Origin of the sequence: Janthinobacterium sp. CG_23.4, assembly GCF_029892305.1 — a bacterium.
GTDB classification, from domain to species: Bacteria; Pseudomonadota; Gammaproteobacteria; order Burkholderiales; family Burkholderiaceae_D; genus Janthinobacterium; species Janthinobacterium lividum_D.
Map to the genome: position 1 here is coordinate 173,015 of NZ_JARXUX010000001.1, position 115,343 is coordinate 288,357.

Below are 115,343 nucleotides of genomic sequence, written 5' to 3' on the forward strand. Positions count from 1 at the left end.
CCTGCGGACGACGATGCGGCGGTAGCGCTGGAAGCGATCAAGGAATCGATCAACGAAAAACGTCACCAGTTCGATCTGGCCTTCGAAGAGAAGCGCAAGAAACTGACGCAAGGCGATGAGCTGCAACCAGGCGTGCAAAAAATGGTCAAGGTGTACCTGGCCGTGAAACGCCGCCTGCAGTCGGGCGACAAGATGGCCGGTCGCCACGGTAACAAGGGTGTGGTTTCCCGTATTGTTCCTGTGGAAGACATGCCATACATGGCCGACGGCACGCCAGCCGACGTGGTGCTGAACCCGCTGGGCGTTCCTTCGCGAATGAACGTTGGTCAGATTCTCGAGACTCACTTGGGCTGGGCTGCCAAGGGTCTGGGTATCCGCATCGGCGAAATGCTGAAGGCGCAAACCAAGGTCGAGCAAGTACGCAAGTACCTGACGACGATCTACAACGACAACGGCCGTCCGGAAGATCTGGATAACTTTGACGACGAAGAAATCATGAAGCTGGCGGAAAACCTGAAAAAAGGTGTTCCATTTGCCACGCCAGTGTTCGACGGCGCCAATGAAGAAGAGATCCGCCGCATGCTGGACCTGGCGTATCCGGACGACATCGCCAAGAACCTGGGCATGACCGCCTCGAAAAATCAGGTGACCATGTATGACGGTCGCACTGGCGAAGCATTCGAGCGCAAGGTCACCGTCGGCGTCATGCACATGCTGAAACTGCATCACTTGGTTGATGACAAGATGCATGCGCGTTCGACCGGTCCTTACTCGCTGGTAACGCAGCAGCCGCTGGGTGGTAAAGCCCAGTTCGGTGGTCAGCGTTTCGGTGAGATGGAAGTGTGGGCACTGGAAGCGTATGGCGCGTCGTATGTCTTGCAAGAGATGTTGACGGTCAAGTCCGATGACGTGAACGGGCGTACCAAAGTGTACGAGAACCTGGTCAAGGGCGACCACGTGATCGACGCCGGCATGCCGGAATCGTTCAACGTGCTGGTCAAGGAAATCCGTTCGCTGGGTATCGATATCGACCTCGAACGCAACTAAAAGACAGCCACCTGTCATTTGGTTTGGGAAACACAAAGCCCGGCTGGGAAACCATGCCGGGCAATGTAGTCTCAGGAATATAGAAATTTAATCACCTCTGGAGTGATACATGAAAGCACTGCTCGATCTATTCAAGCAAGTACAGACCAACGAGACCTTCGATGCAATCAAGATCGGTCTCGCTTCGCCTGAGAAAATCCGTTCGTGGTCCTACGGCGAAGTCAAGAAGCCGGAAACCATCAACTACCGTACCTTCAAGCCTGAGCGCGATGGCCTGTTTTGCGCCAAGATCTTTGGCCCGATCAAGGATTATGAATGCCTGTGCGGCAAGTACAAGCGCCTGAAACACCGCGGCGTGATCTGCGAAAAGTGCGGCGTTGAAGTCACGCTGGCCAAGGTGCGCCGCGAGCGCATGGGCCACATCGAACTGGCTTCGCCAACCGCGCACATCTGGTTCCTGAAGTCGCTGCCGTCGCGTCTGGGCATGGTCCTGGACATGACCCTGCGGGACATCGAACGCGTGCTGTACTTTGAAGCATACGTTGTGACCGATCCAGGCATGACCCCGCTGAAGAAGTGCCAGATCATGTCGGAAGACGACTACGCCGCCAAGTACGAAGAGTACGGCGACGACTTCACCGCCTTCATGGGCGCCGAAGGTATCCGCGAACTGCTGCGCTCGATCGACATCCACCGCGATGCCGAAACCCTGCGCGTGGAACTGAAGGAATCGAAATCCGAAGCCAAGATCAAGAAATACGCCAAACGTCTTAAAGTTTTAGAGGCGTTCCAACGCTCAGGCATCAAGCCTGACTGGATGATCATGGAAGTGCTGCCAGTGCTGCCGCCGGAACTGCGTCCGCTGGTACCGCTCGATGGCGGCCGTTTTGCGACCTCGGATCTGAACGATCTGTATCGCCGCGTCATCAACCGTAACAACCGTCTGAAACGCCTGATGGAGCTGCGCGCTCCAGAGATCATCACGCGCAACGAAAAGCGCATGCTGCAAGAAGCGGTCGATTCGCTGCTGGACAACGGCCGTCGCGGCAAAGCGATGACTGGCGCCAACAAGCGTCCGCTGAAGTCCTTGGCAGAGATGATCAAGGGTAAGGGCGGCCGTTTCCGTCAAAACTTGCTGGGCAAACGCGTCGATTACTCCGGTCGTTCGGTCATCGTCGTGGGCCCGCAATTGAAACTGCATCAGTGCGGCTTGCCGAAACTGATGGCGCTGGAACTGTTCAAGCCATTCATTTTCAATAAACTGGAACTGATGGGTCTGGCGACCACGATCAAGGCCGCGAAAAAGCTGGTCGAGATTCAAGAGCCGGTCGTGTGGGACATCCTGGAAGACGTGATTCGCGAACACCCGATCATGTTGAACCGCGCACCTACGCTGCACCGTCTGGGTATCCAGGCTTTCGAGCCAGTGCTGATTGAAGGCAAGGCCATCCAGTTGCACCCGCTCGTCTGCGCCGCATTCAACGCCGACTTTGACGGTGACCAAATGGCGGTCCACGTTCCTCTGTCGATCGAAGCGCAGATGGAAGCACGCACCCTGATGCTGGCATCGAACAACATCCTGTTCCCATCGAACGGCGAACCGTCGATCGTGCCGTCGCAAGATATCGTGCTCGGTCTGTACTACGCGACCCGCGAAGCGATCAATGCGAAGAACGAAGGGATGATGTTCCCTGACGTATCGGAAGTGATCCGCGCCTACGATAACAAGGAAGTCGAACTGACGACCCGCGTTACCGTGCGTATTACTGAATACCCGAAGAACGCCGAAACGGGCGAATTCGAGAAAACGATCACGCGTTACGAAACGACGATCGGCCGTGCGATCCTGTCGGAAATTCTGCCGAAAGGCTTGCCGTTCTCCGTCCTGAACCGCGCGCTGAAAAAGAAAGAAATTTCCAAGCTGATCAACACGTCGTTCCGCAAGTGCGGCCTGCGCGCCACCGTGGTGTTTGCAGACAAACTGATGCAATCGGGTTTCCGCCTGGCGACACGCGCCGGTATCTCGATCTGCGTCGACGACATGCTGGTACCACCACAAAAAGTCACGCTGATCGCGACGGCCGAGTCGGAAGTCAAGCAGATCGAACAGCAATACGCCTCGGGTCTCGTGACCGCCGGCGAGCGTTACAACAAGGTAGTCGATATCTGGGGCAAAACCTCGGATGAAGTCGGCAAGGCCATGATGGACCAGCTCAAAGTCGAAGACGTGATCCGCCGCGACGGCACCAAGTCGACGCAAGAATCGTTCAACGCCATTTACATGATGGCCGACTCCGGCGCGCGCGGTTCCGCAGCCCAGATTCGTCAGTTGGCCGGTATGCGTGGTCTGATGGCCAAACCGGATGGCTCGATTATCGAAACGCCGATTACCGCGAACTTCCGCGAAGGTCTGAACGTTTTGCAGTACTTCATTTCGACCCACGGTGCGCGTAAAGGTCTGGCCGATACGGCGCTGAAAACGGCTAACTCCGGTTACCTGACGCGTCGTCTGGTTGACGTGACGCAAGACTTGGTGGTGATCGAGGACGATTGCGGCACCATGAACGGCGCGCTGATGAAGGCGCTGGTCGAAGGTGGTGAAGTCATCGAAGCGTTGCGTGACCGTATCCTCGGCCGCGTTACCGTGCACGATGTCGTCAATCCTGAAACGCAGGAAACGCTGTACGAAGCCGGTTCGCTGCTGGACGAAGACATGGTCGAAGAGATCGAACGTCTGTCCATCGATGAAGTCAAGGTGCGTACGCCACTGACTTGCGACACACGCTTCGGCCTGTGCGCCAAGTGCTATGGCCGCGATCTGGGCCGTGGCATGCTGGTCAACGCCGGCGAAGCTGTCGGTGTGGTGGCAGCACAGTCGATTGGTGAGCCGGGTACCCAGCTGACCATGCGTACGTTCCACATTGGTGGTGCGGCATCGCGTGCAGCAGTGGCATCGTCGGTGGAAGCGAAGTCGAACGGTACCATCCGTTTCACGGCAACCATGCGTTACGTGACGAACGGCAAGGGCGCGCAAATCGTTATTTCCCGTTCCGGCGAAGTACTGATCACCGACGACCATGGCCGTGAGCGTGAGCGTCATAAAGTACCGTACGGCGCGACCCTGATCGTCAAGGACGGCCTGGTCATCAAGGCCGGTACGGCGCTGGCAACGTGGGATCCGCTGACCCGTCCGATCATTACCGAATACGCCGGTCAAGTGCGTTTCGAGAACGTCGAAGAAGGCGTCACCGTAGCACGTCAGGTCGACGAAGTGACCGGTCTGTCCACCTTGGTGGCGATCGATGCGAAACGTCGCGGTTCGCTGACCAAGACCCTGCGTCCACAAGTCAAGCTGATCAATGACGCGAACGAAGAAGTCAAGATCGCTGGCACCGAACACTCGGTAGCGATCGGCTTCCAGGTCGGCGCGCTGATCATGGTCAAGGACGGTCAACAGGTATCGGTTGGTGAAGTGCTGGCACGTATTCCTACCGAATCGCAAAAAACGCGCGATATTACCGGTGGTCTGCCACGCGTTGCAGAACTGTTCGAAGCGCGCTCGCCGAAAGATGCCGGTATGCTGGCGGAAGTCACGGGTACGGTTGCCTTCGGTAAAGAAACCAAGGGTAAGCAGCGTCTGGAAATCACGGACATGGACGGCAACAAGCATGAGTTCTTGATTACCAAGGACAAACAAGTGCTGGTGCATGACGGCCAAGTCGTGAACAAGGGCGAGATGATCGTGGACGGCCCGGCCGATCCGCAAGACATCTTGCGCTTGCTGGGTATCGAAGCGCTGGCACGTTACATCGTTGACGAAGTGCAAGACGTGTACCGTCTGCAAGGCGTGAAGATCAACGACAAGCACATCGAAGTGATCGTGCGTCAGATGCTGCGCCGTGTTCAGATCGTCAATGCCGGCGACACCAACTACATCGTTGGCGAGCAGGTAGAGCGTTCGGAACTGCTGGACGAGAATGATCGCATGGCCGTTGAGAACAAGATCCCAGCGACCTACGAAAACGTCTTGCTGGGTATTACCAAGGCATCGCTGTCGACCGATTCGTTCATCTCGGCCGCATCGTTCCAGGAAACCACCCGCGTGCTGACCGAAGCGGCGATCATGGGCAAGCGCGATGGTCTGCGCGGCCTGAAAGAGAACGTCATCGTCGGCCGTCTGATTCCTGGCGGTACGGGCCTGGCCTTCCACCGCGCACGCAAAGAGAAAGAAGCGTGGGAAGTGGAAGAGCGTCAAGCGCTGCTGCTGGCCGAGAAAGCCTCGATGGCTGGCGAAGCTGCCGAAGCCCTGCAGGACATCGAGACCCAGCAACACCACGGCGACGAAGCGTAATCTACGCTGCTAGCTGACAAGAACGGCACCTTCGGGTGCCGTTTTTTTATGGGTGCGCCCGGCAGGGCGCATTGACTAGACATCGGCCAGCCAGCGCGCCGGATCAAGGCCGTTGTCAGCCGCACCATGCTGGTGCAATCGGCTATCGAGCGATCTTGGCCGATATGCCTGGCGGTCTCAAGTATCAAGTGCAACACCGGGTTAATGAATCGAATCGGCTTGTAATTGCAATCTGATCATGTGTTCAGTATAAACGGCCAATGGCGTTTTCCAGCCGAGCGTTTGCCTTGGCCTTGTATTCAGCGATAGTGCGATGGCGTCGAGTTCCTCCTGGGAATAAATCGATAGATCTGAGCCCTTGGGCATGTACTGGCGCAGCAGGCCGTTGGTATTTTCGTTCGATCCGCGTTGCCAGGGGCTGTGCGGATCGGCAAAGTAGATCTGCACGCCGGTACGTTCGGTTAATATTTTATGGCCATGCATTTCGCGTCCCTGATCGTAGGTCATCGACTTGCGCAGTGCTTCCGGTTCACGGTTCAGCACGGCCGAGAAACTGTCGACGACCGACTTGGTGCCAGCGTTCTCCATCCTGGCCAACACCACGAAACGCGTGGTGCGCTCGACCAGCGTGCCCACCGACGAGCGGTTGCTTTCACCCTTGATCAGGTCGCCTTCCCAGTGCCCAGGGATGACGCGGTCCTCAATTTCTGGAGAGCGGATGTGGATGCTTTGCATGTCCTTTATCTGACCGCGCCGATCGGTGCCGCGACTGCGCGGTTTGCGAACCTGGTTGTGGTGTCGTAAGCAGGCGATCAGCTCGCGCTTGAGTTCGCCACGCGGGTGCAGATAGATAGCGTTGTAGATGGTCTCGTGCGAGACGGTTTTATCGGTTTCAGTAGGCCACATGGCCTTCAGTATGTTGGAAATTTGCTGGGGCGACCAGAGTCGATTGAGATAGTGCCGCACGACTTGAAAAAGAACGCTGCCCGATTCCATCTTGGGTGTGCGCCTTGGCATCACTCGACGCGCCGCACTTTGCAAATGCGCCAGGTTCGCATCATAGGCGCCAAGGCCGGCATTGCGCCGGATTTCGCGGCTGATCGAACTGGGTGAACGGCCAAGGCGTTTAGCAATAGTTCGGACGCTGCACTGGTCATCGCGCATCGTCATCACGACGGCGCGCTCTTGGGTCGTTAAGTGGAAATAGATTCTGGGCATCGCAACACCTTACAGGAGCAGGTGTTGCACTTGGTTTTAGAGAATGCCCAGTATAACGCGGCACTGAAGGCGCGTGTGCCATACGCTCGCTTCAATGATCAATTGCCGCTGGTCGTTGATACTCAGCACATTACCTTACTGCATATCCCGTCATTACTATGAATGAAGCCAGTGCTGCAATTGGCTTTAGAAACTCTCATCATTGTAAAACGTAAATTACGCACTGGATTAGAAACGCCGTAATTTCCAGATGACTGGTTTATGTCTGTCATTTGGTATTGGCAGTGTGGATGAATGGAAGACCAACGATGCATCGACATTTCTGCCAAGTCTGACTATCAGAAAAGGCCGGGATTGATAATTAATACGCTATGCCATATTCGTGTTTGTATCGATATCAATATGGCCGAATGACTGTTGCATCGGGAATGCTTGAGTTGATGGGCTAAAGCTCACCTCGTTATACACAACTTTTTACCACTTTAAAATCAAAGGGTGACAGCAATTTCTTCAGCGCGTACCCCACAGTGGTGGCGCCAGAAAAATGCTATTTTTCTTAGCTTTCAGCCGTAAATTGCTCGAATTTTAGGCAATTTTTGACATGGACGGTGATTCCGAGATTTTCTTGGATACTTGTGTATAACGGGGTGGCTAAAGCTGGGTCGCCGTTGGCGCAAGACTGGTGGCGATGACGGTGGTGCACTGGGGCATGTATGCGGCGTACGCGCGAATTTGAAGTGAGCGCTCACATCGTAGATTGCTCGTTGCCATTGGGCGGTCCCTCATCACCACATCGCAGCGCATGTGTACGCCAAACCGTTTGCGAGGGCGTGTTGTACTGTCATGCACTATTTCCCTCATCACGCCAGTTTTCAGTTCATTCATGCTAATATTTGGCGCATGATTGCCCAAGCCCTGTTTACTCCAGCCCAGCAGAAGCTGCTGGGCTTGCTGTTTGTCCGTGTCAACGAAGGTTTTCATTTGAATGAGATCATGCGTTTGACCGGGCTTGGCAGCGCCTCGGCGCAGCGTGAACTGCGGCGCCTGCATGAGTCCGGCTTGATCACGTCCGAGCGTATCGGCAATGTGCGGCGCTTCTGGCCTAACAAGGAAAGCCTCGTGTATCCCGAGTTGAGCGCACTGGTGCAGAAAACCTTCGGCATCGTCGGCGTGCTCAGCACGAGTCTGGCACCTTTGCGTGCCCAGTTGCATCTGGCATTCGTTTCTGGCGCCACGGCGAAGGGCCAGGACCTGCCCGGTAGCGCCATCGACTTGCTGCTGGTGGGCGAAGAAGCCAATTATGGCGATCTCTTGACGCGATTGGCGCCGGCTGAGCGAACCTTGCGGCGTAAAATCAATCCTAACTTATACACGCTGGCCGATTATCGCCGGCGTCTGCGTGAAGGCCAGCCATTTCTGTTGCAGGTATTACAGCAGCCTAAACTGTTTGTCATCGGCGATGCATCACTATTGCATGCTCTGGCATTACCGGATTCTGCCGCGCAAGCGAATGGCATGCCATCTATTTTTTAAAGACCAGATCTGACATTCAATTTATGATTCATGTAATTATTGCTTGGAAAAATACCTGAGGCGGATTGATCGTATGTTGAATAAATTGCAGGCTTTCGGTTTGATTGTTTCCCAGGCAGCGCGCGGAGAATTAAGCTTCCCCACGAGTGTTAATTCCGCCTTGCAATTGCAATTGGCCTTGGCCGAAGCAGATTGCCATATCGACCATGCAATCAAGCTGGTACTGGGCGAGCCCTTGCTGGCGGCGCGCACGGTCGCGCTGGCCAACTCGGCCGTGTATAGCCGCAGCGATGGGGGGGGCGTGACCAGCGTGCGCGCCGCCGTCATGCGCATGGGTTACCGTAATTTGTATGCGCTGGTGGCGGCCATGGTGGTGCGCCAGTTCGGCAGTAAGATCATCGATCCCGTCCTGCGCCAGAAGGCGACACAGCTGTGGGAGCACACGGCGCACGTGGCTGCGCTGGCGCACGTGATTGCACGCCGCGTGACGCACGTCGATGCTGACACGGCGTTGTTCGCCGGCATCGTGCATGAGGTGGGCGGCTTTTATTTGTTGTCGCGTGCCGATGAATTTCCTGGCCTGCTCGACGACGATGGCGATCACTGGATGGAGTCCGCCGAAGAAATCATTGTCCGTGAAGTCATGAAGAAGCTGCTGATCCCGCTTGCCGTGAGTGCCGCCATCGAAGGCTTGCACGATGGCTTGCTGTCGATCCCGCCCGATTCCCTGCTCGACACCTTATTGTTGGCCAAGCAACTGTCGCCCGTGCCGTCGCCGTTGCAGGCGACGTATGTGGAAATGCTCACGCCTTCAGATTCCGTCATTGATTTCATTGTCGATAATGAAACCTTGCAAAGCATACTCGCTGAATCGGCCGAGGAAGTGCGTTCGATGAGTGCGGCGCTGCTGGTGTAGTTGGACATGCTGGCGGCGAAAAAAACGGCAGCCCGTTCAGGAGCTGCCGTTTTGCCTTCAGGCGCTGCGTCTTACTTCTGCTGCGCGATCCACCGGTCGACCTTGGCTTCCAGCAGTTTCAAGGGCAGGGTTCCGTCGCTGAGTACGACTTCATGAAATTTCGGCAGGCTGAACTTCTCGCCTAGCGCCTGCTGCGCGCGCTGGCGCAGTTCGACGATCTTCAGCGCGCCGATCTTGTAGCCCAGCGCCTGGCCCGGCCAGGCCATGTAGCGTTCCGTTTCGCTTTTCGCCACGGCGTCATAGCCGAGGGTGTCGCGCATATACTGGATCGTCTGCTCGCGCGTCCAGCCCTTGGTGTGCAAGCCCGTGTCGACCACCAGGCGCACGGCGCGCAGCATCTCGTCGTTCAAGTGACCGAAATACTGCGCCGGGTCCTCGAACAGGCCCATTTCCTTGCCCAAGGTTTCCGCGTACAGGGCCCAGCCTTCCGTGTAGGCATTGTTGCCGCCGAAACGGCGGAAATTCGGCACGTCCATCTCTTGCACCAGCGCCAAGTGGAAATGGTGGCCCGGCTTGCCTTCGTGCAAGAACAAGGTGGTCATGCCCGTATCGCCATAGAGTGTGGGATCGGTGACGACGGACCAGAACACGCCTGGGCGCGAACCGTCGGCTGCGGGCGCCGTGTAGTGGTCGGCGGCCGTGTCGCGGCTCAGTTCAGGCTCCAGACGCAAGTCCAGCGGGGCTTTCGGCACCAGGGTAAATAGCGCAGGCAACTTGCTATCGAGCAGCACGTTCAGCTTGCGGTAGACATCGAGCACTTCCTGCTCCGTCTTGAACGGACGGTATTTCGCCTGTTCCGAGACCCAGACGGGCAAGCCGGCGGCGCGGCCGTTGTAGCCCATCTTCGGGCCCACGATCGCATACTGTTCCTGGATGCGAGCCACTTCCTTCAAGCCGATGGCGTGGATTTGCTCCGGCTTCAGGTCCGTGGTGGTGCTGCTGGCTACGCGCGCCTGGTACCAGGCAGCGCCATCAGGCAGGGCGCTCCAGCCGCTATTCGTACGGCTGGCCGGCAGGTAGTGCTGTTCCATGAAGGTGGACAGACGCTGTAGCGCCGGCATCAGCTTGTCTTTGATGGTGGCAGTGTACTGTTGCGTCAGGCGTGCCTTGTCCAGCTCCGAAAAGCTGGCCGGTAAGTTCTTGATGGGCGTGTAATAGACGCTGTCCTGCGGCGTGGCGCTGACGAGTTTCTTGAATTGTGGCAGGGCCGACTCCGTCAGCGCCTTCGGCAGCACAATGCCCTTTTGCATGCCGACTTTCATGTTGGCGATGGCCTGGTCTGTCCAGCCTGGCAATTGGCCGATACGGCTTAGGTATGCGTCATATTCTTTGCGCGTCGTCAAAGGCTGCGATGCCTCGCCGCCCGCATAATTTGCCAGCGTGACGGGCATGCTGTCCATTTGGTTCAGTGGCAGCAGGTATTCGGGGAAGCGCTCGAAGCGTAGTGCCGTGGCCAGTTCATAGTCGAGAATGTCGTAGTTGATCTGGTCCTGGTGCGACAGCTGCGCGCGTGCAATGCTGCGCAGGGTCTTCTGGTACTGGCGGTACAGGGCGAACTGTTTTACGCGCGCGGCGGGAACGATGGCAGAACCGAGCTGATCATCAAAACGGTTGTCGCCGCTTTCGGTGGCGTTGATAGGCTCGAAACGGGCCAGGGCATCGTAGTATTGATCAGCGACGATCTGCAATCGCTGCTTCGCTTGCGGCGTACTGACGGCCATGGTTTTAGCTGCGGGCTGGGCCGCTTGCGCCAAGGGCGCATAGGCGAGTAACAGGGAGACGGCCAAGGTGCCGAGGGTGCCGGCGGCAATACGATGCTTCATGCGCGATGTCCTTTGTAAGGAGGGGAATGAACGGGGGCGTAGCGAGGTCGGGGTGGCCGCTCGCGAAGGAACAGTCGGGGCGTAAGCATACGCCATCGCCCAGTGCGTTTGGGCAAATTGTATGGAGGAATGTTGCTATTTCGCCTTAGGTGAGACGTCCGTTTTCATCGCTTGCCGGTGCTTGCTGGTCGATGCGATGCAGGCGTGCCTGGCAGGGCGTCACGCCGCCTCGGCAAAGCGGCTTTGGTACAGGGCAACCATCAGGTCGGATTGGCTGATGATGCCGGCCAGGCGCTCTGTTGCGTCGAGGATGGGAATATGCTGATAGCCGGCGTCGGCCATCAGTGGCAGCAGATCGATGATGGGCGTGTCCAGGCGGGCCGTGTGTGGCGACGCCGTCATCAACTGTCCCACCGCCTCCGGCTTGTCGCTGTGGGACAGGCCGCTGCGTTGCAGCAGGTCGCGCAGACGCTGGCGCACGCCCTGGTAATCGTCGAGCCCGCCATGGCACAGGAAATCCGTTTGCGTGATGATGCCGATGACCCTGCGCGCCCGGTTGACGACGGGCAAGGCACCCACCTGGTGGCTGCGCATGGTGCGCCAGGCAACATCGAGCGGCGTGCCAAATTCCACGCTGAGCACGTCCTTCGACATGATGTCGGCGCAAGTGACGACGCCAAAGCGGCGCTGGTAAGCGCGCATTTCAGTTTGCAGGAAGATGGCCTGCAAATCGTCGCGGCTGATGTCGAGTACTTCGCTGTGCTGGCGCAGGACGGCATCGAGGTCGTCCGGCGAAAAGCCCAGGCGCTTGCTGGGCACAGCATCGTTGGTGGCGTGCGGACGTGGTGCGAGCAGTGGCGCGATATGCGGGTAGCGACGCCCCGTCAGGTTGTTGTACAGCACGGCGCAGGCGACCAGCACGACTGAATTGAACAGCACGGTAATGAAGACGAATTCAAAGCCGGCCGCATGCACGCTGGCGCCGCCGATCACGGTGGTCAAGGCCACGGCGCCGCCCGGCGGATGCAGGCAGCGCATGGCGAACATGGCGCCGATGGCCAGGCAGGCGCCCAGCGCCGCCACGCTCACGCCGGACCCCAGCCATTTGACGCAAGCCATGCCCACCAGGCCGGACACCACATTGCCGCCCACCACGGACCATGGTTGCGCCAGCGGGCTGGCCGGCAGGCAGAACAGCAGAACGGCCGAGGCGCCCATGGGCGCGATCAGGTAGACACTGGCGCTATCGGGGGCCAGCAGGAAGTGGCAGATGAGTCCGGTCAGCAGCAAGCCGCAGATGGCGCCCGCGCAGGCGCGCAATTGCTCTCGGCGGCTGCCGTTGTTCGGTTGCGGCAGCCAGCGTGCCAGGAAAGAAGTCGTCATAAAGGAGGGCGCGTTCGGGCCGCGTTGCTCAGTGTTAGCCCGACATTATCCCATGCGTTCCATTTCGCTGCCGGCCGGGAGACGCACTGCGCCGCGCCGGAGGGTGTCTGGCACGCTCAGGCGGTTCCTTCCTGGGGGCGCATAGACGTTTTTCGCATAAGCACAGTGCAATTAAAGTGTGGATCTTTCGCTCAGGCCGGCTTATTCTAGACAATCACACCAGCTGGCAGCTGTCCAGCTGGTTTCACGATTTCTCCCAGGAGCCTGCATGCGCTTTTCCCTTCTTCTGGCCAGCCTGCTGCTGGCCGGCACCGCCATTGCCGCCGCCCCCGCCCCGATATCGGCTAACCCTGTCGCCACGCCGCATTTGCCGTATAACGCGGCGGCTGACGCCAAGGCCGACGTGGCCCGCGCGCTGGCCGAAGCCAAGGCGGCCCAGGTACCCGTCTTGCTGATCTTTGGCGCCAACTGGTGCGAGGATTGCCGCGCGCTCGACAAAGCGTTGAAGGAAGGCAAAAACGCCGAGTTGATGCAACAGCATTTCAAGGTCGTCAAGGTCGATGTGGGCAACTTCGACCATAACCAGGACGTGGCGCAGGCCTATGGCAATCCGCTCAAGAAAGGCATTCCCGCGGCCGTGATCGTATCGAGCGACAATAACTCGGTGCTGTACGCCACCAAGGGCGGCGAACTGGCCAATGCGCGCCGCATGAGCGAGAGCGGCATTTATGATTTCTTCAAGCAAGCGGCGAGCGTCAAAGCGCCAGCGATGTAATCGCTTTTAAAACTCTTCCCACGCATCGCTGGCCGGCGCTTCCTGGCTTGCGGCCGGGATCGCCGTTTTGAGTATTGCCGGACGGGGCGGCTTGGACGGCGCGGGCTTGTGGGCCGGTTGCTGCGACGGCGCCGCATGCGCGCTTTCTTCGAGTTTGAAGACGCTCACCACCTGTGCCAGCTTGCCAGCCTGATCTTGCAAGGATTGGGCGGCGGCGGCGGCTTGTTCTACCAGGGCTGCATTTTGCTGGGTGGCGTCATCCATCTGCGTGACGGTGGCATTGACTTGCGCGATGCCCTGGCTTTGCTCCTGGCTGGCCGAAGCGATCTCTCCCATCAGGTCGGCGACTCGCTGTACCGACACGACGATGTCTTGCATGGTGGCGCCGGCGGAGTCGACCAGCTTGCTGCCGGCTTCTACCTTGCTGCCCGAGTCGACGATCAAGTCCTTGATTTCCTTGGCCGCCGCTGCCGAGCGTTGCGCCAGATTGCGCACTTCTGTCGCCACCACGGCAAAGCCGCGACCCTGTTCGCCCGCGCGAGCCGCCTCGACTGCCGCGTTCAGGGCGAGGATATTTGTTTGAAAGGCAATGCCATCGATCACGCCGATAATGTCGGCGATCTTGCGCGAACTTTCCGTAATCGCGCCCATCGTCTGCACCACTTGATCCACGACGTCACCACCCTTGACGGCATGGCTCGAAGCCGACACCACCAACTGGTTGGCCTGGCGCGCGTTATCCGCGTTCTGTTTCACGGTGGACGTCAGCTCTTCCATGGCCGCCGCCGTCTCTTCCAGGCTCGACGCCTGGGTTTCCGTGCGCGCCGACAGGTCCAGGTTGCCCGAGGCGATCTGGCTCGATGCGCTGGCAATGGCCGTGGTACTGTCGCGAACTTCGCGTATCGTCACGTTCAGCGACGCGATGAAACGGTTGAAGGCGGCAGCCAGTGCACCGACTTCGTCTTCTGATTCGACCGGCATGCGGCGGCTCAGGTCGCCGTTCCCGCTGGCGATCTCGCTGAGCATGTCGGCCGCGCGTGCGACGGGCGCGGCGATGGCGCGGCTGATGACATAAATAATGCAAAGGGCGATACCGCCACCGACCAGGCCGGCGATCAAGGCGGCGATCAGGGCCGAACGTGTCACATTGCCCAGCACTTCCGTTTCCGGCACCTCTGCCATCACATACAGGTTGAGTTCGGGCACGAAGGAGGCGGCGACGAACTGGCGTCCTGCAGGCGCATCGTAAATGGCGTACGTGTATTTTTTAGCCGTCAGCAGGCTCTTGCTCAGGGTATCGCTAAAGCCCGGCATATCCTTGAGTTGATGCTTGCCGTCGGCCATGGCCGTGTCGTGGTGGATCAAGAAGGTGCCGTCGGCGCGCAGCAGGTAGACATGGCCGGTCTGGCCGACCTTGTAACTGCGGATGGTGTCGGCCATGGCATTGACGCTCAAGCCCATGCCCGCAATGCTGGCTTTGCCGCCGGCCGTCTGGCTGCGCGCATTCAGAAACAGCATGAAACTACCCGAGGTTGGATCGCGGTCCAGATTGATCGCGTACTGTTTATTTTCGTCGAGCATGCTGAAGAACCAATGATCGGCTGGATTTTGCTTGTCCAGTGTGCGGATCAGACCCGCATCGGTCATGTGCCTGGACGCAGTTTGCGAACTCCAGCTGACGATGGCCGCCTTGTTCTTTTCCTTGAGCATCTTGGCGTAGCGCTGGAAAGTGGGCCAGCCGCTTTCCGCCAGGTTCGCGTCTTCCCAATCTTGCAGGAAGACATCATTGGCCATCGTTTGCACCACCGACAGCGGCTGGCTGATCTGGCGCAGCACGTCATTGCGGATCTCGCCCACTTGCGCTGGCAACTCCTGTCCGACGACACGCTCGCGTACATAGTCACTGCTCATGCGCACGCTGAGGAACGATGAAATTGCCATGAAAAGCAGCAGGCATAAGCCCATGCTGAACATCAGTTTTTTCTGGATGGAGAGATAGCGAAGCAGATGCATGGGAGACCCTAGGTATGGGCCCGCGCGACTGGCATGGGTTGTCAGAAATACACAGGCAAGTGCGCAGTATAGCGACGGATGGGAGGTATATAGTCGGTGTATGTCGTATTTAATGAAATGTGTTGCTTTTATGCAACGATTTCCGTACGTCAACATGTGTAATTTTCATGTACATCGGCGCCGGCTCGAAAAACCTTCAGGTAGCCAAGCCGTGGGCGATCAATTCCAATGGCAGTTCCGTGCTGCACTTGATTTGCTCCATGGAAAAGGCGGATGAAACGCCTGTCAGTTGCGCCGCCTTGATGAGCTTTTTATAGAAAGTATCGTAACCCTTGATGTCGGTGGTGACCACTTTCAGCAAGTAGTCGATGTCGCCGCTCATCCGGTGAAATTCCTGTACCTCTGGCAAGACAATGACGGCGGCGGCGAAGCGCCGCAGCCATTTTTCATCGTGCTGCCCCGTGCGCACGCTGACGAAGACGGTCACTGGCAAACCCACTTTTTGTCGGTTGACGATGGCCACGCGACTCTCGATATAGCCGTCTTCTTCCAGGCGCTTGACGCGCTTCCAGCAAGGCGTATTGGATAGACCGATCTTTTCGCTGAGGGCGGCGATCGACAGGGTGCCGTCCTGCTGCAGGGCCGCCAGAATGGCGCAGTCGAATTTGTCTAGCGAAGTATTTGGTGAATTCATTTGCTTATTTTATCTTTTAGAGTATGAATATACTGCATATTAGCGTAGTTGTAGTGTCTTTTGGCATATCTTTACGGTGGCATGCAGCTAGACTATTCAAACGTTACAGCCGCTTGCGCTGCGCTCTTTTTATACAATACTCGGACTGCCATCATGAAAGAAATCTACCTCGACAGCAATGCCACTACCTGCGTTCTGCCCGCCGCCATTGCCGCCGCCCGGCAAGCGATGGAGCTGGGCTATGGCAATCCCAGCAGCACCCATGCCACGGGATTGCAGGCCAAGGCCATGCTCGATGGGGTACGCCAGCGCGCCAGCGGCCTGCTGGGCGTGGGCGACGGCCGTCTGATGTTCAATAGCGGCGCTACCGAAGGCATCCAGACGGCCGTGCTGTCGGCCCTGTGTGCGTTGCGCGAGCGGCGCGCGCAGGGCAAGCGCATCGGGAGCCTGCTGCTGTATGGCGCGACCGAGCACAAGGCTGTGCCGGAAAGCCTGGCGCACTGGAACCGCCTGCTGGGCCTGGACCTGGAAGTACGCAAGCTGCCCGTCGATGCACAGGGGCGCCACGATCTGCAGGCACTCGACGCACTGATCGGCGACGCCGCCATGCTGTGCACCATGGCGGCCAATAATGAAACGGGCGTCATCAGCGATTTGTCCGCCATCGCGCAACTGCTGCAGGAACGCGGCGCGGACGTTTACTGGATGGTCGATTGCGTGCAGGCGCTGGGCAAGCTGAAACTGAACCTGGCCGCCACGCGCATCGATTACGCGCCGTTCTCCGGTCACAAGCTGTATGCGCCCAAGGGCATCGGCATGCTGTATGTGCGCGCCGGCGCCCCATTTACACCATTGATGATGGGTGGCGGCCAGGAAGCAGGGCTACGTTCGGGCACGGAGAACATGGCCGGCATCGCCGCCCTGGGCGCCGTGCTGGCCGCGCTGGACGATGACAAGACCTTCTGCAGCCATACGGAACTGGCCGCTTTCCGCGCGCAACTGGTGGCCAGCCTGGAACAGGCTTTCCCAGGCATCGTTTTCAATATGCCGTTCCAGTTGTCGCTGCCGACCACGCTCAATTTCTCGGTGCCTGGCCTGTCTTCGAAGGAATTGCTGGACCTGTTCGATGCGGCGCGTGTGCGCGTCAGCTCGGGCAGCGCCTGTTCCGCCGCCAAGGCCTTGCCCAGCTATGTATTGGAAGCGATGCATGTGCCGCAATGGCGTGCCAGCTCGGCTATTCGCCTGTCGTTCGGCCCCCTGATCGATGCGGCGACGGTGGCCGCCGCTTGCGCGCGCATTACACGCTGCGGTGAAGCGCTGCGCAGCAGCTGTTTGCTGCCGTCGGCGCTGACGCCATCGCAGCAGGACGGCGCGCAGGACGGCATAATCCAGCTGAATGTGGATGGTCAGTGCACTTGGCTGCTCAGCGACGCTGACAGCGCCAGTTGCGTCGTCATCGACCCCGCCGCAGCGCTCGTGCCGCGCCTGGCCGCCTTTATCCGTCGCCAGCACCTGGCCTTGCGCGCCATCGTGCACACGACGGCGCCGACCGATCATGGCGCGGCGCGCCTGGCGCTGCTACAGGAGCTCGCCATCGAACAGGTGGGCCGCATCGATATCGACGGTGAGCTGGAACTGGGCCGGCAGCGTCTGTGCCGGATCGAGTGCGGCGCAACCCATGTGTACCTGCTGGGGCAGCGTTTTGCCTTCATCGGCAGCCTCGCACCCGAGGCGCTGGCGCCCTTGCTGGATGCGGCGCGGATGACGCCCGACACGGTGCTGTGCGGCGCACGCGACGACGGCGCCATCTGCAGCAGCGTGCGTGCCACACGCATAATCGCAGCGTCCACGGCCGAGCTGCAGCTCGATGCGGCCACGTTGCCGGCCTTCTTGCGCCAGCATCCCGACGCCATCCTCGTTGACGTGCGCGAAGCGTATGAACATGCGGCCTGCGTCGGCACGGTGTTCGAGGGCTGCGCCGTGCACAGCGTACCGCTGAGCCGCCTGGCAGGGCAGGTGGCGGCCTGGCTGCAGCAACCACAGCGCCCCCTGATTTTTTTCTGCCGTAGCGGCAACCGCAGCGCGCGCGCCGCCGCCTGCCTGCGCCGCCTGGGCCATGCTGCGGCCTGGCAACTCAACGGTGGCATGGCGATGGCGGAAACGACGCGTCATCCGCTGGCGATGGCAGCCTGACGGGGCTGAAGTTTCTCCCATGGAATGAAACACCGTGTCGCCAATGGCACGGTGTTTCAATTCATTTTCGCGCTTCATTTCCTTCCAGCATTTTTCTGAGCTGCCGCTCGCTGTTTTCTTTACTCGCACTCCCCTAAAACCTTGGCTACGTACGCTAGCGCACGGTCTTGTGCGCGGGGCGCACCTACGATGAAGTTCAGAAAATCTCCCGATACCCTGAGATTCGTCGCAACGCTCCGGCGCTTCGTCTGCCGTCTTCGCCAGTGTCCGATTGTGTTCTTCCAGACTCGGCCAGCGTGACGCCGGCCGTCTGGCGCTGGCTGCAAGCGCGCACCTAGCGAGGCCAAGTTGAAAAAGTACACCGCAGTAGTCACGCAGCAGATCAAGGAAGGGCTTTCGAAATGCAAGGCAATCTTCCGCGACCGTCCCCATGCACCGGACAGTTTCGACGCCGCGCGCGACGATGCCTTGCCCCTGCGCTCCGAATTGTTCAGCGCCATGCAGATGGCCGCCCATGGCAAACATGTCGCTGCCGGCCACGCGGTGGGACGGCAGCATGGCCGCGACCGCCTGCTGGCGCGCCTGGCTGACAATGCGGCGCTGATCACGGCCACCGTCAACGAACTGACCGCCACCGTCAAGAGCGGGCGCCAGGTCACGCCGGCCTCGGAGTGGCTGCTGGATAATTTTTACCTGATCGAGGAGCAGATCCGCACCACGCGGCGCCACTTGCCGAAGAACTACAGCAAGGAATTGCCACGGCTGACCTCCGGCGTGGATGCGGGCTGTCCGCGTATGTATAAAATCGCGCTGGAAATCATCTCGCATGGCGACGGCCGGGTCGACCTGGAAAACCTGCGCCATTTCATCGACGCTTACCAGGATGTGGCAACGCTCACCCTGGGCGAACTGTGGGCGGTGCCCATCATGCTGCGCCTGGCCCTGATCGAAAACTTGCGCCGCGTCGCCGTGCGCGTGGCCGACGACCGCCTGCAGCGCGACCTGGCCAATATGTGGGCCGACCAGATGACCGACATCGCCGAGCGCAATCCCAGCGGCTTGATACTGTTGGTGGCCGACATGGCGCGCTCGAATCCGCCGATGAGCAGCGCCTTTGTGGCCGAATTGTCACGCCGGCTGCAGGGACAAAGTTCGTCGCTGAGCCTGGCGCTGTCGTGGCTGACGCACAAGCTGGCCGAGTCGGGCCTTACCATCGAGCAGCAGATCCAGGCTGAAATCGGACAGCAGGCAGCCGACCAGGTGTCGATCGCCAACAGCATCGGCAGCCTGCGTTTTCTGGGCAGCATGGATTGGCAGGAATTTGTCGAGACCATGAGCGTGGTCGAGCAGACCTTGCGGCTGGACCCGGCCGGCACGTACGGCCTGATGGACTTCGCCACGCGCGACAGCTATCGCCACGTGATCGAGCGCATCGCCAAGCGCAGCGCGCGCAGCGAAGTGGAAGTCGCCGAGATGGTGCTGCAACTGGCGCACACGCATGGCAATGGCAATGATGCGCGTCGCGGCCACATCGGTTTTTATTTGGTAGGGCGCGGCGTGCTGGTACTGGAAAAGCAGGCCGGTGCGAAGCTGCCCTTCATCGTGGCGCTGCAGCACACGGCGCGCGCTGCGCCGCTGGCCGTCTACCTGGGCGCAATCTGCTTCCTGAGCCTGGCGACGAGCGCATTGCTGCTTGAGCGCGCCGTGCGCCATGGCGTGCAGGGCTGGCCGCTGGTCGCGCTGGGTGCGCTGGCGCTGCTGGGCAGCAGCCAGCTGTCCGTGGCCGTGGTGAATTGGCTGGCGACCCTGATGACGTCGCCGCATCCGCTGCCGCGCATGGATTACCAGGCCGGCATTCCGCCGGACGGGCGTGGCATCGTGGTGGTGCCGACCCTGATCTACAGCGAGGAAAACGTGGCCGCCTTGTGCGAGGCGCTGGAAGTGCGTTACCTGGCCAACCGCGATCCGAACTTGCGTTTTTGCCTGCTGACCGATTTTGTCGACGCGTCCGCGCAAACGATGCCCGGCGATGATGCCTTGCTACGCCAGGCGCAGGAGACCATCCGCGGCTTGAACGACAAGTACCGCGTGGCGGGCAGCGAGTTCAAGGAAAACGCCGACCCGAGCGAACGCGAAGCGCTGGGACAGGTGGGACCGTTCCTGTTGCTGCACCGTCCGCGCCTGTGGAATTCGCAGCAGAATGCGTGGATGGGGCAGGAGCGCAAGCGCGGTAAATTGTCCGACCTGCACGCCTTTCTGCGCGGCGGCGCGCGCGACAAATTCTCGCTGGTGGAAGGCGAATTGGGCGGCCTGCACAGCATCAGATATGTGATCACGCTCGACACCGATACGCAACTGCCGCGCGACGCGGCGCGCGAATTCATCGCCACCATGATGCACCCGCTGAACCGCCCCGTGCTCGATGCAGCCGGTACGCGTGTGATCGCCGGCTACGGCATCTTGCAGCCGCGTGTGGCCGTAGTGCTGCCGAGCGCGAATGCTTCACGCTATGAGCTGCTGTGCGGTGGGGAACCGGGCATCGACCCCTATACGCGCACCGTCTCCGACCTGTACCAGGATGTGTTTTATGAAGGCTCCTTCATCGGCAAGGGCATCTACGATCTCGACATGTTCGAGCGCGTGCTGGGCCAGCGCCTGCCCGACAATAAAATCCTCAGTCATGATTTATTGGAAGGTTGCTATCTGCGCGCCGGCCTGCTCAGCGACTCGCAATTGTATGAGCAATATCCTGCCCGCTATGATGCGGACGTGAGTCGCCGCCAGCGCTGGATACGCGGCGACTGGCAACTGATAGGTTGGCTGTTGGGGTGCGTGCCGGGCCGCGCCGGCAAGCGCGAACGTAATCCTCTGTCGATGCTGTCGCGCTGGAAGCTGTTCGACAATCTGCGCCGCAGCGTCGTGGCGCCCGCTACCACCGTGTCGCTGCTGCTGGTGTGGGGATTTTTGCCGCACGTGGCCTTCTGGAGCGCGGCGGTGCTTGCCATCATCTTCCTGCCGCCCGTCTTCTCGGCTTTGTACGACCTGTTGCGCAAGCCGCGCGACACCCTGTGGCGCCAGCATCTGGCCGCGTTCGAGCGGCGCTGCGGCGTGCAGTTTTCGCATGCCATGCTGACTCTCGTTTTCCTGCCCTATGAGGCGTGGATCAGCCTGGACGCCATCGTGCGCACCTTGTGGCGCCTGGGCGTGTCACACAAGCATTTGCTCGACTGGCGGGCCTCGAACCTGCATGCGTCTTCCGGCGCGCAGGCCGACAGCTGGCGCGCCATGTGGTGCTCACCGGCGCTGGCGCTGGCCACCTTTGCCGCCTTGCTGCACTGGCGCCCGGCAGCGTTGCCGGCCGCCGCCGTGGTGCTGCTGCTATGGCTGGCCGCGCCCGCCATAGCCTGGTGGATCAGCCGTCCCATCGAACGGGCCGTGGCCCGCCTGTCGCTCGAACAGGGGCGTTTTCTGCGTGGCGTGGCGCGCAAGACCTGGGCGTATTTCGAGACCTTCGTCGGCCCCGACGATCACTGGCTGCCACCCGATAACATGCAGGAGCATCCGAACCTGGTGGTGGCGCACCGCACCTCGCCCACGAATATCGGCCTGGCGCTGCTGGCCAACCTGACGGCCTATGACTTCGGCTATCTCACCATGGGCCAGTTGATCGAGCGCAGCCGCGCCACCTTGCACAGCATGGGCGAGCTGGAACGCTTCCAGGGCCATTTCTACAACTGGTACGACACACAAACGCTCAAGGCACTGCAGCCCATGTATATTTCGACGGTCGACAGCGGCAATCTGGCCGGTCACCTGTTGACTTTGCAGCCCGGCCTGGTGGAACTGTACGACGCCCCCATCATGGGACTACAGATCGTCGATGGCATTCGCACGACGGCGCAAGTGCTGCAGGAGTTCATCGCTGCCGAAGGCGAAGGCCAGGCGGTGCTTGCATCGCTGGCGCTGCTGCAGATGCCGGCCGTGCCAGCCAGCTTGCCCGAATGGCATAGCTACCTCAGTGCCGTCAATGGCGCGGCCGACGCGCTGCTGTCGTTGAACTTGCGCAGCGAGGATGGCGAGCTGGCCATGTGGCGCGACGCGCTGGCGCGACAGTGCCGCGTGGCGCTGGCCGAATTGCTGCAACTGGCGCCGTGGGCGGCGCAAACGGGCATCGATGCGGCATGGCTGCGCGTGCCGACCCTGCGCGAACTGGCCAACCTGGAGGTGGTGCAAGATACGCCGTTCGAACTGGCAGCATGGCTGGCGCAAGGCCGCGAGCAGGCTGGCTGTCGCATGCGCGACATCGCTCACGCGGCGGGCCAGGCACGCGACTTCGCGCAGATCGAATACGCGTTCCTGTACAACCCATCGACCAAATTGCTGGCCATCGGCTACAACGTCGGCGAACGACGCCTGGACCCCAGCTACTACGACTTGCTCGCTTCCGAAGTGCGTCTGGCCAGCTTCGTTGCCATCGCCCAGGGCCAACTGCCACAGGAGCACTGGTTCGCACTGGGCCGCCAACTGTGCATGGTGGCCGGCCAGCCCGTGCTGCTGTCGTGGAGCGGCTCCATGTTTGAGTACCTGATGCCGCTGCTGGTGATGCCGAATTATCCGAACACCCTACTCGACCAGACTTATCAATCCGTCATTGAGGCGCAGATCGACTACGGGCGCCAGCGCGATGTTCCGTGGGGAATTTCGGAGTCCGGTTACAACACGGTCGATGCCAGCCTGAATTACCAGTACCGCGCCTTTGGCGTGCCGGGACTCGGCTTGAAGCGTGGTCTGGCTGACGACTTGGTGGTGGCGCCGTACGCCAGCATGATGGGTCTGATGGTGCAGCCGGAAGCGGCGTGCCAGAACCTGCAGCGCATGCAGGCGGCCGGCTACATGGGCCGCTATGGATTTTTTGAAGCGATCGACTTTACTACCGCGCGCCTGCCGCGAGGGCAGAGCAGTGCCGTCATCCGCTCGTTCATGGTGCATCACCAGGGCATGGGTTTCCTGGCCCTCAGCTACCTGTTGCACGACCGTCCCATGCAGCGCCGCTTCGAGTCCGATCCGCTGCTGCAATCGGCCTTGCTGGTGCTGCAGGAACGTACGCCGCAGGCAGGTGCGTTTTACTCGAATACGGCCGAACTGGCGGTGCTGCGCAGCGGCGCCTCCGAGCAGGCCATGCCGATGCGCATACTCACGCAGGCCAACAGCGCCGTGCCTGAAACGCAGTTGCTGTCGAATGGCCGCTACCACGTCATGGTGAGCAATGCGGGCGGAAGCTACAGCCGCTGGAAGGACTTGTCCGTGACGCGCTGGCGCGAGGACATCACGCGCGACAACTGGGGTAACTTCTGCTACCTGCGCGACCTCGACGACGGTGCCGTCTGGTCCACCACGTACCAGCCCACCTTGGCCGAACCGAATAAATACGAAGTGATATTTTCCGAGGGGCGCGCTGAATTTCGCCGTGCCGACCATGGCCTCGACTTGTACACGGAAATCGTGGTCTCGCCCGAGGACGACATCGAAATCCGGCGTACGCGCATCAGCAATAATTCGAACCGCCAGCGGCGCATCGAGATCACCAGCTTTGCCGAAGTGGTGATGGCACCGGCGGCGGCTGACGCAGCCCATCCCGCGTTCAGCAAGCTGTTCGTACAGACGGAAATCCTGGCGCATGAAAATGCAATTTTGTGCACGCGTCGGCCGCGCTCGAAGGACGAGCAGATGCCGTGGCTGCTGCATGTGATGACGGTGCACGATAGCGAGCACTATACCGTGTCGTTCGAAACGGACCGCGCGCGTTTCATCGGCCGTGGCAACACGGCGCAACTGCCGCAAGCGCTGCAGGAGAGTGGTCCGCTCGGTGGCGCCCAAGGTTCCGTGCTCGACCCCATCGTGGCCATCCGCTATGTCATTATCCTGGCCCCCGACCAGGCAGTGACGGTCGACAGCGTGATCGGCATGGTGGAGCAGCGCGAGGCGGCGCTGCACCTGATCGACAAATACCAAGACCGGCACCTGGCCGACCGCGTGTTCGGCTTGGCCTGGACGCACAGCCAGGTGGTGCTGCGCCAGTTGAATGCCAGCGAGGCCGATGCGCAGCTGTATGCGCGCCTGGCCAATGCCGTGATTTATCCGAATGCGGCCTTGCGCGCCGAGGCCGGCATCCTGATCAAGAACCAGCGCGGCCAATCTGGCCTGTGGGCGTACGCCATCTCGGGCGACCTGCCCATCGTGCTGCTGCAGATACGCGACGCTGCCAATATCGAACTGGCGCGCCAGATGGTGCAGGCGCACGCCTACTGGCGCCTGAAAGGGCTGGTGGTGGATCTGGTGATTTTGTACGAGGAACAGTCGGGCTACCGCCAACTGCTGCACGACCAGATCATGGGTTTGATCGCCTCGGGCATCGATGCGCAAGCGATCGACCGTCCAGGCGGCATCTTCGTGCGCCTGGCCGAGCAGATTGCCAACGAAGACCACATCTTGCTGCAATCGGTGGCGCGCGCCATCATTAGCGACTTGCGTGGCACTCTGGCCGAACAGATCAAGCGCCCGCCGAGCCCCGTGCTGCGCATGCCGCCGCTGTTGCAGGAACCGGTGCGCGATCATGGCGGCGTGCCGCACCGGGCGCAGGCGCGCGAGTTGATCCTGGAAAATGGCCTGGGCGGATTCACGCCCGATGGGCGCGAATACGTGATCACCACGGACGCAGGCAAACAGACGCCGGCACCATGGTCGAACGTGCTGGCTAATGCGCAATTTGGCACGGTGGTATCCGAAAGCGGTCAGGCCTACACCTGGAGCGAGAATGCGCATGAATTTCGTTTGACGCCGTGGCAAAACGACCCCGTTTCCGACTTGTCCGGCGAAGCGTTTTACGTGCGCGACGAGCACAGTGGCCAGTTCTGGTCGCCATCGGCGCTACCGGCGCGCGGCAGCGGCGACTACGTGACGCGTCACGGTTTCGGCTACAGCATTTTTGAACACAGCGAGGGTGGTATCGCCACTGAACTGTGCACTTATGTGGCGCTCGATGCAGCCATCAAATACTCTGTCATCAAGGTGCGCAACGATAGCGACGTGGCGCGCCGCCTGTCCGTCACGGGCTACGTGGAATGGGTGCTGGCTGGCCTGCGCGCCAAGTCTGCCATGCATGTGGCGACTGAAGTCGACAGCATCAGCGGCGCGCTGTTTGCACGCAATAACTACAACACGGAGTTTTCAGGTCGTGTCGGTTTTTTCAATACGGACGCCAGCATCCGTTCCATCACCTGCGACCGCAATGAATTCATCGGCCGTAACGGCAGCCTGGCGCAGCCAGCGGCGCTGCGGCGCGTGCGCCTGTCCGGCAAGGCCGGTACCGGGCTGGACCCGTGCGCGGCCATCCAGGTGCCATTTGAACTGCAACCTGGGCAGGAGCGCGAAATCGTCTTCCTCCTGGGCGTGGGTGGGCGCCGCAATGCCGATGCCAGCACCATGGTGCAGCGCCATGCGGGCAAAGGTGCGGCATGCGCCGCCCTCGACGCGGTGCGCGCGCACTGGGAGAGCACACTGAGTGCGGTGCGCATCGAAACGCCCGATCCGTCGCTGGACGTGATCGCCAATGGCTGGTTGATGTACCAGACCATCGCTTGCCGTTTGTGGGCGCGCAGCGGCTATTACCAGTCGGGTGGCGCGTATGGCTTCCGCGACCAGCTGCAAGATGCGATGGCCATGATCCACACGGCGCCGCAACTGTTGCGCGGCCATTTGCTACTGTGCGCGGCGCACCAGTTTGTGGAAGGCGACGTACAGCATTGGTGGCATCCGCCATCGGACCGGGGCGTACGCACGCACTGCTCTGACGATTACCTGTGGCTACCGCTGGCCGCTTGCCGCTACGTGACCGCCACCGGTGACGTCAGCGTGCTGTCGGAAGTGGTGCCCTTCATCGAAGGGCGCACCGTCAAGCCGGAGGAGGACTCGTATTACGACCAGCCCCTGCGTTCGGACGAGTCGGCCGACCTGTACGAGCACTGCGTGCGCGCCATCGGCCATGGCCTGCGCCTGGGTGTGCACGGTTTGCCGCTGATGGGTTCCTGCGACTGGAACGACGGCATGGACAAGGTGGGCGAGCATGGCAAGGGCGAGAGCGTCTGGCTAGCCTTCTTCCTGTATGAAGTGCTGCAGCGCTTCGCCGAGGTGGCCGTGCTGCGCGGCGACGTGGCGTTTGCCCAATTCTGCCGCGACGAAGCCGTCAAGCTGGCGGCCAATGTCGAGCAGCATGCCTGGGATGGCGAGTGGTACCGGCGCGCGTATTTCGACGACGGCACCCCATTGGGATCGCACACGAACGAGGAATGCCAGATCGATTCGATTTCGCAAAGCTGGGGCGTGCTGTCGGGCGCGGCCAACAAGGAGCGCGTGGCCGGTGCCATGCGCCAAGTCGATGCGCGGCTGGTGCGGCGCGACTCCGGCGTGATCCAGCTGCTCGATCCACCGTTCGACAAAGCCGACCTCAATCCCGGCTATATCCGCGGTTATGTGCCCGGGGTGCGCGAGAACGGCGGCCAGTACACGCATGCGGCCATCTGGACGGCGATGGCCTTTGCCCGAATGGGTGATGGCGAAAAGGCGTGGGAACTGCTGCGCATGATCAATCCCGTGCGCCACGGTGTCGACGCGCAGGCAGTGGCGCGCTACAAGGTGGAACCGTATGTGGTGACGGCCGACGTGTATGCCGTGGCGCCACACGTGGGGCGCGGCGGCTGGAGCTGGTACACGGGATCGTCTGGCTGGCTGTACCGCCTGATCGTCGAATCGCTGCTCGGCTTGACGCGTGAAGCGAACGTGCTGCGCGTGACGCCGACTCTGCCGGCCGAATGGAGTGGCTTCAAGCTGCAGTACCGCTTCGGCAGCAGCAGCTACGCCATCACGGTGGAGCGGGCGCAGGGGCGGCCTGCCGGGCTGGCGCTCGATGGCGTGGCAATCGATGGCAACAGCATCACCCTGCGTGACGAGGGCCGCGAGTATGCGGTACTACTGCTGGTCTAGCCTAGCCTAGCCACGTGTCGTGCTCTGCGCGGCGCCCCTTGGGAGGCGCCGCGCCAGTGCGCATGTCCGCAGGACGACTACTCCCCAATGTTCGAGGCGCATCATGCGTCAATGCCCGCAGCGGCACCAGTGCCGCTGCGGCGCGACGGTATGTGTGGAACTTCCACAACAATGGGCGATTTGAAAACAGACTCGACTTAGAATGCAGTCTGTCCACGACTCCTATAGGGAATGCGCCATGCCGCTTCTTGCCCGCTTGCTTGCCTTGTGTTTGACCTTGCTTGCCCCCTTGCCCGGCCTATGCGCTGCCGCACCCTTCGACGACAAGTTCCGCCAGCTCGAAGAATTGCTGCCCACGCCCAACGTTTACCGCACTGCGTCCGGCGCGCCCGGCCACGCCTATTGGCAGCAACGCGCCGACTATGTGATTCGCGCCACCCTGGACGAAGCGCGTCGCGAAATCACGGCCAGTGAACAGATCACCTACCACAATCGCTCACCCGACAGCCTCGCGTATTTGTGGCTGCAACTGGACCAGAATGGCTTGCGCCAGGATGCCGACCAGCGCCGCGTGCTGAGCGCGCCGTCGCGCCAGGCCTGGCTCAGCGGCAATGAAGACGAAGCGCTCAAATTCGAAGACTTGCGCGCCATCCACGCGGGCCGCGAATTCGACGGCGGCTTCAAGCTCACCGCCGTGAAAGCGGCCAACGGCAAGCCGCTGCCGCATGTCGTCAACCAGACCATGCTGCGCATCGATTTGCCCGTGGCGCTGGCGCCCGGCCAGAGCATCAGCTTTGGCATCGATTGGTCTTATCGAGTCAATGATCAGAAGGTACTGGTCGAGCGCTCCGGCTATGAATATTTTGAAGACGACAAGAACACGATTTTCCAGATTGCGCAGTGGTTCCCGCGCATGGCTGCGTATTACGACGCCGTCGGCTGGCAGCACAAGCAGTTCCTCGGTTCCGGTGAATTCACGCTGGAGTTTGGCGACTATGAGCTGTATCTGACGGTGCCGGCTGACCATGTGGTGGCGGCCACGGGGGAATTGCAGAATCCGTCCAGTGTGCTGAGCGCGGTACAGCGCGAGCGTCTGGCACGGGCGCGAAATAGCGCCACGCCGCTGCTGGTGATCACGCCCGCTGAGGCGCTGGCGGCGGAAAAGGACCGCGTGGCGGGGACGAAGACCTGGCACTTCAAGGCGGCCAATGTGCGCGACGTGGCGTGGGCATCGAGCCGCAAGTTCATCTGGGATGCGCAGGGCTTGAATAGCGGCGGCAAGCGCGTGATGGCGATGTCCTACTATCCGAACGAGGGTAATCCGCTGTGGCAGCAGTACAGCACGCGTGCCGTCGTGCATGCGATCGAACAGTACAACAAGTACAGTTTTGATTATCCGTATCCGAATGCGATTTCCGTCAATGGCGCCGTGGGCGGCATGGAGTATCCGATGATCTCGTTCAACGGCGGACGCCCGGTGAAGGACAAGAAGACGGGCGAGCTGACGTATTCGAAGACGACGAAATACGACCTGATTGGCGTGATCATTCACGAAGTGGGGCACAACTATTTCCCCATGATCGTCAACTCCGACGAGCGCCAGTGGACGTGGATGGACGAGGGCCTCAATTCCTTCCTGCAGTACCTTGCCGAGCAGGCGTGGGAAGAGCATTTTCCATCCTGGAATGGCGAGCCGCGCAAGATTGTCGATTACATGCGCAGCCAGAACCAGGTACCCATCATGACCAATTCCGAGTCCTTGCTGCAGTTCACGGCGAATGCCTACGACAAGCCGGCCACGGCCCTCAACATCCTGCGCGAGACGATACTTGGGCGTGAACTGTTCGACTTCGCCTTCAAGCAATACGCCTTGCGCTGGAAGTTCAAACGGCCCACGCCAGCCGATTTTTTCCGCACCATGGAAGACGCTTCTGGCACCGACCTCGACTGGTTCTGGCGCGGCTGGTTTTATACCACCGACGCGGTTGACATCAGCATCGACGGCATCAGCGAATATCGCGTGAGCACGAAGAATCCGGAAGTCGAGCAAGCCTGGAAGAAGGCGCAGAAGGCGGCGCAGCCCATCTCGATCTCCGAGCAACGCAACAAGGCGCTGCCGAAGAAGGTTGAGCTGGATCCGACGCTGAAGGATTTCTATAACCGGCACGATGATTTCACGGTGAGCAACAAGGACCGCAACAGCTACGCGGAGGAGCAGGAAGCGCTGGAACCATGGGAGCGAAAATTGCTGGAGCAGCATAAGCTGGGCAAGCATCTGTACCTGGTCGACTTTTCGAACATTGGCGGCCTGGTGATGCCGCTGATCCTGGAAATCGAACTAGAAAGCGGCAAGAAGATCATCGAGCGCGTGCCGGCTGAAGTATGGCGTTATTCGCCGCACAAAATCAGCAAGGTCATCATCACGGATGAGCCGATGGTGGGATTGGTGCAAGACCCGTACTGGGAGACAGCCGACATCGATATCAGCAACAACGCCTGGCCGCGAAAAATCACCGCATCGCGCCTGGAGCTGTTCAAGCTGGAGCGCGACAAAAACAACCTGATGAAGGATTTGAGTACGCCGCTCAAGGCATCCGAGACCAAGCCTGAAGCCCGATCAGAAACGACACAGTAAAACAGCGCCGGCACAGTCCGGCGCTTTTTTCTGCCGGTCCGCGCCGGAAGTGCTATTCTGCGCGACGCCCCGGCGCACACGGACCGGGGCTTTCGCAAATCATTCAAAAGACGACCATGCAAACTTTGACCTTCCTGCGCGCCCTGGGCTGTGCGCTACTGTGCCAGCTGACACTGGCCGCGCACGCCGATCCCCTCAGCTACGCGCGCTACGACCAGGTGCGCACGCGCGACCTGCAGCTGGACCTGAAAGCCGATTTCAAGCAAAAGACCCTCTCCGGCTATGCCGAGCTGTCGCTCAACTGGATCGACCCGGCGGCACGCACCCTGGTGCTCGATACGCGCGATTTATCGATCGCGAAAGTGCAGGTGCAAGACAAGCGCGGCGCATGGCAGATGGCGCCGTATCAGCTGGACAAGGCCGACCCGGAAAAGGGCCAGGCACTGCGCATCACCACCACGGGCCAGCCAGGCAAAGTGCGCGTCTACTATCACACGGCCCCCAACGCCATCGCGCTGCAGTGGCTTACGCCGCAGCAGACCATGTCGGGCAAGCTGCCTTTCATGTTCAGTCAGTCGCAAAGTATCAACGCCCGCTCGTGGGTGCCGTCGCAGGATACGCCAGCCGTGCGTTTTACCTATAGCGCGCGCATCGAGGCGCCGCGCGGCATGCGCGTCGTGATGAGCGCCGAGAATGACGACAAGGCGACTGGCAAGGGCGGTTGGAAATTCAGGATGCCACAGCCGATTCCATCGTATCTGTTGGCCATTGCCATCGGCGAACTGGAAGTGCGCAAACTCGGTCCCCGTTCGGCCGTGTATGCGGAGCCGCCGCGCATCAAGGCCGCCGAATACGAGCTGGCCGACACGGAAAAGATGATCCAGGCAGCCGAAGCGCTGTATGGTCCGTATGGCTGGGGGCGCTACGACATGATCGTGCTGCCGCCATCGTTCCCCTACGGCGGCATGGAAAACCCGCGCCTGACCTTCCTCACGCCGACCATGATCGCCGGCGACCGCAGCCTGGTCGACCTGATCGCGCATGAACTGGCCCACTCGTGGTCGGGCAACCTGGTCACCAACGCGTCGTGGAAGCACATGTGGCTCAACGAAGGTTTCACCACCTACGTCACCACGCGCATCGTCGAGCAGCTGTATGGCAGCGAAGTAGCGCAGATGGGCGTGCAGGTCGACCAGGAAGAACTGGCGGCGTCGATCAAGGAATTACCGGCGGCGAAAACGGCGCTGATTACGCGCGATGCCGATGTCAACCCGGCGCAAACGTATACGGACGACGGCATCATCTACCCGAAAGGCGCCTGGTTCCTGGCGACCATGGAACGGCGCGCGGGGCGTGCCGTGTTCGACCCCTTCCTGCGCGGCTGGTTCGACCAGCATGCGTTCCAGAGCGTGACGACGGAGCAGTTCATCGCCTATCTGCGCAAGAACCTGCTGGCGCAGCACCCAGAGGTGATGCCGCCAGCGGAACTCGAAGAATGGTTGTATGGCACCGGCGTGCCGGCCAGCGCGCAGCGCGTCGTCTCGCCGCGCCTGGCGCTGCTGGACCAGCACCGCGACGCCTGGTTGAAAGGCGAACTGGCGACCAAAGACCTGGGCATGGACAAGTGGATCGCCATCGAATCGATGCACTTCCTGAACGACATCAACAACAAGGCCAGCGCCGCGCAGCTGCGTGAGCTGGACCAGGCATACGGCGTAGGCAAGAGCGGCAACAATGAAGTGGCTTACCGCTTTTACCTCGCTGCCGTGAACGCCGGCTACGATGTACGCGAGCCGCTGCAGGCATTCCTGATGAGCGTGGGCCGCCAAAAGTTCGTCGTTCCACTGTACAGTGCCTTGATGAAGACGCCGCAGGGCCAGGCTTGGGCCAGGGACGTGTATGCGCAGGCGCGTGCACGCTACCACCCGGTGACGCAGGAAAGCGTCGATAAATTGATGGCCGCGCAAGCACATTGAACCTTCTTAGGACATCCTGACCATGCATACCATGAACCGTCTCACCGCCGCCATCGTGCTGGCGTTTTCCAGCATCACCGTGCCGGCGCTTGCGTTTGACGCCGCTCCCGCCGTTGCCGCTGCTGTGGTCCCCGCGCCCGCTCCTGCCTTCGATCTTGAGCGTGATGTTGCCACCGCCCTGAAAGTATTCGACGTGCCCGGCATGGCGATCGCCATCGTCAAGGATGGCAAGGTCATCACCGCCAAGGGCTTTGGCGTACGCAAGCTGGGCGAACCGGCTGCCGTCGATGCGCAGACCTTGTTCGAAGTAGCGTCCAACTCGAAAGGCTTCACGGCCGCTGCGCTGGCCATGCTGGTTGACGAAGGCAAGCTGGCCTGGGACGACCCCGTCACCAAGCACTTGCCCGGCTTTCAGATGTACGATGCCTACGTGACGGGCGCCATGACCATCCGCGATTTGCTGACGCACCGCAGTGGCTTGGGCCTGGGCGCGGGCGACTTGCTGTGGTGGCCTACCACCACGTTTTCCACCGACGAGATCATCGAGAAGCTGCGCTACATCCGCCCGGCCACGAGTTTTCGCAACAGCTATGCTTACGATAACCTGCTGTACATCGTGGCTGGCAAGATCATCGCCGACAAGGCCGGGAAAAGCTGGGGCGCGGCCATGCATGAACGCATCCTGGCACCGCTGGGCATGAAGGGCACCACCACCAGCCTGGCCGAGAACGTTGCTAACCCTGATGTCGCCAGTGCGCACAGCAAGATCGATGGCAAGATCACGGCCGTCAAATCGATGCCTGTGCCGAACGCCGTGGGCGCCGTCGGCATTAACACGAATGCGGAAGATATCGCCAAGTGGATGATGGTATTGCTCGACGAAGGCAAGATCGCCGGCGTGACGGACAAGGATGGCAAGCCAGCGCGCCTGTTCAGCGAAAAGCAGGGCCGCGAAATGTGGGCGGCGCAAACGCCGATCAAGATTGGCGAACCGAAGCCAACGCTGGCCGCGACCAAGCCGAACTTCAGCGCGTATGGCCTGGGCTTTCAGCTGCGCGACTACAAGGGCATGAAAGTGGCCATGCATGGTGGCGCGTTGCAGGGTTTTTATTCGCGCGTAGTGATGGTGCCGGAAGCGAAACTGGGCGTAGCTATCCTCACCAATGCGGAAAATGGCGGTTCGATGACGGCGCTGCAATGGCGCATCCTCGACCATTATCTGCAGGCGGCACCGTCGGACTGGCTGGCGCTGGTGGCCAAGGTGGAGCAGGACCAGCATGCCGAAGAAGTCAAGAAGCAGGGCAAGGCATCGAGCGCGCGCGCGGCCAAATCGCAGCCATCGCTGCCGCTGGCAGCGTATGACGGCGAGTATGAAGATGCCTGGTATGGCAAGGTTGTGATCAAGCCGGAGGGGAAAAAACATATCCTCAGCTTTACGCGCACGCCGGACTTGACGGGCGAGCTGGAACACTGGCAGCACGATACCTTCATCGTGCGCTGGAAGGAGCGCAACTTCAACGCCGACGCCTATGTGACGTTCTCGCTCAATCCCGATGGCAGCATCGACAGGGTGAAAATGGCACCGGTGTCGGCCGAGACGGATTTCAGCTACGACTTCCAGGACCTGAGCCTGGTGCCGGTGAAACCGAAGGACACAAAGAAATAAACCGGTAGGTCGGGTTAGCGCGCCGCGCGTAACCCGTAACCCGACGCCATCACCGGCGCCAACGATGTTGTCGGATTACGCGCGGCGTCGCCGCGCTAAGCCGACTTACTTGACGAACTTCAGGGTCATGCGGTCGCTCTCGCCGATGGCCGTGTATTTGGCGCGCTCCACATCCTTGTTGGCGTAGGAGGGCGGCAGGGCCCAGACGCCGTTACGGTGGTCGGCGGTGTCCTTGGGATTGGCGTTGATGTCGGACTTCGCTGCCAACTTGAAGCCTGCGCTTTCGGCCAGCTTGATCACGTACGCTTCGTGCATATAGCCGCTGCTGGCGGTGGCATCCTGTACCTTGTTCGCTGGCAGGCGGTGTTCAACAACACCGAATACGCCACCCGGTTTCAGGCTGTCATACACTTCCTTGAACAGCGTTTGCATGCCGTCCTGGCCGATGGGTATCCAGTTGTGGATATTGCGGAAGGTGAGCACCATGTCGGCCGTGCCTTTGGGCGCAATGCGGTAGGTGGTGGGCGGCGCGAAGGCGCCCAGTTCCACCTTGCCGAAAGCGGCTGGATTGGCGTCGAGTTTTTGCTGGAAGCGCGCCGCGCCACGGCGTGCACCTTCGCTGCTTGACTGCGGGTCGTTGCCAGCGGCGATCAGCTTGCCGTTGTCGCGCAGATAGGGTGCCAGGATTTCCGTGTACCAGCCGCCGCCGGGCGACAGCTCCACTACCGTCATGTTCGGTTTGATACCGAAAAACGTCAGTGTTTCATACGGGTGGCGGGCACTGTCGCGTAGCGCGTTGGCCGGCGTGCGCGCACTGCCGGCGATAGCCGCCGTCAGGGCCGCGTCGCCCGCCTCAGCTGCCAGTGCCGCACTACTGCCGCCACAGGCCAGCATGACCGTCAGGGCCGCAGCCAGGGATACTCGCTTCATCATCATATGCTCCATGTGTGATTGGATCGGTGGGTAAATTGGCGGTGAACGCCGTCAACGCCGATCATCGGGCAAGCACGCTGGCCGGTCAAGCGGATTCCGTACCCCAGGCGGCATACGCAGGTAATTCGCTGTTGGTGAGCGCATCGGCGCTGGCCGCTCTTGGCGTGCTGCCGCCGGCCTGATCCTGCGCCACTGCTTTACTGCTGATCTTGCATCCATTGCTTCAAGCCGTTGACCCAGTTCTTGGCGGGCAGATTGAACTGCTTCTTGATGCTGGCGGCGCGTTCGTACAAGTCGCTGAAATCGAGTGACGGCGATTGTTTGAAGGCCAGCACGACGATGTTTTCATCTTCCATTTCCGGTACCCAGACGACGGCGTCGAAGACCAGTTCCATGGCCTGCAAATTCTTGTCGTAGTTGGGGAAGTCGCCGAAGACATTCGTGCACATGATGCCATCGGCTGCCAGGCAGTCGAAGCAAGCCTGGTAGAACTCGGGCGTGTCGAGAACGGGGCCGCGCGCGTCTTCGTCGTACAGGTCCACTTGCAGTGCATCGACCGTGCCGTGGTTGGCCGGATCGAGTACGAAATCGAGCGCATTCATTTCGCGCACGTCGAGGCGCTTGTCATTCGGCGGTAGCGCAAATTGGGCGCCGCAGATGGCGATCACGTTCGGATTGAGTTCGATGGCCGTGACCGTGGCGTCGGGGAAGCGGCGGTAACTGAATTTGGTCAGTGCTGCGCTGCCAAGGCCAAGTTGCACGATGCGTTTGGGCTGCGTCTTGAATAGCATCCACATCATCATCATTTGCACGTATTCGAGTTCGATGGCGTCGGGTTTGTCCAGGCGCATGGCGCCTTGCACCCATTTGGTACCCAGGTGCAGGTAGCGGATGCCGCGGTGTTCGGTGGTGGTGGCCGGCGGGTGGCCCGGGTGGCTGAAAGCGGTATGGCTGGTGGAGGTAAAGTCGGTCGTCATGGCAGCAGTTTAGCAGCCGGCAGACAAAAGACGCCGCAGCGTCTTTTGTGATTGCAACTCAAGATTGCTTGCGGCGTCGCGCCAGGAAGCCCAGTACGCCGAGGCCGGCCAGCAGCATGCCGTACGTTTCCGGTTCTGGGACCGGGGCAAGGGTCAGGTTGAAGTTGCCGCTGTAGCTGCCGCCCTTGCTGTTGCCTTTGACCGTGAGGACCAACGGGGCGTTGAACAGCAGGTTGGTTGGCGCCAGTACCTGGCCCTGGGCATAGCCGAAGACGGTGGCGCCGCCAAAGCCATTGAGGTAGATGTTATTCAGGTTGGCCCAGCTGAAGTTGATCGAGGAAGCATCGCTGCCCGTGACCGACAGGTTGGCCAGGAAGGCTTGCGCGGTCGAACCGAAGGTCGCATTCTGGGAGAAGGTGAAGGTATCGGTAAAGTCGCCGAGCGGATTGGGCGTGGCGTTGAAGCCGCCTACCCACAGGTTGCCCGAGGTGTTGGTCAGGGTGACGTTGTACGCAGCAGCAGATGCATTGCCGATGGTTGCAGCGCCCAGCACCAATGCTGCGATGAGTGATTTCAGTTTCATATTTATCCTTGCGAGAAAACGATTGATGTTCCAAAAAAACCGTGCTGCTCAGACAAATTATCGTCAAGACAATTCATTGTCAATGAGATATTTTTATATCATTATGCAAACCTAAATAGCTTTTTTCTAACACACGGGCGCGGTATTAATAAATGGCGATATTAATATTTCTAATTATCAATATTGCACCGAAAAATAATGGCGGAATGTGTGATTTAAAAATCGTTAGACGAGGAACTAATTTCCCTCCGGCAAAGGAAGAATGAGCATCACCGCCAGGCCACCGCCTTCACGGTTGGCCAGCGTGATGCGTCCGCCATGCGCTTCGGCGATTTCGCGCGCCAGGGCCAGGCCCAGGCCCGTGCCGCTGCGCTTGGTGGAATAAAACGGCACTAAGGCGTTTTCCAGCACGGCGCCGCTCATGCCCGGCCCCCGGTCGCGCACTTCGATGCGCAGCTGTCCATGCGCCTGGCTGACGTGCAAACCGATATGCTGGAGCTTGGAGCCGGACTCCAGCGCATTCTTGAGCAGGTTCAGCAGCGCCTGCTGCATTTGCGCCGCATCGAACACGGCTGACTGCGTGGGCGGCGTGCCGTCGAGCGTGAAGACTGCTTGCGATGCCAGGCTGCAGAGGAACGGTTGCCATTCACACGGCGCCGGGCGCGGTGCGGGCAGCTTGGCAAAGCGCGCATAGCCGAGGATGAAGGTTTCCAGGTGGCGCGTGCGCTCCTCGATGGTGGCGAGGATTTGCGGAAGGCGTTCGGTCTGGCCGCGGCGCACCAGCTCGGCGCCGGAATGGGCCAGCGAGGCCAGCGGCGCCAGCGAGTTGTTGAGTTCATGGCTGATGACGCGGATGACTTTTTTCCAGGTTTGCACTTCCTGGCGCCGCAGTTCCAGGGTCAGTTGGCGCAACAGCAGCAGTTCATGTTTGCGCCCGTTCAGGCTGAAGCTGCGCCGCGCCAAGTGATACACCTCTTCCTGTTCCCCTTCGCCGCTGGTAAACAGGCCATCGTTGCGGCGCGCCAGCGCCTCGGCCAAGGCCGGTGCCGCCTCGCGCACAATGTCTGCAAGGTGGCGTCCTTCGAGACGGCGGCCGTGGTGCAGCAACTGGCGCGCAGCCAGGTTGGCGTAGACGATGGCGCTGCCCTCGGCCACCAGCAGCATGGCTACCGGAGTGTTTTGCACCATGGTGTCGAGCAGCAGTTCACGCTGCACCAGGTCCAGGCGCTGCTTGCGCAGCACGTCGCCCAGCGCATTGTGGGCCGCCACCAGGTCGGCCAGTTCATCGTTCTGCGGCCAGCGCAAGCTAAAGCCGAAGTCACCGTCCTGGTAGCTGGCGACCGTGCCGCTCAAGGCGCGAAACAGCGACAGCATCGCTTGCAGCTGCGCGCGGATGGTCATGATGGCCATGGGCAGCACGCACAGCAGGGTGCCGGCCAGCACCAGCAGCGGCTGGCTTGGCAAAAAATGCGTCAGCAGCAGGGCAATGACGATGCCCAGCACCAGCAAGGTGACGATCAGCGCGGTCCAGCGCGTGAGCAGGGAGAGGCGCATGGGGCCGTATGCCATCAGCCGCGCGCGATGCCCAGGCGTTCCATGCGCCGGTACAGCGCTTGGCGCGACAGCCCCAGTTCCTGCGCCGCCTGCGCCACTACGCCGTGTGCGCGCGCCAGAGCGGCGCTGACGCTGTCGCGGTCCGGTTCCGTCGCGGTCGCATCCTGTGGCGCGCGCAGCGATGGCATTCCCGCCAGCGGCAAGCCCGTTTCCTGCGCATGGATGATCGGACCAGCCGTCAGCAGGCTGGCGCGCTGCATCACGTTTTTCAGTTCGCGCACATTGCCCGGCCAGGCGTGGGCCAGCAAGGTGGCCTGCGTCTGCGCGGCCAGGCTTTTTTCGCCGCCCAGGAAATGCCGCGCCAGGACCAGAATATCTTGCGGCCGCTGGGCCAGCGGCGGCAGGCGCAGTTCGATCACGTTCAGGCGGTAAAACAGGTCTTCGCGAAAGGTGCCAGCCTTGATCATCGCCGGCAAGTCGGCATTGCTGGCGCTGATGACGCGCACTGTCACCTGCCGCTCGCGGTTCGAGCCGAGGCGCTCGAAGCGTCCCGTTTCCAGCACGCGCAGCAGTTTCATTTGCCCGGCCAGCGGCAGGTTGCCAATTTCGTCGAGGAACAAGGTGCCGCCATCGGCCGCGTCGAACTTGCCATCGCGTGCGCGCGTGATGCCGGTGTAGGCGCCCGCCTCGGCGCCGAACAGTTCCGCCTCGATCAGATCGACTGGCACGGCACCGCAATTGAGCACGACGAAGGGACCGTTGGCGACCTGTGAATTGGCTTGCACGATGGCGGCGATGCGTTCCTTGCCGCTGCCGTTCGGCCCGGAAATGAGCACGGGCACGTCGGCGCGCGCCACCTGGCAGGCCAGGTGCACCACGCGTTCGGTGGCCGGATCTTGCCATACCATGCCGCGCAGGTCGAATTCGTGCTCCAGCGCGTGGCGCTGGCGCTGCTCAGCTACCACGCGCTGGCGCAATGCGCGGTTGGCTTGCCCCAGTTCCAGCAGGTTCTGCACGCTGGCGATCAGGCGCCTGTCATCCCATGGCTTGGCCAGGTAGTCGGCCGCGCCAGACTTGATCAGCTCGACGGCCGCGTCGAGCTGGGTCCATGCCGTCAGCAAGATCACGGGCAAGTCAGGGTAGCGCGCGCGGATGGCGTGGAACAGCGCGCTGCCTTCTTCGCCCGAGGTGGTGTCGGCCGTGAAGTTCATATCTTGCACCACCAGGTCGATGGCGTGGTGCTCGAGCAGATGCAGGCCTTCCTCGGGCGAGGTGGCACGCATGGCGTCGATCTCATGCAGGGAGAACAGCACGTCGAGGGCGATGGCCACGGCGGCATTGTCGTCAATAATCAGTACGGTAGGCATGCGCGCAGCATATCACTGAGGTGCCGCTTCAGGTGCTGCGCGTGGCAGTGGCCGGCGAAATGCTGGCCGCGCGCCATGCCGGTCCATACACTGCGCCCACGCCCAGCAGCCAGAACACCAGCGCACCGGCCAGCAGGTAGCCCGGTGGCAGGCGCGCCATTTCCAGCTGGCTCACCAGCAGCTGATTTAAGCCTAGCGCCAGCAGCACGCCGCAAGCCACGCCGACGCTGGTGATCATGAAATTCTCCGTCAAGAAGTAGCGCAGGATATCGCTGCGGCGCGCACCCAATGCGCGCCGCACGCCGATCTGCTTCCTGCGCTGCGTCACCCACAGGCTGGCAATGCCGACGATGCCGCTGGCGGTCACCAGCAGCAGCAGAGTCGATACGGCGATCAGCATCCAGGACAGGCCGCGGTCGGCCCGGTAGCGCAATTGACGGTGCTGTTCCAGGGTGTCGGTACGCACCAGCAGGCGGTCGCTGCTGGCACTGCGGATGGCCTGTTGCGCTTCCTTGATCAGGCGATCGCGCTGGCCCGGTTCGGCACGCACGACATACAGCAGGGAATCGCGCCCGCCCGTCAGGCGTGCCGGCAACAGGAGCGAGTATTCGCCTTCGGCCTTGACCTGGCCGACCTGCGTTTGCAGCCGCTCGACGACGCCGACCACGCGCAGCTCGGGATCGTCGGCGCCGGTGCCCTTGTATAGCGTCTTGCCGATAAAGCTGGTTTCGCCGGGCCAGATTTTTTGTGCCGCCGCGCGCGTCACGATGGCCACCTTGGGATCGCTACCGTCGACATCTTCGTCGATCTCGGACACTTCATCGGGCCGGAAGTCGCGTCCTTCCAGCAGTTGCAAGCCATAGGTCTTGACCAGCGAATCGGGCGTGTAGTAAGTCGATATATTGGCACTGGGCGTGACCTGATTGCGCTTGGCCGCCACGCTGGTCGAGTTGCCGGAGCGTGACAGCACTGCCTGCGACGTTTGCGCCACCGACAGCACCCCCGGCAAGGCGCGCAGCAGGGCTGCCTGGCGTTTCTGCTCCGACAGCTGGCGCTGGTGTCCGCCGCGATCCATGTTTTGAATATTGACGTAAAAAATGTCGTTTTCAGCGGCCACGCCGGTGGGCCGGGCAGCCACCGCCTGGCGCAGGTTGACGATGTGCAGGGCGTTGGCCAGGATGGCCAGGCTGATAGCGATCTGCAGCGCCACCAGGATGGCGCCGGTTTTGCTGCGCATCAGCGCCGACACGATGGGACGGATTTCCATGCTGGACCTCATGTTGGGTAAAGGGGGGGGGGGGGCGGCTTCATTGCGACTTGAGCTGTATCGCCGGCGTTACCTGACAGGCGCGCCAGGTAGGCAGGAGGCCAGCGAGCACGGCCGCCAGCACCGACATGGCAAACGTCAGCAATAGCATTGCTATATCCATGTGTGCCACGCTGCCCAATTCTTCCGACTGCTGACTGACCACGGCCAGCGCGCCAAATGCCAGCAACAGGCCGATCACGCCGCCAGCGAGGCCGATCACGCTGCTTTCGATCAGGAACTGGCGGAAGATATCGCGCCGCGTGGCGCCCAGTGCCCGGCGGATGCCTACCTCGCTGGCGCGCACGGAAAACTTCGCCAGCAGCAGGCCGATGGTGTTGACCAGGCAGAGCAACAGGAAGCCGAAGGCCAGCCAGGCTGCCAGCTTGTTGTCGTTGTCGACCACATGCAAATAGTTCATCCATTCGTTCAGGTCGTACAGCCGGTTCGGCGCATTGCGCTTCATGCGCCCCAGCTTGCGCTGCTCGCCCGCATAGGCGTCCAGGTATTGCTGCAACTGGCCGCGTTCGCCGCTGCTGGCCATTTCGAACCAGAACTGCAGCCAGGTGCAGCCGGAAACGAGCCGGCCCTGGAAGCCGGGTGGGACGCTCTGGTCGCTATTGCAGCTCATGCCGCCGTCGTGCTCCGTTTCGTGCCGAATCGCGCTGGCAAACGGGATGAAGAATTCGTCTTCGGCGCCAAAGGCGCCCTTGCTGCCGATGATGCGGTGTGGGCGTGGCACCACGTTCCAGGTCGCCAGCACGCCTGTCACCATGTAGGGACGGCCCAGCAGCGTGACGCGCTGGCCGACCGGGTTGCTTGTACCGACCAGTTTTTCGGCCAATGCGCGGCTCAGGACGATCACATCGGCGCCGTTGGCATCATCGGCTTCGCTCCACGCCTGGCCGTACAGGAAGGGCGCTTCGAACATGCTGAAAAAATCGCGTGTGGGCGCCATGCCCTGGGAGTTGAAAGACCCGATATCCTTGCGTGCCGGCTCGACCGGACCGGCCACGCCGTACATGACGGTGCGGCGCACGCCCATTTTGCTGGCCATGAAATTACGTGCATCGACATAGCTCATCTGGGCTTGCGAAAAACCCGGCTCTTCGCCGGGGACATAGCCTTTGACGGGCAGTATGTCGATCAGCGGCACGAACATGCGGTCGCTCTTGTGCGGTAGCGGATCGCCGGACATGGCGTGCAAGATGGTGACCGTGGAGACGCTGGCGGCCACGCCAACGGCCAGGGTCAGTATCATCAATGCGGTCAGCGCGCGGTTACGGCGCAGGCTGCGCAGGCCCAGCGTGAAATAGTAGCGAAACATGTTTTCTCCTCAGGCGCTCACGGTGTGCTGCGCCCTGGCAGACAGGGTGGCGCCGTGTTGCACCAGGTCCGACACCTGGCCGTCGATGATGTGTACATTGCGCTGGCTGCGCAGCGCCAGTTCCGGATCGTGCGTGACCATCAGGATGGTGGTGCCTTGCGCATTGATTTCTTCCAGCAGTTCCATCACGCCGCGCGCCATTTGCGTGTCCAGGTTGCCCGTCGGTTCATCGGCCAGCAGCAGCTTGGGCGAGCCGGCCAGAGCGCGCGCGATCGCCACGCGCTGCTGCTGGCCGCCCGACAATTCGGCCGGATAATGCTTCATGCGCGACGCCAGGCCGACCTTGGCCAGCGCTTCCTCGATGCGCTCCTTGCGCTCGGCGCGGTTGAAGCCCCGGTAGCGCAGCGGCACGTCGACGTTGTCGAACAGCGACAAGTCGGGAATCAGGTTGAAGCCCTGGAAGATGAAGCCGAGTTTTTCATTGCGCAGGCGCGAGCGGGCATTGTCATCCATGCCCCTGACGTTGACGCCGTCGAGTATATATTCGCCGTCGGTGAATTCCTCGAGCAGGCCGGCGATATTCAAAAAGCTCGTCTTGCCCGAGCCCGAAGGCCCGGTGACGGTGACGAATTCGCCTTGTTGCACATGGATGTCGAAGCCGCGCAGCGCGTGGGTTTCGATCATGTGGGTACGATAGACTTTGTTCAGATTTTGCATGCGCAGCATGGTGGACCTCTTGATGGAATGAAGTGGGTGCAGCTGACTAATTGAGGGAAACGCGGGCGGCGTTCGCGAAGTTTTCCGTACCGGCGACCACGACCTTGTCGCCCAGCTTCAAACCGTCGACAATTTCCACTGCCGTGACGCTGGTCGCGCCCAGCTTGATGGGGGTGCGCATGGCCACGCCGTCGCGCACCACATAGGCGAAACGACCAGCCTCGGCTTCGACGAAGGAGCCGCGCGCCAGCATCAGCACATTCGGCTTTTCGTCGATCAAGAGGCGCGCCGCCACGCGCTGGTTCTGGCGCAGGCCGGCCGGCTGCGCACCATCGAAACGCACACGTGCCAGTACCTGGTTCTTCACCACTTCGGGCGACAGCGCCGACAGTTTTCCGGTCGCCTTGATGGCGCCCGTTTCGATCTCGGCGCGCATGCCCAGGCCCATGTCGGCCACATAGGTTTCAGGCACCTCGAGCTCTATTTCCAGCTGCGACAGGTCGACCAGAGTCATGAGGGCAGTATTGGCTTGCACCACACTGCGGTTGGCCACCGACAGCGTGCCGATAAAGCCGTTGACGGGAGCGCGCACGGTCAGTTCATCGACCCTGCGCTGGGCGTTGTCGCGGACGAGGCGCTGGCGTTCCAGTTCATTGACCTTGGTCTTCAGTGCCAGGCTCACGTCTTCGCTTTCCAGGCCGGCCGCCTGGGAAGCGTGTTTGCTGCGGATGTCTGCTGAATTTAAGGCATCCTTGGCCTTCTGGTAATCGATCTTGGCGATGATGCCCACCTGCGCCACGCTTTCATAGCGCTCCAGTGTGCGTTGCGCTGACAGGCGCTCGATCTCGGCCGTATCGGCGTCACGCTGCGCCAGCAGTTTCTGCTTCTTGGCCAGGATCTGCTGGCGCGCCACTTCCGCCTCCAGCTGCTGCACGCTCGATTGTTCGCGCTTGAGGGCGTCGGACAGGTCAGGCGACTCCAGTACCGCCAGGATGTCACCCTTCTTGACGGTGTCGCCCGCCTTGGCCTTCAGGGTCACGGTGGCCACCGTGGTCGAATACAGGGTGGGGCTGATCGCGGCGACCACGCGGCCATTCACGGCGGCGTCGCGGATCAGGGTGCCGCGCGTGACGTCGGCGATGCGCAGGCGGCTGCTGTTGACGGAATGCTCGCTGTTGCGCCAGCCGGTCACGACAGCGATGGCGGCGCCGATGACGATGATGGCAGCGGCCAGCAGCAGGGCGCGTCGCTTGTGGCGCTGGCCCGGCGGTGCGGAGAGTACGGCGTCTTGCGCTGATGTATCGCGGATCATGGTCGGGTCTCTTGGAGAATAGCTTTTGTAATGCACGATCCGTGCCAGTGCTTAAGTAACTGATTTTACTGGGGAAAAATTCAGGTGTCCGGCTGTCCGTCGTGTCCGCGCTGTCCAGTATGTCCGCACGCGCAGCTTGTACTTGATTAATTAATAATCATCACGGTGGTCAGGCCTATTCTGCCTCCATCGCCGCGTCCGACAATTGCTGGACGATCCGGTCCAGACGGCCAGCCTGCAGCGGGCCTGCCTGCCCTTGCGTCAGGCTGATACGGAGGTCAGCGAAACCCTGTTCGGTGCGCCGCTGGCAGCGGAACCTTGGTGGAGTGCCTGGCTATGGTTACTGCCACTGGCCAGCGCTGTTTGGCGTGTTGGCCGCCTGTGTTGCGCTGATGACGGTGCAGGTGCGTTTTTACGAAAGCGCCAAGCTATGGGAACGCACGCTCGATACCTTGCGCCACCTGCTGAAAACTCGAACCGCGCTGGCGCAGCTACCTGTTGGGGCAGCCTTGTCATTGGCTCCCGGCAGCGCACAGGTGGCCAAGTTGACCCGCGCCATCGAGCGTTCGCTCCTGTATTACGTGCCCTTTGTCGATACGCTGTTGGTCGAGTATGGCGACTGGCTCCTGCTGAAAAACGTCAAGCGCTACTTCCGCACGCGCCAGCTAGTGGCGCAGCGGCTGCCATTTCTGCGTGACAGCTTCATTCAAGTGGCCCAGTTGGAGGCGGATCTGGCACTGGCGCGGCAGCTACGCGCTGCGCCCGTGTACTGCTGGGCGGGTACCGGGGCGCCACGCGCGCTGGCCTTGCAGGGCATGCGGCATCCCCTGCTGGAGCATGCCGCGCCGTTGTCGTTCGGCGTGCAAGGCAAGGGCGGGGGGGGGGGCTTCATCTCCGGCCAGAACGGTATCGGCAAGAGCACCTTGCTGCGTTGCATAGGCTTGAACGTTGTTTGCGCGCGGGCCTTTGGCTTTTGTTATGCAGACAGCGCTGATGTGTCGCGCCTGGCCGTGTATTCGAGCATGCAGAATGAAGACTCGCTCGATGGTGGAGAAAGTCTCTATATCGCCGAATTACGGCGTGCACGCGAATTGCTGGCGCTGGCCGAGCAGGGCGCGCCGGCGCTATTTTTGATCGATGAAATCTTTCGCGGCACGAACCACCTCGAATCGGTAGCGGCCGCGGCCGCCGTATTGCATACGCTGGCCGCGCACCACCTGGTGATCGTCTCGTCGCACAACCTGGTGCTGGGACCACTGCTGGAAGACTGCCTGGCGCCGTGGTGCGTGCGCCGCGACGCCGCGGGGGCGCTGCTGCTGGCGCCCGGCGTGCTGCAGGCCACGAATGGCATCGCCCTGCTGGTGCAGCGCGGTTTTGACGCTGGCATCGCGGACAAGGCCGGGCGCGTCTTCGACTGGCTCAGCACGCACATGGCGCAACCGGCCGATTGCGCCGGCGTGCTGGAACGGGCCTGATGGCTGCCCTTTATTTGTCCTGCTTCTCCGGCGTGCTCTTGTCGATCACTTCGCGGCAATCGCCACGCATGATGGCGTTGTCGTAGTTGGTCCAGCCGTAGCTGTCGACGTAGCGTTTGTGCTGCTTGAAACGTGGGCTGGCGATGCTCCATTCGGGCTGTTCGCCGGCAAAGCGGATGTCGCCCAGGTCGAGCAGGGTGTGGAACATGTTTTCCGTCGACAGGCGCGCTTTTTGATGGCGCCGTAGCTGCGTTACCTTGTCCGGATAGTGGCGCTGGAATTGTGGGGAATACCAGACGAAGGCGGGCACGTGGAACTCGAACTGCGTGTTATGGCCGTGGAAGGCCAGGCGGCAGCTGCCGTCATACAGGGTCTGGCCATGGTCTGCCACGTAGACGAGTGAGCTGCGCAGGGCGGTGCGCTGGCCACCGTCCTTCAGCATGCCGATCACCTGCGATAGAAACCAGTCCGTGTACAGGATGGAGCTGTCGTAGCTGTTGTTCAGCTGAGGCTTGATGGCCGTGTTCGTGTAGACGGGTTTGTCGACGCCGAACAGCGACGGTTGCCACTTGTCGAAGGACTTCGGATAGCGCTGGCTGTAATTCCAATGGCTGCCCAGGGAGTGCAGCACGATGAGCTTTTTCGGTGCCGGGTCGGCCAGCGCATTCTTGAACGGATCTAACAGGATCTGGTCGAAGTTGGAATTGTTGGTAAAGCCGCCCAGGTTAAGGAATTGCACCACCTCCGCTTCCTTGGCAAACACGGAGACGGGCGTATCGAACTGGCCGAACGAGCTTTGGTTCGATAGCCAGTAAGTCTTGAAGCCCGCTTCCTTGTAGGCGGTGAGGAAGGATTTTTCCGAGAACCCATCCTTGAGGCTTTGTGTGGCCGGCTTGCGCGAAATGATGACGGGCACGGACAGGCGCGTGGCGGAAACGGCCGTGATGACGTCGGCCAGCGGCAGCAGATTGCTTTCCTGTTTCAGCAGGGGATTGGTGTCGCGCTCGTAGCCGTTCAAGCTCCAGCGGTCGTAGCGCGACGATTCACCAATCACCATGACGACCACTTCCGGATGGGGATCGGGCTGTTGCTGGTGCGCGCCGAAACGGAAGCTGCTGCTTTTCTGTCCCAGCTCGGCCAGGTAGCGACGTTCCTTATAGAAATCGAAGCCGCGTGCGGCCAAGCCGAAGGGCCAGGAATTGCTCACGGTATCGAAGCTGTAAGGCAGGCGCGCCCAGTGGGGCAGGCTGGGCCAGCCCAGGCCCGTTTCATCGGCGCCGGCAATGCTGGCGTGCTCGGGCTTGGTGCTTTCTTCCTCTTCTTCGGCTGTCTCGTCGTCGGCCGAGCTGGCGTCGCCGAAGCCTGAGGCGCCCGGCTTGCCGCTGGCCGCCGGTTGGCTGGCCTTGGCCGATGCGGGCGCGCGATGCACAACCTTGGCGTCGAAACCGAATTCATAGCCATAGCACCAGAAGCCGCCCAGCAGCAGTAGTAGCAAGAAGGTGGCCGGGCGCGTCTTGCCGCGCCAGTCCAGCCCGCGCGTGCGCGTGGCCGCATACCAGCCAAGTAAGTACCAGGCGATTACGCCCAGCATGACGGCACCCATTAGCCATACTTTTTGCCCGAGGAATTCCAGCGCTTCCTTGGGGCTGGTTTCGAAGATGATGCCCAGGTGGTGCGTGGAAATGCCCTGGCCATAGAAGATGAACAGGTAGATTTCCGTCGGCAGGGCCAGGAAGGCGGGCAGCAGCAGCCAGTGGAAGTACGCGGGGCGCTTGCAGACGCTCCAGACGGCCAGCCAGGCCAGCAGCTCGAAGGTGAGCATGTGCCACGGATGTTCGGGCGCACGCCCCAGCAGCGCGGGCAGGAAGGGCACGGCCGTCAACAAGGCATATGTCAGGAGCAAGAACAGATAGTGAGGGCGAAGCAAGGAGTGCATAAAGGCAGGCAGCGAAAAATGTCCGCCATTATCAATCCTTTTGTTGTCTTGCGGTCGCATAAGAATGCGCGCCTGTGATGCTTGGTTTCAGAGAAAGAATGTCAAATGATCTAGCGTCGGCAGGTGTTCGTCTCCGCGCTGCGCAGCTAAATATTATTCAATATGCCACAAAATTGCCGCTTTTTTGCCTTTTTTTATAGCAAAAAGCGGTAAACTGATTGACCCCCTGTGGCACAAGGTCTAAACTAGCGAGTTCTCGATTTTATTCTGCTCATCGTTTACGTATTGTCTGGCATTTCATGGCCGCTCCTTACCGAGTGGCTGCGGGCGCCTCCGGTGCGCAGTAGATAAAAGCGGGCGAGGTTTTAGTCGCCGGGCATCTTGCCCGGGTTATTAATCGTAGTTTTTTGTTGGATTTATAACGATGCCAACCATCAATCAATTGATTCGCAATCCACGCGTCGCTTTGACCGTGAAGAGCAAATCGCCGGCGCTGGAAAACAGCCCGCAAAAACGTGGCGTATGCACACGTGTTTACACCACGACTCCAAAGAAGCCTAACTCGGCTCTGCGTAAAGTCGCTAAAGTTCGCCTGACCAATGGTTTCGAAGTTATTTCGTACATTGGCGGTGAAGGCCATAACCTGCAAGAGCATAGTGTTGTGCTGTTGCGCGGCGGTCGCGTCAAGGATTTGCCGGGTGTGCGTTACCACATGGTTCGCGGTGCTCTGGATACCCAAGGCGTCAAAGACCGTAAGCAATCGCGTTCGAAGTACGGTACCAAGCGCGCTAAAGCAGGCAAGAAGTAATAAGTTGTACGCAGCAAACCCAAGTTTCGCTCAGTGGCAACTAGCTAAGTGAATGTAGTCGACCGCATCTGGTCGAGTAAGTGGAAGGCTATGATGGTCGTCCGCGAGTGTGCGAAGAACGCGCGCTCAACTGAAGATTGAAAGGAATTGATATGCCACGTCGTCGTGAAGTACCCAAGCGCGAAATTTTGCCAGATCCAAAATTCGGCAACACTGATGTCGCTAAATTTGTAAACGTACTGATGCTGTCCGGTAAAAAATCGGTTGCAGAAAACATCATCTACGGTGCTTTCGAGCACATCGCAGCAAAATCGGGCAAAGATCCGCTCGAAGTTTTCGCTACCGCAATCAACAACGCTAAGCCGTTGGTTGAGGTGAAATCCCGTCGCGTCGGTGGTGCAAACTACCAGGTGCCGGTCGAAGTTCGCCCAGTCCGTCGTATGGCTTTGTCCATGCGTTGGTTGCGTGAAGCTGCTAACAAGCGCAGCGAAAAATCGATGCCACAACGCCTTGGCGGTGAGCTGATGGAAGCGGCTGAAAGCCGCGGCGGCGCGATGAAAAAACGCGACGAAGTCCATCGTATGGCTGAAGCGAACAAAGCGTTCTCGCATTTCCGCTTCTAATATAAAGCCAGCTACCGCAAGGCGGCTGTCAAGCATCTGTTGTTCGAGGCCGGGCTCATTTTTGCAAAAAAATGCTGCTCGGTTTTGTCCATTCATTTAGGATTAATTATGGCCCGCAAGACCCCCATTGAGCGCTATCGTAATATCGGTATCTCCGCTCACATCGATGCAGGTAAGACGACCACCACCGAGCGCGTCCTGTTCTACACAGGCGTCAACCACAAGCTGGGCGAAGTGCATGATGGCGCTGCTACTACTGACTGGATGGCTCAAGAGCAAGAGCGCGGTATCACGATTACCTCGGCTGCTGTTACGTGCTTCTGGAAAGGCATGGCAAACAACTTCCCAGCGCACCACATCAACATCATTGACACCCCAGGCCACGTTGACTTCACCATTGAAGTAGAACGTTCGATGCGCGTGTTGGATGGCGCTTGCATGGTTTACTGTGCAGTCGGCGGCGTGCAGCCACAATCGGAAACGGTATGGCGTCAGGCTAACAAGTACAAAGTGCCACGTCTGGCCTTCGTGAACAAGATGGACCGTACCGGCGCCAACTTCTTCAAGGTCTACGATCAGATGCGTTCGCGCCTGAAGGCCAACCCAGTGCCTATCCAGATTCCTATCGGCGCTGAAGACGTCTTCACCGGTGTTATCGATCTGGTCAAGATGAAAGCAGTCATCTGGGACGACGCTTCGCAAGGCATGAAGTTCGAATACGGCGACATTCCAGCAAACCTGGCGGCTGATGCTGCCAAGTGGCGCGAAAACATGGTTGAGGCTGCTGCTGAAGCGTCCGAAGACCTGATGAACAAGTACCTGGAAGAAGGCGACCTGTCGGAAGACGAGATCAAGGCTGCTCTGCGCCAGCGTACCATCGCCAGCGAAATCGTTCCAATGCTGTGCGGCACCGCGTTTAAAAACAAGGGCGTGCAGGCAATGTTGGATGCGGTCATCGAGTACCTGCCATCGCCAATCGACATTCCACCTGTCCCAGGTCTGGACGAGGACGAGCAGCCAGTCGAGCGTGCCGCTGACGACAATGAGAAATTCTCCGCATTGGCGTTCAAGATCGCAACCGACCCGTTCGTCGGTCAGCTGTGCTTTATCCGCTGCTATTCGGGCACGTTGAATTCGGGCGATTCGGTCCTGAACTCCGTCAAGCAAAAGAGAGAGCGTATTGGCCGTATCGTGCAGATGCAAGCCAATGAGCGCGAAGAAATCAAAGAAATGCGCGCTGGCGACATCGCTGCCGTCGTGGGTCTGAAAGACACCACCACAGGCGATACGCTTTGCGACGAAAAAGCGAGCGTCGTTCTGGAGCGCATGGTCTTCCCTGAGCCGGTGATTTCGCAGGCAGTCGAGCCAAAAACCAAGGCTGACCAGGAAAAAATGGGCCTGGCACTGAACCGCCTGGCAGCAGAAGATCCATCGTTCCGCGTGCGTACCGATGAAGAATCGGGCCAGACCATCATCGCCGGTATGGGCGAGTTGCATCTGGATATCATCGTTGACCGCATGAAGCGCGAATTCAACGTTGAAGCGACCGTCGGCAAGCCACAAGTGGCTTACCGCGAAACGATCCGTAAAGTGTGCGAAGAGTCGGAAGGCAAATTCGTCAAGCAATCGGGTGGTCGTGGTCAATACGGTCACGTGGTTCTGAAGATCGAACCGCAAGAACCGGGCAAGGGCTTCGAATTCGTTGACGCGATCAAGGGCGGTACCGTGCCGCGCGAATACATCCCTGCAGTTGAAAAAGGTGTGCGCGACACGCTGACTTCGGGCGTGATGGCTGGCTACCCAGTCGTTGACGTTAAAGTCACGCTGTTCTTCGGTTCGTACCATGATGTTGACTCGAACGAAAATGCATTCCGCATGGCCGCTTCGATGGCATTCAAAGATGGCTGCCGCAAAGCATCGCCAGTCATCCTGGAGCCGATGATGGCCGTGGAAGTGGAAACGCCGGAAGACTACGCCGGTACCGTGATGGGCGATCTGTCGTCGCGTCGCGGTATGGTACAAGGCATGGATGAAATTGCTGGCGGTGGCGGCAAGATCATCAAGGCCGAAGTGCCTCTGTCGGAAATGTTCGGTTACGCCACATCGTTGCGTTCGTCGACCCAAGGTCGTGCGACTTACACGATGGAATTCAAGCACTATGCTGAAGCACCTAAGCATGTGACTGAAGCAATCGTAAGCTCGAAAGCTAAGTAATAGAAGTTCCGGGCCGGCTTTCACGAGAATGCCGGTCCCTACATTTAAATCATTGTTCTAAGGAAGAATAAAATGGCAAAAGGTAAATTCGAACGGACCAAGCCGCACGTCAACGTCGGCACCATCGGCCACGTCGACCACGGTAAAACCACGCTGACCGCTGCAATCGCAACGGTTCTGTCGAAGAAATTCGGCGGCGAAGCTAAAGCATACGACCAGATCGATGCAGCACCAGAAGAAAAAGCGCGCGGTATTACGATTAACACCGCCCACGTCGAGTACGAAACGGCATCGCGTCACTACGCGCACGTTGACTGCCCAGGCCACGCCGATTACATCAAAAACATGATTACCGGTGCTGCGCAGATGGACGGCGCGATCCTGGTATGCTCGGCAGCTGACGGCCCAATGCCACAGACCCGCGAGCACATCCTGCTGGCGCGTCAAGTTGGTGTTCCATACATCATCGTGTTCCTGAACAAGTGCGACCTGGTCGACGACGCAGAGCTGCTGGAACTGGTTGAAATGGAAGTGCGCGAGCTGTTGTCGAAGTATGAGTTCCCTGGCGACGACGTGCCTATCATCAAAGGTTCGGCACGTATGGCGCTGGAAGGCAAAGAAGGCGAAATGGGCGTGGATGCAGTGTTGCGTCTGGCCGATGCCCTCGATTCGTACATCCCAACGCCAGAGCGCGCTGTTGACGGTGCATTCCTGATGCCAGTAGAAGACGTGTTCTCGATCTCGGGTCGCGGTACTGTTGTGACCGGTCGTATCGAGCGCGGCATTGTCAAAGTCGGCGAAGAGATCGAAATCGTCGGTATTATCGATACCGTCAAAACGACTTGCACCGGCGTGGAAATGTTCCGCAAACTGCTGGACCAAGGTCAAGCAGGCGACAACGTTGGTCTGCTGCTGCGCGGCACCAAGCGTGAAGACGTGCAACGTGGTCAAGTTCTGGCAAAGCCAGGCTCGATCAAGCCACACGCGCACTTCACCGGCGAGATCTATGTTCTGTCGAAAGATGAAGGCGGCCGTCATACGCCATTCTTCAACAACTATCGTCCACAGTTCTACTTCCGCACGACGGACGTGACTGGTTCGATCGAGTTGCCAGCAGACAAAGAAATGGTCATGCCAGGCGATAACGTGTCGATCACCGTCAAGCTGATCAACCCGATCGCCATGGAAGAAGGCCTGCGCTTCGCTATCCGTGAAGGCGGTCGTACCGTCGGCGCCGGCGTGGTTGCAAAAATCCTGGCTTAATTCTTAAGTCTGCATAAAAGAAGACGCGTCGTCGCCCGGCGCCCTTCTTTTTATTCAACTGCCGGGGTTGGCAAGCATTTTGGTGCTATCATGTCGACCCTGACGGTTGTTGCGTCAGAAATTCCCGTATGACCTCATTGCCGTGCAGACTGCGCGGTTCGTTCTTTTAAGGAAATATCATGTCGGCACCAAACCAAAAAATCCGTATCCGCCTGAAGGCTTTCGATTACAAGCTGATCGACCAGTCCGCTCTGGAAATCGTTGAAACCGCGAAGCGCACCGGCGCTGTCGTCAAAGGCCCAGTACCACTGCCTACCCGTATTCAGCGTTTCGATGTGCTGCGTTCCCCGCACGTCAACAAAACTTCGCGCGATCAGTTCGAGATCCGTACGCACCAACGCCTGATGGACATCGTTGACCCAACGGACAAAACCGTTGACGCGCTGATGAAGCTGGACCTGCCAGCTGGTGTTGATGTCGAAATCAAACTGCAATAATAATTTCTAGGGCAGCTGACAGCACCGTAGCATCAGGTGTTGCTAGTTGTTCCAGGCCGGCGGGGTGTCCCGCTGCCTGATGATGGGGCCGGGCCTGCTCACGATCGTGAGTGCGCCCGGCCCCATTGCTATTGGCACCTGGCCGACACTGGCTGCACGGCCTGACGCAAGCAAAATTGCTTTGAGTATTGCGCTCGCTCGATAGAGTCGCTGCATGCTCAATGCCCCCGATGCTCACCTGTCAAATGCCGCCCAGCGTAGCCGTTTGCACGGCTGGCTGCGCTCGCTGACCGTATTCCTGCATTTTGGTATCAACGAGGCCCGCTCACGCCTGTTCGCGGGACTGCTTTTGTCTGCCGTGTTCCTGCTGTTGCGCACTGCTCTGTTAGCTCTGCCGCGCTATGACGTGCTGCCATTGGCAGTGCTGGCGGTCCGGGGTGTGATGCTTTGGCGCGGGCTCGAAACGTGGGATGAGTGCAAGGCCATCTATCTGTTGCATGCGGCCGGCATCGTACAGGGGGCATTCAAGCTATCGGGGACTCCTCCAGTCGTGGAGCTATCTCGACTTCGCCTACACTGGTGATGATGACGTTCACTGTCGTGGCCCACCTCAAACATGGCAAGGCCAGCGTTCACATTGCCCAGCCTTGGGTCTGCCTTGGTCTGTAAAGCCGCGGCCATCCTGTTTGCGCTGGTTCTGAATGTTGCGTAAGTGTTTGCCGGTGATGCTTAAGTCTTGCAGTGCGTCATCCGGGGCGATGCGAGCTCGCTCGTATGTGCAGCGCGGAGGGCGCATGCAATCGTACTTTGCACCGATTAAGCCGCCTTGCGACAGTGTTTTTCAGGTGCGCCTACAACTCCTGCAGCGGCGTCGCGCAACACTTTGACATACCCCGTGTTAACTTGTTGCGTCAAGGGTTTTTGTGCTATATACTGATCGGCTTCGGTATGGATTCGTCTTTTTTGAGTCCTACGTTACTTTGTAGTTAAACAAGCCCCGCCCAATCGCAGGTGGGAATGGAGAAAAAATGAGCCTAGGCCTTCTCGGTCGCAAGGTTGGTATGATGCGCATTTTCACGGATGAAGGGGATTCGATCCCGGTCACCGTGTTGGACGTATCGAACAACCGTGTTGCGCAAATCAAAACCCCTGAAACAGATGGCTATTCCGCTGTTCAGGTCGCATTCGGTCAACGTCGCGCTTCCCGCGTGACCAAAGCTGTTGCTGGTCATCACGCTAAAGCTGGTGTTGAAGCCGGTACTCTGTTGAAAGAGTTCCGTGTCGACGCTGCTAAAGCCGCTGAACTGAAAGCTGGCGATGTTGTCGCTGCTTCCCTGTTCGAAGTCGGTCAAAAGATCGACGTGCAAGGCGTTACCATTGGTAAAGGCTATGCAGGCGTTATCAAACGTTACCACTTCGCTTCTGGCCGTGCAACGCACGGTAACTCGCGTTCGCACAACGTTCCAGGTTCCATCGGTATGGCACAAGATCCAGGTCGCGTTTTCCCTGGTAAGCGCATGACCGGTCATCTGGGTGACGTTAACCGTACGATCCAGAACCTCGTGATCGCCCGTATCGATGCCGACCGTCAGCTGTTGCTGGTCAAAGGCGCGATTCCAGGTGCGAAAAATGGCCAGGTAGTTGTCTCGCCAGCCATCAAAACCAAAGCCAAGAAGGGAGCTTAAACGATGGAACTCAAGCTTCTGAATGCGCAAGGTCAAGTCGCCTCGAACGTTGCTGCAGCCGATACAATTTTCGGCCGTGACTACAACGAAGCGCTGATCCACCAAGTCGTCATCGCTTATCAAGCGAATGCACGTAGCGGTAACCGCAAGCAAAAAGACCGTGAAGAAGTTCACCACACGACGAAAAAGCCATGGCGCCAAAAAGGTACCGGCCGCGCTCGTGCTGGTATGTCGTCGTCGCCACTGTGGCGCGGCGGTGGTCGGATTTTCCCGAACTCGCCTGACGAAAACTTCACCCACAAAGTGAACAAAAAAATGTATCGCGCAGGTATCTGCTCGATCCTGTCGCAGCTGGCTCGCGAAGAGCGCCTGATCGTCATCGACGATCTGACGATCGACGCGCCAAAAACCAAGCTGTTGTCGCAAAAATTGAACGGCCTGGGCTTTGATTCGGTTCTGATCATCACCGACGTTCTGAACGAAAACCTGGAACTGGCATCGCGCAACCTGCCTAACGTACTCGTCGTTGAGCCACGTCACGCAGACCCGATGTCCCTGGTGTTCTACAAGAAGATCTTGGTCACCAAAGCTGCATTGGCTAAGATTGAGGAGATGCTGGCATGAGCGCGATTTTGAAACATAGCGAAGAACGCTTGATGAAGGTGCTGTTGGCGCCGGTCATTTCCGAAAAGGCCACCATGGTCGCGGAAAAGAACGAGCAAATTGTATTCCGCGTACTGCCGGATGCAACCAAGCCTGAAATCAAGGCAGCGGTCGAACTGCTGTTCAAGGTTGAAGTTCTGTCCGTGCAAACTGCAAACCGCGAAGGTAAGCAAAAGCGCACCGGCAAGTTCAACGGTCGTCGTAACCATACCAAGCGTGCTTTCGTGTGCCTGAAGCCTGGCCAGGAAATCAACTTCTCCGAGGAGGCTGCATAATGGCACTCGTTAAGATGAAACCAACCTCGCCAGGCCGTCGCGGCATGGTAAAGGTGGTGAACCCAGACCTGTACAAAGGTCGTCCGTTCGCTGCCCTGGTTGAAAAGAAATCCAAGACCGCTGGTCGTAACAACAACGGTCACATCACCACCCGTCATATCGGTGGTGGTCATAAGCAACACTATCGCTTGATCGACTTCAAGCGCACCAAAGATGGTATTCCAGCGAAAGTGGAACGTATCGAATACGATCCAAACCGCACCGCGAATATCGCTCTGTTGTGCTACGCCGACGGCGAACGTCACTACATCATCGCAACCAAAGGCATGGCCGTTGGCGACAGCGTGATGAACGGTTCGGAAGCACCGATCAAATCGGGTAACTGCTTGCCAATCCGTAACATCCCAGTCGGCACCGTGATGCATTGCGTCGAGATGCTGCCAGGTAAAGGTGCCCAAATGGCACGTACCGCTGGTGCTGGTGTTGTGCTGATGGCACGTGAAGGTACCTATGCTCAAGTGCGTCTGCGCTCGGGTGAAGTACGTCGCGTGCACATCGAGTGCCGTGCAACGGTTGGTGAAGTCGGCAATGCCGAGCACAGCCTGCGTAAAATCGGTAAAGCTGGCGCGATGCGCTGGCGCGGTGTTCGTCCTACCGTTCGCGGTGTGGTCATGAACCCGGTCGATCACCCGCACGGTGGTGGTGAAGGTAAAACAGCAGCTGGTCGTCATCCAGTTTCGCCATGGGGCCAACAGACCAAGGGTAAGAAAACACGCAGCAACAAGCGTACGACTTCCATGATCGTCTCGCGCCGCGGCAAGAAATAAGGGGTAGCACATGACACGTTCATTGAAAAAAGGGCCGTTCTGTGACGCCCACCTGGTGAAAAAAGTTGAAGCCGCGCAAGCAGCCAAAGACAAAAAGCCAATCAAAACCTGGTCGCGTCGTTCGACAATCATGCCTGACTTCATCGGCCTGACGATCGCGGTGCATAACGGCAAGCTGCACGTGCCGGTTTATGTTTCCGAAAACATGGTTGGTCACAAGCTCGGCGAATTCGCACTGACCCGTACGTTCAAGGGCCATGCAGCTGACAAAAAGGCTAAGAAATAATGGAAACTAAAGCTATCCTCAAAGGTGTGCGCCTGTCGGACCAAAAGGGCCGCCTGGTTGCTGACCTGATCCGTGGCAAGAAAGTTGACGCTGCACTCAACATCTTGCAATTCAGCCCGAAAAAAGGTGCTGCGATCATCAAGCGCGTTCTGGAATCCGCTATTGCGAATGCCGAGCACAATGATGGTGCGGACATCGACGAACTGTTCGTGAAAACGATCTACGTCGAAAAGGGCCCGGTCCTGAAGCGCTTCACCGCGCGTGCAAAAGGCCGTGGCGACCGTATTTCGAAACAATCCTGTCACGTTTACGTGACTGTCGGTAACTAAGGAGCCACGATGGGTCAGAAAATTCATCCAACCGGTTTCCGTCTGGCGGTCACCCGTAACTGGGCTTCGCGCTGGTATGCAGGCAACGGTAATTTCGCTGCCATGCTGAACGAAGACTTGAAAGCACGTGCTTACCTGAAAAAGAAACTGAAGAACGCTTCCGTTGGCCGCATCGTTATCGAGCGCCCAGCCAAGAACGCGCGCTTCACGATCTATAGCTCGCGTCCAGGCGTGGTCATTGGTAAAAAAGGCGAAGACATCGAAGTACTGAAGTCGGCGCTGACCAAGATCATGGGCGTACCTGTTCACGTGAACATCGAAGAAATTCGCAAGCCAGAAATCGACTCGCAACTGATCGCCGATTCGATCGCTCAGCAGCTGGAAAAACGGATCATGTTCCGCCGCGCCATGAAGCGTGCAATGCAAAATGCAATGCGCCTCGGTGCTCTCGGTATCAAGATCATGTCGTCCGGCCGTCTGAACGGTATCGAAATCGCGCGTAAAGAGTGGTACCGCGAAGGCCGCGTGCCTCTGCATACCCTGCGCGCCGATATCGACTACGGTACCAGCGAAGCGCTGACCACCTACGGCATCATCGGTGTCAAGGTGTGGGTATACAAAGGTGACCGCGCGCCTAACGGCGATGCACCAGTCATCGATACCCCAGCTGACGAGAAGAAAAGCCGCGGCCCACGCCGTGACGATGGCAAGCCAGCTGGCCGTCCACGTCCAGCAGGTGCCGGTGCGAAACCATCCACAGCACCAGGTGCACGTGTGCGTACCGCCGCTAAACCGGCCGCCGCAGCAGCACCAGCTGAGAAAGCAGGAGAATAATCATGCTGCAACCAGCACGCAGAAAGTATCGTAAAGAGCAGAAAGGCCGTAACACCGGTATTTCGCATAGCCGCGGCACCGCCGTGTCGTTTGGCGAATTCGGTCTGAAGGCAGTTGCGCGCGGTCGTATCACTGCGCGTCAAATTGAAGCGGCGCGTCGTGCAATGACGCGTCACATCAAGCGCGGTGGCCGTATCTGGATCCGTATTTTCCCAGACAAACCGATTTCGAACAAACCGGCTGAAGTTCGTATGGGTAACGGTAAAGGTAATCCTGAGTACTACGTCGCTGAAATTCAGCCAGGTAAAGTACTGTACGAAATGGATGGCGTTGATGAAGCGCTGGCACGGGAAGCATTCCGTCTTGCCGCCTCTAAACTGCCACTGGCGACGACGTTTGTCATCCGCCAAGTCGGCCAATAATTGGAGTTGTATATGAAAGCATCTGAACTCCGCGGCAAGGACCAGCCAGCTCTGCAAAAAGAGCTGAATGACCTGTTGAAGGCACAGTTCGGCCTGCGCATGCAAATCGCTACGCAGCAGCTGAGCAACACTTCGCAGCTCAAGAAGGTACGCCGCGATATCGCGCGTGTGAAGACGGTAATGAATCTGAAGGAAGCCAAATGAACGAACCAGTGAAACAGTCGCTCAAGCGCACGCTGATCGGTAAAGTGGTTTCGGACAAGATGGACAAGACCGTTACTGTTCTGATCGAGCGCCACGTAAAACATCCTTTGTATGGCAAGATCATCATGCGCTCGAACAAGTATCACGCGCATGACGAGACCAACCAAGTCAAGGCCGGTGATACGGTCGAGATCCAGGAAGGTCGCCCGATCTCCAAAACGAAGGCATGGACGGTGACACGTGTGGTTCAAGCCGCACCAACCGTTTAAATAAAAACCACCGTTTCGGCGGTGGGTTTTAATTAGTACTTGCAGGCCCGCAAATTGTATGTAATACTTGCGGGCTTCGTTCATGTAACGCCGCAAAGTGTCTGGCCACAGACAGTAGCATTCGCGGTCAGTTGATGTATGAAGGTCATGCACCCAAACAGTGAAGCCCAGCAGGGCGGCTCTGGCGGGACCAAGACTGACCGTGGGTCTACATTGTGTGGATTCTTCGGCTTAAGTTGGGAAAGAGAATACTATGATTCAAACTGAAAGCCGGCTCGAAGTGGCTGACAATACCGGTGCCAAAGAAGTAATGTGCATCAAGGTATTGGGCGGCTCCAAGCGCCGTTATGCTGGCATTGGCGATGTGATCAAGGTAACCGTTAAGGTTGCTGCGCCACGTGGCCGTGTCAAAAAAGGTGAAATTTATAACGCCGTGGTTGTGCGCACCGCTAAAGGTGTTCGCCGCCAAGACGGTTCCCTGGTGAAGTTCGACGGCAATGCCGCCGTTCTGTTGAACGCCAAGTTGGAGCCGATCGGTACCCGTATTTTTGGACCTGTCACACGCGAACTGCGTACTGAGAAGTTCATGAAAATCGTGTCCCTGGCACCGGAAGTCCTGTAAGGAGTCGTAATGGATAAGATTCGTAAAAACGACGAAGTCATCGTTCTGACCGGGAAAGACAAGGGCAAACGTGGTGTGGTACAGCAGCGTATCGATGCTGAACATATCGTGGTTGACGGCATTAACATCGCTAAAAAAGCGACTAAGCCAAACCCGATGACTGGCGTAACTGGTGGTATCGTCGATAAGACCATGCCAATTCACGTGTCCAACGTTGCATTGTTTAATGCAGCGACTGGCAAGGCAGATCGCGTGGGTTTCAAAGAAGTGGATGGCAAAAAAGTCCGCGTCTTTAAATCCTCCGGCGAAGTAGTGAAGGCTTAAGAAATCATGGCACGTCTCCAAGAATTCTATAAAGAAAAAGTCGTTGCCGACCTGACCAGCAAGTTTGGTTACAAGTCGGTAATGGAAGTTCCACGCCTGACCAAAATCACCCTGAACATGGGTGTTGGTGAGGCAATCGCGGATAAAAAAGTTCTCGAGCACGCAGTTGCTGACTTGACCAAGATCGCCGGCCAGAAGCCAGTGACCACCAAGTCCCGCAAAGCGATCGCAGGCTTCAAAATCCGTGAAGGTTACCCGATCGGTACGATGGTCACCCTGCGCGGCGCTCGCATGTACGAGTTCCTGGATCGCTTCATTACCGTGGCTCTGCCGCGCGTACGCGATTTCCGTGGTGTGAACGGCCGTGCATTTGATGGTCGTGGTAACTACAACATCGGTGTCAAGGAACAGATCATTTTCCCTGAAATCGAATACGACAAGATTGACGCGTTGCGCGGTATGAATATCAGCATCACGACAACCGCTAAGACCGATGACGAAGCCAAAGCTTTGCTCGCCGCCTTTAAATTCCCTTTCAGGAACTGATCATGGCCAAACTGTCACTGATTAATCGTGAGATCAAGCGTGCTGACCTGGTGGCGAAATTCGCCCCTAAGCGCGAAGCTCTCAAGGCCATCGTCGATGATCAATCGAAATCGGAAGAAGAGCGCTACGAAGCTCGCCTGAAATTGCAGGCGCTGCCACGTAACTCGAACCCGACGCGTCAACGTAACCGTTGCGCCATCACTGGTCGTCCGCGCGGCACATTCCGTAAATTCGGTCTGGGTCGTATCAAGCTCCGTGAATTCGCCATGCGTGGTGAAATTCCGGGTATGACAAAAGCAAGCTGGTAATAGGAGAATATGCAATGAGTATGAGCGATCCTATCGCCGATATGCTGACCCGCATTCGCAATGCACAAGGCGTGCAAAAGACGACCGTGGCTATGCCATCGTCGAAAGTCAAAATTGCGATTGCCAGCGTCCTGAAGGACGAGGGTTACATTGAAGATTTCGCTGTTACCGAAGCTGGTGGCAAAGCGGAACTGAAAATCGGTTTGAAGTATTATGTTGGCCGTCCCGTTATTGAGCGCTTGGAGCGCGTGTCCCGTCCGGGTCTGCGCGTCTACAAGGGTAAAGACGAGATCCCTGTTGTGATGAATGGCTTGGGTGTGGCGATCGTGTCGACTCCGCAAGGCGTCATGACTGACCGCAAAGCACGCGCTACCGGTGTCGGCGGCGAAGTTATTTGCTACGTGGCTTAAGGAGTTACACATGTCTCGAGTAGCTAAAATGCCTATCGTAGTGCCAGCTGGCGCCGAAGTCGCCATCTCCGCACAAGCGATCACCGTAAAAGGCCCGCTGGGCGTACTTTCCCAGGCCCTCACCGGTCAGGTTAAAGTGGAAAACAATGCAGGAACCCTGAGTTTCGACGTGGCAGACGACAGCCGCGAAGCCAATGCCATGTCCGGCACGCTGCGCGCACTGGTCAACAACATGGTTGTTGGCGTCACCAAGGGTTTCGAGAAAAAGCTGAACCTGGTAGGCGTGGGTTACAAGGCGCAAGCTCAAGGCGACAAGCTGAATCTGTCCCTGGGTTTCTCGCACCCTGTAGTGCATGACATGCCAGCTGGCGTTACCTGCGCAACACCAACCCCGACCGAGATCCTGATTAAAGGTATCGACCGTCAACAGGTTGGCCAGGTAGCCGCTGAAGTTCGTGCTTACCGCGCTCCTGAGCCTTATAAAGGCAAGGGCGTTCGCTATGCGGACGAAGTGGTTAAGCTTAAAGAAACCAAGAAGAAGTAATTAGGGGCTGACGATGGATAAGAAAGAATCACGGCTTCGCCGCGGACGCCAAACCCGCATCAAGATTGCGGAATTGAAAGTAAATCGCTTGTCGGTGCATCGCACCAACCTGCACATTTACGCTAACCTGATCAGCCCGGACGCTAAAGTTCTGGTTTCGGCCTCGACGGCTGAAGCGGAAGTTCGCGCTGAACTGGCAGGCCAATCCGGCAAAGGCGGCAATGCCGCTGCTGCAGCCTTGATCGGCAAGCGCGTCGCTGAAAAAGCGTTGAAAGCAGGAATTACCGAAGTTGCGTTCGACCGCTCCGGTTTCCGTTACCACGGCCGTGTGAAAGCGTTGGCAGAAGCCGCACGCGAAGCCGGTCTGAAGTTCTAAGGATCAATCATGGCAAAAATGCAAGCAAAAATGCAAAGCGACAAGCCGGATGATGGCATGCGCGAAAAAATGATCGCGATCAACCGCGTGACCAAAGTGGTCAAGGGTGGTCGTATCATGGGTTTCGCCGCGCTGACCGTAGTTGGTGATGGCGATGGCCGCGTCGGCATGGGCAAGGGCAAATCGAAAGAAGTGCCAGTTGGCGTGCAGAAGGCAATGGAAGAAGCCCGTCGCAACCTGATCAAAGTACCGCTCAAAAACGGTACCTTGCATCACACGGTTGTTGGTCGTCACGGCGCCTCCAAGGTCCTGATGAACCCAGCTAAGCCTGGTACTGGCGTTATCGCTGGTGGCGCAATGCGCGCTATCTTCGAAGTGATGGGCGTGACGGACGTAGTGGCGAAATCCACCGGTTCGAACAACCCATACAACCTGGTACGCGCTACGCTGGACGGCCTGTCGAAAATGAGCACTGCTTCCGATATCGCTGCCAAACGCGGCAAGTCGGTCGAAGACATTCTGGCTTAAGGTGGACAAAATGACAAACACAGTCAAAGTGCAATTGGTCAAGGGCTTGATCGGTACGCGCGAATCGCATCGCGCTACCGTGCGCGGTCTGGGTCTGCGTCGTGTAAATTCGGTTTCCGAATTGCAAGACACCCCATCCGTACGCGGCATGATCAATAAAGTATCGTATCTCGTTAAAGTTGTCGGGTAAGCCTTCGGGCTTACACGAACGGAGCAAATCATGGAATTGAATACTATTGCACCAGCCGAAGGCGCTAAGCACTACAAGCGTCGCGTCGGTCGCGGTATCGGCTCCGGCCTGGGTAAAACCTCGGGTCGTGGTCACAAGGGTCAGAAATCGCGTTCGGGCGGCTTTCATAAAGTCGGTTTCGAAGGCGGTCAGATGCCTCTGCAACGCCGTCTGCCTAAGCGCGGTTTCAAATCGATGCACGCAACCTTCAAAGCTGAAGTGCGCCTGTCCGATCTGAACAACCTGGCTGTTGGCGATGTCGACATTCTGGTCTTGAAGCAAGCTGGCGTTCTGGGCGTGTTGGCCCGTGACGTGCGCGTGATCTTGTCCGGCGAAATCACCAAAGCGGTGAATTTGAAGGGCTTGAAAGTGTCCGCTGGCGCGAAAGCAGCCATCGAAGCAGCCGGCGGCTCGGTAGCCTGAGTTGACCGCTAACAGCTTGATCGGAGCGAAAATTGGCGACTAATCCACAACTTGCTAAAAGTGCAGCGGCCGGTTTCCCTTGGGGACGGCTCTGGTTTTTGCTTGGCGCATTGGTGGTTTATCGTATCGGTGCTCACGTCCCGGTTCCCGGGATTGACCCGACACAATTAGCCTCGCTGTTCAAGGAGCACGAAGGCGGCGTCCTGGGCATGTTTAACATGTTCTCGGGCGGTGCCTTGTCTCGTTTTACAGTGTTTGCGCTGGGCATCATGCCTTATATCTCGGCCTCGATCATCATGCAATTGCTGTCGATCGTGTCACCGCAGATGGAAGCGTTGAAAAAAGAAGGCGAAGCAGGTCGTCGCAAGATCACCCAGTACACCCGGTATTTCACGGTTGCCCTGGCACTGTTTCAAGCGTTAGGCATTGCAGTCGCACTGGAGTCGCAAGCTGGTCTGGTGTTGGAACCTGGTCTTGCATTCCGCTTCGTAACGGTCGTCACTTTGTTGACCGGAACAATGTTTTTGATGTGGTTGGGTGAGCAAATTACCGAGCGTGGTTTAGGTAATGGCATCTCGATCATCATTTTTGCCGGGATTGCAGCAGGTCTGCCGTCGGCGTTGGGTGGTTTGTTCACTCAGGTGTCGAATGGTTCGATCGGCAGCTTCAGCGCGATTTTCATCGTGATTCTGGTAGCACTGGTAACGTACTTCGTTGTATTTGTCGAACGTGGTCAGCGCAAAATATTGGTCAACTATGCGAAGCGCCAGGTAGGCAACAAGATTTATGGCGGTCAAACCAGCCATTTGCCGTTGAAGCTGAACATGGCCGGCGTGATCCCGCCGATCTTTGCTTCTTCGATCATCTTGTTCCCGGCCACTATCGTGGACTGGTTTTCAAAGGGCGCCGACAACGCTAACCCTGCGGTGCGGTTCTTGAAAGATTTGGCAGCATCGATGGGGCCTGGTGAGCCTATCCATGCGCTGTTGTACGCAGTGGCGATCGTGTTTTTCTGTTTCTTCTATACAGCGCTGGTATTTAACAGCAAGGAAACAGCGGATAACTTGAAGAAAAGCGGTGCGTTCATTCCCGGGATTCGTCCAGGCGAGCAGACAGCCCGTTACATCGACAAGATCCTGACACGCTTGACACTTGCCGGCGCAGTCTACATCACCCTGGTGTGTTTATTGCCGGAATTTATGCAAGCCCAGTGGAAAGTACCATTCTATTTCGGCGGTACTTCTTTATTGATTATTGTAGTTGTCACCATGGATTTCATGGCGCAAGTACAGAACTACGTGATGTCGCAGCAATATGATTCGCTGCTGCGCAAAGCAAACTTCAAGGGCGGAATTCCGACGCGTTAAGCGCGGTAAACATACCGAATGGCAAAAGACGACGTCATACAGATGCAGGGCGAGATTCTTGAGAATCTCCCAAATGCAACATTTCGAGTGAAGCTGGAGAACGGACACGTGGTGCTCGGGCATATTTCAGGTAAAATGCGGATGAATTATATTCGCATTCTCCCTGGAGACAAGGTGACGGTAGAGTTAACGCCGTATGACCTGAGCCGAGCCCGCATTGTGTTCCGTACCAAGTAACACACTGAATCAAACCAAAGAAGCGAAAGAAAGAGCCCAAAAATGAAAGTTCTCGCATCAGTCAAGCGGATCTGCCGCAACTGCAAGATCATCAAGCGCAAAGGCGTAGTCCGCGTAATCTGCGTGGAACCACGTCACAAGCAGCGTCAAGGTTAATCGAGGAATAACAAATGGCACGTATTGCAGGGGTTAATATCCCAAATCATCAGCATACCGTTATCGGCCTGACGGCCATCTACGGTGTGGGCCGTCCACGCGCAGAGAAAATCTGTGCATCGACCGGTGTAGCAACCAACAAAAAGATCAAAGATCTGGATGACAGCGAACTGGAAAAACTGCGCGATGAAGTAGGTAAATTCATCGTCGAAGGCGATCTGCGTCGTGAATTGTCCATGAACATCAAGCGTTTGATGGATCTGGGTTGCTACCGCGGCATGCGTCATCGTAAGGGTCTGCCTTGCCGTGGCCAGCGTACGCGTACGAACGCACGTACCCGCAAGGGACCGCGTAAAGCCGCTCAATCGCTGAAAAAATAATCCGCTAGGGAATAATTATGGCTAAGTCGCAAAATAACGCCGCATCAGCACGCGTGCGTAAAAAAGTTAAAAAGAACGTCGCTGAAGGCATTGCACATGTCCACGCTTCGTTCAATAACACCATCATTACCATCACCGATCGTCAAGGCAATGCCTTGTCGTGGGCTACCTCCGGCGGTGCAGGCTTTAAGGGTTCGCGTAAATCGACCCCGTTCGCAGCGCAGGTCGCCGCGGAAGCCGCTGGTAAAGTGGCTGTTGAGTGTGGCGTTAAGAACCTGGAAGTACGTATCAAGGGCCCAGGTCCTGGTCGTGAATCCGCCGTTCGCGCGCTGAACAACCTGGGCATCAAGATCACCGAGATCCAGGACGTGACGCCGGTACCGCACAACGGTTGCCGTCCACCGAAGCGTCGTCGTATCTAAGATAGTGTTGCAGAGGGCGCTTCGGCGCCAGCTGCTTTGCTATCTGTTGTAACTCAGTACAGTTGTGTGAAAACGCTGGAGCAGGGAGCCGGAAACGGTTATACTGCCCGGCTGTTCTTGCCTGTCAAATTCAATTTGACGGGTTTTTCGTTTTCAGCCACCGTCTGATTGAAACCAAATCAGACTAGCGCCTAACCGCATCAGTGTGTTTGATCATGCATGTGGCTGGGGCGTTATCATTAAAAAAAGGAAGCATCGTGGCACGTTATATCGGACCTAAAGCAAAACTCTCCCGCCGTGAAGGTACTGACCTGTTCCTGAAGAGCGCCCGTCGCTCGCTGGACAGCAAGTGCAAACTGGACGTCAAACCAGGCCAGCACGGTGTTAAATCCGGCGCCCGCACCTCGGACTACGGTAACCAACTGCGCGAAAAGCAAAAAGTAAAGCGCATGTACGGCGTGCTGGAACGTCAATTCCGCCGCTACTTCGCTGAAGCAGACCGTCGTAAAGGCAACACCGGCGAAACGCTGTTGAAGTTGCTGGAAACGCGTCTGGACAACGTTTGCTACCGCATGGGCTTTGGTTCGACCCGCGCTGAAGCGCGTCAATTGGTCAGCCACAAAGCGTTCACCGTGAACGGTATCGTTGTCAACATCGCTTCGTACGCGGTCAAAGTTGGCGACATCGTTGCTGTTCGTGAAAAATCGAAAAAGCAAGTGCGTATCGTTGAAGCGCTGTCGCTGGCCGAACAAGTTGGTATGCCTAGCTGGGTTTCGGTTGATGCCAAGAAAATGGAAGGCACCTTCAAGTCCCTGCCAGAGCGTAACGAAATCGCTAACGACGTCAACGAATCGCTGATCGTCGAGCTGTACTCGCGTTAATAGTAGTTAGCACCATCTCCGCCCACTCAATTCAAATGAGTGGGCGTTTTACTAATGCCATCAGCCTTATCGGTGTAATGAGCCGAGGGTATTGAAAAGGACATTTCATGCAAAACAGTTTGTTAAAGCCACGTATTATCGATGTTGAAGCTCTCGGTCCAGGTCACGCCAAAGTCGTGATGGAGCCGTTCGAGCGCGGCTATGGCCACACATTGGGTAACGCGTTGCGCCGCGTTCTGCTGTCGTCGATGGTAGGCTACGCGCCGACCGAAGTGACGATCGCTGGCGTCGTCCACGAATATTCCTCCCTCGATGGCGTGCAAGAAGACGTCGTCGATCTGTTGCTGAACTTGAAGGGTGTGGTTTTCAAAGTCCACAACCGCGATTCGGTAACCCTGACGCTGAAAAAAGAAGGCGAAGGCGCGATCCTGGCCTCCGATATCGACCTGCCGCATGACGTCGAACTGATCAACCCTGACCACGTGATCGCCCACCTGACCGCCGGTGGCAAGCTGGACATGCAGATCAAGGTTGAAAAAGGCCGCGGCTACGTTCCTGGTAACGTGCGTCGTCTGTCGGAAGACACGAACAAGACCATCGGCCGCATCATCCTTGATGCGTCGTTCTCGCCAGTGCGTCGTGTATCGTACTTCGTTGAATCGGCTCGCGTTGAACAGCGTACCGACCTGGATAAGCTGATCATCAACATCGAAACCAACGGCGTGATCTCGCCGGAAGAAGCGATCCGCCAGTCGGCCCGCGTCCTGGTGGACCAGTTGAATGTGTTCGCTGCCCTGGAAGGCACGGAAGCTGCCGCCGAAGCGCCATCGCGCGCTCCGCTGGTCGATCCTATCCTGTTGCGTCCAGTCGACGATCTGGAGTTGACCGTGCGTTCGGCTAACTGCCTGAAAGCGGAAAACATCTACTACATCGGCGACCTGATCCAACGTTCGGAAAACGAACTGCTGAAAACGCCAAATCTGGGCCGCAAGTCCCTGAACGAAATCAAGGAAGTGCTGGCATCGCGCGGCTTGACCTTGGGCATGAAGCTGGAAAACTGGCCGCCTGCAGGCCTGGAAAAGTAATTAGTCTTTGTAGCAAACTGCCTGGGACAGGTGTCCCAAGCTTTTATTTTGAAGCACCAAACCGGCCCGCGATGTTGCATTAGCTTCATCGATCGAAGAGCTGGAATTTAAACACTCACCGAAAGGATTTATCATGCGTCACGGTCACGGCCTCCGTAAACTGAATCGTACTTCGTCCCACCGTCTGGCAATGCTGCGCAACATGACAGTATCGCTGCTGCGTCACGAAGCGATCAAAACCACCCTGCCAAAAGCAAAAGAACTGCGCCGCGTTGTCGAGCCAATTCTGACCTTGGGCAAAACTGACTGCCTGGCAAACAAGCGTCTGGCTTTCAACCGCCTGCGCGATCGTGAAATGGTCTTGAAGTTGTTCGCTGAACTGGGCCCACGTTACGCCAACCGTAACGGCGGCTATGTGCGTATCCTGAAAATGGGTTTCCGCGTCGGCGATAACGCTCCTATGGCGTTCGTTGAACTGATGGATCGTCCAGATACGACCGAAGCAGTTGAAATCGCTGGCGAGTAATCCCAGTAATTGCATCTAAGAAAGCCAGGCCTAGCCTGGCTTTTTTGTTTTCTGCTGCAGCTATCCTTTCAGCGGTGTACTATTCTTCTTTCGCGCCGGCCCGGCACAAGCGCTGCCTGCTCCGCGCGTCCTCTGTCGAATGGTCGAAAAGGTAGTTCATGTCCCGTTTCTCCTCCAGCGCCACTGCGCGCGTCGCGCCACGCCATCCTTTCCTCACTTGGTTTGCTGCCGGTTTTTTCCTGTTGATTGCCGTTTTTGGTGCCGGCCATGCTCGCGCCGACGATGAATTCCTCGATCCCGAGCTGGCTTTCAAGTTTTCAGCGCGCATGCAGGACCCGTCCACCATCGCCGTCACCTATGTGATTGCCGATGGCTACTATATGTATCTCGAGGGCTTCAAGTTCGACGCTGCGGGCGCCAAGCTGGGTAAGCCCGTGTATCCAGCTGGCAAGGTCAAGTTTGACGAGACGTTCCAGAAAAACGTGGAAACGTTTCGCAAGACTCTCACCATCACGATTCCCGTCCAGGCGGTCGGCCCCTTTACCTTGAAGGCGACGGGACAGGGCTGCTCTGACAAGGGCCTGTGCTATGCGCCGCAGGATGCCACGGCCCAGCTGGTGGGCGGTAGCGGCGGACAGAGCATGGCACCGGGCGGCGTGGCGTCGAAGTTTGCCCTGCCGGCCGCGCCGGCAGTCGATATGGCAGCCGTCAACGGTCCGCAGGCGCAAGCGTCGCCGGGTGTGTCCGTGATGAGCATCCCTGATCCCGCCATCACGGCTGTGTCCGATCCGGTGTCTGAGGCCGCCATGGCGGCAAGCCCGGCGCCGGCGCAAAATGAGCTGGGCAAGATCGAGTCAGCGCTGAAGAGCGGCAAGCTGCTCGTCATCGTGCCCCTGTTCATGCTGCTGGGCTTGGGTCTGGCCTTTACTCCTTGCGTGCTGCCGATGGTGCCGATTTTGTCATCGATCATCATCGGCGATGGCACCAAGGTCAGCCGCTCGCGTGGCTTGCTGTTGTCGCTCACCTATGCGCTGGGCATGGCCATCGTCTACACGGCGCTGGGCGTGGCGGCCGGCCTGGCGGGCGAAGGCTTGGCGGCCAAGCTGCAAAATCCTTGGGTGCTGGGAGTTTTTGCCTTGCTGATGGCGGCCCTGGCGCTGTCGATGTTCGGCTTGTATGAGCTGCAAGTGCCGGCTTTCCTGCAGGGTAAGCTGACGTCCGTCTCGAATAAGCAATCGTCGGGTCGCCTGGCGGGCGTGTTTGTCATGGGCGCTATTTCTGCCCTGATCGTGGGGCCATGCGTGGCCGCGCCGCTGGCCGGCGCCTTGCTGTACATCAGCCAGACGCGCGACGTCGTCATCGGCGGCAGCGCGCTGTTCGCCATGGCCGTGGGCATGAGCGTGCCTTTGCTGTTGGTGGGCGTGTCGGCCGGCACTTTGTTGCCGCGTGCCGGCGCCTGGATGGATGCCGTCAAGCGCTTCTTTGGCGTGCTGCAACTGGGCGTGGCCTGGTGGCTGGTCTCGCCCGTGCTGCCGGGTGCCGTGCAAATGCTGGGCTGGATGCTGCTGTTAATCGCTTACGGTATGTATTTGCTGGTCGGCAAGAGCGGCGCGAAGAACGTTTGGGTGGCCAAGGCCTTCGGCCTGGTGTTTGCCGTGCTGGGCGTGCTGCAACTGGTTGGCGTGGCCAGTGGCGGTCGCGACCCGCTGGCGCCGCTGGCGCACCTGGGTGGTGGCCAGGTACATGCGCAACCGTTTACGCGCGTGAAAACCGTGGCGCAGCTCGACGCGGCGCTGGCGCAGCTGGGCGGCAAGCCAGCTTTGCTGGACTTTTATGCGGACTGGTGCGTGTCTTGCATCGAGATGGAAAAGCTGACTTTTGTCGATCCCGCCGTGCGCGAGAAGATGGGGCAAGCCGTGTTGCTGCAAGTGGACGTGACGGCCAATGACGCCGACGACAAGGCCATGCTGAAGCGTTTCCAGCTGTTCGGCCCGCCTGGCATCATCATGTTCAACCCGCAGGGGCAGGAGATCGCCCAGTCGCGCGTGATTGGTTTCCAGAACGCAGCCACTTTCCTGACCTCGCTGCGCAAGCTCGGCGAGTAGGTCGGATTGGGTCCTTCGGGCCGTAATCCGACACCACCACGTTCAGCGGCAACAATGTTGTCTGATTAGGTCCTTCGGGCCGTAATCCGACACCACCACGTTCAGCGGCAACAATGTTGTCGGATTACGCGGCGTTCCGCCGCTAATCCGACCTACGCTCAGCCTGCTTTATGGTGGTCACCACGATGGCCGCCATGCATGCCGCCAGGCACGTTGTCATCAAATACTTTCTTTTGCTCCGGCGTCAGTACGGCATAGAAGGTTTTCAGCGAGGCCAAACGGCTTTCCTGGCCGACGATGCGTTCCTTCGACATGGCGATCCATTGCTCCATACGTTCCGGCGCCGACAGCTTGGCCATCGCTTCGTGCCTGGCCTTCCCGTCGCCCATCGGCTTGTTCGGCGCGTTGGCCGCCGTGAAGGCGGCCCAGGCTGGTTCCTGCGCGGCTGTCAGTTTCAGCTTGTCGTGCAGACGGGCTTGGTATTTCGCCATGCGTTCGGCGGGATTGCCGCTGCGGTGCTGGCCATGTTGGCCGCGTTGGCCATCATGTTGCATCTTGCTGCTGGGAGCAGGCGCGCTGATGGCCGCTTCCTGAGCGTGGACGGCCAGCGATGCCGCCCCCATGCCCAGTACGCTCATGGCGATGATGAAATTCTTGCGCAAGCTTGTCATTGAGGTGTTCATCTGGATTCCTTTGTAAAGTGAGGGATGTACATACTGCTGCACAGGCATCTATGTTGGCCGCGCCATGTTTCCCCGAAGTGTCCGCTGCCACACAGTTTGTATCGATATGTTTCTTCGGCTCGCCTATATACAAGACGATACAAATGCGTTGTGCAAGGGTGGGGGAAGTGGGGATAATTCGTACTATGGAACCCACTTCTACAATTCTCATCGTCGACGATGACCGCGACATCCGCAGCTTGCTGGCGGATTACCTGGAAACGAACGCCTATCGCACGCTGGGCGCGGCAGATGGCACGGCCATGTGGAAAATTCTCGACGAGACGCGGCCCGACCTGATCGTGCTCGATTTGAACCTGCCTGGCGACGACGGCCTGACCTTGTGCCGCAAGCTGCGCGCCCAATCGACGGTGCCGGTGATTATGTTGACGGCGCGCAATGAGCCGCTGGACCGCATCCTGGGCCTGGAAATGGGCGCCGACGATTATTTGCCGAAACCGTTCGAGCCGCGTGAATTGCTGGCGCGCATACGCAGCGTGTTGCGCCGCAGCCATGCGATGCCATCGAATGCGCCGTCCGACAAGGCACAGCAAATCCGTTTTTCCGGCTGGACCCTGGACTTGACGGCGCGCCACCTGCTCAATCCCAGCGGCCTGGTGATCATGCTGTCGGGCGCGGAATTTCGCTTGCTGCGCGTATTCCTGGAACACCCGAACCGCGTGCTCAACCGCGACCAGTTGCTCAACCTGACACAGGGGCGCGACGCCGACCCGTTCGATCGTTCTATCGATATCCAGATCAGTCGCCTGCGGCAAAAACTCGGTGAAGATGCCCGTTTGCCACAAATTATCAAGACCGTGCGCAATGGCGGCTACGTGCTGGCTGGGCAAGTTAACGTGGAGCCGCACGCGTGAAGGCTTTCCTGGGGTCGATGACGGGCCGTGTGTTCATGTTTCTGCTGATCGGCATCGTCGCTTCGGCCGCGCTGACGCAGTGGTTGGCTGTGGGCGAACGCCAGCGCGCCATTGAGCAATACCGCGACTACCACGCCGTCGAGCGGGCCGAGCAGCTGGTGATGGCGGCTGACGTGGTGCCGCTGGGGTCGCGCGCCGCTTACCTGAAAGTGGCCAACAAGGGCAGCGTGCGCCTGGAATTGCGTCCCGACACAGAGCCGGCATCCGGCGCAGCGACGGCGTTTTCCAGCGCCCTGCAAGCCAAGCTGGGCGAGGGCTTCAAGGTCAGCGCGCTGGCCGAACGCCCTCTTGCCTGCGTCAAGCCGCGCCAGTCGCCTGGCAAGTTCGGTGCCAAGCCATGGGGCGGCACTTGTGAAAACCTCGACGTGCGCATGCAGGACGGCCACGTGCTGCGCCTGATGGTATTGCCGCCACGCCAGCAGCCATCATTCAATGAACATAACGACTGGATGACCTTGCTGCCTTTCCTGATCAGCATTGCCATCCTCGCCTACCTGGTCACGCGCATGACCATGCGTCCGCTCAAGCAATTGGCGCAGGCGGCGAAAGACTTGGGCAACGACATCAACCATCCGCCGCTGACCTTGTCGGGTGCCAGCGAGATCCGCCAGGCCAGCGCCGCCTTCAATGCCATGCAGGCGCGCATACGCCAGCACATTTCCCAACGCACACAAATGCTGGCTGCTATCACGCATGATTTGCAAACCCCGCTGACGCGCCTGCGCCTGCGCCTGGAAAAGGTGGCCGATACCGAATTGTATGAGCGCCTGGTGGGTGACTTGTCGGCCATGCAGAGCATGGTCAAGGAAGGGCTCGACCTGGCCCGCTCGATGGATAGCACGGAAGCGATGCAGGCGCTCGACCTCGACTCCCTGCTTGACAGCGTTTGCTCGGACGCCGCCGATGCCGGCCAAAATGTGACCCTGGTCGGGCAGGCCGGCATGGCCTTGATGGCTCGTCCCATCGCCATGCAGCGTTGTCTGGTGAATTTGATCGACAATGCCGTCAAATATGGCCGGTACGCGCAGGTGAGCGTCGAGCGCCTCGACGGTGCGGCACGCATCCGTATCCGTGATGGCGGGCAAGGTATTGCGCCAGATCAACTGGCCAAGGTGTTCGAACCGTTTTACCGCATCGAGACTTCGCGTTCGCGTGAATCGGGCGGCACCGGTCTGGGCTTGACCATCGCACGCAATATCGCCGATCAGCATGGTGCCACGCTCTTGTTGGCCAATCATGTTGACGGTGGACTGGAAGTTACCCTGATCGTGCCAGAGTATTACGCCGGGAAGTAAGCTTTTCCATGCGACAATATTGTGCTTTATGCCCCCTGGCAACCACATTCAACCTGCAGCCTTGCGCTGCAACAGCGTGACAGAATAATGAAAAAGACTAGCTTGGCAATCCTCGTTGGTGCGGCCCTGTGTATCGGTGGCGGCATCTGGTATTTCAATCATCAGCCCGGCATGGCGGCCGATGCGCAAGATGGCAAAGGGGGCAAGGGCGGCAAGGGCGGACAGATGTCGACCACGGTGAGCGTCGTCGCGCCGCTGCGCCAGGATGTGCCTATGCTGTTGCAAGCGAATGGCAGCGTGATGCCGATCAGCAGCGTCGATCTGCATCCGCAGACGACCAGCACGATTAGCAAGGTGCACATCCGCGAAGGCCAGTTCGTCAAGCAGGGAGAGCTGATGTTTACGCTCGATGCGCGCAGCGAGCACGCGAATGTCGACAAGGCGCAGGCGCAAGTGTTGCGCGACCGCGCCGCGGTACTCGATCTTGAACGTCAGCTCAAGCGCAGCCAGGATTTGCTGAGCAAGAACTTCATCGCCCAGGGCGCCGTGGACACCCTGCAAAGCGGACTCGATGCCGCGCGTGCCTTGCTGGCCGCCAGCCAGGCCGCCTTGCGCGCCGCCCAGGTCGACTCCAGCTACACCGTGCTGCGCGCGCCGCAGGGGGGGCGCGTGGGTGCCATCAGTGTCTACGCGGGCAGCCTGGTGCAGCCGAGCACGTCGCTGACCAGCATTACCCAGCTTGACCCGATCGATGTGGTCTTCAGCTTGCCGGAAAGCAGTCTGTCGGGTTTGCTGGCGGCGCAGAAGGCCGGTGAGGTGGCGGTCAAGGCGCTGCTGGCCGATGCCGGCGGCAAACAGCTCGATGGCAAACTGAACTTTATCGACAATGCCGTCGATCCCGCCACCGGCGTGATCAAGATCAAGGCCCGTTTCAATAATGCTGGCACCGACCTGTGGCCTGGTCAATATGTGCATACGCAGATGACCGTGCGCACGCTCAAGGATGCACTGGTGATCCCGCAAAATGCCATCATTATGAGTACCTCCGGTACCTTCGTGTACTCGATGGAGGCGGACAATACGGCCAAGATGCGCAAGATTGCCCGCGTGTATGCGTTCGGCCCGAATGCCGTCGTCACCGGATTGAACGGTGACGAAAAAGTCATCGTCGATGGCAAGCAAAACCTGCGTCCGGGTAGCAAGGTGCGCCTGGTGGAAAAACACAAGGCTGCCGATGGCGCCGCCGCACCGCAGGGCAAGCCAGCATGAATCTGTCCGAATTGAGCATTCGCCGCCCCGTGATGGTGGTGTTGCTGTCCCTCTCCATCATCCTCGCTGGCGTACTGGCCTATGGCCACATTCCCGTGGCGGCCTTGCCGAGCTATAACACACCCGTCATCAACGTCAGCGCCGATCTGGCCGGCGCCAGCCCGGAAACCATGGCCTCGTCGGTAGCCTTGCCGCTGGAGAAACAATTTTCCACCATTTCTGGCCTCAGCCTGATCACCTCCACGAGCACGCTGGGCAATACCTCGCTGACCCTGGAATTTGACGCCAGCATCAATGTCAACGAGGCGGCCGTCGACGTGCAGGCGGCCCTGCTGCGCGCGCAGCGCCAGTTGCCGACGGAAATGACGGATTTGCCGTCCTACCGCAAGGTCAACCCGGCCGATGCGCCCGTGCTGTTCATCCAGCTGACGTCGCCCTCGCTGAACTTGTCGGATCTGAATGACTATGCGGAAAACCTGATCGCGCCCAGCCTGTCGACCTTGCCTGGCGTAGCCCAGGTCATCGTGAATGGCCAGAAACGCTTTGCCGTGCGCGTGCGTGCGCGTGCCGACCTGATGAATGCGCGCAACCTGACGATGGACGAGCTGGCTGTTGCCTTGCGCACCTCGAACATAAATTCCCCGCTGGGCATCCTCGATGGTCCGAGCCAGACGCTGACCATCCAGGGCAATCCGCAGATGATGAAAGCGGCCGATTTTGCCGAACTTATCGTCGCGACGCGCAATGGCCAAGCCGTGCGTCTGAAAGACGTGGCCGAGGTGGAAGACAGTTTTCAATCGATCAAGGCCGTCGGCAGTTTCAATGGCGAGCGCTCGATCAGCCTGATGGTGCAGCGCCAACCGGACGCCAACACCGTGCAAGTAGTCGATGGCGTGCGCCGTTTGCTACCGGGCTTCAAGGAACAATTGCCCCAGTCGATACAGATCAGCCTAGTCAATGACCGCTCCGTCTCGATCCGAGAAGCCATCCACGACGTCAACCTGACCCTGGCCCTGACGGTGGTGCTGGTGGTGCTGGTGATCTTTCTGTTCCTGCACCGCGCGGCAGCGACCTTCATTCCGGCCGTCACCATGCCCATTTCCCTGCTCGGCGCCCTGGCCCTGCTGTACTGGCTCGGCTACAGCCTCGACAACGTTTCCCTGCTGGGCATTACGCTGGCCGTCGGCCTCGTCGTCGACGACGCCATCGTGGTGCTGGAAAACATCGTGCGCCATATCGAGATGGGCAAGAAGCCGATCCAGGCAGCCCTGGTGGGTGCCAAGGAGATGGGCTTCACCATCATCTCGATTTCCGTCTCGCTGGTGGCCGTATTCATTCCCATCTTCTTCATGCCGGGCGTGATCGGCTTGCTGTTCCATGAGTTCGCCGTCGTCGTCTCGCTGGCCGTGCTGGTGTCGGCCATCGTGTCGCTGACCCTGGTGCCGATGCTGGCCAGCCGCTTCCTGCCGGCCGATACGCGTGAACACAACGACAGCGACCCCACGCATGGCGAAAAGTCCTTCATCGGCCGCCACTTCGAGTCGGGTTTCACCGCATTGCGCAACGCTTACGTGCATTTGCTCGACAAGGCCCTGGCGCATCGCAACGTGGTGCTGTTGATCGCCGTGGCTACTTTTGCGCTGACGGTGTTGCTGTATGCCACGATTCCGAAAGGTTTCTTCCCCGAGGAAGACCTGGGCCAGATCCAGGTGAATACGGAAGCGTCGGAGGATATCTCCTCGGCGGCATTGCAAGACTTGCAGGCGCGCGTGGCAGCCGTGCTCAAGGCGGACCCTAGCGTGCAGGATGTGACCTCGTTCGTCGGCGGTGGTAACACGGGCCGCATGTTCATGGTCTTGAAGCCGCGCAGCGAACGGCCGAAAATGCCCGTGGTGCTGGAAAACCTGCGCCGTGCGACGAAGGCTGTGCCGGGCATGGCCGTGTATTTCCGCCCGGTGCAAAACTTGCAGCTGGGCGGACGCCAGAGCAAGAGCCGTTACCAGTACACTTTGCAAAGCGTCAGTCCCGATGCCTTGAATGACTGGGCGGAAAAGTTGATTGCAGGCATGCGCGCCGACCCTGCTTTCCGCGACGTCACCAGCGATTCGCAGATCAAGGGCTTGCAAGCGTCCCTGCGGATCGACCGTGACAAGGCCAATCTGCTGGGCGTGCAAATGTCCGATATCCGCACCGCCCTGTACAGCGCTTTTGGCGAGCGGCAGGTGTCGACCATCTATTCCTCGGCAGCGAGCTATTACGTGATCCTGGAAGCGGCCACGGCCGACCGCCAGTATGACGATGCACTCACGCGCGTGTCCGTGCGCAGCAAGACGGGCGCGCTGGTGAAACTGTCGAGTATTGCCTATGTGGAACGCACCATCGGTCCCACCGCCGTCAATCACCAGGGGCAGTTGCAGGCCGTCACGATCGCCTTCAACCTGGCGCCGGACGTGCCGCTCGGCATCGCTACGGGCAAGATCGACGTGATGGGCAAGGAAATGAGCTTGCCGGCCTCCATCATCACGCGTTACGGCGGCGACGCGGCCGTGTTCCAGGATTCGCAGGCGAGCCAGATTATGCTCATCATCGCCGCGCTGGCCGTGATCTATGTCTTGCTCGGTGTCCTGTATGAAAGCTATATCCACCCGCTGACCATCCTGGCCGGCTTGCCGTCGGCGGCCGTGGGCGCCTTGCTGACCTTGCGCCTGTTCGGCATGGACCTGACCATGATCGCCATCATTGGTATTTTGATGCTGATCGGTATCGTCAAGAAAAACGCCATCATGATGATCGACTTTGCCCTGCATGCGCAGCGCAATGAAGGGATGAGCCCGCCTGAGGCGATCCGCCAGGCTTGCATCTTGCGTTTCCGCCCCATCATGATGACGTCGGCGGCGGCCCTGATGGGCGCCTTGCCCATCGCCCTGGGCCTGGGCGCCGGCGCCGAACTGCGCCAACCGCTGGGCCTGGCCGTGGTCGGTGGCTTATTGTTTTCGCAAGTCATCACCCTGTTCATCACACCCGTCATCTATTTATTCCTCGATAAGTACAGCGGCACGGGGCCGGTGACGGACGCGCAATTGCTCGCGCTCGACAACAAGGCTTGAGCGTTTGCGCCAGCCGTGGCCGGCGCCCCATTCCTGCGTGAATGGGGCGCCGTTTTTGTATGGGCAGTGATACATACGGTAACAACCGTTAAGCGGCGGTTCGGGTACGCTGTTTGGCAGGGCAAGGAAGGCCGCTATCGTGTACGCTTCGGCTTGGAAATGCCGAGGAAGTGTTCCCAAAAGCGGGGGACTCTGGCACTATGGCTGCCCTGTAATGTTATTTCTTCGCTACACAGAAAGCATGATTCATTTTGCATGACATGACCCATTTGATGGCTGCCGATTCCGACGTTTGTCCCACTTGCGGACAAGTGATCCAGCCACCACCGGCCTACGGGTCCAGGACCAGTACCATGCGCAAGGTTGCGCTGGGCGTATCTGTCTTGCTGCACGTGTTGCTGGCGGCGTATGCTTTGTTTCGCAGCGACACGATCGACAAAATTCCGCCGCCGAAGAAGGAAAGCGCGATGGTCTATATCGCGCCGCTGAAGGACAAGCCGCAGCCGAAGCCGCAGCCGAAACCCACGCCGAAACCGAAGGACACGAAAGTAGCCAAGGTGAAACCGCCGCCGGCCCCGAGCAAGCGCGTGGTGAGCAAGGACGTACCGCGCGACAAGCCAAAACTGGAAACGTTCACGCCGCCGCTGGTGTCGAAAGTGCCGTTGCCGCCGCCGCCGGCCGAAGACATGAGCTCGATGATCGAACAGCGCCGCAAGCAGCGCGACGCGAACAATCCTGCGCCACCGGCCGAGGAAAGCGAGAACGACCGCGCCATGCGCGTGGCGAAGGCAAATATCGCCGGCGCGCAGGGACGCAATTCCGGCAGCGACCGCGAGGATTCGGGTGGCGTGTTTTCTATCGTCAACCAGAGCTCATTCAGCGCCGAAGTCAAGTTCAAGGGTTGGAATGGCAACTTCAAGCGCAATTGGCTGAAGCAGGAAAAAGTAGAACTGGGCAATGAACCCGATATCGAATCGGCCATTATCAAGAAGATGATCCAGCTGATCCGCGCCGAAAAACCCGGTGATTTTGTCTGGGAATCGCGGCGCCTCGGGCGCAACGTCAACCTCAGCGCCCGCGTGGAAGACACGGCCGAGCTGACTGCCTTCCTGCGCCAGGAATTCTTTTCGGAGAAGCGACCGGGGCCGGGCCGGCGCTAGACGCTGAGTGCAATAAAAAAGGCTGCACCGTGTGAATGAACGGGCAGCCTTTTTTTTACGCAGCGTTGATGTAGATCAAGCCGGTTTGTCGCTTTCTGGTTCGACGTCGTCTTCCATGTCGATCAATTCGACCATCTGGGCGGCGCCATCTTCGCTGATGCCCGCCAGTTCCATGATCTTGTCGTTGGCTTCGTCGATGCCGACGCGCTTCAAAGCCGAGAACAGTTGCACGGTGAATGGGAAGCCGATGCCGTCTTCATCGACATAGCTGTCGAGCTTGGCTTTCGCCTGGCGCAAGGCATTGACGGATTCATTACGGTTCAGCTTATCGACTTTGGTCAGGATGCAGTGGATCGGCTTGCCCGTTGGGGCGAACCATTCCAGCATCTGAATGTCCAGGTCGGTGAACGGACGGCGCGAATCCATGATCAGGATCAACCCGGCCAATTGCTCGCGGCGCTGCACGTAGTCACCCAGCAGGCGCTGCCAGTGCAATTTGGCCGAGCCCGAGACTTCCGCGTAGCCGTAGCCCGGCAAGTCGACCAGCAGGCATTCGATCTCTTCGACGATGGTGGCATCCTTGCGGTGCTGCGCCACGTGGGCGCCGCCGATGGAGAAGTAGTTGATGTGCTGGGTACGGCCAGGTGTCTTGGAGGCGAAGGCCAAGCCTTTCTGATTACACAAGATGTTGATGGCGGTCGATTTACCGGCATTGGAGCGGCCGGCAAAGGCGATTTCCGGCACCGTGGTATCGGGCAGGTCACGCAATTGGTTGACGGTCGTAAAGAAGCGGGCTTGCCAGAGTTTTGACATGGGAGTAGTAAAGCAACAAAAGGGAGCGATAAGGGAGCGAAAACGCCAAGAAGCTATTGTACAATAAGGGGTTGTTTATTGTTGCCGGCGTAGCAGCGATGCGGCTTGCGGCCCTGAAAATAATGCAAAAATCCACAGGGCGCGGCAATGTCCACCACTAATTTCTCACTGTCTCAGGGTGCCTGAATGAATCGTGCGTTTTCACCGTTTATCAAATCCATGCTGCTCGCTTTGCTGGCTGTATCGGCAACTGCTTCGGCGGTCGAAGCACCGAAACCGGTCGTCAATGTCGACGCTGCCAAGGGCGCTACCCTGTACGCCGATGGCGATGCGGCGCGCGGCTTGCCTGCCTGCGTATCGTGCCATGGCGCGGCTGGCAATTCGACCATCACGATCAATCCGAAGCTGGCCGGCCAGCACGAAAGCTACATCTACAAGCAACTGGTCGACTTCACCACGCCACAGCGTAACCAGCCCGTCATGACGACGTACGCGAAGATGCTCAGCGACGCCGACAAGAAGAATATCGCCGCCTACCTGGGCGCGCAGCTGTCCAAGCCGGGTGCCGCGAAGAACAAGGATACGATCGACCTGGGCAAGAAAATTTACCGTGCTGGCATTGCTTCCAAGCAAGTTGCTGCCTGCGCCAGCTGTCATGGCGCAACGGGCAATGGCATGCCCGTCCAGTATCCGCGCATCGCTGGCCAGCACCAGGATTACACGATGGCCCAGCTGACCATGTTCCGCAGCACCAAGGCCGATGCGCGCAAGAATAGCGCGCAAATGCACACCATTGCGGCGCGCATGTCGGATGACGAAATCGCCGCTGTCGCAGACTATATCGCCGGCCTGAAATAACTGCCATAGCGCTAATATTGCCCTAAGGGCAGCAGTGTAAATGAAGAGGGCGGCCGCTGCGACGGGCTGCCCTTTTTTAGTAGGGGCCGAACAGGAGTATGCTGCCGCCAGGTGCGCAGAACTATCTGCTCCATGCCTCATTTTCTTGAAGATTGCATATCCCGTATGAATATCAACGTATGAGCACAGGCACGACCGGAATCGAGTTAAAGACCCAACGCCGCGGCCTGGCTGAATTCGTCGAGCTGGTCTCGTCGATGCGCTTTGCCATCAGCCTGCTGACCCTGATCGCCGTCGCCTCCATCATCGGCACCGTGCTCAAGCAGAACGAGCCCATGCCCAATTATGTGAACCAGTTCGGTCCGTTCTGGTTCGCTGTGTTCGACAAGCTGAGCCTGTATTCCGTGTATTCGGCCTGGTGGTTCCTGGTGATCATGGCCTTCCTCGTCGCTTCGACCTCGCTATGCATCGTGCGCAATGCGCCGAAGATGATCAAGGATATGCGCAGCTGGCGCGACAATGTGCGCGAGCAATCCTTGCGCAATTTCCATCACAAGATGGAATGGCAAGCGCCGCTGCCACCTGCTGTGCTGGCGCAGCAGATGATGATGCGTCTGAAGGACAGCGGCTATGCGGCCAAAGTGGTCGAGAAGGATAACGCCACCCTGGTGGCAGCCAAGCGGGGCGCCGCCAATAAATGGGGCTATATCTTTGCCCACGGCGCTATCGTCATCATCTGCGTGGGGGGCTTGCTCGATTCGGAAATGCCGATCCGCGTACAGCAATGGTTCTTTGGCAAGACGCCATTTGCCGGTAGCGGCGTAATCGCTGACATTCCGGCCCAGCACCGTTTGAGCCTGTCGAACCCGACTTTCCGCGGCAACACCATGATTCCGGAAGGCGCGTCGAGCAATACGGCCATCATTCCCCAGGCCGATGGCGTGCTGATCCAGGATTTGCCGATCACCATCCTGCTGAAAAAATTCCATATCGATTTCTACAGCACGGGCATGCCCAAGCTGTTTGCCAGCGACGTCGTCATCACCGATCATGCAACGGGCGAGACCTTTCCTGCCACCATCAAAGTCAATCAGCCGCTGCTGTACAAGGGCTTGGCCCTGTACCAGTCCAGCTTTGAAGATGGCGGCAGCAAGCTCAAGTTGACGGGTTTTCCCATGACGGGCAAGACGACGAAACGCTTCGATATCGGCGGTGAAGTGGGCGGCAGCACGCCGCTCGAGCGTAGCGATGGCAATTCCTACACGGTGGAATGGTCGGCTTTCCGTCCCTTCAACGTGGAAAATCTCAGCGCCGGCCAGGATGTGCGCGCCGTCAACAAGGCGGACAGTTTCAACGATAAATTTGCCGTCGGCCTGGACAAGCGCCTCGGTTCGGCCGCGAAGAACGTGAATAACAAGGATCTCAAGAACGTCGGTCCCTCGGTGCAATATAAATTGCGCGACAAGACGGGCCAGGCGCGCGAATACCAGAACTATATGCAGCCGGTCACCGTGGATGGCACGACGGTGTTCCTGGCCGGCATGCGCGTCAACCCCGGCGACCCGTTCAGCTATCTGCGTATTCCCGTCGATGACAATTACAGCGTGAACGAGTGGATGCGTTTGCGTGCCGCGCTGCAAGATCCCGCGCTGCGCCAGCAGGCCGCAGCGGGCTATGCGGCGCGCGCCATGCCGCAGGCGGGCGCGCAAGCCCTGCGCAGCCAGTTGCAGGAATCGGCGGCGAAAAGTCTGGGCATCTTTGCCGGCAACGGGCAAGACGGTGGTTTCCTGGCCATTTCACGTTTCCTGGAGAAAGTTCCTGCCGCCGAGCAAGAAAAAGCGGCCGATATCTTCATGAAGATCTTGAATGGCAGCCTGTGGGACTTGTGGCAGGCGGCGCGCGCGCGCGATGGCTTGCCAGCCATCGAGGCTGATGACAAGCACGGCCGCTTCCTGCAGCTGGCCACGAATGCGCTGTCCGACAGCTTCTTCTATGGCGCGCCCGTGTATCTGCAGCTCGACGACTTTACGGAAATCAAGGCTTCCGTGCTGCAAGTGACGCGTTCGCCGGGCAAGGGCGTGGTCTATCTCGGTTGCCTGTTCCTGGTGATCGGCGTGTTTTCCATGTTTTATATCCGCGAGCGCCGCCTGTGGGTGTGGATCAAGGATGGCGAAGCGGGCAGCGTCGCCCTGATGGCCATGAGCACGCAACGCAAGACGCTGGATTTTGAAAAAGAATTTGAGACTTTGAAGGCAAAGCTGCCGCAATCAGCGTAAGCTGCGCTGAGTTCGATTGGCTGAGTTTCGGGGCGCTTGCGCGCAGCCGGGAATGGAGAAAATATGGAATTGGCAAACAAGCAAATATATACGCAGGAACCAGGATTTTTCAAGCGCCTGAGCCTGGTCGATTGGCTGTACGGCAGCGGCTTGCTGGCGGCCTCCCTGTTCGGCCTGATGCGCTTTGGCGCCTTCATGGATATCTATGAAAAAGTCATCTTGCTGGCGGCGGCGCCCACGTTTGCGTGGCTGGGCTGGTACTGGAAGCCCGTGCGCTGGCTGATTCCTGTGGCGGCCGTGCTGTCGCTGTTCGCCATCGAGCTGTACGCCGGCAACCTTGAGATGGCGAACCAGAAATTCTTCCTCAAATACATCTTGTCTAGCCAATCCGCCATTCTGTGGATGGGCACCCTGTTCGTGCTGTCGACCCTGTTCTACTGGATCGGCCTGGTGGCGCGCTCGGAATTCGGCTCGTCCGTCGGCTCCCTGCTGTGCTGGGCCGGCGTGGTGCTGGGCCTGACGGGCATGCTGGTGCGCTGGTACGAGTCTTACCTGATCGGTGCCGACGTGGGCCATATTCCGGTGTCGAACCTGTATGAAGTGTTCATCCTGTTTTCCTTGATCACAGCCATGTTCTACCTGTATTACGAACAGCATTATGCGACGCGCCAGCTGGGCGCCTTCGTCATGCTGGTCATTTCAGCGGCCGTGGTGTTCCTGATGTGGTACACGGTCACGCGCGACGCGGCCGAGATCCAGCCGCTGGTGCCGGCCCTGCAAAGCTGGTGGATGAAGATACACGTGCCGGCCAACTTCATCGGCTACGGCACGTTTGCCCTGTCGGCCATGGTGGCGGCGGCGTATTTGCTCAAATCGAGCGGCTATCTGGTCGACCGCCTGCCGTCGCTGGAAGTGCTCGACGATGTCATGTACAAGGCCATTTCCGTCGGCTTTGCTTTCTTCACGGTAGCGACCATCCTCGGTGCCCTGTGGGCGGCCGAAGCGTGGGGCGGCTACTGGTCGTGGGACCCGAAAGAAACCTGGGCGCTGATCGTCTGGCTCAACTATGCGGCCTGGCTGCACATGCGCTTGATGACGGGCTTGCGCGGCCGCATTGCCTCATGGTGGGCGCTGGTGGGCTTGCTGGTGACGACGTTTGCCTTCCTGGGCGTGAATATGTTCCTCTCCGGCCTGCATTCTTACGGCAAGTTGTAATGGATTTCTGCATGACGGAAGCGTCATGAACGGCGAGGGAAAACTGGTGTAAGGTATAAACACTTACCTTTTTTCCGGAGCCGCCATGTTGATCAAGCGCAGTCCCAACGGCATTGAATTGCCGTATTCTTCCGAAATCACGCCGCGCGCCGTGTTTGAATCGCGCCGCAGCTTCATCAAGCAAGTGGCGTTGGGCTCCGTGTCCAGCGCGGCCTTGCTGGAAATGGCCAGTCGCGAAGCCTTCGCGCAAGGCATCAATCCCAAGTTGGCCGGCAAGCTCAACCCCGCCTATTCGGCGCTGGAAAAGCAGACCGCCTACAAAGACGCCACCACCTACAATAATTTCTACGAATTTGGCACGGACAAGAGCGAGCCGGCGCAAAACGCTGGCACCTTGCGCACGCGGCCATGGACGGTGAGTATAGAAGGCGAAATCAAGAAGCCCATGACGCTGGATCTGGACGCGCTGCTGAAGCTGGCGCCGCTGGAAGAGCGCGTGTACCGCTTGCGCTGCGTAGAAGGCTGGTCGATGGTGATTCCCTGGGTCGGTTACTCCTTCTCGGAAATCATCAAGAAGGTCGAGCCGACGGGCAATGCCAAGTATGTGGAGTTCATCACCCTGGCCGACAAGAAGCAAATGCCGGGCGTGGGCAGCCGCGTGCTGCAATGGCCGTATACGGAAGGCTTGCGCATCGATGAAGCGAACCATCCGCTGGCGCTGCTGACCCTGGGCATGTATGGCGAAACCTTGCCAAACCAGAATGGCGCGCCCGTGCGCATGGTCTTGCCGTGGAAATATGGTTTCAAGTCGGCCAAATCCATCGTCAAGATCCGTTTCGTCAAGGAACAGCCGCGCACGTCCTGGAATCTGTCGGCACCGTCCGAATACGGTTTTTACTCGAATGTGAACCCGAACGTCGATCATCCGCGCTGGTCGCAGGCTTCCGAGCGGCGCATCGGCGAAGACGGTTTTCTCGCGCGCAAGCGCAAGACCCTGATGTTCAACGGTTATAACGACGTGGCCTCGCTGTACGCGGGCATGGATCTGAAGAAGTTCTTTTAAGGAAAGACCATGGCCATCCATCCCACGAGCAGGCAATTGTCGCTGCTGAAAAGCCTGGTCTTTTTGCTGGCGCTGCTGCCGTTTGCGCGCATGGTCTGGCTCACGTACACGGGGCAACTGGTGGAGCCACTGGAATTCATCACGCGTGGCACGGGCGACTGGACCCTGTATTTTCTCTGCATCAGCCTGGCGGTGACGCCCTTGCGGCGCGTCACGCAGTGGAACTGGCTGATCAAGTTGCGGCGCATGCTGGGCCTGTTCGCGTTTTTCTACGCGGCGCTGCATTTCACCACCTTCCTGTGGTTCGATCACTTTTTTGATGTGCAGGCCATGTGGAATGATGTGCTCAAGCGTCCGTTCATCACGGTGGGTTTCATCGCCTTCGTCTTGCTCATTGCCCTGGCCGTGACGAGCACGAACGGCATGGTGAAACGCCTGGGTGGCAAGCGCTGGCAGTGGTTGCACCGCTTGATCTACCTCATCGCGCCGCTGGCCATCCTGCATTTCTGGTGGATGAAAGCGGGCAAGCACAATTTCACGCAACCGATCATTTTTGGCAGCATCGTCGCGCTACTATTGTTAATTCGTGTGTATTTTGCCTGGAGTAAGCGCGTAAAGAGCGCCAGGGCGGCGCATGCCGCTACCGCGCTACGTTCAACTTAGCTTGCCGGCACGATCAAGGGTGGCGGTGGCACGGTGGCCGGTTCGACCGGGACTTTGGCTGGCGCGCCCTTGGCTGTGGGCGGCTTGGGCAGGTACAGGGGGCCGGGCTGGCCGCAGCCGGCCAAGACGCTAGAGACCACAATGGCGATGCCGGTATAAAACGCTGAGGATGACTTCACGATTAGAATCACGGTTTGATTAAGATATTTGGAGTGTAGCATGAGCGAATCGGAATTCCTGGTCCTGGCCGAAGCCACCCTGACCCAGATCGAGGCGGCGCTGGACCGGCTGAACGATGAAGACGTGCTCGACGTCGAATGCAGCCGCAGCGGTAATGTGCTGGAAATCGAATTCATCGATAACGGCACGAAAATCATCGTCAACAGCCAGGCCCCCATGCGCGAAATGTGGGTGGCCGCCCGTTCCGGCGGGTTTCACTACAAGCGCGACGGCGATGTCTGGCTCAACACGCGCGACGGCTCGGAACTGTTTGCTGCCTTGTCCCGCATGGCCAGCGAGCAGGCGGGCGCACCTGTCGTGCTGAAGTAATCGTTTCGCCACGGGAATAAAAAAAGGGCAGACTTTGCAGTCTGCCCTTTTTGCATCAAAGATCTTAAAAGAGTTCGTTCTTGACAGCTTCTTTGGCTTTTTCTTCCTCCGGCGTGCCGCGCGCTGCGCCTTCCAGGCTGCCTACGCCTGTGCCCGGCGGATTTTCCGCATAGTAATACTCGTCGCCCACGCGGATCAGGCCTTCTGGCACGGCGCGTTCCTCGACGGGAATGCTTTTCAGCGCTTTCGCCATGTAGCTGATCCAGATCGGCAAGGCCAGGCCGCCGCCCGTTTCCCGATTGCCCAGGTTGCGCGGCTGGTCGTAGCCTATCCAGGCGATGCCCACCAGCTTGGCCTGGTATCCGGCGAACCAGGCGTCGATGGAGTCGTTGGTCGTGCCTGTCTTGCCGGCCAGGTCAGGGCGCTTCAAGGCCATGGCCTTGTTCGCCGTACCGAAGCGCACGACGTCGTTGAGCATGCTGTTCATCATGAAGGCATTGCGCTCGTCGATGACGCGGTTGGCTTCCTCGCCTGCCAGGTCCGGCTTGGCTTGCGACAGGATATTGCCATCGCTATCGGTCACCTTGGCGATCAGATACGGGTTGATCTTGTAGCCGCCATTGGCGAACACGGCGTAGGCGCCCGCCATTTGCAGCGGCGTGACGTTGCCGGCGCCCAGTGCCAAGGTCAGGTACGGCGGGTTCTTGTCGGCGTCAAAGCCGAAGCGCGTCGCGTATTCCTGGCCATACTTGGCGCCGATCTTGTGCAAGATGCGGATGGAAATCATATTCTTCGACTTCATCAAGCCTTTGCGCATGCTCAGCGGACCATCGTATTTGCTGTCGTAGTTCTTCGGCTCCCACGCCTGTCCACCGGTCTGGCCCGCATCGAACGAGATCGGCGCATCGTTGATGATGGTGGCCGGCGACAGTCCACGTTCCAGTGACGCGGAATAGATGAAGGGCTTGAAGGCCGAACCAGGCTGGCGCCAGGCCTGTGTGACGTGGTTGAACTTGTTGCGGTTGTAATCGAAGCCGCCCACCATGGCGCGGATGGCGCCGTCGGTCGTGCTGGCCGACACGAACGCCGATTGTACTTCCGGCATCTGCGTCAGGACCCAGCTGTTGTTTTCCTGCATGACGCGGATCACGGCACCACGCTTGATGCGGCGGTTCGGCGCCGCTTTTTCCGATAGCCAGGCCGCGCCAAAGGTCAGCCCTGGGCCGGTAATAGTGATTTCCTCGCCGGCCGACGTGACCGCCTGCAACGATTTGGGCGACGCTTGCAGCACCATGGCGGCGATGATGTCGTCGCTGTCCGGGTGGTCGGCCAGCTCCGTTTCGATGGCGTCATCGGCTTCGGCCTTGGTTTTCGGAATGTCGATGTAGGCTTCCGGGCCGCGGTAGCCGTGGCGTTTCTCGTAATCCATCACGCCCTTGCGCAAGGCAATGTAGGCGGCGTCCTGGTCGGCCTTGGTGATAGTGGTGTAGACGTTCAGGCCGCGCGTGTAGGTGTCTTCCTTGAATTGCTCGTAGACCAGCTGGCGCGCCATTTCCGATACGTATTCGGCATGCACGCCGAAGGCGCTGCTATCGGTTTTTACTTTCAGCTCTTCATTTTTCGCTACTTCGAACTGCGCCGGCGTGATGTAGCCCAGCTGCGCCATGCGCTGCAGGATGTATTGCTGGCGCATGCGCGCACGTTTCGGGTTGACGACCGGATTGTAGGCCGACGGCGCTTTCGGCAAGCCGGCCAACATGGCTGCTTCGGCCACGGTGAGGTCCTGGATATGCTTGCCAAAATAGATTTGCGCAGCCGAGGCGAAGCCGTAGGCGCGCTGTCCCAGATAAATCTGGTTCATATACACTTCGAGGATCTGGTCCTTGCTGAGGTTTTTCTCGATCTTCCAGGCCAGCAAGACTTCATACGCCTTGCGTTTCAGCGTCTGTTCGCTGGACAGGAAGAAATTGCGCGCCACCTGCTGCGTGATGGTCGAGGCACCTTGCTTGGCACCGCCCATCAGGTTGTGCACGGCTGCGCGCGTGATGCCCAGATAGTCGACACCGCCATGTTCATAGAAGCGATCATCTTCGATGGCCAGCACGGCTTTCTTCATGACATCGGGGATATCCTTGATATGCACCATGTTGCGCCGCTCTTCGCCGAACTCGCCAATGAGCACACTGTCGGACGTGAACACGCGCAGCGGCATTTTCGGTTTGTAATCGGTCAAGGTATCGAGCGCCGGCAGGTTCGGATATGCCATGGCCAGGCCAAAAACCACCAGCAAGACGCCGACGATGCCCAGGCCCAGCAGCGATACCAGCGCCATCAGCAGAAAACGTTTGGGTTTGCTGCCCTTGGCGGGCGGCTGCGAGCCAGCGGAGCCGGCGGAGTTTGAAGATGTCATGCGTCGTATGTCTTTCGGTTAATTATGCCGGCCAATTATAAGCGAGCTTGCCGCGATGGCAGCGTGCCGTGGGCCTTGCCGGGCAGCGCGCCGACACTTGTCGATACTCTATATAAGCGTGTATTGGCATGTTGGCAACCAGGATTTGGTAACAATTATTCTGCGCCAGATCACAGCCGGGCCAGATAGCTGCCGCGCGCCGCAAACACCGGTGTGAAATCCATTTACAGGCCAGCGTTGTCAGCACTAGGCTTGCGTATGGCAGGCTCCCTCCCACGGCCGCGTTTCCCGATAAAAAAACATGTCCATCCGCAGTTTTCTTGGCATCGGCTTGCTGGGCGTCGACATGGCGGACGATGCCGTGCGCGTGGTCGAGTTGAGTCGCCGGCGGGGCAAGCTCTTGTGTCGGCATTGCGGCAGCGCGGCGTTGGCTGCCGGAGTCATGGTTGAAGGCAATGTCGAAGATCTGCAGGGTCTGGCCACCGCCGTGCGCCTGGCATGGCGCAATAGTGGCAGTGCTTGCACCCGCGTGGCGCTGGCCATGCCGGCCACGGCCCTGATCACGCATGTACTACGCTTGCAGGCGGGCTTGCCGGAGGAACAACTGGAAATCCTGGTGGAGCTGGAGGCGGCGCAATACATGCCGTTTGCGCTGGAAGACGCCAGCCTGGATTTTTTCCAGCTGGGGCCGGTGCCACCGCTTGCGGGCCAGGCGGGGCAGGAAATCGAAGTGCTGCTGGTGGCGGCACGGCGCGCCAGCGTGCAGCGCCGTCTCGATGCGGCCACGGCGGCCGGTTTGACGCCCGTCGTCATGGATAGCGAGGCGCTGGCGCGCGAAGCGGCCGTTGCACAAGGGGGCTGGCAAGCCCTGCCGGACAGTGGCCTGGCATTTCAGCTGGCGTGGGGGCTGGCCTTGCACCGGTACGTCCGATGAAGAGCGTGGCGCAAGTGCCTTGCATCAACCTCTTGCCGCATCGGCAGGCGGCGCGGCAGCGGCGTATTCAGCGGCTGCTGTGGCAACTGGCTGGCGGGGCGTTGTTGGGCTTGCTGCTGGCCCTGGCGGCGGGCGCCTGGCTGCAGCTCCGGCTCGACGCGCAGCTGCGCCGCCAAGAAGGCTGGCGCAATGCCATGCTGCAGGTCAATGCCAGCCTCGCCAGCGGCAAGCGGGTGCAGGACGAGACGGCGGCATTGCTGCTGCGCCAGCAGGCCATTGCCAGTTTGCAAGAGCAACGCAATGCCTGGGTGCGCATGCTGGAGGTGCTGGCGCGGGCGATGCCGGCCGGCGTGTCCTTGCACAGCGTACGCCAGGAAATGACCATGGTGCGCTTGCAAGGGCGCGCGGCCACGCAGGAACAGGTCGCGGCATTGCTGTTGGCGCTGGAGCGAGAAGCGCCCTGGTCCCGACCGGAATTGCTGGAAGTGCGGCAGGAGGCACGCGGCGCGGTCGATGGCGCGGTGGAATGGACGATACGGCTGGCTTTGGCAAGCGTTGGGGCGGGTGCTCCGCAATCTTAGTCCTGGAGGTCAATCATGCTGAGCTTGAAAACCGCATCGCTGTGGCCGTTACCTGTGCGCCTCGCATGCGCCGCCCTGGCCGCTACGCTGGTAGTGGCCCTGTTTTACGCCACATGGCTCGATGGCTTGATGGCTGCCGTACAGGTGGCGCAAGGCGAGGAGCGCCGCCTGCGTGCCGAGTATCTGTCGGCACAGGCCAGGGCGAGCCAGTTGCCGCAGTGGCGCGCGCAGCAGCGCCAGGCTGGTGCCGAGCTGGCCCTGCTGGAACAGCAACTGCCCGACCAGCAAGCGATGGCGGTGTTGTTGACCGACATCAACGCCGCAGGCCAGTCGCGCGGTTTGCAATTTTCACTGTTCAGGCCGGGCGCGGCGCGGCCGCAAGCGCAGTATGTCGCTTTGCCGATCGCCATACAGTTGCGTGGCGCTTACCACGCCATGGGGGCGCTGTTGGCGGACCTGGCGCGCTTGCCGCGTATCGTCACAGTGCATGAGCTTGCCTTGACACTGGGCAAGGATCGCGTACTGACGCTCGATGCCGTGCTGCAGGCGTATCGCTTGCCCGAAGCAGGGGAACGGGCAGCGCAAGCGGCCCTGTCGCCCAAGGCGGGCGGTGCCGCAGCCGTGCCTGCATGGCATCGGCTTGCCACAGTCGCGCCGCATCCCTACGAGGCTGCCGCCTTGGCCGATCCTTTTGGCGCATTGTCGCCTGCGCCTGCGCCCGCACCGGGCCAGCGGGGCAGCGTGGCCGGGCCCGACCCGCGCCGCCTGCGCGAAGCGCTGGAAAACGTGGCGCTGCCGGCTATCAGTATGGTCGGTAGCGTGCAACAGGCCGGGCGCCTGAGTGCGCTGCTCATGGCGGGCCAGCGCGTGTACCGGGTGGCGGTAGGCCAGTATCTAGGGCCAGACCACGGCTTGGTGACACAGATCAGCGAACAGGCGTTGCAGTACCGGGAGTTGCTGCAGGAGGCGGGCGGCGAGTGGCGTGAACGGCATGGCAGCCTGACCTTGCAAAAGTCGGGAGAGGCCAAAGCTGGCGTGCCGGAGGCCACGCCATGAAGGCGTCGGTTTGGATGTGCTCGATGTACTCGCTATGCTTGATATTGCTGCATGGTGCCGCCTTGGCCGGGGACGAGGCCGTGGTGCTGGTAACGGCGCCGCGCCTGTATGCTGGCGAGAAAATTTCCGTCGATTTCCAGAACGTGGGCGTGCGCGCGGCCTTGCATATCCTGGCCGACGCCTCGGGGCAAAACATCATCGCCAGCGACAGCGTGGCAGGTAACCTGACGCTGCGCCTGCGCGACTTGCCATGGGACCAGGCGCTCGACGTACTGCTGCAGGCGAAGGGCCTGGACATGCGGCGCAATGGCAATGTGCTGTGGATCGCGCCGCGCGAGGAAATGCTGGCGCGCGAAAAACTGGAGCTCGAAACGCGCGCGCAGATCGCGGAACTCGAACCCTTGCAATCAGCCATCTTCCAGCTCAACTACCAGAAGGCGGAAGCGTTCCGCACCTTGTTCGGTCTGGAAGCGGGCGAGGGGCGCAGCCGCTTGTTGTCGCGCCGTGGCAGTGTGATCATCGAGCCGCGCACGAATCAGCTGTTCGTCACTGACGTGCCGGCGCGACTGGAGCAGATCCGTGAGCTGATCGCCAGGACAGATATCGCGACGCGACAAGTGATGATCGAGGCGCGCATCGTCGAGGCGAACGACAGTTTCAGCCGCAACCTGGGCGCGCGCCTGGGTTTTACGGACCAGCGCCTGGCAGCGGGCCAGGTGCCCGGCTTTTCGCTGGGCAGCAGCGCTCGCCGCGCGGCCGTCGGCGGTACGTATCAGGGCGTAGGCGAGGCGACGGGGCAAACGGTGGCCGGCGCCGGCGCCTTCGTGCCGAATACGCAATTCGTCAACTTGCCGGCCGCTAGCATTAACGGCTTGCCGCCGGCCAGCTTCGCCCTGAGTCTTTTTTCGGCAGCCGCCAACCGCTTTCTGAACTTGGAACTGTCCGCGCTGGAGGCGGACGGCAAGGGCAAGATCATTTCCAGCCCCCGCGTGGTGACGGCCGACAAGGTGCTGGCGCTGATCGAACAGGGCATCGAATTGCCGTATCAGGTCGCCACCAGCAGCGGTGCCACGTCGATCACGTTCCGCAAGGCAAACCTGCGCCTGGAGGTGACGCCGCAGATCACGCCGGATGGCAACGTGGTGCTGGAAGTGGACGTCAACAAGGACAGCGTGGGCCAGGAAACGCGTTCCGGCTTCGCCATCGACACCAAGCACGTGCGCACGCAAGTGATGGTGGAAGACGGCGGCACGGTGGTGCTGGGCGGCATATATCAGCAGTCCGAACGGGGTACGGAAAGCAAGGTGCCGATTCTTGGCGACATTCCCTTGCTCGGTGTTTTTTTCCGCAGCACGGGCCGCAGTCAAGAAAAAACCGAACTGATGGTGTTTATTACGCCGAAAATAGTAGCAGATCGGCCTGCAACACGTTAATGTCACATCTTTACGTTTCAGTAATAATGCAAACGAAAACGGACGGATGGCGACGATGCGGAACTTCTCTTTAGGCAATACTTCTTGGCGTGCTGTATCGAATTGGCTGGTCTTGCTGGCGCTGGGCGCCATGCTGGCCGCGTGTGGCGGCGGCGGTGGCGATCCGACCCTGGGGAGCAAAGATGGCGCCAACTCTGGTGTTGCCAGTGTGACACTAGTTGCCAGCGCCATCACCATAGCGGCCTCGGGGGCGGATGGCACGGAAGTGGTATTGACGGTCGTGGTTAAAAATGCGGGCAACAATGCCATAACGGGTCAAACTGTTGCTTTTACGGCTAGTTCGGGCACGATCAGTAATACTGTTCGTATCACGGACGCGAATGGCACGGTGACGGAAAAGCTGAGCGTGAAAGGCGATGCGACTCTGCGGGACATCACCATCAAGGCCAGCAGCGGCGGCGTCGACTCAGCGCCGGTGGTGGTGAAAGTGGTGCCTGTTACCTCGGGCATTGCCAGCTTGCTGCTGACGTCTTCCGGCGGCTCGCTGGCCTCGTCTGGCGGTACTGCGGTCAATGTGATTGCGTTTGTCAAGGATGCCAACAATGCCGTCGTTCCCAATGCCAGCGTGATCTTCAGCGCCGATTCGGGCGCGCTGGGCGCGACGCTGGTTAATACCAATGCGCAAGGGCAGGCGATAGTCAGTCTCAATACGGGCGGCGATGCCAGTTTGCGCACGATTAAAGTCAGTGCCAGCGCCGGTGCGCAAAAAGCCAGCACGGATATCGGCGTCAGCGGCACCAAGCTCGCTGTGAATGCCTTTTCTTCTGTGAATCTGAAGACAAGTACGGATATGGTGGTCAAGTTGGTCGACTCTAGCGGTAATCCACTGGTGGGCAAGCCGGTGACATTCAGCGCGCAAACCAATCCACTGATGGTGAAGGGCGGTGGCGGCAGTCCCGCTCTGACCGATAATAATGGTCAACTGATATTGAGCTACAACGCCCAATCTGGTACCGGCGATACGATCACCATTAAGAGCCAGGGCGACAGCGTGGTAGTGCCAGTGGCGATCAATGCGGCCAATTTCACGATCAACGCCGTCACCGATGCCAATGTGGCGTTGACGACACTGGCAACCCAGACCTGCTACGCGATTGCCGTGCATAACGATGTGGCCGGCACCGCGCAAACGGGCAATGTGCGTTTCAGTACTTCGCGCGGCGCGATTTACCGGGACGCCGCCTGCGCCACGCCATTACTGGCGCCACTGGCGCTCGTTGGCGGCAATGCCATCGCCTATGTGCAGGCGGATGGCGCGGGGCGGACTTCGTTGACGGCCAGGAACGAGAGCACGGGTGTGACGGTGCAGGCCGACGTGGAATTCGTCGCCCCGCTGACGCCACAGGCAACCATCAGCTTGCAGGCTGACCCTGCAGTAATCGGTGCCAATACGGCAGGCAGCACATCCCAGCGCAGCGCCCTGCGTGCCATCGTGCGCGATGGCACGGCGCAAAACAATCTCGTCAAGAATGCTCAGGTCGGCTTTACCATCCAGAGTGATGCCAGCGGTGGCTCGTTGAGCTCGCCATCGGTGGTCAATACCGATGCCGATGGCATGGCCACGGTAAGTTATATCGCCGGTCAAGCCAGCACAGGAGTCGATGGCGTGATCGTCCAAGCCCAATTGCAGGGCGTATCGAGCAACAGCGCCAAGGCCAAGCTGACAGTAACGAAGAAATCGCTGTTCATCAGTGCCGGCAGTGGAAATGTGCTCGATGGCACGGACAGCAGCACCTATCGCAAGACTTATACTGTGTTTGTGACGGATGCCGCTGGCAATCCGGTGGCTGACGTCATCATCACGGCCGCTGCCTGGCCCAAGTCGTATTACAAGGGCACTCTGCAGTTCTCCACGGCGGCATTAAGCTGGATTCGGGGGCCGAGCGTGATATGCGCGAATGAGGACAACAGCCAGGACCGCAACGGCATGCTCGACGCTGGCGAAGACGAGAATAAAAACGGCTACCTCGATCCCGGCATTCCGCTCAATGTATCCACCGGAGGCAAGACCGACAGCAGCGGCACCACCATCGTGACGCTGACTTATCCACGCGACAGAGCCAACTGGCTGGACGTCGAATTGACGATACGTGGCAATAGTTCCGGGACGGAGGCAACTTATGTCGGTTACACTTTGCTTCCGGGGCTGTTCTCGGACTTTAACCGCCAGGATGTGTCTCCACCGGGCGTGATTAGTCCGTACGGGCAGGCGAATGTTTGTAGTGATTCAAAATAATTGTCGCAGCACATGCAAAATCTGTTTTTAGTAGGTCTCATGGGCGCAGGCAAAACCACGATCGGGCGCATCCTGGCCCGCAAGCTGGGCTTGCGCTTTGTCGATTCCGACCATGAAATCGTGGCACGCACGGGGGCGACCATCCCGTGGATCTTTGAAATCGAGGGGGAAGCCAGCTTTCGCCGGCGCGAGGCCGAAGTCATCCGCGACCTGAGCGCGCAGGAGGGCATCGTCATGGCCACGGGCGGCGGCGCCATCCTCAATGCCGACAGTCGCGCCTACCTGAAGGAGCGCGGCACGGTGGTGTACCTGCGCGCCAGCGTCAGCAACATCCTGGCGCGCACCAGCCACGACAAGAACCGCCCCTTGCTGCAGACGGCCGACCCGCGCGGCAAACTGGAAGAGTTGACGTCACAGCGCGAGCCCCATTACATGGAAGTGGCCGACATTGTGATCGACACCGGCCGTCCTAACGTACAATCAATGGTTCAGACCATCCTGATGCAGCTGGCCAGCCTCGAATGCGAGGCTTCGCCCAACTGCGTCATTCATGCAGAGCCTTCGATGAACGAGCAATCCAAAATGTTGTTGAGCGTAGATCTCGACGAACGCAGTTATCCGATCGCCATCGGTCCCGGCCTGCTGGCCGATGCTGATGCGCTGCTGCGCCATATCAGCGGTCACAAGGTGGCCATCGTCACCAATACCACTGTCGCCCCCCTGTACCTGGGCCGCCTGCAGGCGGCACTCGCCAGCGATGGCCGCGAAGTGATCTGCATCGTCCTGCCGGACGGCGAAGAATATAAAAACTGGGCCAGCCTGATGCAGATTTTCGACGCGCTGCTGGCCAATAAATGTGACCGCAAGACCACCCTGGTGGCCCTGGGCGGCGGCGTGATCGGCGACCTGACCGGCTATGCAGCCGCCAGCTATATGCGCGGCATCGGCTTTGTGCAAGTGCCCACGACCTTGCTGGCGCAGGTCGACTCCTCCGTCGGCGGCAAGACCGGCATCAACCACCCGCTGGGCAAGAACATGATCGGCGCCTTCTATCAGCCGCGCGCCGTGATTGCCGATACCTCGACCCTGGAAACCCTGCCGGCGCGCGAGCTGTCGGCTGGCTTGGCCGAAGTGATCAAGCATGGTGCCATTATCGATGCCGACTTCTTCGACTGGATCGAAGCGAACATGGGCAAGCTGATGGCACGCGACAAGGGCGCGCTGGCGTATGCGATTGCCCGCTCGTGCGAAATCAAGGCCGACGTGGTGCGCCAGGACGAACGCGAAGGCGGCTTGCGCGCCATCCTGAACTTCGGCCATACCTTTGGCCACGCCATCGAAGCGGGTCTGGGCTATGGCCACTGGCTGCATGGCGAAGCCGTCGGCTGCGGCATGGTGATGGCGGCCGACCTGTCCTGCCGCATGGGCTATATCGAGCAGGCAGTTGTGGAGCGCGTGCGTAAACTCGTCGCTTGCGCCGGCCTGCCCGTCAAGGCACCGGACCTGGGCGTCGAGCGCTGGCTCGAACTGATGGAAGTGGACAAGAAGAACGAGGGCGGCGCCATCAAGTTCATCTTGTTGAAACCACTGGGCAGCCCGTGCATCACGTCCGCGCCGCATGAAATGGTGCTCGCCACCTTGGCCGCCGGAGTGCAGCAAGCATGACCCCCGAAGACTTCCTTGCCCCATATGCGGCCCATTCGGCACAGGGGCAGGGACGTCGCTTTGCCGAAGCGGCGCACGCTTCGCGCAGCCAGTTCCAGCGCGACCGCGACCGCATCATCCATTCCTCGGCCTTCCGTCGTCTCGAATACAAGACCCAGGTTTTCCTCAACCACGAGGGCGACTTGTTCCGCACGCGCCTGACGCATAGCCTGGAAGTGGCGCAGGTGGGACGCTCGATCGCGCGCAACTTGCGTCTGAACGAAGACTTGGTTGAAGCGATCGCCCTCGCGCATGACCTTGGCCACACGCCATTCGGCCACGTTGGCCAGGACGTGCTCAATGAGTGCATGCGCGAGCACGGCGGCTTCGAGCATAACCTGCAAAGCCTGCGCGTGGTCGACACGCTGGAAGAGCATTACGGCGCCTTTGACGGCTTGAACCTGATGTTCGAGACGCGCGAAGGCATATTGAAACACTGCTCGCTGGCGCATGCGCGCGAGCTGGGTCCCGTGGCCCAGCGCTTCATCGACCGCACGCAACCAACTCTGGAAGCGCAGCTGACCAACCTGGCCGATGAAATCGCTTACAACAGCCACGATATCGACGACGGCCTGCGTTCCGGCCTGATCACCATCCAGCAGCTGGAAGAGGTGGCATTTTTCGGCCGCCTGTGGCGCGAGGTGCAGCAGGCATTTCCCGGTCTGTCGGGCCGGCGCGCCATCTACGAAACCCTGCGCCGCCTGATCACCGCCCTGGCCGACGATCTGATCGTCACCTCGAATGCCTTGATCCTCGATGCGGCACCGCGCGACGTCAACGACGTGCGCGCCAGTGCCCCGCTGATCCGCTTTTCGGACGCCATGCGCCGTGACGCGACGGACCTGAAACGCTTTTTGCGAGCGAACCTGTACCGTCACTACCAGGTCAATCGCATGCGCGTCAAAGCGAGCCGCATCGTACGCGAACTGTATGACAGCTTCATGGCCGAACCGGCCCTGCTGCCACCCGACTATCAACTCAAGGAGGGTGAGCTCACGCAGCAGGCGCGCAAGATCGCCGACTACATCGCCGGCATGACGGACCGCTACGCGATCCGCGAGCACCGTCGTCTGTATTCTTTGGATGAGTTGTAGACCGGTTGCATCGGTGCCAGCACGACTAGCCTGCGCACTAGAACATGCTGCGCTGTGCTGCGCGCGTATCACCGAATAGGTCCAGCAGCAGTTTCTTGACCGGCGCCGGCAGCGGCGCGCCCGCAATTTTCGCGCCGTCGTACCAGACATGGGTCGCTTCCCCCGCCAGTGCAAGGCGGCGCGCCAACGTGATGCGGCAGGGGACGATGTGCAGTTTGTAGTGCGTAAATACATGCACGATGGGCAGCAGCCGTTCCTGCGTCTCGATCTCGCCGAACGGCGCCACGGCGCGTGCCAGCGCATGCTGGTCTATCGCTTGCGGTGAGTCTTTATCGGCCAGCACGTGGCCATCGAGTTCGGGCAGCGACAGCAAGCCGCCCCAGATGCCCGAGCCGGGCCGCTGTTCCAGCAGCACCTGGCCATCGTCGATGATGAGCAGCATGACGGCGTGCTTTTCCGGGCTGGTTTTCTTCGGCTTGCGCACAGGCAGATCCTTGGTGCGGCCAGTGGCGTAGGCCACGCAGCGCGGTTGCAGCGGACAGCGGCCGCAATCGGGACTGCTGCGCGTGCACAGGGTGGCGCCGAAGTCCATCAAGCCTTGCGTGTAGGCTTCGATGCCTGTTTCAGGCAGCAGCGCTTCGGCGCGACGCCACATGGCGTCCTCGACCCGTTTCTCGCCGGGATAGGCATCGATGCCGAAGGTGCGCGCAAACACGCGCTTGACGTTGCCGTCCATGATGGCTGCGCGCGTGCCGCTGGAAAACGCGGAGATGGCGGCGGCCGTCGAGCGGCCGATGCCGGGCAGGTCTGCCAGCAGGGCCGGGTCGCTGGGAAAGACGCCATCGTATTGGGCCACCACGCGCTGCGCGCATTTGTGCAAGTTGCGTGCCCGCGTGTAGTAACCGAGGCCGCTCCATTGCGCCATCACGTCTTCCACCGGTGCTGATGCCAAATCGCGCAGGGTGGGGAAGCGTTCGAGGAAGCGCGCATAGTAGCCGAGTACTGCTGTGACCTGCGTTTGCTGCAGCATGATTTCTGACAGCCAGATCAGGTAGGCGTCGCGCGTGTTTTGCCAGGGCAGTGCATGGCGGCCATGCTGCTTTTGCCAGGCGATGACTGTGGCAGAAAAAGTCGGGTCGACATAAGTTTCAAGCGTATTTTCAAAGTGCGCTGCGCCCGGGGCGGGCGAGAGCGGATGCAGCAAACGTTTCATGCAGGGTTCCAGTATTTTGTTGTTTTATGTTGCGCTGGCGGTGCGCAAGGCAGCCAGCAATTGCGCCAGCTGCGTCTTGTCGCGTTCGAGCGCCGCCAGGCTGGCCTCAAAGCCGGTAATTTTCTGTTCCAGGCCGTCGGTGGCGTCGTGGATGCGCTGGATCGAGGCGAAGCGCAGTTTCAGCTGTTCCTTGTACTCGACGATCTGCGCTTCGAGCGGCGCCATGATGACTTTCAGCCAGGCGCTGGCGTCGTCGTTGGCGTTGGTGAAACAGCGGCGCACGCGCGACGCTATCGTGTCGAAAAATTTTTCCATCAGCACGCCCCGGCTGGTGGTAAGCAGGGTCGCCGTGCCGAACTGCTTGTGATACACCGCTTCGATGTCGGCGATCTCCTGGCGGTAACGGGCCAGCGAAAACGGCATCGGCAAGGCTAGCGCCAGGCCGTGTTCGGCGGCGAATTTGCGGTACATCACGTGCATCATTTCCGTGATCTCGGCTGTCTTGCCTTCCGAGCGCTCCAGGTTACTGGCGATGCGTTCAAAATACTGGCGCACGGCCTCGCGCAGGCCCGTAAAAAAGCGGCTGCGCTGCATGGCCGCGCGCACGCCGTCAATATCGTCGCGCACGATGTCCATGCCCAGGCTCGTATATAGTTCCGTCGACAGGCGGGTGAATACGGCGCGCGTCGCTTGCAGCTTGAACAGGCTGCTGTCGAATTCCTTCTTCTCGATATCGATGCGCCGCATCATGTGGGCGATCACGCTCTGGTTCTTGCCGCGCAGGCTGTGCAGCTCGTGCAATTGCTCGGCGATGCCGCGTGCGCGCGCCGCCGCCTGTACCTGCTGCGCCGCTTCGATAGCATCGAGGTCGAACGCCAGCTGGCGTCGGATGATGTCTTTGCGCGCGGGGATCAGCTCCTCGAACAGGGCCGTTTCCAGCGCCTGCAAGCGGCTCTTTTCCAGCAGCGCCGCATCCTGGTTGATCTTGCCCACCAGGGCCTTTTGCGCCGAGACGGGAAACACCTGGCCCGCGTCCAGGGTCAGCAGGTGCGCCACGCTGGCCTGCTGGCGCTCGATCGCTTGCGCCACCTCGGCGTCGCCGCGCAATTCATCCCACATGCTGTCGATCTTGTTGAGCACTACCAGGCGCCCCACGCCGGCGCCGATATGGTTGCGCCACACCTCGATATCGCTGCGCGTGACACCCGTGTCGGCCGCCAAGATGAATAGCACCGCGTGCGCATTCGGGATCAGGTTCAAGGTCAGTTCCGGTTCCGTGCCGATGGCGTTCAAGCCCGGCGTATCGAGGATGACCAGGCCCTGTTTCAGCAGCGGATGGGGGAAGTTGATGATGGCGTGGCGCCACATGGAAATTTCCACCAGGCCATCCTCGTCGAGCATGGCGGGTGCATCCGCGTCGTCGGCGTCGTACAGGCCGTAGCGGGCCGCTTCTTCCACGCTGACTTTTTTCGTCAGGCTGACCTGGCGGATGGCTGCCTGCATGTCGCCACCCGCATCGATGTTCAGGGGCAGGACGGTCCAGGCGGCGGGCAGGTCGCGGTAGTCGCTGGTGGACAGGTTCTGCGCGCGCGTCTCGATGGGCAGCAGGCGGATCGATGGTGGCCATGCCGCGTCGTACAGCAGCTCGGTGGGGCACATGGTGGTGCGACCCGCGCCCGAAGGCAGAATGCGCTGGCCATAGCCGGCAAAGAAGAGGGCGTTAATCAGCTCGGATTTGCCGCGCGAGAATTCGGCCACGAAAGCCACGGACAGGCGATCATCAAGCAGGCGGGAGACACAGCGTGCGAGGCGTAGCGCGGAAGCGCCGTCGACCAAGCCCGCCGCGCTGGCGGCTTGCCGGTATGCCTGCAAGGCGGCCAGCACATCCTGGCGCCATGCGCTGTATTGTTCCAAGTCCCTGACCATCTGGCTCCCTTTGCGTGTAACACCGATCAAAACCTGCTGCGCTTCTCGACCATAATTGGCTGCCGCCCGTGACGGTTTTGTCAGGCGTGCTTATTTTTGGCAGTGCACGCAGTAAAACGTGGAACGCTGTCCCTGCACGATTTGGCGTATCGGCGCGCCGCACACGCGGCACGGCTTGCCTGCGCGATTGTAGGTGAAATACGTTTGCTGGAAGTAGCCGGATTGGCCGTTCACGCCGATGAAGTCGCGCAGGGTGCTGCCGCCTTGCACGATGGCTTCGGCCAGCACGTCGCGAATCGCCTGCGCCAGCTTCTCATAGCGCGCCAGGCCGATGCGCCGGGCCGGCGTCTTCGGGTTGATCCCCGCGCGAAACAGGCTTTCGGAACAATAGATATTGCCCACGCCGACGACGATGTCACCTGCCATCAGCACCTGCTTGATGCTGCTGCCCTTGTTGCGCGTTTTCTCGAATAGCAGTTGGCCCGTGAAGCCGTCTTCCAGCGGTTCCGTGCCCAGGCCGCGCAGCAGTGCATGGCCGTCGAGCGGGCCGTCGGCCTGGTCGTGCCACAGCACGGCGCCAAAGCGGCGCGGGTCCGTCATGCGCAGCACTTGGCTGGCGCCGTCTGCAGTTTCCACGATGAGGTCAAAATGGTCGTGTTTTTGCGCCTCCGTCCCCATCGGTAGCACGCGCAGGTGACCCGACATGCCCAAGTGGATGATCAGGGTGCCGTGGCGGAAATGGATCAGCAGGTATTTGCCGCGCCGCCCCGTCAGGCCGATGGTTTGCCCCGACAATTGTTCGCCCAGGGCAGGCGGGAAGGGCCAGCGCAGGCCGTCGCGGCGCAGCACGACGGCGCGCACGGCGCGTCCCTCGAGGTGGGGCGCAACACCGCGCCGTGTGACTTCGACTTCTGGCAATTCTGGCATAGGGCTCGCATGGTTGAAAACCGGGTAAAAACTGGCAGCTTGCCGGCAGATGGCTGGTCCGGGCAGACTATGTGGTCACGCCATAAATATTTCGTTACTTTCGTTACTTTCGTTACTTTCGTTACTTTCGTTACATACGCGAAGTACGCAATAGTCGCGTTGGGCGTAAAATCAAACTTTGTCGTTTAGCCCGGGATCAGCCTTTGAAAAACGCTTTCGCCATTGTAACCTTGTCCGCCCTGATGGCCACGCATGCCTTGGCCCAGACGCCTGTCGCCCCCGCCGATGCTGCGGCCCGCCCTTCGGCGGCCGGGCTCGCCACGCCGCAGGAAGCGGGCGCCGAGTCCGAGGCCGAGTCCGAGGCCGATGCCAAGTTGCAGGACTTGCCCAAGGTCGAATTGAGCAGCGACTTGCTGTACAAGCTGACCCGCGCTGAAATGGAATTCAAGAGCGGCCAGTGGCAAGGGCCGTACGTGACGATGATGGTGGCGGCGCAGCAGACGCGCGACCCGCGCCTGGCACGGCGCGCTTCCGAGATGGCGCTGGCCGCCAAGCAGGGCGGCGAAGCGCTGGCGGCCATTCGCCTGTGGCGCGAGCTGGCGCCCGATTCCGACGAGGCGACGCAGTTCTTCCTCGGCTTCGTCGTGCTGACGGACAAGATCGAAGAGGCGGAAGCGGTTTTTGCTGAACGCCTGGCCAATGCGCCAGCTGGCGGGCGCGGCGTGGCCCTGTTCCAGATGCAGCAGATTTTGTCGCGCTCGAATGACAAGCTGTATGCCTACTCGATGCTGACGCGTCTGGTGCAGCCCTACCAGGACATGTTCGAAGCGCACCTGGTGCTGGCGCAAGGTGCCTTGTCGATCGACGAGCGCGAGCGCGCCATCGGCGAAGCCAACAAGGCACTGGCGATCAAGCCCAATTCCGAACTGGCTGTGCTGACGCTGGCGCAGGTGACGGGCCAACCCGAGGCGGCAGGCAAGCTGCTGGCCACTTTCCTGCAGAAGAACCGGGACGCCGTCGAAGTGCGTAGCGCCTATGCGCGCCTGCTGGTTGAGCAAAAACAGCTGGAGCCGGCGCGCGATCAATTCCTGCTGCTGCTGAAAAGTGCGCCCGATAACGTCGGTGCCCTGTATGCGCTGGGCATCGTGGCGCTGCAGCTGGAAGATATCAAGGGCGCCGAGCAGTACTTCAAGCGCTTCCTGGCTGTGCTCGAAAAATCGCCTGGCGACACGCGCGACCCGTTCAAGGCCCTGATGATTTTGTCGCAGATCGCCGAGAAGCGCGGCGACGTGGACGGCGCCATCGCCTGGCTGGACAAGGTCGACAACAGCGCGTCTAGCGGCTATGTCGAAGCGCGCTTGCGCCGCGCCCAGCTGATTGCCCTGGGCGGCAATCTCGATGCAGCCCGCAAGGCGCTGGCGGAAATCGAAACGGACGATCCGGCAAGTCAGGCGCAGGTGCTGCTGATCGATGCGCAATTTCTGCGCGACGCAGGCTATGTGCAAAGCGCCTACACGGTGCTGGAAAACGCTGTGCGGCGCTTCCCTGACAATCCCGAACTGCTGTACGACTACGCCTTGCTGGCAGAGCGCCAGGATAAACTCGATTTAATGGAGGCCAGCCTGCGCCGCGTGATGACGCTGGCACCCGACAACCAGCATGCGTACAACGCTTTGGGCTACTCGCTGGCCGAACGCGGCATCCGCCTGCAGGAAGCCCATGCGCTGATCGAGAAGGCGCTGCAGATGGCGCCGGGCGACCCTTTCATCATGGACAGCATGGGCTGGGTCCAGTTCCGCATGGGCAACCTGGCCGCGGCGGAAAACGCCTTGCGCCGCGCCTATGCCGTGCGCAGTGATCCGGAAATCGCCGTCCACCTGGGCGAAGTGCTGTGGCAGAAGGGCGACCAGGATGAAGCGAAAAAGCTGTGGCGCGATGCGCAAAGCAAGGACCCGAAAAACGCCGCGCTAAAAAGTACGCTGGCGCGATTGAATGTCAGTTTGTGATTGTTAACCCAAGGGCAGATGCTGGGGGCAGCCCCCAGCATCTGCCCTTGGGTTTATAAAAATTCCCCATGCCAAAAAACTTCATCCCCCTCGCTGTTCTGTGCCTGTCCCTCTCGGCCTGCTCGACCTTGACTTCCCCATTCTCGTCCGACACCGCGCCATCGGGTAAAACCGTCGCGCCTTACCGCGAACAGGTGGAGCTGACTGGTCGCCTGAATGTTGTGTACCAGAAGGATGACAAGCCTGAATCGGCCACCGTCAATTTCAACTGGCAGCAGACAGCGCAGCGCACCGACGTGACCCTGTATTCGCCCGTCGGCAGCACCCTGGCGACGATTGCCGTCACGCCGCAACAGGCGGTGTTGACGCAAAGCGGCAAGGCGCCGCGCAGCGCGCCCGACGTCGACACCCTGAGCGCGCAGATGCTGGGCTGGTCCTTGCCCGTGTCGGGTTTGCGCGACTGGCTGCAGGGCTATGCCGTGGCTGCCGACGGCAAGCGCTTTGTCGCTGCCCCCGGCAATGACAGCGTGACGACCAAAGACGGCTGGCGTTTGCGTTATGTATCGTGGCAAGAAGTAGGGCAGAATGCGGGCGAAAATGTCGCCGGCACCTTGCCCCAACCGCGGCGTATCGATGCCGAACGTCATGCCAGCGCGCAGGCCGATGCGGTCTCGCTGCGCATCGTGCTCGATCCAGCCCCTACCGCAACTGCACCATGACACTGACGACCCTGAACCATTGCCCGGCCCCGGCCAAGCTGAACTTATTTCTCCACGTCAACGGCCGCCGTGCCGATGGCTACCACCTGCTGCAGACGGTGTTCCAATTGCTCGACCATGGCGACACCTTGCACTTTTCGCTGCGCGACGACACTGCGATTGTCCGCGTGACGGCGCTCGCTGGCGTGCCGGAGGAACAGGACCTGATCATCCGCGCCGCCAGATTGTTACAGGCGCAGGTGCTGCGCCGCACGGGCGCCTTGCCGCGTGGCGTCGATATCGCCATCGACAAGGTGCTGCCCATGGGCGGTGGCCTGGGCGGCGGCTCGTCCGATGCGGCCACCGCGCTGATGGCGCTGAACCGCTTGTGGCAAGCGGGCTTGACGCGCGAGCAATTGATGGCGCTGGGCTTGCCGCTGGGTGCTGACATCCCGTTTTTCATCTTTGGCGAGAATGCGTTTGCCGAAGGCGTGGGCGAGGACTTGCAGCCGGTTAGCACGCCAGAATGCTGGTATGTGGTGATCGAACCGGGCGTGCAAGTGCCCACCGCTGCAATTTTTTGCGCGCAAGGCTTGACGAGAAATACTGAACCCGTCACAATAGCGGACTTTTCCAGGTACCTCGCAGAAGGAAACGATGCGGGCGGGTTTGGTAAAAATGATTTACAGCAAGTAGCATGTGGTCTTTTCAAGCCGGTAGCAGATGCGGTAGAATGGCTGAGTGCTTACGGTGAGGCCAGGATGACTGGTTCCGGTGCTTGTGTATTTTGTGCGTTTGGCAGTCAGGAAGAAGCGGATGCGGTGCTCAGTAATGTGCCACCAATCTGGATCGCCTGGAAGGCAAAAGCGCTGAATCGACACCCGATGCTCGCGCTGTTGTAAAGAAAAGCAGGTAGCAAAAAATATTTTGCTTAGCGTCAAAAAGTCGGTATAATGCTGGCCAACATGACGGCAAGCAGTCAGTTACGTAGGGGAATCGCCAAGCTGGTTAAGGCACTGGATTTTGATTCCAGCATGCGAAGGTTCGAATCCTTCTTCCCCTGCCACCAATTCACCGTAGTCTGTCGATGCGAAGTTAGCGTCCAGTGCGGGAAAAAGCAGATATGTCGCCACGCGGCATATTGTAAAAAATGACTGACCGGGCCTATGCCCGGTTAGTGCTTTTCAAGACTTCTATATCACCTCTTGGGACTCCCATGGCTTACGAAAACCTGATGGTTTTTACCGGCAACGCGAATCCAGCGTTGGCAGAGGGGGTCGCAAAAAACCTCGGCATCCCTCTCGGTAAAGCAAACGTTTCGAAATTCTCCGACGGCGAAGTAATGGTCGAGATTAACGAAAACGTGCGCGGCAAGGATGTTTTTGTTTTGCAATCCACCTGTGCTCCAACCAACGACAGCCTGATGGAAATCATGCTGATGGTTGATGCCTTGAAACGTGCTTCCGCTGGCCGCATCACCGCCGCGATCCCTTACTTCGGCTACGCCCGCCAAGATCGTCGTCCGCGCTCCGCGCGTGTGGCCATTTCTGCCAAGGTGGTAGCGAATATGCTGGAAGAAGCCGGTGTCGAGCGCGTCCTGATCATGGACTTGCACGCTGACCAGATTCAAGGTTTCTTCGATATCCCAGTCGACAATATCTACGCTTCGCCTATTTTGCTGGGTGACCTGCAAAAGAAAAACTACCAGGATTTGCTGGTGGTGTCGCCTGACGTTGGCGGTGTGGTACGTGCGCGCGCCTTGGCCAAACGCCTGGGCTGCGACCTGGCCATCATCGACAAGCGTCGTCCAAAAGCGAACGTTTCCGAAGTGATGAACATCATCGGTGAAGTCGAAGGGCGCAACTGCGTGATCATGGATGACATGGTCGACACCGCCGGCACGCTGACCAAGGCTGCCGAAGTGCTCAAAGAGCGCGGCGCGAAAAAAGTCGTGGCGTATTGCACGCACGCGGTGCTGTCCGGCCCGGCGATCGAACGTATTTCGGCTTCGCCACTCGATGAGCTGGTCGTGACCGATACGATTCCGCTGTCCGAAGCGGCCCTGGCCTGCGGCAAGATTCGCCAACTGACGTGCGCGCCATTGCTGGCCGAGACGTTCAAGCGCATCATCAAGGGTGACTCGGTAATCTCTCTCTTTATCGACTGATTCGGTCAATAGAAACAGACGTAATGCCTGCGGCGCGACCGGCTTTTTGCCTGTTGCGCCGCAGTGTTTTAGTTTTCGGGGCGCGCATGCGCCCATTTTCGAAGATTCCTGGTCGCGGGAATCTTCATAACACAAGGCGCAAGCCTTGTTCTTCTTGGAGTTTCACATGAAAGTTATCGCATTTAAACGCGAATTGCAAGGTTCCGGAGCGAGCCGCCGCCTGCGCATTTCCGGCCTGACCCCTGGTATCGTCTACGGTGGCGCTGAAGGCCCTGTGCTGGTATCGCTGGATCACAACGCTCTGTACCACGCTCTGAAAAAAGAAGTGTTCCACTCGTCGATCCTGGATCTGGAAATCGACGGCGTTTCCCAGCAAGTTCTGTTGCGCGACTTCCAAGTCCACGCATACAAACAACTGGTTCTGCACGCTGACTTCCAGCGCGTTGACTCCAAGCAAGCTGTCCACGTGAAAGTGGCGCTGCACTTCATCAACGCTGACGTTTCCCCAGCAGTCAAACTGCATGGCGCGACCATCAGCCACGTTGCCAACGAAATCGAAGTTTCGTGCCTGCCAGGCCAACTGCCAGAATTCATCAACGTTGACCTGTCGAACATCGACGTCGGTCACTCCTTGCACATCGGCGACCTGGTCCTGCCAGCTGGCGTGACCGCGGTCACCCACGGCGCCAACCTGACCATCGCTACCGCTTCGGTACCGGCTGGCCACGTTGCTGCTGAAGCAGCTGCTGTTGTTGACGCTGACAAGAAGTAATTTTGCCGCCGCAGCAATGCGGTAGTCGCAAGGAAAAACCCGCCAGGTTCGCCGCGCGGGTTTTTTTCTGCCTGTTTTCACCGATAATGTTTTCCTTTTCATTGCAGACACAGCCATGCCCATACGCCTGATCGTCGGCCTCGGCAACCCGGGACCCGAATACGAACAAACCCGCCACAATGCCGGTTTCTGGCTGGTGGACAATCTTGCCAACAGCTTGCCTGGCACGCGCTTGCAGCGTGATTCGCGCTATAACGCCATGCTGGCGAAAACCTCGATAGCCGGCAAGGAAGTCTGGCTGCTCGAACCGCTGACCTTCATGAATCGCTCGGGCCAGTCCGTGGGCGCGCTGGCGCGCTTCTTCAAGATCGCCGCCGATGAAGTGCTGGTGGTGCACGACGAGCTCGATCTGATGCCCGGCATTGCGCGCCTGAAAAAAGGTGGCTCGGCCGGCGGCCACAATGGCTTGAAAGATATCACTGCAGCGCTGGGCACGCAGGATTACTGGCGCTTGCGCCTGGGCATCGGTCACCCTCGCACCCTGAGCTTGCAACAGCAGGTGGCCGATTTCGTGCTGCACCGCCCGCGCCGTGAAGACCAGGAGTTGATCGAGCAAGCGATTGAAAAATCCTTGCAGCTCATGCCGCAGATCGTCGAAGGCAAGTTCGAGGCAGCGACCATGAAGCTGCATACGGCCTGAGAGTAGGGCCTGATGGCGTCACGATACGGCTGTTTTGGCGTCATTTGGACATCATCGGGCTTTTGAAGCGCGGCTGTCAGGGGTACAATTGACCCCTTGAAATGCAGCACACGCACTATCCCCGGAAAATGGCGCAGCAGCGCCCCATTTTCCCTAACAGCACGGCAAGCACGCCGATAGACGGCGCCATGTGCTTTGATTATTAAAGGTTTTCCATGAGTCTCCAATGCGGTATCGTCGGCTTGCCGAACGTCGGCAAGTCCACCCTGTTCAATGCACTGACGAAAGCCGGCATCCCGGCTGAAAACTATCCGTTCTGCACCATCGAGCCGAACGTCGGCGTCGTCGAAGTGCCGGATCCACGCATGGATGCCTTGGCCGTCATCGTCAAGCCGGAACGCATGGTCAACGCCATCGTGGAATTCGTCGACATCGCCGGCCTGGTGGCAGGCGCGTCGAAAGGTGAGGGCCTGGGCAACCAGTTCCTGTCGCATATCCGCGAAACCGATGCCATCGTCAACGTCGTGCGCTGCTTCGAAGATGACAACGTCATCCACGTCGCCGGCAAGATCAATCCGCTCGACGATATCGAAGTCATCCAGACCGAACTGGCGCTGGCCGACATGGGCACCGTGGAAAAAGCCATCCACCGCGAAAACAAGAAAGCGCGTTCGGGCGACAAGGACGCGGCCAAGCTGCTGGCCATCATGGAACGCATGATGCCTTACCTGAACGATGCCAAGCCGGTACGCGCCATGGGCCTCGATGCTGACGAAATGGAACTGATCAAGCCTTTGTGCCTGATCACGGCCAAGCCAGCCATGTTCGTCGCCAACGTGTCGGACACGGGCTTTACCAATAACCCGCTGCTGGACCAGCTGACGGCCTACGCGCAATCGCAAAACGCGCCCATCGTCGCCATCTGCGCATCGATGGAAGCGGAAATCGCCGATCTGGATGCCGCCGACAAGGGTGCATTCCTGGCCGACATGGGCATGCAAGAGCCTGGTCTGGACCGTCTGATCCGCGCCGCCTACAAGCTGCTGGGTCTGCAAACCTACTTCACGGCGGGCGTCAAGGAAGTGCGCGCCTGGACTATCCATGTGGGCGACACAGCCCCGCAAGCGGCCGGCGTGATCCACACCGACTTCGAACGCGGCTTCATCCGCGCGCAAACCATCGCCTATGACGACTTCATCGCCTTTAAGGGCGAAGCCGGCGCCAAGGAAGCGGGCAAGATGCGCGCCGAAGGCAAGGAATACGTGGTCAAAGATGGCGATGTGCTCAATTTCCTGTTCAACGTCTAATTCCAATGAGGTCAGCGGCTTGAGAACCGCTGGCCAGACTGAACCCACGCTGCCGTTCGTGCAGCGTGGGTTCAGCATGGGAGCGCGTTGTGACGTAGCAGACGCTGCCGTTGCATGATGTAGTGCCTTCAGTGTGCCGGGTCTACCCTGGTATCCTGAACACTCGTCATCTGTCTTAGCAATGGAAAACCTACTGCGATGGGCTTTTACATCTCTATGGCTATCATTCTCGCAATGAAGTTGAAAGCGACACTCCCATGTTTTATATATTTGGCTCCCCACGTTCCGGTACCACCTTACTGGCGCAATGCATCAGCTCCCACCCCGATCTTGTTGTTCCGGACGAAACCGATTTCATTGTGCCGCTCGCCTTTCTCATCAACCGGGTCAGGGATGAGGCCATTGGCCGGGAATTGATCTTCAAGATGATTGTCAGTTCGAACCGTTTTTCCGCCAGCCTAGGACAATATGTCAGCCAGAAGGACATACATGCTTGCGTATTTGACTCCGCCTATGATGCCAACACCATCGTCAATGTTATTTATGCCAAGCTGGCTGAGGCTGCCGGAAGAAAGAAGGCTGGCGACAAGTCACCGAATGACCTGATGTCCATGCGCATGCTGATCGAGTCTGGCACGCTAGGCGGTGCGGACAAAGTTATCCATGTCGTGCGCGATATTCGTGATCTGATGCTGTCGTTGAACCGGACTGGGTGGGCGGAAGATTTCGACGAGTATTTTCCCAGAATTTGGTCGTCGACCAATCTGTACTTGAAATACGAGATGGAAAAAGCGGCGGAGAATTACCTGCTTATACGTTACGAAGACTTCGTGGCCTATCCTGCCCGGGTGTTGACGGGGGTGGCGCAATTCATGGATGTTAAATATACCGATGGAATGTTGCGTCCGGAAAACAGGAGTACCCGTTACCATGGCGTCAGTCATCACAGTAATCTTTATAACGAGATTAATACGGGATCTGTGCGGCAGTTCGAGACAGCAATGACTGAAGAGAGCCGTGAGAAATGTCGCCGCCAGGCTGGCGAAGCCATGCAGGCTTTCGGATACGCGGAATAAGCGCGTCGCCGCGCCAGATGGGTCACGACCTTGCTTGTGGCCCTTACCCGATGTTCGCCTGGTTCACCTCTCCAGGCCTATCGCCTGTTATGACGTTGACCTTTCGCTGAGAATTAATATAAATAATTCTCATTGGCATCTCAATGCGCCTGTTTTACCAAGGAGCATTGTCGCAGGAAGGGCATCGTGAGCATCGCCGAGTTAGCGCTTCAGCAGCAATTCAGCAGTCTGTACACCGCCCACCATCACTGGCTGCGTGGATTGCTGCTGTGCAAACTCGATGGCCTGAGCTACCGCGACATCGTCGCTACATTGCATGTGTCCGTCTCGTCCGTCGAAAAATACATCGCCGCGGTTTGGTGGCCGGCTATAAGTCCTTGCACGCGCAGGACGTCTGAGCCATGGAGGCGGTGATTGCGCCCGCTGGTGTGCCGCCCATCCGCACCATGACCTCGCCTGGCAGCGTTTACAAGCTTTCGAGGGCAAGCAGCATAGCGCGCCGCGCGATGCTGCCCGGCACGCGCTGCGCGAACCGGCGCCGGCCATCTACCTGAACCGTCGCCGTGCCCTGAAGCTGCTAGCTGTGCTGCTGCCCGTGGGTGGCATGGCGTACATGCTGCGCGCTACGGATACCTGGCAAGTGGCCAGCGCAGGCCATAGCACCGGCACGGGCGAGATCCGCAAGATGACCTTGCCTGACGGTACGCGCGTGATGCTCGCTTCCGCTACTGCCATCGATGTGCGCTTCGACGCTAGCGAGCGTTTGCTGGTCTTGCGACGTGGCGAAATTCTCGTCGCCACGGCGCACGATCCTGACTCGGCGCAGCGGCCTTTCCGCGTGCAGGGCCGCGACGGCACGGTGCAGGCGCCAGGCACGCGTTTTACTTTACGGCAAGATGAACATGCTACGCGCGTGGCCGTCTTCGAGGGGGCAGTCGAGATACGCCTCGCGCATACGCCCGCTCATGCCGTGCGCATAGCCACCGGCTACAGTGCCATCTTCTCGGCGCACATCGTGCAATCGGCCGCCCCCGTGCCGGCCGGCGCGATGGACTGGGAGCAGGGTGTGCTGGTGGCCGATAACATGCGCCTTGACTACCTGCTTGCGGAACTGGCCCGCTATCGTCCCGGCCTGCTGCGCTGCGACTCGGCCGTGGCCAGCCTGACCCGTTAACGGCGTGTTTTCCTTGCGCGACGCGGACCGTGCGCTGCATAATCTGGCGCTGGCCTTGCCCGTGCAGATCGTTGCCCGCACGCGCTACTGGGTGACGGTGCAAGCCATCGTCCAGGGCGCTGTCTAAGAATTTTGCGGCCCTGATTGAAGGTTTTTTCATCTCGTTCGGGATAGAGGGTGAGAGCCGCTCTTATCCATCAAACTTATGCATGTTTTTTCCATTTTTCCTATTTCAAGTTGCGCGGCGTGGATTTTCGCTATGCACAGAGGACCAGCCCGACGTATTGACGGGTATCAATCTGCAGATTGCAGCGGGCAGCATGACGGTGCTGATCGGCGCTTCCGGCTCCGGCAAGACCACCCTGATACATCTGATTGCGCGTTTCTTTGACGCCAGCGTAGGCGCGCCGTTGGTGGGTGGCGTCGATGTGCGCGATATGTTCAGCGAGCAATTGGCCGGCCAGATCAGTCAGATCTTCCAGGACAGTTATCTGTTCTAGGGCAGCATCTGGGATAACATTCGCATCGGTAAGCCGGATGCGACCGATGCCGAAGTGCTGGACGTGGCGCGCCAGGCGGGCGTGGCCGAAATCATCTCCCGCTTGCCGCAGGGGCTCGATACCCGGGTCGGCGAGGGTGGCGCGTGCCTGTCCGGCGGTGAACGCCAGCTACCTTGCGCACACACCTTTGCGCGGAACGCGTGAATTGGGGATTTGTGCGGCATTGATGACATATAATTTGTACACGACTTTGTTATTTTTGACCCTACACTTTCCGGGAGCACTATGTTTTCACGCAAATTCCATTCTTGTGCACAGCTGATGCTGGCGACCTTTCTGGTGGGCTTTATTGCCGCGTCCCCCGCGCGCGCGCAGCAAGCGGTCGTCAAATTGCCGAATGTGGTGATCCTGGCCACGGGCGGCACCATCGCCGGCAGCGGCGCCGACAGCACCACCACCGTGGGCTACACCTCGGCCACCGTGGGCGTCGAGCGCCTGATCGCGGCCGTGCCGGAATTGAAGAAAGTGGCGCATGTCAAAGGCGAGCAAGTGTTTCAGATCGCCAGTGAAAGCATGGGCAATGAACACTGGCTGACCCTGGCCAAGCGCATCAACGTGCTGCTGGCGTCGAACGATGTCGATGGCGTCGTCGTGACGCACGGCACGGATACCATCGAGGAAACGGCATATTTCCTGAACCTGACCGTGAAAAGCCATAAACCGGTGGTGGTGGTGGGCGCCATGCGTCCGTCGACTGCCATCTCGGCAGACGGCCCGATCAACTTGTACAACGCCGTGATGCTCGCTGGCAGCAAGGAAGCCGTGGGCAAGGGTGTGCTGGTGGCCTTGAACGACCAGATCAACGCGGCGCGCGAAGTCAGCAAAATGAATACGTCGACGACCGACACCTTCAAGTCGCCGGAGCTGGGCATGCTTGGCTATATCCAGGGCAGCAAGGCCTTTTTTTACCGCCAGTCGACGCGCAAGCACACGCTGGAAACGGAATTTGACATCAGCAAGCTCGATGCCCTGCCGCAAGTCGATATTGTGTATGGCTACGCCAATATGAACCGTATCGGCATGGACGCCTTCATTGCCGCTGGCGCCAAGGGCATCATCCACGCGGGCGTGGGCGACGGCAGCGTGGCCGCGCAAATGAAGCCGGCCTTGGTGGAAGCACGCCAGAAGGGCGTGCTGATCGTGCGTTCTAGCCGCGTTGGCCAGGGTATCGTGGCGCGCAATGGCGAAGCCAACGACGATGAACTCGATAGTGTCGTCTCCGACACCCTGAATCCGCAAAAAGCCCGCATCCTGCTGATGCTGGCCATGACCAAAACGAATAGCACGCAAGAAATCCAGCGTATTTTCTACACGTATTGATCACTGCTATGCCAACTCAGCCTTATTGGCTGAGTTGGCCGATTTACGCATGCCCGCTTTGCTGCCATACTGCGTTTCTGAATAACTTCCAGGCAGAAGCAGCAACACTGTTCCTTGTCCCCTGTCCATGGCTATCCTGTCCGACATCATCTTGTATCCGATCAAATCGTGCGCCGGCATCCACTTGCAGGAGGCAGTGCTGACGCATTCCGGGCTGATGAGCGAGCACGTGTTTGATCGCGAATGGATGGTGGTGGACCTGCAGGGCCGCTTCCTGACCCAGCGCGAACATCCGTGCATGGCGCTGATCGTGCCGTCCATCAAGGCTACCACGCTGGAATTGCGCGCGCCGGGCATGTTGCGCCTGGAAATCGCGTTGGGCTTGCCGCATCCGCAACTGGCACCCATGCTGGACGTACAGGTATGGGACGATACCGTGCGCGCCTATGATTGCGACGAGGTCACGGCCACCTGGTTTTCCAAGGCCGTCGGCGTGCCCTGCCGCCTGGTGCGCTTTCATCCTGACGTGGTGCGCGCCACCAGCACGGAATGGACGAATGGCATTGCCGCCTCGACCATGTTTGCCGATGGCTATCCGGTGCTGATCGCCGGCAGTGCCTCGCTCGCCGATGTCAACGACAAGCTGCGCGCCGCCGGCCGCGAGGCGTTACCGATGAACCGTTTCCGCCCTAATCTGGTCATCGGCGACATCGGCGCCTTCGAGGAAGATTACGCCGCGTTCCTGCAATTTGGCGCCACCGTGTTAACCCCGGTCAAGCCGTGCTCGCGCTGCCCGATCCCGTCGGTGGACCAGGCCACGGGCGTGCCCGGACCGGACCCGCTCGACGTCATGCATGGCTATCGCGCCAAGCCCGAGCTTGACGGCGCCATCTGCTTCGGCATGAACGCCATCGTCACCGAAGGCGGCGACGAGCGTATCGTGGTGGGGCAAGATATTGGTTTCGCACTGGCATTTTAAGCATGGCGCTCGTACACAAGGGTTTAAGGTTTCTATGAATCAAGCAATACCGCCGGACTCGCGCATTGCCAGCCTCGAAGCCGAAAACCAGGCCTTGCGCGCGCGCATGGCATTCCTGCTGGAACAGGTTGAACGCAATCACGACATCATGTGCCGCCACCAGGCGTTCGATCTGGAAATCGTCGGTTCGTCCACGTTTCCCGAACTGATCGGCACCATCTTTCGCACCTTGCCCGTGATTTCCGACCTCGACGGCGTCACTTTGAGCCTGCTCGACGAGGATGACGATATCTTGCTGGTGATGGAAAAGCTGGGCGTCGATTTCAGCGCCTTCCCGCAGTTGCTGTTCGTGCATGCCGTGGCGGAACTGGGCTTTACCCAGCCAGCGCGCATGGCCGAGGGGGAAGCGGCCTTGCCGCCGTTGCCCCTCTTGGGGCAGTTTGATGCATCCTTGCACGGCGCGCGCTTTCCTGGCATCGACGCGCCTTTGCGCAGCGTGGCACTGGTGCCTTTGCTGCGCAACAAGCGCCTGATTGGCAGCCTGAACCTGGCGAGCGGCGACGTGGCGCGCTTTACGCCCGCGCTGGGCACGGATTTTATCAAGCACATGGCTTCCATTATCGCCATTTGCCTGGAAAACGTGATCAGCAATGAAATGCTGAAATACATCGGCTTGACCGACTCCTTGACGGGCGTCTACAACCGGCGCTATATCGACCGCCGGTTGCTGGAAGAAATTGCGCGCGCGCGGCGACAGAATTATTGTATTTCATGCATGTATATCGATATCGACCATTTTAAACGGGTCAATGACACTTATGGCCACCAGGGCGGCGATGAAGTGCTGCGCGAAGTGGCCCAGCGCATCCGCACGGAATTGCGCCGCTCCGATGCGCTAGGCCGCTTCGGCGGCGAGGAATTCGTCGTGCTGCTGATCGACGCTGATCTCGACAGCGCGATCTTTGTTGCCGAGCGTATCCGCGCCAGCATCGCCGGCACCATGTTTGACTTGCCGGGCGGCGCACAAGCCTGGGTCCGCGTATCGATCGGCGTGGCCAGCCTTGAGGCGGACGCGGTGCTGCCAGCCATCGAAACGGTGGCGCAACAACTGGTGGCGCACGCCGACCAAGCCCTGTACCTGGCCAAGGCGGACGGCCGCAACAAGGTCGTCAGTTGGCAGGCGCAGATCGGCTGACGCAGACCGTCTGATTATTTCAAGAGCAAGGTTTCGGCTTTGGCCACGGCGTCGGCGCTACCACGCAGCACCACCACGTCGCCGCCGGCCAGCTGCGTTTCTTCGGTGACATCGAGGCGGCCGCGGCCGCGGCGGATGGCCGTCACAAACGCGCCGCAGCTGGCTACGTCGATCGTGCTCAAAGGCAACCCCACGCAGTGCGCGCCTTCGCTGACGGTGACCGTATGCAGGCGTTCGAGCTCGGCATCGTCGTCCGCGTCGCTGGAGCCGTGAAAATAGCCGCGCAAGGAGGCGTAGCGCTCCTCGCGCGCTGCCTGCACCCGGTGTACCACGCGGCGCAGGGGCACGCCCATCGTGATCAGCGCGTGTGACGCGAGCATCAGGCTGCCTTCCATCAATTCCGGTACGACTTC

Annotated in this window: 99 protein-coding genes, 1 tRNA gene and 3 pseudogenes (2 of these 103 running past the window's edge); 80 read left to right on the top strand and 23 right to left on the bottom strand. The window is 59.6% G+C overall.

Features of this window, described 5'->3' with window-relative positions; translation table 11 throughout:
• A protein-coding gene (rpoB, locus tag H4V96_RS00785; RefSeq protein ID WP_010394322.1) for a DNA-directed RNA polymerase subunit beta crosses the window boundary here: on the top strand, positions 1-1,047 show its 3' end. 3,060 nt of this gene lie to the left of the window's left edge; only the last 1,047 of its 4,107 coding nucleotides appear in the window; the start codon falls outside the window, past its left edge; the stop codon is at positions 1,045-1,047.
• A gap of 109 nt (positions 1,048-1,156) precedes the next feature.
• Entirely contained in the window at positions 1,157-5,398 is a 4,242-nt protein-coding gene (gene rpoC / locus H4V96_RS00790; RefSeq protein WP_070345926.1) for a DNA-directed RNA polymerase subunit beta', read from the top strand.
• A gap of 201 nt (positions 5,399-5,599) precedes the next feature.
• Here the strand turns inward: rpoC and H4V96_RS00795 are convergent, their stop codons facing one another.
• Complete coding sequence (locus H4V96_RS00795) at positions 5,600-6,616, bottom strand: IS30 family transposase (protein WP_280720647.1); 1,017 nt, start codon at positions 6,614-6,616, stop codon at positions 5,600-5,602.
• A gap of 900 nt (positions 6,617-7,516) precedes the next feature.
• Here H4V96_RS00795 and H4V96_RS00800 point away from each other — a divergent pair.
• Positions 7,517-8,149, top strand: coding sequence for a transcriptional regulator (locus H4V96_RS00800; protein WP_070345925.1), 633 nt, complete (start codon positions 7,517-7,519; stop codon positions 8,147-8,149).
• A gap of 73 nt (positions 8,150-8,222) precedes the next feature.
• Positions 8,223-9,065 carry an HDOD domain-containing protein gene (locus H4V96_RS00805; protein WP_196856895.1) on the top strand — a complete coding sequence of 281 codons (843 nt, stop codon included), beginning with the start codon at positions 8,223-8,225 and terminating at the stop codon, positions 9,063-9,065.
• 71 nt (positions 9,066-9,136) lie between these two features.
• On the opposite strand, the gene H4V96_RS00810 is transcribed toward H4V96_RS00805, so the two are convergent.
• Complete coding sequence (locus tag H4V96_RS00810) at positions 9,137-10,948, bottom strand: DUF885 domain-containing protein (RefSeq protein ID WP_196856894.1); 1,812 nt, start codon at positions 10,946-10,948, stop codon at positions 9,137-9,139.
• A gap of 219 nt (positions 10,949-11,167) precedes the next feature.
• A complete protein-coding gene (locus H4V96_RS00815; protein WP_196856893.1) occupies positions 11,168-12,331 on the bottom strand; it encodes an HPP family protein in 1,164 nt (387 codons plus the stop codon).
• 268 nt (positions 12,332-12,599) lie between these two features.
• On the opposite strand from H4V96_RS00815, the gene H4V96_RS00820 reads away from it, so the two are divergent.
• Positions 12,600-13,106: a thioredoxin family protein gene (locus tag H4V96_RS00820; RefSeq protein WP_010394334.1), complete on the top strand. Its 507-nt coding sequence runs from the start codon at positions 12,600-12,602 to the stop codon at positions 13,104-13,106.
• A 6-nt stretch (positions 13,107-13,112) separates the two neighbouring features.
• Here the strand turns inward: H4V96_RS00820 and H4V96_RS00825 are convergent, their stop codons facing one another.
• Both H4V96_RS00825 and H4V96_RS00830 read right to left on the bottom strand, forming a co-directional pair.
• Complete coding sequence (locus tag H4V96_RS00825) at positions 13,113-15,119, bottom strand: methyl-accepting chemotaxis protein (protein ID WP_196856892.1); 2,007 nt, start codon at positions 15,117-15,119, stop codon at positions 13,113-13,115.
• A 196-nt stretch (positions 15,120-15,315) separates the two neighbouring features.
• Complete coding sequence (locus tag H4V96_RS00830; RefSeq protein WP_196856891.1) at positions 15,316-15,813, bottom strand: Lrp/AsnC family transcriptional regulator; 498 nt, start codon at positions 15,811-15,813, stop codon at positions 15,316-15,318.
• A 153-nt stretch (positions 15,814-15,966) separates the two neighbouring features.
• Between H4V96_RS00830 and H4V96_RS00835 the strand changes: the two genes are divergently transcribed.
• The 5 genes from H4V96_RS00835 (at position 15,967) to H4V96_RS00855 (ending at position 33,322) form a co-directional block, all read left to right on the top strand.
• Complete coding sequence (locus tag H4V96_RS00835; protein WP_196856890.1) at positions 15,967-18,006, top strand: aminotransferase class V-fold PLP-dependent enzyme; 2,040 nt, start codon at positions 15,967-15,969, stop codon at positions 18,004-18,006.
• Between the two features lie 504 nt (positions 18,007-18,510).
• Entirely contained in the window at positions 18,511-27,045 is an 8,535-nt protein-coding gene (locus tag H4V96_RS00840) for a glucoamylase family protein (RefSeq protein ID WP_280721168.1), read from the top strand.
• Positions 27,046-27,283: 238 nt separating this feature from the next.
• Entirely contained in the window at positions 27,284-29,680 is a 2,397-nt protein-coding gene (locus H4V96_RS00845) for a M1 family metallopeptidase (RefSeq protein WP_010394343.1), read from the top strand.
• Between the two features lie 116 nt (positions 29,681-29,796).
• A complete protein-coding gene (locus H4V96_RS00850) occupies positions 29,797-31,656 on the top strand; it encodes a M1 family metallopeptidase (protein WP_196856888.1) in 1,860 nt (619 codons plus the stop codon).
• 22 nt (positions 31,657-31,678) lie between these two features.
• Positions 31,679-33,322: a serine hydrolase gene (locus H4V96_RS00855; RefSeq protein WP_196856887.1), complete on the top strand. Its 1,644-nt coding sequence runs from the start codon at positions 31,679-31,681 to the stop codon at positions 33,320-33,322.
• Positions 33,323-33,427: 105 nt separating this feature from the next.
• Here H4V96_RS00855 and H4V96_RS00860 read toward each other — a convergent pair whose 3' ends face one another.
• The 9 genes from H4V96_RS00860 to H4V96_RS00900 form a co-directional block, all read right to left on the bottom strand.
• On the bottom strand, positions 33,428-34,255 hold the full coding sequence (locus H4V96_RS00860) for a class I SAM-dependent methyltransferase (protein WP_196856896.1): 828 nt from the start codon (positions 34,253-34,255) through the stop codon (positions 33,428-33,430).
• 197 nt (positions 34,256-34,452) lie between these two features.
• Positions 34,453-35,232, bottom strand: a complete 780-nt coding sequence (locus tag H4V96_RS00865; protein ID WP_010394353.1) for a spermidine synthase — start codon at positions 35,230-35,232, stop codon at positions 34,453-34,455.
• A gap of 58 nt (positions 35,233-35,290) precedes the next feature.
• Positions 35,291-35,815, bottom strand: coding sequence for an FxDxF family PEP-CTERM protein (locus H4V96_RS00870; RefSeq protein WP_070345921.1), 525 nt, complete (start codon positions 35,813-35,815; stop codon positions 35,291-35,293).
• A 237-nt stretch (positions 35,816-36,052) separates the two neighbouring features.
• The gene (locus H4V96_RS00875) at positions 36,053-37,369 is read right to left on the bottom strand and encodes an ATP-binding protein (RefSeq protein WP_050855857.1); all 1,317 of its coding nucleotides are present in this window, start codon (positions 37,367-37,369) and stop codon (positions 36,053-36,055) included.
• A gap of 14 nt (positions 37,370-37,383) precedes the next feature.
• On the bottom strand, positions 37,384-38,736 hold the full coding sequence (locus H4V96_RS00880) for a sigma-54 dependent transcriptional regulator (protein WP_196856886.1): 1,353 nt from the start codon (positions 38,734-38,736) through the stop codon (positions 37,384-37,386).
• Between the two features lie 28 nt (positions 38,737-38,764).
• A complete protein-coding gene (locus tag H4V96_RS00885; protein WP_196856885.1) occupies positions 38,765-40,003 on the bottom strand; it encodes an FtsX-like permease family protein in 1,239 nt (412 codons plus the stop codon).
• Positions 40,004-40,043: 40 nt separating this feature from the next.
• A complete protein-coding gene (locus tag H4V96_RS00890; protein WP_010394364.1) occupies positions 40,044-41,369 on the bottom strand; it encodes an ABC transporter permease in 1,326 nt (441 codons plus the stop codon).
• A gap of 9 nt (positions 41,370-41,378) precedes the next feature.
• Entirely contained in the window at positions 41,379-42,095 is a 717-nt protein-coding gene (locus H4V96_RS00895; protein WP_010394366.1) for an ABC transporter ATP-binding protein, read from the bottom strand.
• Between the two features lie 37 nt (positions 42,096-42,132).
• Positions 42,133-43,398, bottom strand: a complete 1,266-nt coding sequence (locus tag H4V96_RS00900; RefSeq protein ID WP_196856884.1) for an efflux RND transporter periplasmic adaptor subunit — start codon at positions 43,396-43,398, stop codon at positions 42,133-42,135.
• A 326-nt stretch (positions 43,399-43,724) separates the two neighbouring features.
• Between H4V96_RS00900 and H4V96_RS00905 the strand changes: the two genes are divergently transcribed.
• Positions 43,725-44,873, top strand: coding sequence for a DNA mismatch repair protein MutS (locus H4V96_RS00905; protein WP_280720648.1), 1,149 nt, complete (start codon positions 43,725-43,727; stop codon positions 44,871-44,873).
• Positions 44,874-44,883: 10 nt separating this feature from the next.
• Here the strand turns inward: H4V96_RS00905 and H4V96_RS00910 are convergent, their stop codons facing one another.
• On the bottom strand, positions 44,884-46,809 hold the full coding sequence (locus H4V96_RS00910) for a phosphoethanolamine transferase (RefSeq protein WP_196856883.1): 1,926 nt from the start codon (positions 46,807-46,809) through the stop codon (positions 44,884-44,886).
• Positions 46,810-47,233: 424 nt separating this feature from the next.
• Here H4V96_RS00910 and rpsL point away from each other — a divergent pair, with 424 nt between their 5' ends.
• From rpsL to dsbD, 35 genes are all read left to right on the top strand, one after another.
• Complete coding sequence (rpsL, locus tag H4V96_RS00915) at positions 47,234-47,617, top strand: 30S ribosomal protein S12 (protein WP_010394376.1); 384 nt, start codon at positions 47,234-47,236, stop codon at positions 47,615-47,617.
• A gap of 152 nt (positions 47,618-47,769) precedes the next feature.
• Complete coding sequence (rpsG, locus tag H4V96_RS00920; RefSeq protein WP_010394377.1) at positions 47,770-48,240, top strand: 30S ribosomal protein S7; 471 nt, start codon at positions 47,770-47,772, stop codon at positions 48,238-48,240.
• Between the two features lie 108 nt (positions 48,241-48,348).
• The gene (gene fusA / locus H4V96_RS00925) at positions 48,349-50,454 is read left to right on the top strand and encodes an elongation factor G (RefSeq protein ID WP_010394380.1); all 2,106 of its coding nucleotides are present in this window, start codon (positions 48,349-48,351) and stop codon (positions 50,452-50,454) included.
• 72 nt (positions 50,455-50,526) lie between these two features.
• A complete protein-coding gene (gene tuf, locus H4V96_RS00930) occupies positions 50,527-51,717 on the top strand; it encodes an elongation factor Tu (RefSeq protein WP_070345915.1) in 1,191 nt (396 codons plus the stop codon).
• A gap of 179 nt (positions 51,718-51,896) precedes the next feature.
• Positions 51,897-52,214 carry a 30S ribosomal protein S10 gene (gene rpsJ / locus H4V96_RS00935; RefSeq protein ID WP_010394389.1) on the top strand — a complete coding sequence of 106 codons (318 nt, stop codon included), beginning with the start codon at positions 51,897-51,899 and terminating at the stop codon, positions 52,212-52,214.
• Between the two features lie 214 nt (positions 52,215-52,428).
• Positions 52,429-52,797 carry a DUF817 family protein gene (locus H4V96_RS00940; RefSeq protein WP_196856302.1) on the top strand — a complete coding sequence of 123 codons (369 nt, stop codon included), beginning with the start codon at positions 52,429-52,431 and terminating at the stop codon, positions 52,795-52,797.
• A gap of 445 nt (positions 52,798-53,242) precedes the next feature.
• The gene (gene rplC / locus H4V96_RS00945; protein WP_010394393.1) at positions 53,243-53,899 is read left to right on the top strand and encodes a 50S ribosomal protein L3; all 657 of its coding nucleotides are present in this window, start codon (positions 53,243-53,245) and stop codon (positions 53,897-53,899) included.
• Between the two features lie 3 nt (positions 53,900-53,902).
• Positions 53,903-54,523 (top strand): 50S ribosomal protein L4, encoded by a 621-nt coding sequence (gene rplD / locus H4V96_RS00950; protein WP_010394395.1) that lies wholly within the window; start codon positions 53,903-53,905, stop codon positions 54,521-54,523.
• Positions 54,520-54,837 (top strand): 50S ribosomal protein L23, encoded by a 318-nt coding sequence (rplW, locus tag H4V96_RS00955; RefSeq protein ID WP_010394398.1) that lies wholly within the window; start codon positions 54,520-54,522, stop codon positions 54,835-54,837. Before rplD ends, rplW begins: the two co-directional genes overlap by 4 nt.
• The gene (rplB, locus tag H4V96_RS00960; RefSeq protein ID WP_010394400.1) at positions 54,837-55,664 is read left to right on the top strand and encodes a 50S ribosomal protein L2; all 828 of its coding nucleotides are present in this window, start codon (positions 54,837-54,839) and stop codon (positions 55,662-55,664) included. The genes rplW and rplB overlap by 1 nt, the downstream gene beginning before the upstream one ends.
• Before the next feature lie 10 nt (positions 55,665-55,674).
• Positions 55,675-55,950, top strand: a complete 276-nt coding sequence (gene rpsS, locus H4V96_RS00965; protein ID WP_008444295.1) for a 30S ribosomal protein S19 — start codon at positions 55,675-55,677, stop codon at positions 55,948-55,950.
• Positions 55,947-56,279: a 50S ribosomal protein L22 gene (gene rplV / locus H4V96_RS00970; RefSeq protein WP_170840583.1), complete on the top strand. Its 333-nt coding sequence runs from the start codon at positions 55,947-55,949 to the stop codon at positions 56,277-56,279. Before rpsS ends, rplV begins: the two co-directional genes overlap by 4 nt.
• A gap of 9 nt (positions 56,280-56,288) precedes the next feature.
• The gene (gene rpsC, locus H4V96_RS00975; protein WP_010394410.1) at positions 56,289-57,113 is read left to right on the top strand and encodes a 30S ribosomal protein S3; all 825 of its coding nucleotides are present in this window, start codon (positions 56,289-56,291) and stop codon (positions 57,111-57,113) included.
• A 2-nt stretch (positions 57,114-57,115) separates the two neighbouring features.
• Positions 57,116-57,535: a 50S ribosomal protein L16 gene (rplP, locus tag H4V96_RS00980; protein ID WP_010394411.1), complete on the top strand. Its 420-nt coding sequence runs from the start codon at positions 57,116-57,118 to the stop codon at positions 57,533-57,535.
• A gap of 12 nt (positions 57,536-57,547) precedes the next feature.
• Positions 57,548-57,739 (top strand): 50S ribosomal protein L29, encoded by a 192-nt coding sequence (rpmC, locus tag H4V96_RS00985; protein WP_010394412.1) that lies wholly within the window; start codon positions 57,548-57,550, stop codon positions 57,737-57,739.
• Positions 57,736-58,008 carry a 30S ribosomal protein S17 gene (gene rpsQ / locus H4V96_RS00990; RefSeq protein WP_010394415.1) on the top strand — a complete coding sequence of 91 codons (273 nt, stop codon included), beginning with the start codon at positions 57,736-57,738 and terminating at the stop codon, positions 58,006-58,008. The genes rpmC and rpsQ overlap by 4 nt, the downstream gene beginning before the upstream one ends.
• Before the next feature lie 253 nt (positions 58,009-58,261).
• Positions 58,262-58,630 (top strand): 50S ribosomal protein L14, encoded by a 369-nt coding sequence (gene rplN / locus H4V96_RS00995; RefSeq protein ID WP_008444317.1) that lies wholly within the window; start codon positions 58,262-58,264, stop codon positions 58,628-58,630.
• Positions 58,631-58,639: 9 nt separating this feature from the next.
• A complete protein-coding gene (rplX, locus tag H4V96_RS01000; RefSeq protein ID WP_010394419.1) occupies positions 58,640-58,954 on the top strand; it encodes a 50S ribosomal protein L24 in 315 nt (104 codons plus the stop codon).
• Between the two features lie 6 nt (positions 58,955-58,960).
• Entirely contained in the window at positions 58,961-59,500 is a 540-nt protein-coding gene (rplE, locus tag H4V96_RS01005; protein ID WP_010394421.1) for a 50S ribosomal protein L5, read from the top strand.
• Positions 59,501-59,502: 2 nt separating this feature from the next.
• On the top strand, positions 59,503-59,808 hold the full coding sequence (gene rpsN, locus H4V96_RS01010; protein WP_010394423.1) for a 30S ribosomal protein S14: 306 nt from the start codon (positions 59,503-59,505) through the stop codon (positions 59,806-59,808).
• A gap of 14 nt (positions 59,809-59,822) precedes the next feature.
• A complete protein-coding gene (gene rpsH / locus H4V96_RS01015; RefSeq protein ID WP_010394425.1) occupies positions 59,823-60,218 on the top strand; it encodes a 30S ribosomal protein S8 in 396 nt (131 codons plus the stop codon).
• Positions 60,219-60,228: 10 nt separating this feature from the next.
• Positions 60,229-60,762 carry a 50S ribosomal protein L6 gene (gene rplF / locus H4V96_RS01020; RefSeq protein WP_010394427.1) on the top strand — a complete coding sequence of 178 codons (534 nt, stop codon included), beginning with the start codon at positions 60,229-60,231 and terminating at the stop codon, positions 60,760-60,762.
• Between the two features lie 13 nt (positions 60,763-60,775).
• Positions 60,776-61,138 carry a 50S ribosomal protein L18 gene (rplR, locus tag H4V96_RS01025; RefSeq protein ID WP_010394431.1) on the top strand — a complete coding sequence of 121 codons (363 nt, stop codon included), beginning with the start codon at positions 60,776-60,778 and terminating at the stop codon, positions 61,136-61,138.
• A 9-nt stretch (positions 61,139-61,147) separates the two neighbouring features.
• On the top strand, positions 61,148-61,666 hold the full coding sequence (gene rpsE, locus H4V96_RS01030; protein WP_010394433.1) for a 30S ribosomal protein S5: 519 nt from the start codon (positions 61,148-61,150) through the stop codon (positions 61,664-61,666).
• A gap of 10 nt (positions 61,667-61,676) precedes the next feature.
• Positions 61,677-61,856 (top strand): 50S ribosomal protein L30, encoded by a 180-nt coding sequence (rpmD, locus tag H4V96_RS01035; protein WP_010394435.1) that lies wholly within the window; start codon positions 61,677-61,679, stop codon positions 61,854-61,856.
• A 30-nt stretch (positions 61,857-61,886) separates the two neighbouring features.
• On the top strand, positions 61,887-62,318 hold the full coding sequence (gene rplO / locus H4V96_RS01040) for a 50S ribosomal protein L15 (RefSeq protein ID WP_034753211.1): 432 nt from the start codon (positions 61,887-61,889) through the stop codon (positions 62,316-62,318).
• A gap of 32 nt (positions 62,319-62,350) precedes the next feature.
• A complete protein-coding gene (gene secY / locus H4V96_RS01045; RefSeq protein WP_010394438.1) occupies positions 62,351-63,685 on the top strand; it encodes a preprotein translocase subunit SecY in 1,335 nt (444 codons plus the stop codon).
• 18 nt (positions 63,686-63,703) lie between these two features.
• Positions 63,704-63,922, top strand: a complete 219-nt coding sequence (infA, locus tag H4V96_RS01050; RefSeq protein WP_005663428.1) for a translation initiation factor IF-1 — start codon at positions 63,704-63,706, stop codon at positions 63,920-63,922.
• Between the two features lie 42 nt (positions 63,923-63,964).
• Positions 63,965-64,078, top strand: a complete 114-nt coding sequence (rpmJ, locus tag H4V96_RS01055; RefSeq protein ID WP_010394471.1) for a 50S ribosomal protein L36 — start codon at positions 63,965-63,967, stop codon at positions 64,076-64,078.
• Between the two features lie 14 nt (positions 64,079-64,092).
• A complete protein-coding gene (gene rpsM / locus H4V96_RS01060) occupies positions 64,093-64,458 on the top strand; it encodes a 30S ribosomal protein S13 (RefSeq protein ID WP_046681666.1) in 366 nt (121 codons plus the stop codon).
• A 17-nt stretch (positions 64,459-64,475) separates the two neighbouring features.
• Positions 64,476-64,880 (top strand): 30S ribosomal protein S11, encoded by a 405-nt coding sequence (gene rpsK / locus H4V96_RS01065; RefSeq protein ID WP_010394475.1) that lies wholly within the window; start codon positions 64,476-64,478, stop codon positions 64,878-64,880.
• 257 nt (positions 64,881-65,137) lie between these two features.
• Positions 65,138-65,761, top strand: coding sequence for a 30S ribosomal protein S4 (rpsD, locus tag H4V96_RS01070; RefSeq protein ID WP_010394478.1), 624 nt, complete (start codon positions 65,138-65,140; stop codon positions 65,759-65,761).
• A gap of 107 nt (positions 65,762-65,868) precedes the next feature.
• Entirely contained in the window at positions 65,869-66,846 is a 978-nt protein-coding gene (rpoA, locus tag H4V96_RS01075) for a DNA-directed RNA polymerase subunit alpha (RefSeq protein WP_010394480.1), read from the top strand.
• Between the two features lie 133 nt (positions 66,847-66,979).
• Entirely contained in the window at positions 66,980-67,372 is a 393-nt protein-coding gene (gene rplQ / locus H4V96_RS01080; RefSeq protein ID WP_010394482.1) for a 50S ribosomal protein L17, read from the top strand.
• Positions 67,373-67,530: 158 nt separating this feature from the next.
• Positions 67,531-69,477, top strand: coding sequence for a protein-disulfide reductase DsbD (dsbD, locus tag H4V96_RS01085; RefSeq protein WP_280720649.1), 1,947 nt, complete (start codon positions 67,531-67,533; stop codon positions 69,475-69,477).
• 158 nt (positions 69,478-69,635) lie between these two features.
• Here dsbD and H4V96_RS01090 read toward each other — a convergent pair whose 3' ends face one another.
• On the bottom strand, positions 69,636-70,160 hold the full coding sequence (locus H4V96_RS01090; RefSeq protein WP_196856301.1) for a Spy/CpxP family protein refolding chaperone: 525 nt from the start codon (positions 70,158-70,160) through the stop codon (positions 69,636-69,638).
• Positions 70,161-70,345: 185 nt separating this feature from the next.
• Between H4V96_RS01090 and H4V96_RS01095 the strand changes: the two genes are divergently transcribed.
• From H4V96_RS01095 to H4V96_RS01115, 5 genes are all read left to right on the top strand, one after another.
• On the top strand, positions 70,346-71,074 hold the full coding sequence (locus H4V96_RS01095) for a response regulator (RefSeq protein ID WP_010394489.1): 729 nt from the start codon (positions 70,346-70,348) through the stop codon (positions 71,072-71,074).
• Positions 71,071-72,429, top strand: coding sequence for an ATP-binding protein (locus H4V96_RS01100; RefSeq protein ID WP_010394490.1), 1,359 nt, complete (start codon positions 71,071-71,073; stop codon positions 72,427-72,429). Before H4V96_RS01095 ends, H4V96_RS01100 begins: the two co-directional genes overlap by 4 nt.
• Before the next feature lie 87 nt (positions 72,430-72,516).
• Positions 72,517-73,698: an efflux RND transporter periplasmic adaptor subunit gene (locus H4V96_RS01105; protein WP_196856300.1), complete on the top strand. Its 1,182-nt coding sequence runs from the start codon at positions 72,517-72,519 to the stop codon at positions 73,696-73,698.
• Positions 73,695-76,805, top strand: a complete 3,111-nt coding sequence (locus H4V96_RS01110) for an efflux RND transporter permease subunit (RefSeq protein WP_196856299.1) — start codon at positions 73,695-73,697, stop codon at positions 76,803-76,805. The genes H4V96_RS01105 and H4V96_RS01110 overlap by 4 nt, the downstream gene beginning before the upstream one ends.
• A gap of 353 nt (positions 76,806-77,158) precedes the next feature.
• Entirely contained in the window at positions 77,159-77,965 is an 807-nt protein-coding gene (locus H4V96_RS01115; RefSeq protein WP_010394495.1) for a hypothetical protein, read from the top strand.
• A gap of 75 nt (positions 77,966-78,040) precedes the next feature.
• Here H4V96_RS01115 and yihA read toward each other — a convergent pair whose 3' ends face one another.
• Positions 78,041-78,778: a ribosome biogenesis GTP-binding protein YihA/YsxC gene (yihA, locus tag H4V96_RS01120; protein WP_010394496.1), complete on the bottom strand. Its 738-nt coding sequence runs from the start codon at positions 78,776-78,778 to the stop codon at positions 78,041-78,043.
• A 186-nt stretch (positions 78,779-78,964) separates the two neighbouring features.
• Between yihA and H4V96_RS01125 the strand changes: the two genes are divergently transcribed.
• The 5 genes from H4V96_RS01125 to H4V96_RS01145 all read left to right on the top strand — a co-directional run bounded on the left by H4V96_RS01125 (position 78,965) and on the right by H4V96_RS01145 (position 84,853).
• Positions 78,965-79,636: a c-type cytochrome gene (locus H4V96_RS01125; protein WP_196856298.1), complete on the top strand. Its 672-nt coding sequence runs from the start codon at positions 78,965-78,967 to the stop codon at positions 79,634-79,636.
• 179 nt (positions 79,637-79,815) lie between these two features.
• Complete coding sequence (locus tag H4V96_RS01130; protein ID WP_196856297.1) at positions 79,816-81,912, top strand: cytochrome c biogenesis protein ResB; 2,097 nt, start codon at positions 79,816-79,818, stop codon at positions 81,910-81,912.
• 63 nt (positions 81,913-81,975) lie between these two features.
• The gene (gene ccsB / locus H4V96_RS01135; protein WP_196856296.1) at positions 81,976-83,127 is read left to right on the top strand and encodes a c-type cytochrome biogenesis protein CcsB; all 1,152 of its coding nucleotides are present in this window, start codon (positions 81,976-81,978) and stop codon (positions 83,125-83,127) included.
• Between the two features lie 85 nt (positions 83,128-83,212).
• Positions 83,213-84,190 carry a protein-methionine-sulfoxide reductase catalytic subunit MsrP gene (msrP, locus tag H4V96_RS01140; RefSeq protein ID WP_010394500.1) on the top strand — a complete coding sequence of 326 codons (978 nt, stop codon included), beginning with the start codon at positions 83,213-83,215 and terminating at the stop codon, positions 84,188-84,190.
• Positions 84,191-84,199: 9 nt separating this feature from the next.
• Entirely contained in the window at positions 84,200-84,853 is a 654-nt protein-coding gene (locus H4V96_RS01145) for a protein-methionine-sulfoxide reductase heme-binding subunit MsrQ (protein ID WP_010394501.1), read from the top strand.
• On the opposite strand, the gene H4V96_RS01150 is transcribed toward H4V96_RS01145, so the two are convergent.
• The gene (locus H4V96_RS01150) at positions 84,850-85,032 is read right to left on the bottom strand and encodes a lipoprotein (protein WP_162097123.1); all 183 of its coding nucleotides are present in this window, start codon (positions 85,030-85,032) and stop codon (positions 84,850-84,852) included. The two genes, H4V96_RS01145 and H4V96_RS01150, sit on opposite strands and share 4 nt — an antisense overlap.
• Positions 85,033-85,072: 40 nt before the next feature.
• On the opposite strand from H4V96_RS01150, the gene cyaY reads away from it, so the two are divergent.
• Complete coding sequence (gene cyaY / locus H4V96_RS01155; RefSeq protein ID WP_010394505.1) at positions 85,073-85,402, top strand: iron donor protein CyaY; 330 nt, start codon at positions 85,073-85,075, stop codon at positions 85,400-85,402.
• Positions 85,403-85,466: 64 nt separating this feature from the next.
• On the opposite strand, the gene H4V96_RS01160 is transcribed toward cyaY, so the two are convergent.
• Complete coding sequence (locus H4V96_RS01160) at positions 85,467-87,812, bottom strand: penicillin-binding protein 1A (RefSeq protein WP_010394507.1); 2,346 nt, start codon at positions 87,810-87,812, stop codon at positions 85,467-85,469.
• Between the two features lie 301 nt (positions 87,813-88,113).
• On the opposite strand from H4V96_RS01160, the gene pilM reads away from it, so the two are divergent.
• The 7 genes and pseudogenes from pilM to H4V96_RS01195 all read left to right on the top strand — a co-directional run bounded on the left by pilM (position 88,114) and on the right by H4V96_RS01195 (position 96,910).
• Positions 88,114-88,746, top strand: coding sequence for a pilus assembly protein PilM (gene pilM, locus H4V96_RS01165; RefSeq protein WP_196856295.1), 633 nt, complete (start codon positions 88,114-88,116; stop codon positions 88,744-88,746).
• Entirely contained in the window at positions 88,743-89,327 is a 585-nt protein-coding gene (locus H4V96_RS01170; RefSeq protein ID WP_196856294.1) for a PilN domain-containing protein, read from the top strand. The genes pilM and H4V96_RS01170 overlap by 4 nt, the downstream gene beginning before the upstream one ends.
• Before the next feature lie 15 nt (positions 89,328-89,342).
• Positions 89,343-90,383, top strand: a complete 1,041-nt coding sequence (locus tag H4V96_RS01175) for a pilus assembly protein PilP (RefSeq protein WP_196856293.1) — start codon at positions 89,343-89,345, stop codon at positions 90,381-90,383.
• A 101-nt stretch (positions 90,384-90,484) separates the two neighbouring features.
• Positions 90,485-91,816: pseudogene (locus H4V96_RS01180) on the top strand (type IV pilus secretin PilQ family protein); the annotation flags it as partial.
• 55 nt (positions 91,817-91,871) lie between these two features.
• Entirely contained in the window at positions 91,872-94,112 is a 2,241-nt protein-coding gene (locus H4V96_RS01185) for an Ig-like domain-containing protein (protein WP_280720650.1), read from the top strand.
• A gap of 39 nt (positions 94,113-94,151) precedes the next feature.
• Positions 94,152-95,777 carry a bifunctional shikimate kinase/3-dehydroquinate synthase AroKB gene (gene aroKB, locus H4V96_RS01190; RefSeq protein WP_043460653.1) on the top strand — a complete coding sequence of 542 codons (1,626 nt, stop codon included), beginning with the start codon at positions 94,152-94,154 and terminating at the stop codon, positions 95,775-95,777.
• On the top strand, positions 95,774-96,910 hold the full coding sequence (locus H4V96_RS01195) for a deoxyguanosinetriphosphate triphosphohydrolase (RefSeq protein ID WP_010394521.1): 1,137 nt from the start codon (positions 95,774-95,776) through the stop codon (positions 96,908-96,910). The genes aroKB and H4V96_RS01195 overlap by 4 nt, the downstream gene beginning before the upstream one ends.
• Positions 96,911-96,947: 37 nt before the next feature.
• Here H4V96_RS01195 and mutY read toward each other — a convergent pair whose 3' ends face one another.
• From mutY to mutM, 3 genes are all read right to left on the bottom strand, one after another.
• On the bottom strand, positions 96,948-98,123 hold the full coding sequence (gene mutY / locus H4V96_RS01200; protein ID WP_196856290.1) for an A/G-specific adenine glycosylase: 1,176 nt from the start codon (positions 98,121-98,123) through the stop codon (positions 96,948-96,950).
• 24 nt (positions 98,124-98,147) lie between these two features.
• Positions 98,148-100,049 carry a dynamin family protein gene (locus H4V96_RS01205; protein WP_196856289.1) on the bottom strand — a complete coding sequence of 634 codons (1,902 nt, stop codon included), beginning with the start codon at positions 100,047-100,049 and terminating at the stop codon, positions 98,148-98,150.
• Between the two features lie 90 nt (positions 100,050-100,139).
• Complete coding sequence (gene mutM, locus H4V96_RS01210) at positions 100,140-100,976, bottom strand: bifunctional DNA-formamidopyrimidine glycosylase/DNA-(apurinic or apyrimidinic site) lyase (protein WP_196856288.1); 837 nt, start codon at positions 100,974-100,976, stop codon at positions 100,140-100,142.
• A gap of 203 nt (positions 100,977-101,179) precedes the next feature.
• On the opposite strand from mutM, the gene H4V96_RS01215 reads away from it, so the two are divergent.
• The 16 genes and pseudogenes from H4V96_RS01215 (at position 101,180) to H4V96_RS01290 (ending at position 114,930) form a co-directional block, all read left to right on the top strand.
• On the top strand, positions 101,180-102,982 hold the full coding sequence (locus H4V96_RS01215) for a tetratricopeptide repeat protein (RefSeq protein ID WP_196856287.1): 1,803 nt from the start codon (positions 101,180-101,182) through the stop codon (positions 102,980-102,982).
• Between the two features lie 68 nt (positions 102,983-103,050).
• Positions 103,051-103,701: an outer membrane lipoprotein LolB gene (locus H4V96_RS01220; protein WP_196856286.1), complete on the top strand. Its 651-nt coding sequence runs from the start codon at positions 103,051-103,053 to the stop codon at positions 103,699-103,701.
• Complete coding sequence (ispE, locus tag H4V96_RS01225; protein ID WP_196856285.1) at positions 103,698-104,582, top strand: 4-(cytidine 5'-diphospho)-2-C-methyl-D-erythritol kinase; 885 nt, start codon at positions 103,698-103,700, stop codon at positions 104,580-104,582. Before H4V96_RS01220 ends, ispE begins: the two co-directional genes overlap by 4 nt.
• Positions 104,583-104,669: 87 nt before the next feature.
• Positions 104,670-104,746, top strand: a tRNA-Gln gene (locus tag H4V96_RS01230).
• A gap of 150 nt (positions 104,747-104,896) precedes the next feature.
• The gene (locus H4V96_RS01235; RefSeq protein ID WP_070345902.1) at positions 104,897-105,847 is read left to right on the top strand and encodes a ribose-phosphate pyrophosphokinase; all 951 of its coding nucleotides are present in this window, start codon (positions 104,897-104,899) and stop codon (positions 105,845-105,847) included.
• Between the two features lie 166 nt (positions 105,848-106,013).
• Positions 106,014-106,619: a 50S ribosomal protein L25/general stress protein Ctc gene (locus H4V96_RS01240; protein ID WP_010394539.1), complete on the top strand. Its 606-nt coding sequence runs from the start codon at positions 106,014-106,016 to the stop codon at positions 106,617-106,619.
• A 115-nt stretch (positions 106,620-106,734) separates the two neighbouring features.
• On the top strand, positions 106,735-107,319 hold the full coding sequence (pth, locus tag H4V96_RS01245; RefSeq protein ID WP_010394542.1) for an aminoacyl-tRNA hydrolase: 585 nt from the start codon (positions 106,735-106,737) through the stop codon (positions 107,317-107,319).
• Between the two features lie 215 nt (positions 107,320-107,534).
• Positions 107,535-108,626, top strand: a complete 1,092-nt coding sequence (gene ychF / locus H4V96_RS01250) for a redox-regulated ATPase YchF (RefSeq protein WP_010394545.1) — start codon at positions 107,535-107,537, stop codon at positions 108,624-108,626.
• Between the two features lie 257 nt (positions 108,627-108,883).
• Positions 108,884-109,702 carry a sulfotransferase gene (locus H4V96_RS01255; protein WP_196856284.1) on the top strand — a complete coding sequence of 273 codons (819 nt, stop codon included), beginning with the start codon at positions 108,884-108,886 and terminating at the stop codon, positions 109,700-109,702.
• A gap of 261 nt (positions 109,703-109,963) precedes the next feature.
• A pseudogene (locus tag H4V96_RS01260) lies at positions 109,964-110,100 on the top strand (sigma factor-like helix-turn-helix DNA-binding protein); the annotation flags it as partial.
• Between the two features lie 215 nt (positions 110,101-110,315).
• Positions 110,316-110,876 carry a FecR domain-containing protein gene (locus tag H4V96_RS01265; protein WP_280720651.1) on the top strand — a complete coding sequence of 187 codons (561 nt, stop codon included), beginning with the start codon at positions 110,316-110,318 and terminating at the stop codon, positions 110,874-110,876.
• 4 nt (positions 110,877-110,880) lie between these two features.
• On the top strand, positions 110,881-111,003 hold the full coding sequence (locus H4V96_RS01270; RefSeq protein WP_280720652.1) for a hypothetical protein: 123 nt from the start codon (positions 110,881-110,883) through the stop codon (positions 111,001-111,003).
• Positions 111,004-111,148: 145 nt separating this feature from the next.
• Positions 111,149-111,544: pseudogene (locus H4V96_RS01275) on the top strand (ATP-binding cassette domain-containing protein); the annotation flags it as partial.
• 153 nt (positions 111,545-111,697) lie between these two features.
• On the top strand, positions 111,698-112,756 hold the full coding sequence (locus H4V96_RS01280) for a type II asparaginase (protein ID WP_128089222.1): 1,059 nt from the start codon (positions 111,698-111,700) through the stop codon (positions 112,754-112,756).
• Between the two features lie 127 nt (positions 112,757-112,883).
• Complete coding sequence (locus H4V96_RS01285) at positions 112,884-113,735, top strand: MOSC N-terminal beta barrel domain-containing protein (protein ID WP_196856283.1); 852 nt, start codon at positions 112,884-112,886, stop codon at positions 113,733-113,735.
• 34 nt (positions 113,736-113,769) lie between these two features.
• Positions 113,770-114,930 (top strand): DUF484 family protein, encoded by a 1,161-nt coding sequence (locus H4V96_RS01290; RefSeq protein ID WP_196856282.1) that lies wholly within the window; start codon positions 113,770-113,772, stop codon positions 114,928-114,930.
• A 14-nt stretch (positions 114,931-114,944) separates the two neighbouring features.
• Here H4V96_RS01290 and H4V96_RS01295 read toward each other — a convergent pair whose 3' ends face one another.
• Positions 114,945-115,343, bottom strand: partial view of a monovalent cation:proton antiporter family protein gene (locus H4V96_RS01295; RefSeq protein ID WP_196856281.1) — the 3' end only. It continues 1,581 nt past the right edge of the window; only the last 399 of its 1,980 coding nucleotides appear in the window; the start codon falls outside the window, past its right edge — the gene reads right to left on this strand; its stop codon occupies positions 114,945-114,947.

What these genes read in the sequence shown, in the direction of transcription:
- dsbD (WP_280720649.1), top strand. Translation starts at nt 67,531, where the DNA reads ATGTCCCGTTTCTCCTCCAGCGCCACTGCGCGCGTCGCGCCACGCCAT.
- H4V96_RS01170 (WP_196856294.1), top strand. Translation starts at nt 88,743, where the DNA reads ATGAAGAGCGTGGCGCAAGTGCCTTGCATCAACCTCTTGCCGCATCGG.
- H4V96_RS00870 (WP_070345921.1), bottom strand. Translation starts at nt 35,815, where the DNA reads ATGAAACTGAAATCACTCATCGCAGCATTGGTGCTGGGCGCTGCAACC.
- rpsS (WP_008444295.1), top strand. Translation starts at nt 55,675, where the DNA reads ATGACACGTTCATTGAAAAAAGGGCCGTTCTGTGACGCCCACCTGGTG.
- H4V96_RS01280 (WP_128089222.1), top strand. Translation starts at nt 111,698, where the DNA reads ATGCTGGCGACCTTTCTGGTGGGCTTTATTGCCGCGTCCCCCGCGCGC.
- yihA (WP_010394496.1), bottom strand. Translation starts at nt 78,778, where the DNA reads ATGTCAAAACTCTGGCAAGCCCGCTTCTTTACGACCGTCAACCAATTG.
- pilM (WP_196856295.1), top strand. Translation starts at nt 88,114, where the DNA reads ATGTCCATCCGCAGTTTTCTTGGCATCGGCTTGCTGGGCGTCGACATG.
- rpsL (WP_010394376.1), top strand. Translation starts at nt 47,234, where the DNA reads ATGCCAACCATCAATCAATTGATTCGCAATCCACGCGTCGCTTTGACC.
- rplD (WP_010394395.1), top strand. Translation starts at nt 53,903, where the DNA reads ATGGAACTCAAGCTTCTGAATGCGCAAGGTCAAGTCGCCTCGAACGTT.
- H4V96_RS00865 (WP_010394353.1), bottom strand. Translation starts at nt 35,232, where the DNA reads ATGACGACCGACTTTACCTCCACCAGCCATACCGCTTTCAGCCACCCG.
- H4V96_RS00795 (WP_280720647.1), bottom strand. Translation starts at nt 6,616, where the DNA reads ATGCCCAGAATCTATTTCCACTTAACGACCCAAGAGCGCGCCGTCGTG.
- H4V96_RS01195 (WP_010394521.1), top strand. Translation starts at nt 95,774, where the DNA reads ATGACCCCCGAAGACTTCCTTGCCCCATATGCGGCCCATTCGGCACAG.
- H4V96_RS00875 (WP_050855857.1), bottom strand. Translation starts at nt 37,369, where the DNA reads ATGCGCCTCTCCCTGCTCACGCGCTGGACCGCGCTGATCGTCACCTTG.
- H4V96_RS00845 (WP_010394343.1), top strand. Translation starts at nt 27,284, where the DNA reads ATGCCGCTTCTTGCCCGCTTGCTTGCCTTGTGTTTGACCTTGCTTGCC.
- H4V96_RS01145 (WP_010394501.1), top strand. Translation starts at nt 84,200, where the DNA reads ATGGCCATCCATCCCACGAGCAGGCAATTGTCGCTGCTGAAAAGCCTG.
- rplE (WP_010394421.1), top strand. Translation starts at nt 58,961, where the DNA reads ATGGCACGTCTCCAAGAATTCTATAAAGAAAAAGTCGTTGCCGACCTG.
- rpmD (WP_010394435.1), top strand. Translation starts at nt 61,677, where the DNA reads ATGACAAACACAGTCAAAGTGCAATTGGTCAAGGGCTTGATCGGTACG.
- pth (WP_010394542.1), top strand. Translation starts at nt 106,735, where the DNA reads ATGCCCATACGCCTGATCGTCGGCCTCGGCAACCCGGGACCCGAATAC.
- H4V96_RS00885 (WP_196856885.1), bottom strand. Translation starts at nt 40,003, where the DNA reads ATGGAAATCCGTCCCATCGTGTCGGCGCTGATGCGCAGCAAAACCGGC.
- rpmC (WP_010394412.1), top strand. Translation starts at nt 57,548, where the DNA reads ATGAAAGCATCTGAACTCCGCGGCAAGGACCAGCCAGCTCTGCAAAAA.
- aroKB (WP_043460653.1), top strand. Translation starts at nt 94,152, where the DNA reads ATGGGCGCAGGCAAAACCACGATCGGGCGCATCCTGGCCCGCAAGCTG.
- rplP (WP_010394411.1), top strand. Translation starts at nt 57,116, where the DNA reads ATGCTGCAACCAGCACGCAGAAAGTATCGTAAAGAGCAGAAAGGCCGT.
- H4V96_RS00805 (WP_196856895.1), top strand. Translation starts at nt 8,223, where the DNA reads ATGTTGAATAAATTGCAGGCTTTCGGTTTGATTGTTTCCCAGGCAGCG.
- H4V96_RS00800 (WP_070345925.1), top strand. Translation starts at nt 7,517, where the DNA reads ATGATTGCCCAAGCCCTGTTTACTCCAGCCCAGCAGAAGCTGCTGGGC.
- mutM (WP_196856288.1), bottom strand. Translation starts at nt 100,976, where the DNA reads ATGCCAGAATTGCCAGAAGTCGAAGTCACACGGCGCGGTGTTGCGCCC.
- rplN (WP_008444317.1), top strand. Translation starts at nt 58,262, where the DNA reads ATGATTCAAACTGAAAGCCGGCTCGAAGTGGCTGACAATACCGGTGCC.
- H4V96_RS00825 (WP_196856892.1), bottom strand. Translation starts at nt 15,119, where the DNA reads ATGCATCTGCTTCGCTATCTCTCCATCCAGAAAAAACTGATGTTCAGC.
- H4V96_RS00830 (WP_196856891.1), bottom strand. Translation starts at nt 15,813, where the DNA reads ATGAATTCACCAAATACTTCGCTAGACAAATTCGACTGCGCCATTCTG.
- ispE (WP_196856285.1), top strand. Translation starts at nt 103,698, where the DNA reads ATGACACTGACGACCCTGAACCATTGCCCGGCCCCGGCCAAGCTGAAC.
- rplR (WP_010394431.1), top strand. Translation starts at nt 60,776, where the DNA reads ATGGATAAGAAAGAATCACGGCTTCGCCGCGGACGCCAAACCCGCATC.
- H4V96_RS01240 (WP_010394539.1), top strand. Translation starts at nt 106,014, where the DNA reads ATGAAAGTTATCGCATTTAAACGCGAATTGCAAGGTTCCGGAGCGAGC.
- H4V96_RS00850 (WP_196856888.1), top strand. Translation starts at nt 29,797, where the DNA reads ATGCAAACTTTGACCTTCCTGCGCGCCCTGGGCTGTGCGCTACTGTGC.
- H4V96_RS01265 (WP_280720651.1), top strand. Translation starts at nt 110,316, where the DNA reads ATGCTGCGCGCTACGGATACCTGGCAAGTGGCCAGCGCAGGCCATAGC.
- H4V96_RS00855 (WP_196856887.1), top strand. Translation starts at nt 31,679, where the DNA reads ATGCATACCATGAACCGTCTCACCGCCGCCATCGTGCTGGCGTTTTCC.
- rpsQ (WP_010394415.1), top strand. Translation starts at nt 57,736, where the DNA reads ATGAACGAACCAGTGAAACAGTCGCTCAAGCGCACGCTGATCGGTAAA.
- H4V96_RS01115 (WP_010394495.1), top strand. Translation starts at nt 77,159, where the DNA reads ATGCGCAAGGTTGCGCTGGGCGTATCTGTCTTGCTGCACGTGTTGCTG.
- rpoC (WP_070345926.1), top strand. Translation starts at nt 1,157, where the DNA reads ATGAAAGCACTGCTCGATCTATTCAAGCAAGTACAGACCAACGAGACC.
- rplX (WP_010394419.1), top strand. Translation starts at nt 58,640, where the DNA reads ATGGATAAGATTCGTAAAAACGACGAAGTCATCGTTCTGACCGGGAAA.
- rpsM (WP_046681666.1), top strand. Translation starts at nt 64,093, where the DNA reads ATGGCACGTATTGCAGGGGTTAATATCCCAAATCATCAGCATACCGTT.
- rpsC (WP_010394410.1), top strand. Translation starts at nt 56,289, where the DNA reads ATGGGTCAGAAAATTCATCCAACCGGTTTCCGTCTGGCGGTCACCCGT.
- H4V96_RS01205 (WP_196856289.1), bottom strand. Translation starts at nt 100,049, where the DNA reads ATGGTCAGGGACTTGGAACAATACAGCGCATGGCGCCAGGATGTGCTG.
- H4V96_RS00810 (WP_196856894.1), bottom strand. Translation starts at nt 10,948, where the DNA reads ATGAAGCATCGTATTGCCGCCGGCACCCTCGGCACCTTGGCCGTCTCC.
- fusA (WP_010394380.1), top strand. Translation starts at nt 48,349, where the DNA reads ATGGCCCGCAAGACCCCCATTGAGCGCTATCGTAATATCGGTATCTCC.
- rpsG (WP_010394377.1), top strand. Translation starts at nt 47,770, where the DNA reads ATGCCACGTCGTCGTGAAGTACCCAAGCGCGAAATTTTGCCAGATCCA.
- H4V96_RS00835 (WP_196856890.1), top strand. Translation starts at nt 15,967, where the DNA reads ATGAAAGAAATCTACCTCGACAGCAATGCCACTACCTGCGTTCTGCCC.
- H4V96_RS01110 (WP_196856299.1), top strand. Translation starts at nt 73,695, where the DNA reads ATGAATCTGTCCGAATTGAGCATTCGCCGCCCCGTGATGGTGGTGTTG.
- msrP (WP_010394500.1), top strand. Translation starts at nt 83,213, where the DNA reads ATGTTGATCAAGCGCAGTCCCAACGGCATTGAATTGCCGTATTCTTCC.
- H4V96_RS01285 (WP_196856283.1), top strand. Translation starts at nt 112,884, where the DNA reads ATGGCTATCCTGTCCGACATCATCTTGTATCCGATCAAATCGTGCGCC.
- H4V96_RS01095 (WP_010394489.1), top strand. Translation starts at nt 70,346, where the DNA reads ATGGAACCCACTTCTACAATTCTCATCGTCGACGATGACCGCGACATC.
- ccsB (WP_196856296.1), top strand. Translation starts at nt 81,976, where the DNA reads ATGGAATTGGCAAACAAGCAAATATATACGCAGGAACCAGGATTTTTC.
- rpsJ (WP_010394389.1), top strand. Translation starts at nt 51,897, where the DNA reads ATGTCGGCACCAAACCAAAAAATCCGTATCCGCCTGAAGGCTTTCGAT.
- H4V96_RS01290 (WP_196856282.1), top strand. Translation starts at nt 113,770, where the DNA reads ATGAATCAAGCAATACCGCCGGACTCGCGCATTGCCAGCCTCGAAGCC.
- cyaY (WP_010394505.1), top strand. Translation starts at nt 85,073, where the DNA reads ATGAGCGAATCGGAATTCCTGGTCCTGGCCGAAGCCACCCTGACCCAG.
- rplB (WP_010394400.1), top strand. Translation starts at nt 54,837, where the DNA reads ATGGCACTCGTTAAGATGAAACCAACCTCGCCAGGCCGTCGCGGCATG.
- rplF (WP_010394427.1), top strand. Translation starts at nt 60,229, where the DNA reads ATGTCTCGAGTAGCTAAAATGCCTATCGTAGTGCCAGCTGGCGCCGAA.
- H4V96_RS01105 (WP_196856300.1), top strand. Translation starts at nt 72,517, where the DNA reads ATGAAAAAGACTAGCTTGGCAATCCTCGTTGGTGCGGCCCTGTGTATC.
- rpmJ (WP_010394471.1), top strand. Translation starts at nt 63,965, where the DNA reads ATGAAAGTTCTCGCATCAGTCAAGCGGATCTGCCGCAACTGCAAGATC.
- H4V96_RS01185 (WP_280720650.1), top strand. Translation starts at nt 91,872, where the DNA reads ATGCGGAACTTCTCTTTAGGCAATACTTCTTGGCGTGCTGTATCGAAT.
- rpoA (WP_010394480.1), top strand. Translation starts at nt 65,869, where the DNA reads ATGCAAAACAGTTTGTTAAAGCCACGTATTATCGATGTTGAAGCTCTC.
- rplQ (WP_010394482.1), top strand. Translation starts at nt 66,980, where the DNA reads ATGCGTCACGGTCACGGCCTCCGTAAACTGAATCGTACTTCGTCCCAC.
- rpsH (WP_010394425.1), top strand. Translation starts at nt 59,823, where the DNA reads ATGAGTATGAGCGATCCTATCGCCGATATGCTGACCCGCATTCGCAAT.
- H4V96_RS00895 (WP_010394366.1), bottom strand. Translation starts at nt 42,095, where the DNA reads ATGCTGCGCATGCAAAATCTGAACAAAGTCTATCGTACCCACATGATC.
- H4V96_RS01090 (WP_196856301.1), bottom strand. Translation starts at nt 70,160, where the DNA reads ATGAACACCTCAATGACAAGCTTGCGCAAGAATTTCATCATCGCCATG.
- H4V96_RS00940 (WP_196856302.1), top strand. Translation starts at nt 52,429, where the DNA reads ATGCTCAATGCCCCCGATGCTCACCTGTCAAATGCCGCCCAGCGTAGC.
- ychF (WP_010394545.1), top strand. Translation starts at nt 107,535, where the DNA reads ATGAGTCTCCAATGCGGTATCGTCGGCTTGCCGAACGTCGGCAAGTCC.
- H4V96_RS00880 (WP_196856886.1), bottom strand. Translation starts at nt 38,736, where the DNA reads ATGCCTACCGTACTGATTATTGACGACAATGCCGCCGTGGCCATCGCC.
- infA (WP_005663428.1), top strand. Translation starts at nt 63,704, where the DNA reads ATGGCAAAAGACGACGTCATACAGATGCAGGGCGAGATTCTTGAGAAT.
- rplO (WP_034753211.1), top strand. Translation starts at nt 61,887, where the DNA reads ATGGAATTGAATACTATTGCACCAGCCGAAGGCGCTAAGCACTACAAG.
- rpsN (WP_010394423.1), top strand. Translation starts at nt 59,503, where the DNA reads ATGGCCAAACTGTCACTGATTAATCGTGAGATCAAGCGTGCTGACCTG.
- H4V96_RS01220 (WP_196856286.1), top strand. Translation starts at nt 103,051, where the DNA reads ATGCCAAAAAACTTCATCCCCCTCGCTGTTCTGTGCCTGTCCCTCTCG.
- H4V96_RS00860 (WP_196856896.1), bottom strand. Translation starts at nt 34,255, where the DNA reads ATGATGAAGCGAGTATCCCTGGCTGCGGCCCTGACGGTCATGCTGGCC.
- H4V96_RS01175 (WP_196856293.1), top strand. Translation starts at nt 89,343, where the DNA reads ATGCTGAGCTTGAAAACCGCATCGCTGTGGCCGTTACCTGTGCGCCTC.
- rplC (WP_010394393.1), top strand. Translation starts at nt 53,243, where the DNA reads ATGAGCCTAGGCCTTCTCGGTCGCAAGGTTGGTATGATGCGCATTTTC.
- rpsE (WP_010394433.1), top strand. Translation starts at nt 61,148, where the DNA reads ATGGCAAAAATGCAAGCAAAAATGCAAAGCGACAAGCCGGATGATGGC.
- H4V96_RS00900 (WP_196856884.1), bottom strand. Translation starts at nt 43,398, where the DNA reads ATGATCCGCGATACATCAGCGCAAGACGCCGTACTCTCCGCACCGCCG.
- H4V96_RS01235 (WP_070345902.1), top strand. Translation starts at nt 104,897, where the DNA reads ATGGCTTACGAAAACCTGATGGTTTTTACCGGCAACGCGAATCCAGCG.
- H4V96_RS01125 (WP_196856298.1), top strand. Translation starts at nt 78,965, where the DNA reads ATGAATCGTGCGTTTTCACCGTTTATCAAATCCATGCTGCTCGCTTTG.
- rpsK (WP_010394475.1), top strand. Translation starts at nt 64,476, where the DNA reads ATGGCTAAGTCGCAAAATAACGCCGCATCAGCACGCGTGCGTAAAAAA.
- H4V96_RS01255 (WP_196856284.1), top strand. Translation starts at nt 108,884, where the DNA reads ATGTTTTATATATTTGGCTCCCCACGTTCCGGTACCACCTTACTGGCG.
- mutY (WP_196856290.1), bottom strand. Translation starts at nt 98,123, where the DNA reads ATGAAACGTTTGCTGCATCCGCTCTCGCCCGCCCCGGGCGCAGCGCAC.
- H4V96_RS01130 (WP_196856297.1), top strand. Translation starts at nt 79,816, where the DNA reads ATGAGCACAGGCACGACCGGAATCGAGTTAAAGACCCAACGCCGCGGC.
- H4V96_RS00910 (WP_196856883.1), bottom strand. Translation starts at nt 46,809, where the DNA reads ATGCACTCCTTGCTTCGCCCTCACTATCTGTTCTTGCTCCTGACATAT.
- rplW (WP_010394398.1), top strand. Translation starts at nt 54,520, where the DNA reads ATGAGCGCGATTTTGAAACATAGCGAAGAACGCTTGATGAAGGTGCTG.
- H4V96_RS00815 (WP_196856893.1), bottom strand. Translation starts at nt 12,331, where the DNA reads ATGACGACTTCTTTCCTGGCACGCTGGCTGCCGCAACCGAACAACGGC.
- tuf (WP_070345915.1), top strand. Translation starts at nt 50,527, where the DNA reads ATGGCAAAAGGTAAATTCGAACGGACCAAGCCGCACGTCAACGTCGGC.
- H4V96_RS00820 (WP_010394334.1), top strand. Translation starts at nt 12,600, where the DNA reads ATGCGCTTTTCCCTTCTTCTGGCCAGCCTGCTGCTGGCCGGCACCGCC.
- H4V96_RS00840 (WP_280721168.1), top strand. Translation starts at nt 18,511, where the DNA reads ATGGCCGCCCATGGCAAACATGTCGCTGCCGGCCACGCGGTGGGACGG.
- H4V96_RS00890 (WP_010394364.1), bottom strand. Translation starts at nt 41,369, where the DNA reads ATGTTTCGCTACTATTTCACGCTGGGCCTGCGCAGCCTGCGCCGTAAC.
- H4V96_RS01160 (WP_010394507.1), bottom strand. Translation starts at nt 87,812, where the DNA reads ATGACATCTTCAAACTCCGCCGGCTCCGCTGGCTCGCAGCCGCCCGCC.